Below are 115,343 nucleotides of genomic sequence, written 5' to 3'. Positions count from 1 at the left end.
GGTGGTTTTCACTTTTTTAACCATTCGTGCCTGCCAAAAACGTCAGGAATCGATGCCCTTTTTATATACCTTGGCATTGGTATTTTTGGCCTATACAGGCTTTCTCATCAGTATATTCCCTTATGTTATTCCGCCATCAGTGACGATCTGGGATGCGGCTGCACCAGCCAATAGTCAGTTGTTTGCGCTGATCGGAGCACTAATTTTGATCCCAATTATCATCATCTACACCATCATGGCGTACTGGGTATTTAGGGATAAAGTCCGTGTTGGCGATGAGGGTTATCACTAGGAGAAAATGATGAAGTTATCTCAATCACAGTGGTTTATCCTGCTTTGGCTTGCAGGTTTTTTTGGTTTATTGCTGATCGCCTTGTTATTCAGACTGTTGCTGCAACTGGCATATTAGGGTGAGATGATGAAACAGCAATTTGACTCTCACACTTCAACTACTGTTCAGGATGAGGAACTGGCTGATGAAATGATCAGAGCACGTCGGCAAATGAAAATTTCTCAAGCAGAACTCGCAACTAAATTGGGTATCTCTGCAAGAACTGTAGAAAGTTGGGAAAGAGGCATAAGACATCCATCTAAACCATCTCAGGCACTTATTCGGTTATTTATAAAGTCACCTGAATTCGTTTTAAAAAATCTAAATTAAGCTAAAAAAAGACCATGCTCTTGCATGGTCTTTCCACAGCATTAAACTTAGAACTTCATACTAATTCGAGTCCAATAGTTACGCCCAATATTATTGTATTGAGTATTCGTTGGATAAAAGCCAGTCGCTGCCCCACCCTTGTTTAAATGTTCGGCATAGGTTTCATCCAGAAGATTATCAACGCCGATTGACCATTCAACATTTTTAGTCAGCTTATACGCACCATTTAAAGACAACGTATTAAATGCCTTACTCTCTCCCATATCGTAGCCAACAATATTACCCTCATTTTTACTAATGCGGTCTTGTTTTGCCACTACACGCCACAGTAGACCTAGAGAATAATTATCTGCAACATAACGTAAATTAAAACGTCCCTCTAAAGGTGCAATTTGAGGCAATGGTCGATTGTCAGTGGTGTTTTTACCCCATGCATACATGGCACTGGCATCGGTTTGGATGTTATCTGTAAACTTATAGCCCACGCCTAACTCTGCACCTGCAATGGTCGCATCGACATTACGAATAGTTGAACTAATCATCTCATTCTCAGGATCAGCGTAGCTCACCAGCATAAAATCTTTGATTACACCTGTATAGGCAGAGGCCCAACTATTGTATTTGCCGTGTTCCAGTTGATAGCCTAAATCCAGTTGTAGAGTTTTTTCATTCTTGAGATAGTCCAAATGATCCGACGTTCGGGCAACAGTTGGCATAACCATTCCTCCCCCCATATCATCCATATCTGTCATACCATCCATACCTGTCATACTATCCATGCCAGTGCCTGTTGATGGTAATGCGGTACTATATATCTCCCAGAAATCAGGGGTACGTTCAACATATCCCAAGCCAATATAGCTTTTGAGATTATGCTCAGGCATCAGGTTTTCCAGCCGAATAAAACCACTGGGTACGGTATCTTTACGGGTTTTGTTGCTTGCCAAGTTTTCAATTTCAACATGGTCAGCACGTACGCCAGTAATGACTTTATTATTGTCATTCACAGCAATAGCGGCTTCAGTAAATGCGCCATAACTTTGGAAACTCAAAGTTTCATCCATTGGCGGTGGCACATCACCACGCATATACATATTGCCAGCCTGTTTGTTGTACTGGGAATCGACACCAGAAACCACACTGATGTTATTCCAGTCAGTGGTGATGGCAGCTCTGGCATTTAAAGTCCTACGAGTAACATCCATTGCCATCGGCATCGCCATAGGTCCTGTTGTGGGCACGGCTCTCAGGCTAAAATTATCCATAATGTGATCATTAAAACTGTAGTCGACCTGTGCTTCGACCTTTTTAATCACATCATTGATATTACGTTGTTCAGCATGTAGTCCAAGACTTTCACGCTTAAATTGTGAGCCATCCATTGAACGACCTGCATAAGCAGACTCTCCGTCTCCCTTACCACCTTGCAATTCAATCCACGTATTTTCAGTTGGTGTCCAGCCTAGGGCAAGGTCAGCGCCCCAACGCTCCCAACTTGAATGAACGTTTTTACCATCACCATCCTGATAATCATCGGATACCGAACGATTAGCATTGATACGAGCATAGCCAGTCTCATTCCCCACCGCTGCATCAACATTATGGTCTACACGTCCATATGAACCAGCGACCACACTTGCCTGACCTTTATAATGTTGATCCTGTTCAAATTTGATTGGATCGCGTTCAAATAATACTGTTGCCGCTGAACCTGGGGTTGGATAACGTACAGTTTGTGGACCTTTAATGACTGTAATATGGTCAAAACTCTCAGGTGAAATATAAGATGTCGGATTATCCATTCGAGCAGGACATGCACCCAACTCTTCAGAGCCATCATTCAGCACTTTAATTCGTGAACCAAACATGCCCCTAAAACTAATATCACCATTGGTTCCACCACTTCCAATACTACTGAATCCTGGAATAGTTTTTAAATAAGCAGCACCATCAGTCGCAGGAACTGGCTGAATCGGTTGTTTTGGGTCAGCGTGAACGATCAATCCATTGGCATCATTTGCCACTTGTGCAGTGACCACTATCGGAGCTAATTGAAAGATATTTTCTTGACGTTGTTCTGCAAAAACTGTTGTTGAATAACAGGCAATACTCATCGCAACCACAAGCGGTTGTAAATCAAATTTAGGCTGAGCCATAATTAATCTCGCAAAAATATAAATGAAGAACAAAGCAAAAAAGCTTTGTATTTCCTAATCAGTATTTATGCGAATAAAGGCGGTGCTCGCCCTTGTGGTAACAGGTATAACCGCTGTAAGGCAAAATAAATATGCTGGAAATTACGATTAAATGCCAACATCCGAACATAAAGGCGATCAAAGACCTCCTCAAGGCTAAAGTCCAGACCTGTGGTTAAATTGGCAAATACCGTACAGTATGGACATTCATGTCCAACATCATGTTGATGAGGACTTTGAGTGGTATGGGCTTTTTGATCGTCATCCATCATGTGATGCTGGTGATGATGTTCAGATAAATGATCAACATTCTGCTGTTGGGCAGCACTGAGGGTATTGGAAAAAGCATCGGAAATAGTGACACAGACCAGCGCAATACGATATTGTGCTGGTAACAGTGGTTGTATAAATACAACGGTTTGCAGGAACATTGCCGAGAGGGCAAGGACTAGAGCAACTCTCAAGATAGGCTTTTTCAATATTGAGACGGCTGCAATTTAGCACAGTGCATATAATGTAAGCAATTGTTTTAATATGAGGGTTTTAAAATCATAAGAAACGGAATTTTAAATACTTTCAGTAGAAACACTGATTAAATTAATCAGTGTTTCTTATCAATCAAAATTAAGCTTTCATAATTAATATCAATGATATTACTTCCATGAATAAGACACGCCTGCACCAACAGCGGTTGTCTTACTACTACTTAATCCACTTGAGAATGAGCCTTTAATTGCAACTCCATTATCAAAGTAGTGGCTTGCACCCACTGCAATTGCTGACTTGCTATCATAGTTACCTACTCCCATTCCGACAGTGCTTGTACCTTGTACCGCAGGTGTTGGAATATTGGTCATTGCCGCAATTCCTGCAATACCTTGTGCTGCAAGTTCACGGTTTTTGTTAATATCCTGCGCCATACGATTTGACGTATCCGTAAATGCATTTTCCAGATCGGCAAACTTGGTATCAGTATAGGTTTTCGCGCTTGACAATGTAGTTTGATCTCCTGCATCGGCATGGGCTTTGGCATCGCGGAGGGTTGTTGCATCGGCAGTTGTAAAGTCCTGACGAATCACCACTTCACGCTCATTAGTATAGGTTTTCGCACTATTCAATGTCACCTTATCTCCCGCATCTGCATGAGTTTTGGCATCTGACAATACTTGAGCATCTGCTGTCGCAAAGTCCTGACGAATCACCACTTCACGCTCATTAGTATAGGTTTTCGCACTATTTAAAGTTGCTCGATCTCCCGCATCTGCATGAGTTTTGGCATCATTCAACACTTTAATATCAGCATCTTTCATCTGTTTCACATTCACAGCATCTGTATCTGCTGTTCCTGCTGCTACATGAATAATTTGACGTTCTTTACCTGTTGCTCCAACTGAAATTGTATTATCTCGATCTGACGCCGAATCATTACCCAATACAACTGCATTTTTTGCAGAGGTATTAACGTTATTACCCAGAACAAATGTTTTACCATCACCATTAATGGTGTTGTTATTACCAATCGCATAACTATCATCTGCATTGATATAACTTGGATCGCCAATCGCTCCTGAATTGTTTCCCGTCACCTGGTTACCAACACCAATACTAATGGATTGGTCACCTTGCGCAGAAGCATCTGCTCCAATTGCAATTGCATCTTTTCCAGTAGCTTGTGCTTTTGGTTCAACTTTTGGTGTATTCGACTGTACCTGGAAATATGGGTTACCTGTACCATTTTCTCCAAGTCCAACCTGTTCCAACCATTCTGTTTCTGTACCCTTGTAGCCATTGCTGACTGCAATGCTATAAGCCGTTTTGCTGTCTAATAATCCATCACCTTTCGCTCCAGTATCACCTTTGGCACCTGTATCACCTTTGGCTCCGTCTACACCTGCTGCGCCAGTATCACCCTTGGCACCCGTATCGCCTTTGGCTCCTGTGTCGCCTTTTGCTCCTGTGTCACCTTTAGCGCCTGTATCACCTTTAGCGCCGTCTGCACCTGCCGCACCAGTGTCACCCTTGGCACCCGTATCGCCTTTCGCTCCATCTATACCTGCTGCGCCAGTATCACCCTTGGCACCATCTACACCTGCTGCGCCTGTATCGCCCTTGGCACCCGTATCGCCTTTAGCGCCGTCTACACCTGCTGCGCCAGTATCACCTTTCGCACCCGTGTCGCCTTTTGCTCCATCTATACCTGCTGCGCCTGTATCGCCCTTGGCACCTGTGTCGCCTTTCGCTCCATCTGCACCGGTGTCGCCTTTCGCACCCGTTGCACCTACTGAACCTGTGTCACCTTTCGCGCCTGTTGCACCAACTGAACCAGTATCACCTTTGGCACCTGTGTCACCTTTAGCTCCGTCTGCACCTGCTGCTCCTGTATCACCCTTGGCACCTGTGTCACCCTTGGCTCCATCTACGCCTGCTGCGCCTGTATCGCCCTTAGCACCTGTGTCACCCTTGGCACCAGTTGCACCTACCGCTCCTGTGTCACCTTTCGCACCCGTTGCACCTACTGAACCTGTGTCACCTTTCGCGCCTGTTGCACCAACTGAACCAGTATCACCTTTGGCACCTGTGTCACCTTTAGCTCCGTCTGCACCTGCTGCTCCTGTATCACCCTTGGCACCTGTATCGCCTTTGGCTCCTGTGTCGCCTTTTGCTCCATCTATACCTGCTGCGCCTGTATCGCCCTTGGCACCCGTGTCGCCTTTGGCTCCATCTGCACCTGCTGCGCCTGTGTCACCCTTGGCTCCAGTTGCACCTACCGCTCCTGTGTCACCTTTCGCTCCATCTATACCTGCTGCGCCTGTATCGCCCTTGGCACCTGTGTCACCCTTGGCTCCAGTTGCACCTAGCAGCGATTTCACAAGGTAGCTATGCAGGGAATCAGGCACAGGAAACAGATTCAGGGCTATCAGCACAGATCGCATCAAAATCAGCTTAATCCACTGATGATAAAGCTATTCTACAGCTTGATAGTATTGTAGTCACAGCACGCCGCCGTGCCGAAGAAGCACAAAAAGTACCCTCTCCCATTACCGTGATTCAAGGCAAACAGCTTGAAGAAGCTAAACTGTATCAAATACAGGACTTACAGCAGCAATTACCTAATTTTACCTCACAGTTTATCCACGCCCGACAATCCAGTGTGGCGATTCGGGGGATCGGAAATAATACCGCTAACGATGGCTTGGAAAGCAGTGTTGGCATCTATCTGGACAATGTTTATCTAGGGCTACCAGGACAAGCTGTCTTTGATCTACTGGATATTGAACAAATTGATTTGTTGCGTGGCCCACAAGGAACATTATTTGGTAAAAACACCACTGCTGGCGTGTTAAATATTAGCTCCAGACCACCTGTATTTCATCAGGAAAGAAGTGTGGAAGTTTCAATGGGTGAACGTGGCTACCATCAGATAAAAGGAATGTTTAATCAGCCTTTGTCGGACGATGTTGCCGTACGTGTTTCAGCATATGGTACGCATGATGATGGCTGGGTCAAAAATACCTACACAGGTGAAGATTTAAATGAAATCAACCGCTATGGGGTACGTGGACAAGTATTGTATCAACCAGATGATCAACTGAGTTTACGTGTGATTGCCGAGCATAATCAGGAAGATTCAAGCACGGGTTCTCTTATTCCCTACAGTTTCGGGCCGTGGAATCCGTCTGGGAATGTTGCCAGTTATTTACCTTTAGGTGTAGCAGGATCAAATGCAACAACTTATGCAGACAGAGTTACACTATTGGGAGCGAAAAATATCAAACGCAGCCCTTATGATTATGCAGTAGATTTAGATGCAGAGCAGCAATCAAAAATTAAACAAAATTCGGTATCTACTGAATTAAACTGGTTATTTGATAATGGCTTTAAGCTCACCTCCATCACAGCATGGCGTGACTGGAAATTTAAACCCAAAAATGATCTGGATTTCACACGTCTGGATGGGATTACAGGTGGCTTTAATGTCGATCAGAACCAGTTTTCACAGGAAGTCCGTCTTGCCTCTCCACTGAACCAAACATTCGATTATGTACTCGGCGCTTTTTACTATTATCAAAATATTGACAGTCATAACTCGTATCAAACAGGCATAAATGCGCTTGCTGCCACGACAGTTTTTCCCAATAATGCTTATCTTTCAGGTCTCGGTCACTCCACAACAGACAGTTATGCCCTCTTTGGACAATCGACATGGCATGTACTCCCCAAATTTGATGTAACCACAGGGATTCGTTTAACCTCGGAAAGAAAATCAGGACAAATTCAACAGACTGATATTCAGCCTACGGTTTATACCGCATTCAGCCCTTTATTTAGGGCTTATGATTCAGGGCATCTTTCTAGAACAGACCAGAGTGTGGCAGGTTTACTCACCGCAAGTTATCAGTTCAAGCCTGATATTTTAGGGTTTATCACCCTATCCACAGGTGAAAAGTCAGGAGGATATAATCTTAACAGTGTGGCAACGCCAGCAGCAGCTTTGGGCAATACTGTACTCAATATTGATCCTGAAAAAGCCAGAAATCTAGAAATTGGCCTAAAAAGCACATGGCTGGATCAACGCTTGTTTTTCAATATCAATGGCTTTTTAACCAAAATTAAGGATTATCAGGCAGTCACCACCATTGCAATTGACAATCAATATCTCAACCTATTGACCAATGTCGGTGATTTGACCAGCAAAGGCATTGAGCTAGATGTAAAGGCGCAGTTAAATCGTCAGTTTTCAGTGAATTTTATGCTGCCTACACTGATGCAACTTTTGATTCTGGTACAGCACCCACATCATTTGAAACCTTTAATGGCAGGGGTGGAACTGCCGACAGTGGTTATGGCAAAGGTTATCGTGATATTTCAGGCAATCAGGTGAATGGTGCACCACGCTGGACCACCAATCTTTCACTGCAATACCAACATGATGTATTTGCACATGCAGAGCACTATAGTTTGATTAATTATGGTTGGCGTTCAGAGACTTATGCCGATGCCAATAACTCAATGTATTCAAAAATACCGAGCTATGGTGTATTGAACCTGATCACTGGCGTACGTCTACCCTACGGTCAGAATGAAATTGATTTCTCTATCTGGGCAAAGAATGTGTTAGATAAACACTACTTTTTAGGATTGGTCAATTCAGGTAACGGTGGATACACTGCTTCTGCCGCACAACCACGCACTATTGGTGCAAGTGTTAAATATCGTTTTTAAACCATAGTGTTTGAGTTTATGAAATATTTGAAAAGAGTTTATAGAATTTGAAATATAGTACGCTCGCTACCTTTTGCAACTTTAATACCTGTATAATACAGCTATAATTTATTTGCTGCCTCGGTAATAAACAACTTGTGTTGTTAGCACCATCATCAGTTCTGTGTTTTCCAGAACTGTCGTACCGCCTGTTACTTCTCAAAAAACGCCATTTCCACTAAATAAATTACGACATGATACTAATTTCAGGCAAGGATAATGGAATGAAAAAAATACTTCAACCGATGCTAATGATCAATATATGTACAGTTGCACATGCCGCCCCAGCAAACCCCACATCCAATTCATCCAGAGACATGGCTTATTCCACTGTAGATACACATCTGGGAGAAGCTCTTTATCCTGATGAGGAAGCCATGACTGTAAAAATTGCCGACCTCATTGAAACATCCATTCGAAAGCAATATCAATCTGGCATGGCCCTGCGCGATGCCCATCCCAAAGCGCATGGTTGCGTCAAGGCAGAATTCAAAATAAATGATGAGCTTCCTCAAAAACTTGCTCAGGGCATTTTTGTTCAAGGGAAAACCTATCCCGCATGGATTCGCTTTTCAAATGCATCCAGTGATGCAACTCAGGCAGATAGTAAAAAAGATGCCAGAGGCATGGCAATCAAAGTTCTGGGGATATCAGGACCAAAACTTCTAGATAATGAACATTCCACTCAAGACTTTATTTTAATTAATCATCCAGTTTTTTTTGTGAATAGCCCTGTTCGGTATATGTCATTCATAAAAGACATGAACAGTGATGGCTTTGTTAAAAAACTTCATATTCCTTTTTCATTAGGAGCGAAAGGAACATGGATTGCCTTAAACTCCAGAAGCAGGATTGCAAACCCCTTGCATGCCAGATATTGGTCTATGGTTCCCTACCAATTAGGATTAGGCCCAGACCGACAGGCAGTTAAATATTCTGTTCAGCCATGTTCCACTTATAAAAAAGAAGCTGTTCCAGTTTCTCCCGCGCATGACTTTCTAAGGGAGTCACTTCGAAATAGTTTACAAAAGAATGATGCCTGCATGGAATTTTTAATTCAGCCCCGAACATCAAATACCATGTCGGTTGAAGACTCCATGACCGAATGGAAAGAAAACAAGGCTCCTTTTTACAAGGTTGCCACCATTCGGATTCCTCAACAGTTTTTTGATACCCCAGACCAGAACAGGTTTTGTGAAAATCTTTCTTTTTCACCGTGGCATTCAATTCCTGAACATAAGCCACTTGGTGCAGTAAATAGAATGCGAAAATTCATCTACGAGCGCATTAGCAAGGTCAGACATGAAATGAATGACACTCCAAGAATAGAGCCAAATATTAAAGATTAAAAGCAGCTCAGGACGACATTCAATCCAACAAACCCAACAGTCCTGATCCAGTATCAATACGCCTTAGATTAAATGCAGATGCTTATAAATCATTGGCTTTGCCAAACCAAACGTACCATCAAACCCCGTTCTTCATGATTTTCAAGGGTCAGTTTCATACCATGCAAATGTGCAATCTCAGATACTATTGCCAAACCCAGTCCTGAAGCACCGACATCACTGCCGCCCCCCTGACTAAAACGCCCCGTCACCTCACCTAAAAATTGAGGATTAATCCCAACTCCAGAGTCGACAACCTCAAAAACAACCTGCTGATTTTCTTTAAACAGCCTAATATTGATATGGCTATCATCTGGAGAATGTCTTAGCGCGTTGTCAAAAAGATTTCGCAGCAGTGAAAGTAACAATGCTGAATCACCGTTCACACCAATTTCGGCAACCTCTAAGTCAAATTCAATATTCCGTTTAAATGCCAATGGCATAAGCTGTGCAATGGTTTCCCTGATTAAGGCAGAAAAAAGGACTACTGATGATTTTATGAGCATTTGTCCCGCTTCTAAGCGGGCAAGTAATAGCATTTGCTCAACCACCTGCTGATTGCGATCCACACTGGCCAATAGTCGCTCCAAAATCATTTGGCGTGATTCTGGTTGAAGTAGTGCCTGTTCAACCTGTAGCTTAATCACTGTGAGCGGTGTTCTTAATTCATGGGCAGCATCGGCAAGAAAGCGTTTCTCACGTTCCAATGAGGAATCGACTCGCTGAAATAGATCATTTAACTCAGTAATGACAGGTTTTAATTCATCTGGCGAGTTGGGTAATTCCAAAGCACTTAAATCATTAAAATCACGTTGAGAAATTTTTTCTCCCAGTTCCACTAACGGCGCAAATGCTTTTTTAAGCTGAATTTTTAACAATCCAATCGCACAAAACAATGCAATGATCAGCGCAAGCAATAAACTGGCCTCAACATTTCTAGAGAGTTCCTGACGAATGTCCGACCGTTCTGCAACAGTTAACCATTTTTTCTTGTTTGGCAACCAGACGGTATAAACCATCCAGTTGTAATCATCCCCATCGAACCTTACCAAACCCTCCTTTAACGGTGCCAATGCATGATTAGGGGCACTGGCAGAACGCAAGATCAAATCGCCTTCACGAGTCCATACCTGAATTGCGATTTTTTTCTCGTAGGCATGTCCATTAAAGCGCTGATCTGTCCGATCAATATGTTCAAGCAAGGTTTCATCAAGGCTATTTTGCAAATCAGCCCAATTTTGTTTGGTATGTTCTGAATCAATTAAGCCTTTTATAATTCGTGTATTATCAATTAAAGTTGCGTCAAACAGCTCACCCACTTCATGCTTAATAGCCAGATAGCCGAGAATGCTACTCACAATCAACGCAATTATAAGGGCGGTTAAACTGGTCTTGACAACCTGCTTTTTTATAGACAAAACTGCTGACATTAGGCTTCTACTTGAACTAAATAACCAACGCCACGTATGGTTCTAATGAACTGAGGAAATATTTTTTTGCGTAAATGATGAATATGCACTTCAAGCGCATTACTTTCCAATTCATCTTTATCCAATAAAGTGCTTTCAAGTCGATCCCGTGTAATCACTTGTCCAATATTTTCCATAAGCAGTTTTAGCAGGCGATATTCCTGACGTGATAAATTCACCACCTGATTTAAATAAGAGACCTGATGTGAGTTAGGATCAAGACATACTTCACCCACTTTAATTTTAGATTGTGCTCTCCCACTACGTCTTCTAATCAGTACGCGAACTCTTGCCAGTAATTCAGACAAATCAAAAGGTTTTAAAACATAGTCATCTGCGCCAAGATCAAGCCCAAAAACTCGGTCTTGAATCATGTCCCGTGCCGATAAAATGAGTACAGGCAAGTCCTGTTGCATTTCCCGTAATTGGGCAAGTAACTCAAAACCAGAAATTTTAGGTAAACCAATATCCAAAATCATCAAGTCATAGCTTGAAGTTTGCAAGCAACTCATAACGCGTTCAGCATTCTTATGCCAATTTACCTCTGCACCTTGAGCTTGCAAAATTTCGGACAAAGACTCACCCAACATAAGATCATCTTCAACTAAAAAAATACGTTGTCCACTTAGTCGATAATCCATGCTTGTCCCTCTGATTGTTCTGCTAAGAACTGTTTTGCACCTGCACCTTCTAACATTGCTAAGGTCGCTAACATGCCAGCTTGAATACAGGTTTGAGCATAAACGGTAATCGAACGCGGTGCATCTTTAACAGAAGCCCCTGTTAATGGATTTAAAATATGACTATAACGAACACCATCTTTGAACAGATATCTTTTACTATCACCACTGGTCGCCATAGCCCCTGTATTTAAATCAAAATAGGCTTGCGCTTGATTGTTTTGCTCAGGTGTTTCTAAACCGATTCGCCATGCCAAACCTGATTTTCTTGGTCCTTTAGCTCTGAGATCTCCACCAAAATTGACCAAATAAGCTTGCTGACTTAATTGCTCAATGATTTCGGCACAACGATCAACTGCGTATTCTTTACCAATTCCACCAAAATCGAGCGACATTCCTTGAGGTAAGTAAATTTTTTTCTGAGATTGATTCCATTTTACTTTGTCCCAACCAATATGAGGCAAAAGCTGATTGATTTGCTCAATAGTTGGAACTTGCTCTGAACCATCAAAATGCCAAATTTTTCCAAGTACACCAGAGGTAATATCAAATTTTTTTTCGGACAATTGATGTAAAATTTCAGAAAAATCAAATAATTTTGCTGTTTCTTCATCCACATCAAACCAACAGTCTGTATTGCGATGCAGAGCAGATAAAAAACTATCATCCCGATAACGGCTATATTTTTGTTCAATGCGTAAACATTCTGCATAAACAGCTTGTGCAATATGTGCTGCACTCGTCCAATCAGTATGATCTAATAACACTTGGCAAGGGCTTGCCATCGCAGTAAAGCGAATTTGATGAAGCGCATCATTTTCTTGTATTAATTCTAATCTATGAGACATCATACTCAGGCTTAGTTTAAATCAGTATAAATTATGAAACCTACTACTCGAAAGTAATAGGTTTTAATAGCTTAGATTAAATTATTACCATTTAAAACTATAACCAAGTTGAACAAAGGTTGCCGATAAATCTGGTTGCAAAATTTGTCCTGCTAAATTCCCACCAATCGGTTTTAGATCTTTGGCTTTCTGATCATATTGTTCGACGCGGAAACTCAGCTCACGGTCATTTGCAAGATTCATCCCAAACTTAACACCGTAGGTCGTTGCATCAAACGCACCCAAGCGGCTATCCGCCGATGCATACTGTACGGTCGGAACAGGTTCACCTTGAGCATCAAGTTCAATACCATCACCCACTTTTAAGTAGCTATGATAGAAATCAGCAGCTGTTTGAGTATAGTAACGAACATGGGGTTCTACAAAATATTTCTCGTTAACCGCATAACGATATTTTGCATCAAATGTGTGTGATTTAACGCCCCAGTCATCTGTGGTAAAACGATAGGAGACATCGGCAACATCACCACGGTCAAATCCATATTTGTATTCACCAAAAAAGCTATGACGCGTTCTTTTGTCTGGACGATTCTCAAATAGGTAAAAATTACTGCCCGCTGCAAAGTCCTGATCAGCAATTAAATTGCCATTGGCATCGACTAGCGTCAAAACTTTATATGGGTCGTTTTGGTACCCATTACTCATCGATAATGAATAGTTGAGTTGTACCAATGAATGACGATCAATGACTTGCGTTAAACCAAGTAAAACATCAGAAACATTCTTGCTCTTTGTGCCTTGTTGTTTCTGTCCATCCAATTGTGGAGTTAGAGGTACAGGCGCACCACCAACCGCATCAATACTGTCATACTCAAATGCCCCACCCAATGACACAGTGGTATTCTTGTCATTAAAGTCTTTCGCAATGCTCGCATTTGCTCCGATTGATCTGAAATCGTATTCATTTGAGACATTTCCACCCACATTGAGCTTCATATCTGGTGCAATCGGTTGTTGCCAATTTGCGGATGCTGCAACACGGGTATCGTGAAATTCATCATCTAATGGTAACTGGTTTGCTGGCGTTGGTTTCGCAGCATTACCTGATGGGCCTGTAAAGGTTTGTGGCACATTGGCTGATGTCGCACCGTTCGGTGAAGCACCTGTGAGTGAATCAACAACGACCTTTCCAGATAAGATATGTTGATCACCAAAGTCTTTTTCAAAGCGCAGACTCGGTTCAATGGCTTGAACACGACTGTCCGCCTCTTTATACATCAACACCGCAGTATCGACTTTCCAGCCTGGCTCTACGATTTTAGATAAACTAAAAGGTGAAGTTGTGCTTTCTTTGCTAGATGTCGTTGTCGTTTCAGCATGTGCAACGTGACTACTTAATAAAACTGTTGAAGCCTGAGTCAAAGCAAGCGCAATATGGCGTGCTGATTTTTTTGTTAATTGCATCCGCAACCTCCACCACCAAAACCACGACCGCCACTGGCTGCTTCTTTACTAAAATAAATATGTTCATCATAAGCTGCATCTAATGGTGCAGCATCTAATTGCATCGCTGGACGAGCCAAAATATCACGCTCCCAAGGCTTAACCCCTAAAGCTTGCATCTTCGTTGGCATATGACTACATGCTGATAACAACAGACTCGGCAATAAGATGCCTAGACTGCTTAATATCTTTAAACTAAGTTTCAAATTTCACCTCTGCTCTAAGTATTTTTATTGGAGAGTAAGCGCACAATCTCAGCCTCATACTCGGCTTCTTTAGCCTTGAAGAAACCTTGATGTTTTGCTGCTGGCTGACCATCGCGCCCAAGAATGAATGTGGAAGGCATTCCTGGTACCTTAAATTGGCTGGCTAACTTTCCTTGTTGATCTGATCTAATTTCAAAATTAGGCTGATATTGCTGAATAAACTTGAGCGCTAATGCAGGATCTTTGTCTACATTGATTCCTACGAAAATCAATCCATCCTTTCCGTACTTGGCTTGCATTTGTTTCATCCAAGGAAAAGATTCTCGACAAGGGCCACACCAACTGGCCCAGAAGTCAATCACAACCACTTTCCCTGCATATTTCGACCAATTAATATCGCTCGCTGGCAACATTTTATTGTTCGCAGAAACTGCTGACGGTTCTGCTGCCTGAATTGTGCTGACGCTCAAAGCACCACCACAACTCAGTAATGCTAAAACTGCAATTCGCCATTTTATTTTTGCTAACGTTTGTTTTTCCCAAGCCATCGACTGACTCCACATTTTCCTCAGCTCATAGACTAATGAAATGCAATCGGTCAAACATTAACACTTGCTTAAGACAATCCAGCAATGGCTTAAGCAAGTGTTAAGGCAAGTTGTGATTAAGTTCAGTACGCTTCATCCATCAAAAAATGTACGTCCGTATAAATGAAATTAGGGGATGTCTGGATGAGACCGTTCTTCAATCCGATACAAGATGTTTATAAATCTACACTGCATATTTTTATTGTTTTAATTTTAGGTTTTTTATCACTGCAAATCGTGAATGCTGCTGCACCTGATTTCTCGAAAGTTGTGGATACAACTCAAGATAGCTTCTTGCCTGTCGAACAGGCATTTTCATTAAAAGTACAACCAGATCAAAATCAAGCTGCATTAAATTTGAAATGGACAATTGCGCCCAATTACAGTTTGTATCGAGATCGAATTCATGTAGAAGTCTTCACACCAAAAGATGTGACGATAGGTACAAGCGAGTTTGCTGGTCATATGGCGTGGAAACAAGATCCTAATTTTGGACGTGTTGCTGTATTTCATGATGCTGCAACAATGAAAGTTGGCATCACCCATTTAGGTAATAGCCAACCAGAAACAGTTCAAATCAAATTGCGTTACCAAGGTTGTGCTGATAGTGGCTTATGCTTTCCACCTGTAGATGAAGTGCTAACCATTTATCCCAAAGGATTAAAATTGGTTTCTGCAACTAGTATTAAAAAGCCCAACACCGCACTCGAAACCACAAGTCCCGTAAAAAATAAAGATGAAAATTACGATCTGAATAACGCCTCTAGTCTTGCTGCATTTTTAAATCATGCGAGTGTGCCACTCATTTTATTAACACTTTTAGTCTTAGGTGCAGGTCTTGCATTTACACCTTGTGTATTTCCCATGATGCCGATTCTTTCAGGTTTGATTGCGGGTGAAAAAAGTGAGCGATTGACAGGATGGAGAGGTTTTAAACTGTCCCTTGCTTATGTACTGGGCATGGCGGTGTGTTATGCCATCATGGGAACGCTCATGGGGTATTTCGGTGCGAAAGCAAATCTTCAACTATGGCTACAATCACCAGCGGTACTTATCAGCTTTGCTATTTTGTTTATTGTTTTAGCTTTCGGCATGTTTGGTGTGTACACCCTACAACTCCCGCATTTTGTTCAAAACAAATTAGATCGATTCTCTCAACGACAAAAAGGCGGGCGCATTGGTTCGGTTGCACTGATGGGCGCACTTTCAGCACTTGTTGTTTCACCCTGTGTTTCTGCACCTTTAGCGGGTGTATTGGTCTATATCAGTGCCACAGGTGATGCCTTACTTGGTGGAATGGCATTATTTAGTCTAGGACTAGGTATGGGAATTCCATTGATTATCCTAGGTACCACAAGTGCTAAATTATTGCCACGCTCTGGAAGCTGGATGGAGCAAATCAAGAGTATTTTTGGTGTTGGATTAATCGCTGTCGCAATTTGGTTACTATCTCGCGTTTGGACAGGAAGTGTAACGCTATGGATGTGGGGTGGCTTACTTGGAGGTTATGGGGTTTGGTTAGGCGCTTTTGAACAAGCAAAAAACCATAAAGATCGTCTAGTCAAAGCATTTGGGCTTGGACTTAGCGTATTGGCGCTATTTTTATGGATCGGAGCTGCAACAGGCCAAGATGATCCATTACACCCACTTGCAGCTTTAAGCCATACGGCAGTATCACCTGATACCACTAAACCTGCGAATGTAGTCTTTGAAACAGTGAGCCAACCAAAAGCTTTACAAGCCTTACTAGATCAAGCCAAACAAAATAGACAGACCGTTGTGATCGATGTATCTGCCGATTGGTGTGCTGCTTGCCAAGTTATGGAACGTTCAACGTTTCGTGATAGCCGTGTGATTGAAGCATTTTCGAAATACAAAAGGATACGTTTTGATATGAGTGAAAGTAGCCAAGTACAAAAAGAATGGCTACAAGCCATGCATTTGTATGGCCCACCTGCACTCATTTTTATCGACAATAATGGCAATGAATTAAAAAGTTTACGCGTTCAAGGGGAAATAGAAGCTGATAAACTGATTGCACATCTTAAATAAATCATCCAAATCTAGGCATCTTGAATATAATTTATTCTAGATGCCTTTGCATTTCCAATGCCTAACTATAATGCTGCTGATGGGTATTAGTTAGAAATGAAATCGTCGTGTGTATTGCTAAATCCAAATTCATATTTGGAATACGATTACGATCTGGATTCAACGGTAATCAAGACTTTATAGATACCTCACCAACATTCATTTGGTTAGAAACGCCAAGTAACTGCCCCAAAGATGCATTTGGATTCGATTTTGATGGAGCAACGTTCAGCCACATTAATCACTGGGTGACTTTCGAAGTTCTTTTACATAGTTTTAATTTAGAAACACCTGCATTAAAGAGAATCACTGAAATTGTTCATTACCTTGATGTAGGAGGGATTGAGCCTCCCGAAGCAATCGGTATTGAAAAAGTTATTCAAGGTATTCGAAGTCAGATAAATGATGATGATCAACTATTTGCATTATCGAATCACATTTTCGATGGCTTATATGCCAACTGATTGATAGCTTAGCGCTCGGAGAAAGTATCCCTGGCCCCCTAATTATGGTGGTTGCCTTTGTAGGATTTCTAGGTGGCTTCAATCATGCATTATTAGGAAGTGACCATTTATTTTTAGCTGGTGCTTTAGGTGCCGTCATTGTTACCTGGTTTACATTCCTGTTTTCTTTCATTTTTATTCTTGCTGGCGCCCCAGTGATTGAATCAACTCACAATCAGTTAAAATTTACTGCACCATTAATAGCAATCACTGCTGCTGTAGTGGGTGTAATTTTAAATCTGGCACTTTTCTTTAGCTATCACGTTTTATGGCCGAATGGATTCAATCATCCTTTCAACTTTGAAGCTGCATTCATTGCAATTGGAGCATTTGTTGCCTTATTCCATTTTGAAGTCAAAGTCATGTATGTGATTTTTGCTTCTGCATTCTGTGGCTTGATTTTATATATAGGTGCATGAGCTCAGTGTTTTAGCCTGAATCGAATCAAACTATTTAGGCTAATTCTGATGATAATGATTCTGAGATAAAACACTTGATTAAGAAAGCATCCACAGATTATTCAGCTATAAATTTTATTAAATCCTCTTTACAATTGAACAATATTTCATCTGATAAACGCGTATTATCAGGGCATGCCCGAGACAATACTACGGCCCCAACCGACTGAGATAAGATACAAATCGCTTTTTTTCGAAGCTCAGCATCTTCGTCAGTAGAATGTGTAGCAAGTTCATCCATAATAAATTGCAGTAAATGTTCGATACCATTTTCAAACTCTTGTTTGACTTGCTCAGGTTGCCTTGCCGCATCACAGGATAAAGCAGCCAAAGTACAGCCCTGATCAGCATGATCTCGATGCTGCCTGGAAACATATAATTGGATAAATTGTTTCAAGCTTAACCCATCAATTTGTTTTAAAACTTGTTCAACACCATTTTTTACACTAATTTGAATCAGGTCTAGTTTAGAACTGAAATGCTTATAAAAACCACCATGTGTGAAACCTGCACTGGACATCAATTCAGCAATTCCAATGCCATCATAACCTTTGCTTCTAAATAGCTCAGTCGCCTTAGTCACAATCTTCTCACGATTTTCTTTAACCTGAGTCTTGGTCACTTTCATTAGCAATGCTCAACATGGATAGTAATAATTTAATTATACATTGATTATGATTGACATCAAAAAAATATAAGTTTAGATTACAATCATAATCTAAAGAGATACAATTATGAATACGCATTCTAAAGCACTGGTGACGGGCGCATCCTCAGGTATTGGCGCAGTCTATGCAGATCGTTTGGCAAAACGAGGGTATGATTTAGTTCTGGTTGCAAGAGACCAAAAACGATTAAACCAAATCGCGCAAAAAATCCAGCAACAATATGGCGTCCAAGTTGAAGTGATGGCCGTCGATTTATCTAAAAATGAAGATGTAATATCAATTGAAAACCGACTCAAATCCGATCCTCAAATTAATCTACTGGTCAATAACGCAGGAATTAGCGTTAGTGGTCAGTTTTTAGAACAGGATTTAGAACAAATTGAGAAACTGATTTCTTTAAATATCTCAGCGTTAGTCCGCTTATCTCACGCAATTCTACAAAGATTAATCCCTCAAAACACTGGTGCTATTATCAATCTTGGATCAGTAGTTGGCCTTGCCCCAGAGTTTGGTCTGACCGTGTACGGTGCAAGTAAATCATTTGTCGAATTTTTTAGTCAAAGCCTGAGCTTAGAACTCAAAGAAACCAATGTTTATATTCAGGCTGTGCTCCCCTCTGCGACAAAAACCGCAATATGGGAACGTTCAGGTGCTGATATCAGTCAAATGCCTCCAATGATGGATGTGGATCAACTTGTGGATGCAGCGTTGATTGGCTTTGATAAACGAGAAACAATAACAATACCAGTTTTAAAAGATGAAAAATTGTGGAAAACTTATCAAGATTCACGTTTAAAACTTTTACCTAATTTTTCCTCAAGCGAAGTCGCACTTCGCTATCAATGCCAATAATTTTTCCAAAAAAGATTCAAGGATATCATGTATGAATGTAATCGATGCAATTCAACAACGCCGTGCCATTAAACGCTTTGACCCAGACTTCAAAATCTCGGATACAGATAAAAAGAACTTATTAAGCAGTGTCATGGAAAATGCACCGAGTGCCTTTAACCTTCAGCACTGGCGACCCGTGCTGGTTGAGAATGTTGAATTAAGAAAGCAGATAAGAGCAATTGCCTGGGATCAGCCACAAGTTACAGAATCATCATTATTGATTGTTTTATGTGCAAAAGTCAGTACATGGGAAGTTGATGCGAAGCATGTATGGGATGGGGCTTCACCAGAAGTTCAAAATATTATGGTTGGCGCAATTGACCAATATTACCGTGACCGTCCACAAACCCAACGTGACGAAGTCATGCGTAGCGCGGGTATCTTTGCTCAAACATTGATGTTACTTGCTCAAGAACATGGTTTAGACAGTTGCCCTATGGATGGTTTTGACTTTGATGCGATGGCAAAGCTCATTAACTTACCTGAAGATCATGTAGTGTGTTTAATGATTGCTGTTGGTAAATCAGCATCGCAACCTTACCCAAGAGTTGGAAAATTGCCTTATGACAACCTCATTACGATTGATTCATTCTAGTCTGTTTTAATGATCTTTAGATTATCATTCTGTCTTCAGATTGATCAGATGGTGTTATCAATAAACTCAAATTCTAAAGGATTTGAGTTTATATCTTAATCAAGATATGCATACTAAAAGTCAAAATTTTCAATTCTGCCCCTTTGCCTTTCAGAATATCCTTAGTATGGATCAAAGAGAGTATCCTAATTTTGCTCTGATCTTCGCTCATCCATTTAGAGCTCCTCAACAATTTCAATCTCACCTTAAAGATGGAATTGCCATAACTTTGTCTTATCATAAAATCCAAAGCTTCTTTATAAAATCCTGCAGAAAGTTTAACTCATACACTTACAGAGAGTCTGTAAAAGGGATTATAGAAAAACAGCTAAATAGTGAATTAATTTGAATCACTTTCAATTTATCCAAAATTATTAATTTTAAATCAGTCACATAAAGATTATCGTCTATCAATATATTCTAAATACCCCCTACCACTAACTTTTTGGTCGCAAAACTCGCCTTGCCACTGATAAGCAGAAACAAATCCAGCCGCTAAACCATAACAATATTCGGTATCAACATTTGCTTTAATATCTAAAATTTTCTTATCGTTATGATATGCAGTCCATGCAAAAATTTTTGGAACATCCATCAAGAAACCATCAGGCGTACTTTCAGGATTATGCTGTAATTCCATTACCTCAAAATGAGCTTCGCCATTATATTGTATTGATGTACCATCAACATGACGGTAATAAACAGATGTTATGATAGGCTGATCTTGATAACAAACAAAAACTAATAAAAGCTGTTGTTTTTCATCAATATTAATTACTTGGTAACTAAAAATCTTCACTGGTAGCTGAATATTATCAACTAACCAAGTATTCCTTAATAAGGATGTAGAAACTGCTTTCCATGACTCTAACGTACATATTCCGTCAACATTTTTTTTAATGCCTTGTTGTGTAATACATCCCTTGTAACGCATAAGTGTACTGAAATGCTTATAAAGTTCACTATATGCAAACCAAGTAATTGCTTGAGTTGGTTCAAGTGTTAATTCAACTTTTAAATCATCACGATCTGTTTCTAATAAATAATTGTTCCCATGCTGAGTCAAAGATGTGTGATTTTTAAATTGAACTGCAAAGGGTTCTCTTTGAAATGTTAAATCACGTTTAATCGAATACGTTTGATAAGCATCATCAGAAGTTGATAATGCGGTTCCATGTACCAACGATGCCGTATCCCCTTTTCCATCCAGAGATATTTTGTATTCTGAATCTGTTATGGCAAAACCAATGTAACCGATTACGGATGCCCACGATAAATACCTGAATGGTTCAGGCAAGTCAGGTATCATAATTCCATAATGCGTACTACCAAAACGTTTGTAATACACATGCGGACTAAGTTCAAATTCCCTTGGTAATAAAACCTGTTTTTCAGGTTTTACAACTCCGATTAAAGCCCCTGCCACTTGAGCAATCTTTTGATTAATCTTATCTTTGATTTTTCCTGATGACATTTTACTTGATACGAGAACTTTCATAGAACAACTCAACTCTTTTCTTTCTAAAGTTCCATTTTAGAACTTATTAAATAAGATAAAATATCATTTTGGGACTTTGTTCGCAAAAAACACTATCAGCCAAATACACTACTTATTTTTAACCTTAAAGATACACAATTCCCCAAAGTCGAAAATTTCAAAAAATATCTTAAAAATCTATATCTTGGGACGTAAACCAGTTATTCCTATCCCGAAAACTCCTCTGAGCAACCCCTGGCTCACATTTAACCAATCAAAATAATCACGCCATAAAATTATTTTTCCATTCTCCACTTTAAATGTGCCACATACCCAAAATCCAATATGCAATGGTCCAATTTCTACAATATCTGTACGCTCGGTGAGTACAATATTTCCTTTTGCTACGATTTGATGATTTTTAACTTGTAACTTTCTTGAGCTACTGAGCGCAAGTTTGATTAAACCAGCAACCCGTTTTCCACCTCTAAAAGTCGGTAAAGAAACATTTGTATAAAGCACATCTGAATGAAGGAGTTCACTAATCACATTATGATCTTGTTCAACCAAAGCAGTCAGAAATCGTTCTACCACTTCTTCTGATTGTGCTTGAATATAAGTTGCATCAATATTTGATGTGGTTTTCATTTATGTATTTCCCTAAGATTTAAATTTTTAGATCCAAACGTTGCTGCCAGAGTTTTTCTAAAGCCTTGGTATCATGATCAAAAGGATGAAAATCAGGTCGATAATAATCTAGAAAATCTTTAACGGTTTGTAAGGTTAATAATCCTCGATGACCGACTCCCTCTTTGAGGAACTGCGCTATACCTTTCAGAGAAAGCATTCGATCTGCTTTAAGCAATCGTCGTGTGTTATTTGCAATTAAGAAAGTTAAGATACTGCCTGCGAAGGTCATATAAAAAATACGTGATACATATCCCCCGCCTGAGGCGACATAAGCATCAAAGAATACTGCTTTATGTTCATTTTCTTCAACTGCATGCCAAAGCCATAGTTCAGCAACTGGACCAACTAAACGATTATTCCATTGATCATTGCGTAAAAGTTCAGCCCCTAAGGTTGCGGTAATATGTTCAATCGCACACCCAATTGACATGATATGCATACTCGGCAATATTTTTTGCATTATGGCGTACAAGGCTTTAACTTCATTCTGTAATTTATCGATATTAATCTGCTGTTCATCAGCATAACGATTGAATGCCAAATGCTCTTTAGCATGCATGGCTTCTTGTCCGATAAAAGCACTGATTTCTGCTTGAAGAAGAGGATCATCAATTTTGTCCCGAATATTTCTCAAAGCTTCTATTAGCATCAATTCCCCCTGAGGAAAAATAGCGGACATTGCATTCATCAAATGGGTGAAATAAGCATCATTATTAAACCAATAACGCTTTGAACTGGTGAAATCAAAACTTAAGCGTCTGACAGGGAAAGAAGCTTTCAAACGATGTGCTGTGGAAGATTGACTAATTTTAATAGCTTCTAAGGTCGACATATTATTTCCAATTCACAAAAGTACTTATTAGTTCTTTTGTAGATTGCTTTGCATTCTTAGTCAATCAATATTTTTCATCCAATTGAAACTTATATATTTATTTTTCAATTGAAGATTGTTTAAACAAAACAATCTTGAGCAATAAACGGGTTAATGATAGCTTTGCTAAGATTAAAAATTTGTAGAAGATTTAGTGTGGAAAAACTTTCTGGTGCTTACGATACTCAAGCTGCTGGGTTACCCAGAGGCCGTACCAGCCTGTTAACCGAAGAAACACGTGAAAAGCAACGTCGACGTTTAGTTAAAGCAGCAATTAGTGTATTCGCTGAAAAGGGGTTTGCTGCCACAACGATTGCTGACATTGTTAAAACAGCACGAGTATCTAAACAGGCATTTTATGAAATATTTGAAAATAAAGAAGATTGTTTTCTTGCTGCTGATGATTTAGGTCGAAAAGCATTGTATGAACAAGTACTTACGGATATCAAAGCTCAGGGGAGCAACGGCGATCAATGGATCAGGTCTTCTCTACGTGCCTATTTACAACTGTGTGTAAGTGAACAGGACTTCACTAAGGCATGGGCAATTGAATTCCCAAAAGCTGGGAGTCGATGTTTAGAGCAACGCAATTTATTTTTTTCAGAATTAGGAAAAAGACTTAAATTAATTCATAGTGCTATTAAGATCAAACAACCTGAATTGTGGGTAGCTGTTCCTGATTTATTTTATGATGCTGCGATTGGCGGAGCTTATGAAATTATTTTTCGTTATATCTGTCAAAATAAATTTGATGAACTGTTAAATATTGAAGATGATTTAGTTGATTTTATTAATTTCTCGATCGGTTATAAACAAAATATATAAATATTATCAAAATTATTGATACCATAAATCAAGTCTAAAGTATGACTTGTAAAATTAAATCATTTAATTGTTTTACTTAAATTTAGCACCATTAATGAAGTGCTGTAATTAAAATTTTTAATAGATATCTTTTCAGCTAAATAACTAGCAAACTGGCTATGGATTTTATTATTGGTAAACACCACCTAAAAATCAGCATATGACACATTATAACATATCATTTATTATATTTATGTCTACATCTTCACAAGTAGTATTTTACAAGAAATTCAAAAGTCATACAAAGGCTGATATGGGCTCGAAGCAAAGATTTATTTTGGGTTTCTTTCATTTTGGAACCCACTCATTGAAAAACCCGAAAAAATGAGACAGGCATAACATAATCTAATTAATTATGATAAAAATTTTGAGGGAATAACTACTATATCTGTAAAGTCACTATGGCAAAAATCCTTAAAATAATACTGAAACTTAAGTGTCTTTTTCATCAAAGATCACCAGTTAACTCCACCAGTACTTGATAAATGCTGTGTCTTGTACATTTATATAAGTACTGGTCATAATTTAAATAACTCTATTGACTAAAAATTAAATAAAGGGAATGAATTGACTAATGGTAATATCCTCATCTAAAAAATGAGATCTATGCCAAATCTCATTTTGAAAATCCACTTTAAAAATTATACTTTTACAACAATCCTACCTCTTATTTTTCCATCTAAAATTTCATTTGAAATATTTACAGCATCTGTTAACTGAATTTCAGTCGTTACTGTTTCCAATTTTATTTTATCTAGTTCTTTAGCTAAACGCTCCCAAGCTTCTTTTCTTAGCTCGATTGGTGCCATAACACTATCAATTCCATATAAGGTAATCCCTCTCAGGATAAATGGAGCAACTGTTGCAGGAAAATCCATTCCACCAGCTAAACCACACGCAGCGACAGCACCACGATATTTTGTACTAGCACATGCATTGGCTAAAGTATGACTACCCACAGTATCAATTACACCTGCCCAAATTTCCTTATTTAGCGGCTTTCCTTGTGAAGATAATTCAGCGCGATCAATAATTTCACTCGCACCTAAATAGGTTAAATATTCTGATTCTTGGGGTCTACCAGTTGATGCTGTAATCTCATAGCCAAGATGACTCAAAATAATAATGGCAATACTACCCACTCCGCCATTTGCACCCGTTACTAAAATTTTTCCATCACTTGGTTTGATTCCATGCTTTTGCAAAGCCATGACACACAGCATAGCTGTATAACCTGCTGTCCCAATAATCATCGTATCTTTAAAAGAAAAAGCAGAAGGTTTTTGTATGAGCCAATCACCTGAAACAGTCACTTGTTCAGCTAATCCGCCAGAGTATTTTTCCCCAACACCCCAACCATTTAATAGAACTTCATCTCCTTGTTTCCATGCTGGATGTTTTGATTCAATTACAACACCTGAGAAATCTATACCTGGTGTTAATGGAAAACTGCGCACTACTGGAGAACGCCCAGTAATGGCTAAAGCATCTTTATAATTTAATGTTGAATATTTTACTTCAACTCTAACCTCTCCTTCCTGCAAAGGATTTGGAGTAATCTCAGCAACTTTTGAGACATAACCAGCGTCATCTTTAGTGATTAAGATACCTGTGTACATAAAACATCCTCTTTATTTAATTAGACCTATCGACTAGAATTGATTAAAAAAATGCAGAAAATGCATTTATTTTTTAATCAATTTCTTACGCTATTGAACTGTTCTACGCCCAATGTAAACAAGCGAAAAAATGCTTCTAAAGGACTCGTAGATTTGATTAAACGTGCTCTAAGAACGGCACCTTCCCATCCAATCCAAAATTGGTAAGCCATTTCCTTACAATCTGTTAAGCTATATTGAGAGTAAAATTCATGTAAACAGTCAGAAACCATTTTCTGCCACACCTGAAAAATACTTTCTATTCGATCAATAATTTCAGGCGCTAAATAAGAAACCTCTTGCCCTAAATTACCGAGAATACAGCCTCGCTTATAATCATATTTTTGTAACTTTTCTCCAGCATCTTTAACAAAGTTTTGTAGTTTTTCTACTGGGGGAAGATCTGGTTGGCTTAAAAATTTATTCAATCGTCTCACAAAATAAATTTCATAGGCCTTTAATACTTCTAAAATAAATGCTTCTTTGTTCTCAAAATAATGGTAGAACGAACCTTTAGGAATCTGAATAGGCTTCATGAGATCATCTAGGCTCATGGCATTCATTCCCCGTTCTGTAAGCAATTCAATACCACGACGTATTAATACGTCTTTCGTATCTGCATAGTTGCTTCCATGTTTAGTGGGCCGACCACGTGGTCTTTTAGGTAAATTTGAATAGTTCATATTTATAAAATAGACTATCTATCTAGAAATAGCAATGCTATTCGATCTTATACCATGGTAGGAGTTTAGATTAGCTGAATCTTACAACAACTCTAGAAATTTTAAGTAACTTACTAGTTAAAACTAAAATAACAAAGTCAAACTCCATATTTTCATACTTAAAAAAAAGCAATCATGTCATTCAGATAAGAAGTGTCACGTTTATAGGGTTGGCTATAGATATAAATCTGTTTGGGTGTATAGACCTTTTGATTTTGGAAGATCTCTCCATTAAAGACTTTTAAATATGGATATTGCTGAAAAACTTTTTGGGTTTTGCTTCTGTTCTGATCGGGCAAGTATCTCAACTGGCAATTTACGCTTGTTCACAAGTCAAGTAATAGCTTCATGCCGTGTATCATGGAAATGAACAATATTATGTAGTTCAGTTTTTCCAATTGCCCTTTGCCAAACTAAGCGAAATGAATTTGAGTTGTGAGGAATTAATTTTACTCGGTCAGTGTAAGGAACCAAGTCAAGAAGTTCACAGGCTTCTTTTGATAATGGCACATCACGAGCATCACCATTTTTAGTGATCGGTAAGTGTACATAATCAGCGTGAATATTATTGCAAGTAATTCCTACAATCTCCCATTTTCGCATCGCTGTTTCTATCGCAAAAAGAAAAGCCCAAGCAACATACTGCCGTGGCGTTTTAGGTGTAGTACCAATTTTATAATTAAGTGCCTGAAGTATGATTTCTATTTCACTTGGACTTATTAATCGGTTGCGAGATGGGGGCTTTTCAGGTTTTACTACTTGAGCAAATGGATTTTCTTTAATCATGAAAAGTTCATTTTTAGCATAATTAAACACAGAAGTGTACAGGCACATTTGTCTATGTACCGTTCCAGATGTGACATCCTTTAAACGTTTATCTCGCCAATTCTTTATGTCAATTGGTTCAATTTCATATATTGATTTTTCTGCAAGATCACCAAAATACTTTTTAAATGTTTCTTTTTTTATTTATTGCTCAATGAAAGATTTGCCTCTTTTCTTACAACCTTCTTCATCATAGTATTTTTGACAAAGTGCATAGAATGAAAAATAAGGTTTTTGTTCTTGAGTTTTTTTAGGATCATACTCTGCTTTCATCTCAAGCAGACGTATAGCAGCCCATTGCTCACATTCACGAGCAGTATCTCTAGTTGCGGTATCACGAAGATTTTTATAACGGACTTGGACGCCAAGCATTGCCACGCTTCACTGGTTTTTGCATAAAATCACCTTTGGTGTCGTTGCAGCACCAACACAGAAAACCAAGCAAAAACTTGGTGTCCATTTGGTGCTAAAACGGAAATAATAAGGTGTTTTTGACGCAAATTTTGACGATTTTAAACCATCAAGCTGACCAATTTAGCATTAAAAACTTGGGTTATATTCCAACTTTAGCGACTTAAACATTTGATATTTAAGCATTAAAATTTGGTAGGTATATCCAGACTCGAACTGGAGACCTCTACGATGTCAACGTAGCGCTCTAACCAACTGAGCTATACACCTAGAATGACAAGCATAATATTCATTTTTCAGCGTATTCACAAGTTTTTTTGGGACTGTTTGAGTGCAATCGCGCAGTCTTTAAGCAACTTCCTGAATTGATGAATATCGGAACCATCCTTTTGTTCTAAAAACACGATTTTTTGATATAACACAATCACTTGTTCAAATGATTGTTGATCCTCAACAAGTAACGACAAACGTTTGATCCAGCTATGGAAAGTTTCAGCAGGATATTTTTGCAAATGTTTCGGTAACTGTTTTTGAAATTTAAAAATGATACGTTGATATTGCTCTTGGCATCTGCTTTGTCTCCACCAATAAAAACCAATGTAGAGCATTAAAACACCACCGATTCCTAAAATGAGAACCACAGCAGAGCCATAGCTTGAATCCAGCCCCAGTCGAGCCAACCAGTTTTTTTGTTTTTCGGCATCATAACCCACGACTTTGCTTTGCCATTGATAACTTAAGTAATCGCTCCAGATACGCATATTTTTTAATAATTTAAACTGTTGCACACGCCAAGCCTGTGCTTGGCTATCGCCCCAAACTGTTTGATCTTCTGCCAGATAATCCTGCATCCCCGCATCAATCCGTTGTGGGGCAATCATTGCAGTCGGGTCAATTCTTTTCCACTTGCCATTGAGATAAACCTCACTCCAGGCATGTGCATCCAGTTGGCGAACCTCCCAACTTTGACCATCAGGCGCAAGTTGTCCACCCTGATAGCCTGTCACCACGCGTGCAGGTATCCCAACATAACGCATCAGCATGACAAAACTGGAGGCATAATGTTCACAAAAACCTTTACGACTTGAAAACAGGAATTGATCTATACGATCCCCACCTAAAGTACCAGGTGTCAGGGTATAGACAAAGCCATTTTTACGATACCAGGACAGCACTGATTGAATGTATTTTTCAGATTGCTGCTGGCTCTGCTCAAACAGTTCATGCGCCAATTGCTGGGCTTTTTTATCACTACCCTCTTTAAACCTGATATTAAATTCAAGTTGGCGTGGTGACAAAGAAACCACTTCCGTTGATGTTCTTCCCAACCATTGCATTTGAATGGGTTGATTACGTTTAATCAATCGGGTTGGTCGAATACTGTTATCCTGATAAAGCTGTAAATAACGTCCCTGAGGAACTGAATATTCCAAACCCATAATCCAGTTTGCCTGTTCATCGGCAGGCAGATATTGGTACGGCACACTATGGGAAGTAGCTTGTATATTTTTGATCTGCTGATTAAAAAAACTACTGGTCCAGGTGGTGCCATCATATTCATCCAGCACCAAAGCACGCCAATACAGTTCTGGCCGACTTGGCAACTGATACATATTCGCGACCACACGAAAAGCCAAAGCCGAGGACTGCGAAAGCTCGGCAATATCCCCAGGTGACATGCGGTCACTGATGCCAGTGGTTGCCCGATCCTTTTGGATTGGAATTGACCACAGAGGAGGCAAACGTGGGAAGAAGATAAACAGTAGAATAAAGAACGGCGTTGCAATACCCACAAACTTAAAAATCTGCTTAATGTCCTGTTTCAACTGGTTTGAGGAGATTGTGTTGTTGTTAAATAAACTGGTCTGAATCCGATACAATCCCATCAGGCACATCACAAATGATGAGAATACAAGTACCGCCATCCAGAATGCCTGACTGTGCAACAGCAAGCTCGCACTAACGAATAAAGCAAAGTTGAACACGATCAGCAGATCACGGGTATTTTTAGCCTCCAGACTTTTGGCAAATAAACAGGTGCTTAAAAAAGCGACACCTGCCTCCACACCCAACAAGGTCTGATAGTTGATGTAAATCAGCCCTAATGATAGCAAGGTAAACAATATCAAAACCAGTTTAGAAAATGGATTAATCCTGTGTTTACTATATCGCCAGACCAATGTTAACCAAACAACACCCCATAACCCACTTAGGGTAACTGGAATAAAGGCGACTTGCCCAATCAAGATACATGCCAGCGCGGCCAAAATACAGAAATAGATTTGTTTGGTCATCGTCAAGCCTGCGCCAGTAAAAGTTTAGCCTTGATGAGCTGTGATTGCCCCTGCCCACTTTCCAGTCTCGCATGTGGCAAAATCACGGCATAGTCATCCCCCAACTGTTCACATTGCTCAATCAAGCTCATCATGAAACTGAGCTTTTCTTCATGTCCCTGTGTTGGAATCTGTTGATAATCAATTTCCAGATGTTGATGGTTGGCCTGGGCTTCAAACATCTTGATAAAAAATCCCTGCCCACGTGCAACCTGCTTCCATGCGACATTTTGATAGGAATCGCCCTGCTGAAATGCCCTCAACTCTTTAAACTCATCCAGACTGTCATTCGCATTTGTGCTCTGATGTTTATGCTCTTTCTGCCAGTCATGGGCTTTGGGTGCAATCCAGACTTTCTGTTTGGGATATAGATAAGTCCAAGCCCGTACCAGTCCTAAAGGATAGGTGGAATAAATTTTCACTGAGCCTACCTCATAGATCCCCCGCTTTTGAGGAAGAATAGGCAATTCTAAAATTTGTTGTGTTTGATCCAAATAAAAAATCTGTTCCTGTTGCTGCCATTGCACCCGCAGATATCGACTGTTATTTGCTGGCTGTTTAAACAGCAGCTTGAGCATTAAAGCCTGTTCAACCTGTCCAATTTCTGGAGTCACAACCTCAATGTGTAAGCCGTGCAACTGTTTGAAAGTCAGGTAAAAACTAATACATAAAATAGCACTGATTAAAAAGCAGAATCCTAAAATCAGGTTATTGGCATAGTTAATCCCAGCAATAAAGGTAATCAGGATCAAAATGAGGTATAAAAAACCCTGCTTATAAATGAAAACCAAAACATCTTTCTGCAACAGTATTTTAGTACCATCCACCTGAAAGCGTTTTGCAATCCAATGCTGTACTCGCTGCCTAAGTCCATTCTGCATAAGCCACTCTCAACTATAAGGTATCAACTGACTGCAAAAGCTGTTTCACCTCAACCTCTCCCAGACTTAAACGATGGGCAACCACTGCCACAAAAACCGTTTGCACATCATCGGTTGTGACGAAGCTTCGTCCCTCAACCAGTGCATAGGCCTGTGCTGCCGCCTTGAGCGCCAATACGCCGCGGGTAGAAAGTCCATGTCGTTGCTTACGGGTTTCAGCTGCTAAATCAAGAATATAATTTAACACTGCATCACTGAGAAAAACCTGTTTTGCCAATTCACGTAAATGCAGAATATCAGCCTGATTAAATACAGCATCCAACTGATGAATCAAAACCTGACGTGAGCTTTGCTGTAGCAGCAATTTTTCTGCCTGCCGTGATGGATAACCCAAAGATAAACGCATGAGGAAACGGTCAAGCTGCGACTCAGGCAAGGCATACGTTCCACTTTGAAACAGCGGATTTTGAGTAGCCAACACCCAGAATGGCTGTGGCAATTCATAATGAATCCCATCCACCGTGACTGCCCCCTCTTCCATTGCCTCAAGCAAGGCACTCTGTGTTTTGGGGCTACAACGGTTAATTTCATCGGCCAGCAAAATCTGGGTAAAAATCGGACCTTTCTTAAACTCAAATAAATGTTCTTTTTGATTAAAGATATTGATTCCAATCACATCACTTGCCAGCATGTCATTGGTGAACTGAATACGCTGGAAATGCAGTCCAGCCAAACGCGCCAGTGCACTGGCCAACGTGGTTTTGCCTAAACCAGGTAAGTCTTCAAACAACACATGACCGCCTGCCAGTAAACAGGTCAGGGCAAGTTTAGTTTGTTGTGGTTTATCCAGAATAAGCTGGTTCACTTCTACTAAAAATTTATCGATCTTTTGGCTAAAGCTTTTAATATCTTGTTCTAATTCTTGGTTTTGTTGTTTTTTGTCTTGAACCGAAGCTTTTTCCGTGCCCCACATTATATTCTCCCAAAAATAAAACAGTGTATGTCTCAACATACACTGTTTTAGGTTTTTTTCAAAGAAATCAAAAGATTTCTAGCAAGGACATTTCTTCATATTACCGCCTGCTGACGGGTAGCGTGAATCAATACAATGACGATAAAATGTCTTGGCATCCATCGGTGTCAAATCAGGATGATGCTTTTGCATGTGCTGTACATAATTTTCATAGTCAGGGACACCGACCATCAAACGAAAACTTTTTTGCAGGTTCTGCCATAAAACCGCAATCCTCGACCAATTTTTGGGCGAAAAAATCAGGTGTTTTTGTGACAGGATCGTGAACTTAATGATCTTTACAATCACAGAACCACCCTGCCGAGCGATCTTAAAATCCATGCCTACTCTCCCTTGATGCTATTCGCAGTCATCGGTGTTTCTGAATAAACTGCGGGTGCTTCATTGACAGTAGGCACAGAACTTTGCAATGCACGGCGTACAATTCCAATTGAGGCAATTACCATCACAATCGCCACAATCATAAAGAAGCCACACAATGCGGCATTGATCTGATTGGACATGACAATTGTCTGCATTTCAGCAACAGTTTTGGCTGGAGCAAGCACCTCACCACGCGCAATCGCATCAGAAAAACGGTTGGCTTGCGCAAGGAAACCAATCTTTGGATTTTCATGGAAAATCTTTTGCCAACCCGCTGTCATTGAGGTAATGAACAGGAAAATTGTTGGGACAATGGTGACCCAAACATATTTCTCTTTTTTCATCTTGAACAAAATGACTGTACCCAAAATCAATGCCATTGAGGCAAGAATCTGGTTACCGATACCGAATAGCGGCCACAATGAGTTAATCCCACCCAGTGGATCAACCACGCCCTGATAAACAAAGAAGCCCCAGCCTGCAACCGCAACAAAGGTTCCAACCAGATTTCCAAAGAATGAACTGGATTGTTTCACCGCTGGCACCACGATACCGACCGTATCTTGCACCATGAAACGACAGGCACGTGTTCCTGCATCTACCGCAGTGAGGATGAATAAGGCTTCAAACAGAATGGCAAAGTGATACCAGAATGCCATCATGGAACGGCTATTGAAAATTTCAGAGATGATATGTGCCATACCAATCGCAAAGGTTGGTGCACCACCCGTACGGGAAAGGATTGAACTTTCACCAACTTCCTGAGCAAGCACAGTCAGCATCTCAGGTGTAACGATAAAACCTAGATTACGCACCGCTTCCGCAGCCGTATCCACCGTTGTACCCAGAACTGCCGCTGGTGCATTAATCGCAAAATAAACACCAGGATCAAGCACTGTCGCACAGATCATTGCCATTATCCCAACGCCAGATTCCATCAACATCCCACCATAGCCGATCATGCGAATATTGACTTCATTATCAACCAGTTTTGGGGTTGTTCCAGAAGAAACCAATGCATGGAACCCTGAAATTGCACCGCAAGCAATTGTAATAAATAGGAATGGAAATAAACTGCCTGCAAATACAGGACCCGTACCATCAATAAAATGGGTCACCGCAGGCATTTTCAGGTCAGGCATGGCAAAGATAATCCCAACAGCCAGACCTGCAATCACACCGATTTTAAGGAAAGTAGATAGATAGTCACGCGGTGCCAACAGCAACCAGACTGGCAAGACAGAGGCAATAAAGCCATAAATGATCAGTGCCCAAGTCAACTGTGTTCCACTGAGGGTAAACAATTGCCCCCAATATGGGTCTTTCGCCACATCACCACCAAAGACAATTGCAGCCATCATCAGCACAAAACCGATGATGGATACCTCTGCAATTTTTCCTGGACGTAGGTAACGCATATAAATGCCCATAAACAGGGCAATTGGAATGGTGGCGGCAATACTAAACACACCCCACGGACTATGTGCCAAGGCTTTTACAACAACTAAAGCCAATACCGCAAGGATAATGATCATCACGCCCAATGTGCCGAGCATGACAATGACACCTGCAAAAGTCCCAAGTTCCTGCTTTGCCATTTCTCCCAAGGAACGGCCATCACGCCGTGTTGAAATAAATAGAACCAGAAAATCCTGCACTGCCCCAGCAATCACCACACCCACCAGAAGCCAGATTGTTCCAGGCAAATAACCCATCTGCGCTGCTAGAATTGGTCCCACCAACGGCCCTGCACCCGCAATCGCTGCAAAGTGATGTCCAAATAAAACATATTTATTGGTCGGGACATAATCCAGACCATCATTTAAGCGATGCGCTGGTGTTAAGCGTCTGGCATTTAACTCAAATACCTTGTTTGCAATAAATAAACTATAGAACCGATATGCAATGCTATAGACACAGACCGCAGCGAGAACCAGCCAGACTGCATTGACATGCTCACCGCGACTCACCGCCAATATCCCAAATGAAATTGCCCCGACTATGGCAACCAAACTCCATAGGAGTTTTGAGGGAAGTGTTGATTTTGCTTGTGTTGTCTCCATTCAAAACCTCTCCAATACATAACTTGTGGTTATTTTGATTTCCCTTTCTCTATTTTCTGTAGAAAAATATCTTTGTCAGTTTATCTTTTATCAAAAATTATTTATCTAATACTTTGGCATAAAAAAAGGGATGATTCTTCATCATCCCTTCGATAATCGTATGTTTTGTGTTTAACGATTATGCACGCTCTAGATAGTCACCTGTACGCGTGTCTACACGAACACTTTCCTCTTGCTGTACGAACAATGGCACACGCACCACAGCACCTGTTTCAAGTTTCGCTGGCTTTCCACCACCGCCTGAAGTATCACCACGTACACCTGGATCAGTCTCAACGATTTTAAGCACAACAAAGTTCGGTGGACTCACAGTTAAAGGTACGCCATTGAACAACATGATGGTACATTTTTCATTTGAATCGTCTTTTAACCATTTCGCAGCATCACCCATTGCGGTTTTGTCAGCAGCGATTTGCTCGAAAGATACAGGGTCCATGAAGTTCCACATTTCGCCATCGTTGTAGAGGTAATCCATTTCAACTTCAACAATATCAGCGGCTTCCAAAGAGTCACCTGACTTGAAAGTTTTTTCCAATACCTTACCAGAACGCAGGTTACGCAGTTTCACACGGTTGAACGCCTGACCTTTACCTGGTTTTACATATTCGTTTTCCATGATTGAACATGGGTTGCCATCAAGCATAACCTTGAGGCCTGCTTTAAAATCATTTGTAGAATAATAGGCCATGAAAGGCGCACTCCAAACTTAAAACTCAACTCTATTAATGCTAGACTACACGTACAGGCATAGTCCTCACACTATTTTTAACGTATGGCATGATAAACTATTTACATCAAGAGCAAAACTGGCAATCACAACTCAGTGACCTCATTACTGATCCTCTGGAGCTGTTAAATCTGCTTGAGTTATCTACCGATCAGCTATTATCAGGGGCAATCCTCGCCTCTGAAAAGTTTAAATTGCGTGTCCCGCGTGCATTCGTCGGAAAAATGAGCATTGGCGATCCCCTTGATCCCCTGTTGCTACAAGTCCTCCCCCATCATCTGGAACTTGAGGAACATCCTGAGTTTGTCACCGACCCACTGGGTGAAGAGGCAGCCAACCAGATGGCTGGCGTTCTACATAAATATCAGTCTCGTTTTTTACTGACCTTAACAGGTGCATGTGCAATTCACTGCCGTTACTGCTTTCGCCGTCACTTTCCCTATCAGGAAAATCTACCTAAAAATGATGACTGGCCACATATCAGGCAATATATTGAGCAAAATCCCCTGATCAATGAAGTGATTTTAAGTGGTGGCGATCCACTGACGCTTTCAAATCGAAAAATTTCACTTTGGCTGGAGCGTCTTGCCTCCCTCCCACAGATTAAAATACTGAGAATTCATTCACGTGTTCCCATCGTTATTCCAAACCGTATTGATGAAGAACTGATTTCTATATTAAAAAACAGTAGGCTACGCATTGTAGTAGTGGTACACTCAAACCATGCAGCTGAACTGGATGGTTTCACCTGCTCAAGGTTATTACAGTTATCACTCCATCACATAACCGTGCTGAATCAGGCGGTTTTATTAAAAGGTGTGAATGATTCTGCAAAAACTTTGCATGAGTTGAGTTTTCGTTTATTTGAAGCACGGGTAATGCCCTATTACCTGCATGTTTTGGATAAAGTCAAAGGGGCTCAGCATTTTGATTTAAGATCTTCAGAGATAGATCAAATATACAGTGATGTATTGGCAAGTTTACCAGGTTATCTGGTTCCAAAACTTGTGAGGGAAATTGCGGGCGAAAAAAATAAAACACCGCTTTTTGGGGTTCAAACGTTCTGAGATTGATAACACAATGATGAATAATGCTTTTTCGGATATATTTCAAATTCCAACTGTCTTGAGACGGGATAAACTAAGCTTTTGCGACACCAATTCAAAAAGCTTAAATGAATGGATTTCCAACCTGTCCATCATGCAGTTGGGAGATACCTCCAAAGCACTATTTGCAGCCCTGTTAGAACTCAGCGAACTTGAATGTTCTGAGACACTGCGTTTCGATCTGGTACAAATTTTACATCCGACAATTGAAAATGTATTGGGTAGCCTGGAAAAGAATTTTTTTAACCAGGGTGTCATCAGTTCAGACCGTAATGAACACATCATTGAACTGGCCATGTTGTTACGCTGCTATTTTGCGGCAATCTATATTAATATTGTGCGCCGTAGTAGTGACCAGCTCGACAACCAAAAATTTTCAATCTTTGCGCTAAACCAGAAAAAGAACTTACAAACCGCCAGAACCCTGGCAACCTTTCAGGCCTTGCAGCAACTGACCCAACTGCTCTATCAACAACATATGCTCTATAGTGAACCTGTTGCAGGACAATGGCTGATTTCCCATCAACTTTATGAGGCTGCACTTACCCATAAATATCATCAGACCAATCTGGAACAGATTCAGGGTGGCAAACCCACCTCTCTCAGCAATATTTCCCAGGCCTATGCCCAGCTGATTTTGATGGATATTTTTAATACCAATCAAATTCGCCAGTCTGAAATTCAGGCATTGTTCCAGTGTAGTTTTGACTGGGCAAAAATGGTTCAAATCCTGTCTAAAGAGACTGACCTAACCAAGTATGTGGTGGACACCACCAAGGACCACCCACCAATCTATAATAAAAAGCAAAGCTCAGGTTTTAATCCCAATGTTTTTATCAGCACCAATACCTTGCTTGACCATGTCACAGCAACATTGCATAAAAATGCTGAATATATTTCCAAGAATGAAAAAATCTACCTGACCCCTGCACTCAAGTTTCATGTTCAGACCATTCTTGGAACCACAGCAGAGCGTCGTCATGAACGTTATGAATATTCAGCCCAGTTGCATATCTGTTTTGGTTTGCTGACAGCGCACTTTTATCTTTCCAAGGCAAAGAACTTTTCAGAAACCTTATTACTAGAGCATCACTTTAATTTACAAAACGAATCAAAGTTTATGTCTGCCTGGGATAAAAAGCTTTCTGGAAATAATGAAGAATCAAGCATTCAACGCCTAAGTCGTGAAAGCAAGGCAGTTTACCAATCCGACATACTGGATATCAGTGTTAATGGTTACCGCATTAAATGGTCGGGGGAAGCTCCCAAGAATTTAAGAACAGGTGAATACATTCTGGTCAAGGAAACCTCACATGGACACTGGCGTGGTGGGGTGATTCGCTGGCTTAAGCAGTCAACCGAGAAAAGCCTGGAACTTGGTCTGGAAGTTCTTGCACAGGAAATCTTCCCATGTGCTGTACGCATTCAGGCTGATCGGCATGTCAGTAACTATCATCCAGCACTTTTATTAAAAAACCAGAATCTGGATGAAACCAAAACAACTTTAATTTTACCTGGTTCACAAATTTTTCGGGAACAACAGGCGATTCATTTAAGATTGGGGAAAGAGGAAGTAAAAGTGTATTTATTAAACGCACAATTAATTACCCAGAGTTTTGTTCAATTTGATTTTGAACTGCTAAATGAAGATGAACAGTCCATTCTTCATAAATTCATGGCACAAAATAATATGGATACCAATGATCAAGATTTATGGGAAGCATTGAAGTGAGAAATTCTTTACTCTCTAAAAAGTTAAAACGAACTGAAACCCGCTTACTCATTATTGATGACAACCAGTTACGTTACAACCAGATTCTGGAGTTATTCTCCAATCAGGAACATCAGGTTAAGGCGACCTTGCTTGACGACCTCAAGGCATTTGAAAAACAACTGAATCTTCCCTGGGATATGGTCATTTTTGGACGTGCGTATGACCTAAAGATCGAACAGACCCTTTCACTGATTCAGGCATCGTCACAGCCTAGCCTGCCTGTACTGTTGCTTGAACCAGATGACTACAAAGCTGATCAATATCAGACATATATCCATAAAGGGATCTATGATGTCCTAAATCTTAAATCACCTGAAAATTTTTATATCAGTATTATTCGGGCCCTGTCCTATAGCCGTTTGGTTCAGGCGGAACATCGCCTACTCAGTGAACTGGAAGCGGCACAAACCCAGGCGCAGTCACTGGTTGCAGAAACCCATAAAGCGGTCGCAATTTTGCAGGAAGGCATTCATATTACGGCCAACACCGAATATGCACAGCTTTTTGGATTCAGCAATGCAGATGATTTAATTGGCCTGCCCATTTTGGACGTTTTGCAGCCTCAAGACCTGAGTCAGTTTAAACTGCGTTTTAAGAAAATTTCACAGGGACAGTTCGAACAAGGGCGTTTTGAACTTCGCACCCAAAACCCAAGTGTAAAAAACAGTGCGTTACAGGTTGAGTTCATTCCTTCGGGAAATGAAGATGAAATCCAGCTGAACATCGAATGTGAGTCCACCAGTCAGTCTTCAGCGACAATACCAGCCGTCACTTCCTCTGAAAAAATCTCAGGCCTGAATACCGCCCTGCAACAAATCAACCGACAGCTTGCAAACCACCCAGCCAATGCCAATGCACTGGTTTTATTTAGCCTTAATAGCTGTCCAAACGAAGTATTCCAGACTGACTGGCGTGCCACCAAGGCCTATTTCGCCAACATTGCAGGCTTTATTAAAGAACAGGTTAATGTCCCTGTCTGTCAGGTGGACCATGCGCTTTATGTCGCCCTATTTCAGGCAGAATCAACCCATGTACTCAACTCACTTCTGATTGGGTTGAATAGCCTGCAAAAACCGCAATTACTGGTAACTGAGAATTATACATTCCCTCTTCACCTAAAACTGGGCTACAGTGAGCTTGCCCAGCCAGTTGCGGATGAGGCCAGCTTTGAACAGATCCTGACCAAGGCATTCTCACTTGGTTTGCCAACCATTGATAGCCCGAAAATTGATGCAGATATTGGTTTAACAACCGAACATATTCCAACCAATGTAGAGCTAAGCCTGTTACAGGAACTCAGGCAAAAACTGGATGCAGGTGATATTCACCTAAAATACCAGCAACTTTATGACAAGCAGGATCAACATACCCATACCTATGAAGTATCGGGTGGTTTTATCCATAACAATCAATCGCAGGATATCACTGACTTGGGTGATTTAAAGGATGACCCTGAATTATCGGTTCAACTGGACCGCTGGATACTGGTTGAGGCATGCAAGCAGTTGCACAACTTCATTACCCAGTACCCTAAAGCGAAATTGATTGTAAACCTCAATCACCATATCTTATTAAATGACAAGAAACTGCCTGAGTTGGTTGCGAAGTTACTCACCATTATTGGCAGTAAACAGGCTCATCCACTGATTCTGCAATTCTCAGAACAGGCCTTACAGCAGAACCTGTCTCAGGCACAGCCACAAATTGCCTTACTGCGACAACATGGTGCAGAGATTTCCATCCGTGGTTTTGGCGACTCATTGTATAGTGACAGCATACTTCAACAGATTGATACCCAATATCTCAGCTTCCATAGCAAGCTGGCAAAAATGCTGGGGTCTGAAAAAGAGATGGCAGTATTACAGGAAAAGATTCTGCATTTTATTGCCCAAAAACCTGTTGAGATTTTCCTGACTGAACTCAATGACATGAACCAGTTTGCCAATGCATGGAATGTGGAAGCCCGTTTCCTACAGGGTAACTATTTCCAGAAGAAACTGGACCGCTTAACGGACGTGCAAGACCAATAAATCAGATCGGGGCGTATTCAATACGCCCCATGTCTAGGAATTATAATCGTAAAAAAACGGGCAATATGCCCGTTTTTTGTTTTCTCGATATTAACGTTTGATAGAACGTGACATACCAGAGAAACGTTGCTTGAATTTGTCGATACGGCCGCCAGTGTCAACATTCTTTTGTTTACCAGTATAGAATGGGTGGCAAGCTGAACATACGTCAAGGTAAATTGTTTCTTTACCAAGCGCAGAACGAGTTTCGATCACGTTACCACATGAACAGGTAGCAACTAATGTTTGGTATTTAGGGTGAATATCGGCGCGCATGGTCGATGCTCCTATTTAGTAAGAAAGGCTTAAGCTGTTATCGCAATTGATCACTCTCAACATGAGGAAAGCAAAGTGTTTTCACACTTGCAGATCAACACCACAACAGACCATTTCTTTTGACTCACCGAGACTCCAGGTCAGAGCAAAGCCAACAAGTGGCGACTATTATACGCCAATAAATTCAATTTTGCGAACTATTCCTGCCCTGATTTTGACCAGTGATTGGCGATTACCCCACACACCATCAATTGAATTTGGTGGAAAATCATAATTGGCAACACAATCATACCCAATGGCTGTCCAATAAACAGGATTTGTGCCATCGGAACACCACTGGCCAGTGTTTTCTTGGAACTACAAAAGAAAATGGTGATTTGATCAGCACGGTTAAAGCCCAGCCATTTTGGCAGATATAAAGCAAGCAACATCACCACAGTCAGCAAAACAGAACATGCAACTGTTAAATAAAACAACGTCAAGCCACTCACCTGATGCCATAAACCAGCAACCACGGCACTACTAAAAGCACCGTACACCACCATCAAGATGGAACCCTGATCAAAAGCCTTTACCAGACTCGGCAGCTTGAGCATATAAGGAAAAACATAAGGACGTAATAACTGCCCCAAAATGAAAGGAACCAGTAACAATAAGGTGATTTGAATAATCGATTTGGTTGGATCAAAACCATGCTGGCTTTGCCCAAGAATAAAATAGCTGACCAGTATTGGCGTAATAAACATGCCAATAATATTGGAAAAAGATGCGCTACACACTGCCCCAGCAACATTACCCTTTGCCATTGAGGTAAATGCAATGGAGGACTGTACTGTTGATGGCAGGAAGCACATAAACAGGAAACCCCAATACAGCTCCTGGCCTAAAAGAGGTTCCAAAATGGGTTTTGCCAGTAACCCAATGGCTGGGAAAATCACAAAAGTAAAGGCAAATACCAAGGCATGCATTTTCCAGTGCAACATCCCCTCAACCACTGCTTCACGTGAGAGTTTTGCACCATGTAAAAAGAACAGGATAGCAATTGCGACAGTTGTGAGAATATTAAAATAATGTGCAAGCTGACCTGATACTGGAATAAAGGTCGCCAATATCACCATGACAACCAATAATATTGTAAAGCGATCCAGTGCCAATAACTTCAACATACCCCATCCCTACCTATACCAATAAATATAAAGCCCAATATAATGATTGACCGTTTGATCAAATCATCATACTGGGCTATTGAAATAAAGCCAGTGCTTTCAATAAGAAATCTTAGCCTGAATCGAACAGATTTTAGTTGTTACGGGCATCCTGATCCTGCTGGATCAACTCGACCTTATAGCCATCTGGATCTTCAACAAAGGCGATGACTGTTACGCCACCTTTCATCGGGCCAGCCTCACGCACCACCTTACCACCACGGGCCTTGATCTCCTCACATGCCTTATAGGCATCATCAACACCAATCGCAATATGACCATAGGCATTGCCAATATCATAGCTTGATGTATCCCAGTTATGGGTTAACTCAAGAACAGTATTATGTTCTTCATCGCCATAACCGACAAAGGCCAATGTAAAGCGGCCCTCTTCATAGTCACGCTGGCGTAGCAATTTCATACCAAGCACTTCAGTATAGAACTTTAACGACCGTTCTAAATTGCCTACTCGTAGCATCGTATGTAACATGCGCATCGTTATTCACCTTTCTGCTGTGTTATCTGGTTTTCATGGTCACGCAACAGGTTCGCAACCCAAACCACTAAAATTAAAATCGGAATACCAATCAATGTGGTCATCAAAAAGAAATTTGGATAACCGATATTGCTGACGATTGTTCCTGAATATCCCCCTAATAATTTAGGGGTAAGTGTCATCAGGGAACTAAAAATTGCATATTGAACCGCTGTAAATGACACACTGGTCAGACTGGATAGGAATGCAATAAAAGCCGCACCCGCCAAACCTGATGCCAAATTATCAATAATAATCGCCATATACAGCCATAAAGAGCTGTAGCTTTTAATCACCTTACCCTTGATCTCAACATTCTGGGTTGATTTCGGGTCAATCAAGGGTATAGCCTGCATATCAACATCAAGTTCATTGTTCAGTGTCAGATGACTATTTGCCTGATAGTGATGTGCGGTAGATAACAGGCTACGCTCTCCATCCAGCAACTGTGCTTTAAGCTGTTTGGAGGGTGAAGCCAGCAGTTTATCTGCACCAACAACTGCGCTAAAAACCCCATTTTTATCCAGTTTTGCATCAAAACTTTCCCCGTCCAAATCAATCACAATCTTCTGGGTGGCTGTTAAAGGCTCACCGAAATATTGACCTTTGACGACGATGCTACTGTTATGCTCATGCAAGGTAATTTGATTATTACTGGTTACAGGCAACAATTGCATAGCTGCACTCTTGCCATCACCTACCAAATAAGGCTGGGCAATAACCACAGGTGGCTCGTTGTCTTTGTTTAAATAGGATGCTGTCACCTCAATTTGTTTCGCCTTGCTCAGAACCTGAGTTGGAACATCTAATTTCCAGTAACCCACCTCATCCGCCTGTACCTGATAATGCTGACTACCGACCTGCACTTCAACCTGATCCAGTGGTTTTCCAGATTTAACCAGACCGATAAAAATCAGGTTGGTTGAGCTTGCCAACACCGCACCGACAAACATCAGCTTCATAATGTTCATGCGCTGCGCGAGTAGCCCTCCCAGAAAGCCCCCCACCAAACTAAACAGAACACCATAAATCTTGACCGCTTCGGCAATCTGCTCTTTACTAAAGTTCAGGTCCTGATAGAACACATTGGAAATCACCCCTGCAATAATGTCAGAGATACGGAAGAAACCAATCAGCAGTAATAAAACCAGAGCCAGTTTTACCCCATAGCGTTTAAAGAAATCCAGAATGGGCGCAACCCATGTTTCTTTTGCCATCTGCTGATTGACGACACCCATTTTCACCAATGTAGTGCCTACAAATAGCGCTGCTGCTGTGGCGGTTAAAAAGCGCAATGCCTCCAAGCCAAACAATGCGGCGGTGTCTTTAATCGCCGCAGATTTAGTGATTGCTTCCGTGACATTGCCTGAATAGATATAGCTCACCACAAAGGTTGCCACGGCAATAAAGAACACAAATACCAGACGATAGTAGTCTGTGGTTTTATAATGTTTATAGACACGGTTGACTTGTGGTTCACGAATAATGAGGGTGGTCACAATTCCAACCACCATGACGGCAGCCATGGTTAAATAGGTATATTTCCACGCTTCATAGATGTAATTGCCTTTTGCGGTTCCCAGATAAGCCGCTAAAAATAATGCACCTGCACCTGCAACGATCATCCCGATGCGGTAACCAGCGTTATAGGTCGAAGCCAAAACCGTTTGCATTTCAGTTTCAGCAAGCTCAATACGGTAGGCATCAATCACAATGTCCTGTGTTGCCGCTGAAAAACCCAATAGAACCGCACCCACTGCCATTTGAACCAAATAGCCTTGCCCAAGTGCTGGGTCAGAAAATGCCATAATACAAATTGCACAGATAATTAAACACTGGGCAATCAGCAGCCAGGCCCGACGACGACCCAAAGTTTTAGTCAAGAATGGCACAGGCAATTCGTCAATTAAGGGTGCCCACACGAACTTAAAGGAATAACCCAAGGCAGCCCAACTAAAAAAGGTCACTGCACTCTTATCAATGCCAGCCTCACCCAGCCACAGCGATAAACTGGAAAAAATCAGTAAAATCGGTATCCCTGCCGAGAAACCCAGAAATAACATAATCAGGGCACGGCGATCCCAAAATGCCTTAAATGCAGATGCCCACCCAGTGGCTTGAGTTGTCATTGGTTATTATTTTCCATGAACATGCGTGAATGTGCCTATTCAATCGTGTCTTGCGCCTGCTTGCAAGTTGCTTTATGCAATCAAATAAAGTCATTGTTTTGTTTTGTCGATAAAAAACACAAGTTCGCTTGATCTTTAGACCTAAAACTGTATACCTTTAATTCACCACATTTCGTTTTATTTGTTGGATAGTAATAGTGACCCAAAAACTCGATCAAATGACTGCAACAACTTTATCCTCAACACCAACAAACACGATTACAGCAAAAATCAATTCATTTCCAAGTGCTTTTGAACAGACGGACATCCAGGCAACCCTACTTAAAACGGCATTACATGCACACCAACTGACGCATACGCCAGATTTGGCTGAAATTCCAAGTTCAACCAAACGAATTAAGCCCCTGAATAATTTTTTAGGACAGGATCGCGCCCGCGCCTCAGTCGAAGCAGGGATTTCTTTACCCTATTCGGGCTATAATATTTTTGCCGTGGGTACGGCTGGTCTTGGTAAACGAACCATGATCAAACGTTTGCTCCAACAGCACGCCAAAACCATGCCTACCCCTGATGACTGGGTCTACGTCAATAATTTCAAGAATCCAAGACAACCGATTGCCTTGCGCTTCCCAGCGGGACAAGGCAGCAAATTTCAAAATGCCTTGCAGCAGGCATGGCAAATTATCTTAAAGCAGCTAGAACGCCGTTTTAGTGCGGAAACCTATCACAACCGTATTGAACGTATCCGTCAGGATACGGGTGATGTACAGCAACAGGCACTGGTTGAACTGACCAAAGAGGGCGAGGAACTCGATTTAAAATTGATTTCCCGCAATGACAAGCATGTCTTTATTCCGATGCAGTTGAAAGACAATGAATATCATGAACTCACCCAAAATGACCTGAACGCATTAACGAGCAAGGAACGTGCTGAAATCAACTCCAATATGCGTTATATGGAGAAAAAACTGGAACGTCTGGGTTTACATCTGGGCGATCTGGAAGATGATGCACGGGATCAGGTGTCCAGCTTAAACCGTGATATTGCCACCCAGGTGGTGATGCCCCGTATTGAACTGATTTTAAACAAAAATAAGGAAGTTAAGGGTCTCGATATTTATTTAAAACAATATGCTGAAGACATCATTGACAATGTTGAGTTGATTTTAGAGCAAGAGGAAGATGACTTTACCCCTGCACTGTTCAACCGCGTACCCTCACGCTATCAGGCCAATGTGATTGTTGCCAATAAACCGAACAGTGGCGCGCCCGTTATTTTTGAAGATTTTCCAACACACTACAATTTATTGGGTCATGTGGAGCAACTGACTCACAATGGTACGATCACCACTGATTTCACCCTAATTCGTCCTGGTTCACTGCATCGGGCCAATGGTGGCTTTTTGATGCTGGAAGCGGAACAATTGCTGGAGCAGCCTTATGCGTGGCAAGGTCTGAAACGTGCCTTAAAATCTGGACAGCTCAAGCTTTCTTCACTGGAACATATGCTCACCCTCACAGGCAGCATCTCCATTGAACCTGCATCTGTTCCACTTGATATTAAAGTGGTTTTATTAGCCGAACCTGAAATTTACTATGAAATTCTGGAAGTAGAACCTGAACTTGGCAGCGTATTTAAAATCCGTGCCGACTTTACCGATACATTACAACGTAATGACAGTAACGAACAGGCTTATATGCAGTTGATTGCCGACTATGTTCAGGCAGATAAATTACTTCCCTTTGACCGTTCTGCACTAGCCGCATTGCTTACTGATTCCAGCCGTCAGGCTGAGGATCAAAGCTCTTTGTCATTACATGCCTCAACCCTTGGTGACCTGATCCGCGAAGCGCATCACCATGCCTTTAAAGCGGGTGACAAGATTGTCACCGACCAGCATGTCAACCAGGCCCTGCACCATCGTCAATATCGTTTAGGCTATTTACGTGAGCTCTACTGGCAAGACCTGTCTCGTGGTACACAGTTGATTGAAACTTCTGGGCATCGTCTCGGTCAAATCAATGCCCTTTCCGTGATTCACTATGCCGATGTCGAGTTTGGCTTACCTTCTCGCCTGACCGCCTCTGTTTATCAAGGTGGTGGCGATATTCTGGATATTGAACGCAGTGTGGAGCTGGGTGGCTCATTGCATGCCAAAGGCGTATTGCTCATGTCGAGCTTCCTAAAAGCCCACTTTGGCCGTGAACAAATCCTGCACTTCTCTGCTGCCTTGGCATTTGAGCAAAGCTATGGTCAGGTCGATGGTGACAGTGCCACCGTTGCCGAACTTTCTGCGTTAATTTCCGCAATTTGCCAAATCCCGATTGATCAGTCCTGGGCAATTACAGGCTCGATGAACCAGTTGGGTCAAGTACAGCCGATTGGTGGAGTGAATGCCAAAATTGAGGGCTTCTTTGATGCCTGTAAGTTGCAAGGCTTTACAGGCAAACAAGGGGTGATTATTCCACGCCAGAACATGCAACACCTGATGCTACGTCAGGACGTGATTGAGGCGGTACAAACTGGACAATTCCATGTCCATGCGATTGATACCATTGATCAGGCGCTGGAAATCCTGATGGCTCGTCCAGTTGGCACCCTCGACAAGAAAGGCCGATACAGCAAAAACTCCATTTATGCCGCCGTGATGGAACAATTGGAATATTGGCAGGCCATTGAGGATGGTGAAGCCGTTGAAGAGGAACAGCACAAGAAAAAGAAAAAACGCAAGAAAAGCAAAAAGGCTGAAACAGAGACCAAAGCCCCCGAGGAAACGGTAGTCGAGGTTAAAACCCTTAAGGCCTTAGCTAAAAAACGTAAATAATCCATAAAAAAGCCATGCTCTCTTAAGCATGGCTTTTTGGTTTTATTGATCAGTTCAAGCAACGCCCTGCAAAGAACGCCCACCTGGTAACTGCACAAAATATTGTTTCAACGCATCAATACAGCGGTGTACTTTCATTGGATACTGTTCACGCTTGGAGGTTAAGGCATGCAAGGTATAGGCAGGCATGTGCCAGTCAGGCAACACCTCAACCAGCGTGCCATTAATCAGCTCTTTCTGGATGTCCATGTATAAAATACGTGCCAGCCCAAGTCCCTGTTGGCAAAGTGATTTTGCCACAAAAACATTATTGGTGCCCAAACGTGTCTTCATGTCAACATTGACAATTTCCCCACTTAAACCGTGACGGAATGCAAAATGCTGATAGTTCTGCATTAAGGTGACTGGAAGCAGCTCATGATGACGCAAGTCTTCTGGACGGGTAATCGGTGGCGCCTGATTCAGGTAACTTGGTGAAGCAACCAATACCTGATCCACCCGAGCCAAAGGTACGGCGGTCACATGGTGGTCATCCACCCGTAGGCTCATGCGAATCGCAATATCAATACGCTCTTCAATCAGGTCAATATAGCGATGGTCTGCTTCAAAATGAATGGCCAATCCCTTATGGGCCGACATCCAGTGTGACAAGGCTGGAATGACATGCAGCGCACCCAGCTCAGGCGTGGTTGCGATACGTAAATCTCCCACCAGATCATCACGCAATTCGTTAATACGGATTTTGCCACGCTCTGCCGCAGCCAGCATTTCCTGACAGCTCAAAAAGAATGCTTGACCCGCCTCGGTTAGACTCAGTTTTCGGGTCGAACGATGAAGTAAGGTGACATCCATTTCTTGTTCTAAAGATCGGATTTGTTGACTGACCGCACTGGTTGTAATGCCCAGTTCTCTTGCTGCACCGCTAAAAGAACTTTTTTCTACAACGCAAGCAAAGACCCCCATTGCACGCAATTGATCTAACATAGACTTCCCTCGTAATTTATTAATATGCTTATTGTTCTAATAAAAGCAAACAAGCCTAGTATACAGAAAAGTCTATTTGTGGAATAGCTATTATTAACAAATTGTTGAAAGTTTGTTAAATAACATTGTAGGGTCTGTTAACATTTCACAGATGCTTGCGACAGAGGACATTTTTTAGACGGTACAAGGCATGGATTGCGAAACTTAGTAACTCTAAGTAAGCAAGACATAACGCAGGAGCGGCAAAAAATGTCCCTGTCCCGTAGGGTTATGGCTAAAACTTCCCTAAACCGCGTTATGAAACTTGACAAGGGTATCGCCATTGTCTACGTTTCATGCCTTGTTTATGTCGTTTTAGCCTATAACGCAAGGCATGGCTGAAATGTCAACAGACCCTAATTAGGTAAAACTGTTGTTGGATTCACAGGTTTACCATCTAGACGAACCTGAAATTCCAGCATCACACGGGTAGCGCCAGAAGAACCCATCTCCGCGATTTTTTGTCCTGCGGTGACATTGTCCCCACTCTTCACCAGCATCTTGCTGTTATGGGCGTATGCCGTGATGTAACCGTCAATATGCTTGATCAACACCAAGTTTCCATATTCTTTCAGGCCATCCGCAGCATAAACCACCTGACCATTTGCAGCGGCAAATACTGGATCGCCCTCATTTCCACCATAGCGAATACCTTTCACGTTACTCGCAAGATTAAAGCCCTGAATAACCGCACCATTTGATGGTTTTACCCAACGCAGGCTGGATGCCAGAGTTGAAGAGGATGGATTTACGGGGGCCACTGGAACAACAGGCTGAGTTCTAGGAGCCACAGGTTGCGGTTTTGGAACCACTGGCTGTTGTGCTGGCAAATTAATGCTCTGGCGCTGGATTGGAGCCGCCTGGGTAATCGCCTGGGTTGAGGTGGTACGCTGCGCCACAGAACCCTTTAAGCGTAGAGACTGGTTGACATAGATGCGGTACGGCGCCGCAATGTCATTCAATGCGGCAATATCCAGATAATTCAGGCCATAGCGATTTGCGATTCCACTCAAGGTGTCGCCTGAACGCACTGTATAGTAATTTGGTGCCTGTACATTGCGAACGCCACCATTCACCTGCGGTTTAGATGCACAACCAGTAACCACCGCTGTGAGTGTTACCACCGTAGACAGTACGATTGTTTTCATCATTTTTTGTGATAGAAAAATCGAAACATGATTTAAGTGCATCTTCGCCCTCATCGAAAAAACCTTAACTTATTTGCGCCTAAGAGTACCAAAAAAGTGAGAAAAAACGAGTTCTCACTTTCCATATTCACAAAGTTATAACATTTAGGTGCTTATTCAGGTCCATTCACATAGGTATGTAGATTGTCTAGTACCGCATAATTTGTCGCATCCATCTGGATTGGGGTGATGCTGACATAGCCATTCGACACCGCAAAAAAATCAGACTGGATATGACTGGAAGCCGACTGAGGATCAGTCACCGCCTCTCCAGCAAGCCCAATCCAGTACACTTGCCGACCACGCGGATCAACATGGCTGCTGATTGGCTTGGACTGCGCACGGCGACCCTGATAAGTCACCTGTGCCCCCTTGATCTGCTCAACATCGGGAATATTAATGTTAAAGATATGACGCGGTGGCAACACAGGCAGTCCTTTAGCAATGAAGTCATGCACCCATTGTGCCGCTTGCGCATAATGCTGCGGATGTTCATAGGAACGTACATTTGCACCCGCCAAAGACACGGCAATTGCTGGATGTTTCATCAATCTTCCCTCAAATGCGGCCCCAACCGTACCTGAATATAGAACATCATCGCCCAGGTTGGCGCCACTGTTGATTCCACTGACCACAAGGTCAAATTCGAAATCAAACAGACCATTCATGGATAAGTAGACACAGTCCGCAGGTGTGCCATTGACAGCCCAGACATCTTCGGAAATGGGGATGGGACGTAAGGGCCGATCTAGCGTTAAGGCGCTTGAATAACCACTACGCTCACTCTCAGGGGCAACCACCACAACCCGCCCCAAAGGTTTTAACGCCTGCGCCAAGGCTTGCAGTCCAGGTGCAAACACACCATCATCATTTGCAATCAAGATATTCACTAAGATTCTGTCTCTTCAAAAATTACTGTGCAGTTTTTTCAATTGAAATATTCATTGAATTATATATATTTATATCTTCATAGTATTAGAAATTTATGCAGCCATGAGACATTTATCCAGTTTTGTTCGAGTTTTAGCGGTTAGTTTCACATTTCTTGCGGCACCAGCAGTTTTTGCTGACGCAGCTTCAGTAAAAGAAGCGGATGCATTGATTAAGGATGATATTGCCAATGCACAAGTGCTGATTGAGATGTGTCCTAACCTGATCGGTAAGAATGCAAAATTTGACCAGAATATCAAAAAAATGGTGGGTTCTTATTTGGGGAGCTACTCGGACAAATCTGCTTCGCTTGAAAGCCTGCAAAAAGATGGTGAATTCAACACTTTACTAAAAGATGCCCGTCAAGCTGCCACAGAGGTTGATAAGGCTGAACAGAAAGCGGTATGTGAAGAAGTATTGAATTTTGAGGGCTAAACAGGCCATCCAGACATTAAAGTGGTTTTAGATATTGATATTTAAAACCACAGTTTCTCCATATTCCCTACAGCAAACATACAAATTTTTATCTGTTTTTATGCTATAAGTTGTTCAAATTCTTTAAGTCTTGTTTTGAGTTTGATTTCTTATGAAGAAAAATGTTGTAAAAACACTAGGTTTATCATTCCTCATCGCTGCCAGCACTTTTGTTCCTACCACATTTGCAGCAGACAAACAGCCTGAAACTGAAAAGATTGAAGTCACCCCAATGTCTGATGAAGTTTCCCCACAGGAACTTGCGGTCATTTATGTATTGTCTGAAACTTGCCCAACCTTGATTGGCAAAGATTTAAAGTTCAACAAGGCCTACGACACCCTGGTCAAGTCCTATTTATCCAATGAAAAAAATGCGGTTGAGATTCTCAGCAAACGCATGCAAACCAAGGAATATAAGGAACCCTTGAAAGAAGCCCGTGACATTGCCAAGGCAGCCTCGGACGAAGATAACCGTCAAATCTGTGATGATGTCCGTAATTATTATTCCAAGTAACCGATTTGCTACAATAGCATGATAAAAAGCCGACTTCGCCCATAGCAGTCGGCTTTGCTTTGTCCTAAAATGCTAGGCTCTTCTGCTTCATACAAGATATTGGAACCACCTAGAATGACTCAAAAAAGCGCTCTTGCTGCATTACTACTTTTGCCAAGCTTTTCATATGCAGCAACTGTCCTATCTGCTCCACCAGAATTAAATAATAAATCCTATGTGCTCATGGATTATGAGACAGGACAGATTCTCGCTGCCAAAAACGAAAATGAAAAACTTGCGCCTGCATCTATGACAAAAATGATGACAAGCTACATCATAGAGCAGAAACTTTTAAAGGGTGAATTGACTGAAGATGAACAGGTGCGGATGAATGAATCTGCATGGTGCCGTGGTAGCAGCACTGAATCCTGTATGTATGTACCACTCAATGGGACCGCGACTGTTCTGGAAATGCTGCGTGGTATTATCATCCAGTCTGGAAATGATGCCTCCAAGGCGGTTGCTGAACACGTTGCAGGCAATGAAGGCACATTTGCCCACATGATGAACCAGGAAGCCAAACGTATTGGCATGGTGAACACCCATTTCATCAACTCAACAGGGATGCCAGCAGAAGGACATTATTCAACTGCAAAAGATATGGCAGTCCTTGCCCAGCACATCATCAAGGACAGTTCCAAATACTATCCAATCTATTCTGAAAAAGAATTTACCTTTAACGGCATCAAGCAAGGCAACCGTAATGCTCTGCTTTACACTGACCCAAGTGTTGATGGCCTCAAAACAGGTCATACCGAAGAAGCGGGTTACTGTCTCACCACATCAAGCAAACGTGGTCCAATGCGCCTGATTTCCGTGATCTTTGGTACTCCAAGCATGAATGAGCGTGCCAATCAGACACGTACCCTTTTAGCTTGGGGTTTTGCAAACTTTGAAACGGCTAATGTACAACCAGCCAATCAGGTGCTTGCAAAAGCCAAGGTCTGGTTTGGTAAGGAAGATGATGTTCAGATTGGTTTAGCTGAAAACTTCAACGTGACCATGCCGAAAGGTCAGGCTGACAAAATCAAGACCCAGCTTGTGGTACAGCCTAAATTGAATGCACCTTTGGCAAAAGGTCAGGTCGTTGGTAAATTGGTGGCCAGCCTTGACGGTAAAGTGATTGCTGAAAAACCACTGGTTGCACTCAAACCTGTGGAAGAAGCTGGCTTCTTTGCCCGTATGATTGACCATATCAAGATGTTCTTTAGCAACTTGTTCTAATTTTAGAATTGCCAAATCAGGCACCCACACACTTTAGTCTGGGTGCCTTTTTATTTTATAATTCATCCATATTTTATTTTGATACTGACCATGACCAAGAATATCCGCACTTATCTCGACCATCATCCTGAAATTGATCAAAGTTGTTATATTGATGAAATGTCTGTGGTCATTGGTGACGTAAAACTGGCAGAGAACGTTTCGGTATGGCCGTTTGCCGTGATTCGTGGTGATGTCAATTCGATTCAGATTGGTAAAAACAGTAATGTACAAGATCATTGTATGTTACACGTCAGCCATAAAAATCAATCCAAACCAAATGGCTCACCGCTGGTGATTGGTGAGGATGTTACCGTTGGACATCATGTGACTTTGCATGGCTGTACGATAGGCAATCGGGTATTGATTGGTATTAAAACAGTCGTGCTGGATGATGTGATTATTGAAGATGACGTCATGATCGGTGCTGGCAGTCTAGTGCCACCCCGTAAGGTATTAAAAAGTGGTTATCTTTATGTTGGTAGTCCAGTACAACAAGTGCGTCCACTGACTGAAAAAGAACTGGAGTTTTTATCTTATTCAGCACGTCATTATGTGAAAGTGAAAGATAATTATAAAAATAGTTAAACCAAAATTTTAGTTATCCCAAGGATTATATAAAGGAATATCAACTTTCTCAAAATCTTTAGTATTTCGAGTGACCAAACCTAAATTATGATGTAATGCTCTTGTGGCAATAAATAAGTCAGGTTGTGAGTAGGTATACCCTTGTTTGCGACCTTGTTCCAATAAAATACGCCATTTCAATATAATTTCTTCATCAAGAGCAAGTACACGATTCATAAAAAATGGACGTAACTCTTTATCCAACCAAATACTTAAAGCTTGTTGTTTTTGTATATCAGCAATTCTTTCTATTCCAAAACGAATCTCAGCAAATGTAATCACACTCACAAATAAAGATTCGTTACGTTGTTCAGCAATAAATTTTAAAACTTGTGGGTGAGGTTTGGAACGACGTAATTCAGAGAGGATATTCGTATCTAACAACCAACCTTTCACAAGTTAATTTCCCGAATAGATGAATATTCAGGCTCTACTTGTGTTAGCTCAATTTCTTTATAAGGTGAGTTTTGCATAACCTCAATCAGCGATACCGTTTTTTCCTGACGTTGTGCTATCACTTGTCTTAATAATGTTGCGATCGCAGATGATGATAATAACCCTGCATGTCGTGCTTGCTCTACAATATCGTCAGGTAAATCAAGTATAATTGTTGTCATATCAAACTCCTCTCATAATATTAAAATAATATAGCATAAATTTTGATCGTCAAAATTACATTAAAAAATTGAATACATTTTGAATCATAGCCAAAAACCCTCAAATTTTGTAGAATACGTTTTTTAAAACCATGGTGCTTTCTATGACCGCTTGGACACCTCATGTCACAGTTGCCACTGTTGTGGAAAAAGATGGACGTTTCCTGTTTGTCGAAGAACACAGCGAAGGCTTTGTACATACCGTGTTTAACCAGCCTGCTGGTCATATCGAATGTGGTGAAACCATTATCGAAGCAGCAATACGTGAGACCTTAGAAGAAACAGGTCATCACGTCGAAGTTGATCACTTGCTCGGTATCTATACGTATACCCCACCGATGTTTCCTGACCGTACTTACTACCGTTTTTGTTTCTTGGCGCACGTCACTGTTGTAGAAGAAAATGCGCAACTGGATACAGGTATAGTCGCTGCGGTCTGGATGAATCTGGACGAGTTACAAGAATCAGCGCGTGCGCGTAGTCCATTGGTTTTAAAAGCAGTTGAAGATGCCCTTGCTGGCAAAAAATATCCTTTATCGCTTATTTATGAGCACCCTTTCTCTCCCTCATTCACTTCTCATTTGGACGCTTAATTAGATGCAACAACGTGTCATCGTCGGTATGTCTGGTGGTGTAGACTCCTCTGTTTCTGCCGCATTATTACTTCAACAAGGATATCAGGTTGAAGGTCTTTTCATGAAAAACTGGGAAGAAGATGATGGTACGGAATACTGCACAGCACTTGAAGACTTGGCAGATGCACAAGCCGTTGCAGATAAAATTGGCATCAAGCTACACACAGCAAACTTTGCAATGGAGTATTGGGATCGTGTATTTGAGCATTTCTTGGCTGAATATGCCGCTGGACGTACCCCGAACCCAGATATTCTCTGCAACAAAGAAATCAAGTTCCGCGCTTTCCTCGATCATGCCATGACTTTGGGTGCAGACTTTATTGCAACAGGTCACTATGCACGTCGTGGTGCGAGTACACAAAACTCACGTGGTGAAACCTATGCACCGTTATTACGTGGTGTTGACAACAATAAAGATCAAACTTATTTCTTACATGCAGTTCATGGTCGTGAAATTAACAAGACTTTGTTCCCTGTCGGTGAAATTGAAAAACCGCAGGTGCGTAAAATCGCAGAAGAGCTTGATTTAGCGACGGCGAAGAAAAAGGATTCCACAGGTATCTGTTTTATCGGTGAACGCCGTTTTAGTGATTTCTTAAAACAGTATCTTCCTGCTCAGGCTGGAAAAATTGTTCTGGACAATGGCAAACAAGTTGGTGAACATCACGGCTTAATGTACTATACGCTCGGTCAACGTGGTGGCATTGGTATTGGTGGTATGAAAGGTGTGCAAGAAGGGGCATGGTTCGTATTGCATAAGGATGTTGCCAATAACCGACTGGTGATTGGCCAGGGACATGATCATCCACTCATGCAAAGCACACAGCTCTGGAGTGAGTCAATTGACTGGGTTGCTGGTGAACAGGACATCCCAGCCACTGGTTTCCGATGCACGGCAAAAACCCGTTATCGCCAGCCTGATCAAGCGTGTACAATTTATCGTGATGAACACACAGAAAATGGCATTCGGGTTGAGTTTGACCAACCACAACGTGCCGTGACTCCTGGACAAAGCGTGGTGTTCTATTCGGGTGAGGTCTGTTTAGGTGGTGGTGTGATTCACCACACCAATGCACCTCAACCAGATTTTATTTAAGCTGATTTTATTCAAACCGATTGGAAGCAAAGCATGGTGGAGTTACCCTTTCAGCACACTCAGGCGTTGAATGTTCGACAAAACCGTGCTTTGGCATTGGCTGCGGTGTTTCAGGCAACCCAGCTAACGCATATGACGGCGATGGCAGGTCAGCAAAGTATTGGTGAAAGTGGTAATTTTTATTTCGAGTTATTGATCAAGGCCAGCCTAAACATCCGTCCTGCCACCAATAATGCGACCCAAACCCTGGATTTTTTTAACCAGCTTGCGGACATTTCACTGGGTTTAAAAACATTAGAGGGTTGCATTACCCAGCCTTTTAATACCGCACCTAAATCACGCGTTCCTAAAATTGCCACTGCAAAACTGCCCATGTCTTATGCCATGGCCCTGTTGCAACTGGAAAAGAAAGTCTATGGCAATCCTGAATATGTCAAGATTATCGAAACAGCCCAACAAAAAATCCTAAAACAGTTATCCTTTTTCGATAACAACTATTTGCACCCGAGTATCATCGCCAATCTGGCACAAACCTATGTTGAAACGGCGGGCCAGATCAATCCACGGATTCTGGTGCGTGGCAATGCCGAAGCATTTAAAGACATCAATCATACCAATCGAATCCGAGCCTGCCTGTTTACAGGTTTACAGCTTGCCCATTTATGGCGGCAACTTGGTGGCAGCTCGTGGAGTATGATCTTTAGTAAACGCAAATTATTGCAAGATATTCAAGCTCTCGCTCGTTTACAGTATCAGGTGGTATAGACCGATGCTGCAACGAATTTATTTTTATGTCGTTTTACAACCTCTCTAAATCTCTCCTGAGGAACGACTAAAGTTCCGCAAGGGAGAGCCAAACTTTAAGGAATCTGTATGAATGCTTTAACCGCACTCTCACCACTTGATGGACGTTATGCGAGCAAATGTGATGCGCTACGCCCTTTTTTGTCTGAGTTTGGTTTAATCCACGCTCGTGTCACTGTTGAAGTGCGTTGGTTACAAGCACTTGCCAATCGTGCAGAAATCATCGAAGTCCCAGCATTTTCAAATGAAACCAATGCTGCTCTAGATGCAATTGTTGCTAATTTCTCTGAAGAAGATGCAAACCGTATCAAAGAGATCGAACGCACCACCAACCACGATGTAAAAGCAGTTGAATATTTCCTTAAAGAGAAAATTGCCAACATTGATGAATTACAAAATGCAGGCGAATTTATTCACTTTGCATGTACCTCTGAAGACATCAATAACTTGTCTCATGCATTGATGCTTAAAAATGGTCGTGAAGTTCTCATTGCAAGCATGAAACAAATTCTGAATGCAATTTCAGCTTTGGCAATCACACATGCTGAACAACCAATGTTGTCTCGTACGCATGGTCAAACAGCGAGCCCAACCACTTTGGGCAAAGAGATGGCTAACGTTGCCTATCGCTTAGCACGTCAAATCAAGCAATTTGAAAATGTTGAGTTATTGGGCAAAATCAATGGTGCTGTCGGCAACTACAATGCTCACCTTTCTGCCTATCCTGAAATTGATTGGGCCGCACATGCGCAGGCTTTTGTTGAGTCTTTAGGTTTGGCATTTAACCCGTACACCACACAAATCGAGCCACATGACTATATGGCGGAATTGTTTGATGCCTTACGCCGTTACAACACCATCTTGATCGACTTTAACCGTGATGTTTGGGGTTATATCTCACTGGGTTACTTCAAACAAAAATTGAAAGATGGTGAAGTGGGTTCTTCAACCATGCCGCACAAAGTCAACCCAATTGATTTTGAAAACTCTGAAGGTAACTTGGGTATTGCCAATGCGGTATTGGGCCACCTCGGTGAAAAACTTCCAATTTCTCGCTGGCAGCGTGACTTAACTGACTCAACTGTATTACGTAATATGGGTGTTGGTTTTGCACAAAGCCTGATTGCTTTTGATGCCTGCTTAAAAGGTATTGGTAAACTTGAATTGAATGCTGCACGTTTAAATGAAGATTTAGATCAGGCACAGGAAGTTCTTGCAGAACCAATCCAAACCGTGATGCGCCGTTATAACGTTGAAAAGCCTTACGAAAAACTAAAAGCATTGACTCGTGGTCAAGCCATGACCCGTGACATGATGGTGAACTTTGTGAATGGTGATGAACTCGCACAGGTTCCAGCAGATGAGCGTGCGCGCCTAGCTGAGCTTAGCCCTGCAACATATACAGGAAATGCGGCTGAGCAAGCAAAACAAATCAATGACTTGATCAGCAAAATCTAAGTTTTATTCAGCTCCAAAAAAGCAAGGCTTCGGCTTTGCTTTTTTATGCGCCAACATTTTAATTTTTATATTTTTAATTGATAATTTTGAAAAAAATAAATCATCAATCTGTTAATTTAACATACTCAAAAATTGCAAATCACGCTTTTTAGTTTCAATGATAGAACATTTATTAAATACCGTAAATTCCTGTATTGCTGTATTTAAAGCCTCAATGAATGCATCATTGTTTTGCATGGCTTCATTCTCTAAGTGCAAACTCAGAATCTCCAGCCGTTGCTCAGCACGATGTACCTTACAGTCAATTCGACCAACAAAATGATCCATATAGAGTAAAGGCAAACAAAAATAGCCATATACACGCTTGGTTGCAGACACATAACACTCAATTCGATATTCAAAACTAAATAAACAGCTCAAGCGGTCACGATGAATAACAAGGTTATCAAAAGGAGAAAGAATTCTAACGATTGGTTCTACACATGAAGCTTGCTCTAGTACATCCGTTGTAGCATATACTGTTTGTCCATCGGGCATTTTTAAGCTTTGTACAACATTCAAATCAATTTGATCGTTCAATATTCGACGCATCACCTCTCGCAATTCTTTTCCAGCTCGCAAATGCACCAATTGCTTCCATGTGAATACACCATGAGTTCTCAATGTCGTATCAAATAAATACTGCGCAAATTCACGCGTACTGGGTGGCGTTAAGTCAATATTGGATGGCAGACAACGCTCTGCAAGATCATAGACTTTCTCCATGCCATTCCGTTCACACACCATTAAGTCGCCCTGCATAAACAGTTGCTCAATGGCTCGACGGCTTGGACCAGCATTCCACCAACCTGCTGTATTTTTCTTATTTCCGCTTCCCACATCTCTTAGTTTAATCTTACCCTCAGCTTTAACCCGAGCCAAAATTTCATTCATCAGATGAGCATCACCCCTAGAAAAATAGCGATTCTCCCCATTTCTTACGGCTGTCATAAATGGAATTGCATAGCGATAGTCACGCATTGGAAGATAGGAAGCCGCATGTGCCCAGTGCTCAAAAATATACTTCTCCCGAACAAGATAGTTCAAATGCTCTAAATCATAATCAGGAACACGATTCCACAACACATGGTGGTGCGCGCGCTCTACAACCGATATTGTGTCAATCTGCACATAGCCCAAATGCTCAATCGCTTTTCGAGTCCCAGCTAAACCTCCACCAAATGTATCAGGCTTTCCCAAGCCCTGATTGAGCAAGGCCAAACGCCTGAGTAAAGATGTCATAAAATGATCCCGTTTATATTTTTCATCATGGTCAAAAGACCCATATGTCGTTATTGTCATGAACATACTACACAGACAACTGTACCAAAAGTGGTACTTTACCTATTTTATTTAACACATATAACAGATTAGATTGTGTAGTAATTAAACCATCAATAGAGGGCCAATATTAGCTGGATACACATAGACCATTTCAAAAAAAGCATCATCTGAAAAGATGAACATAAAAAAGCCCTTGTAAAAAAACAAGGGCTTTTTTAAATATTTGGCAGAGGATCAAGGACTCGAACCTTGACGAACGGTTTTGGAGACCGTCATGCTACCATTACACCAATCCTCTATAACAGCATGATCAAATCATAACGACTTAACCATAAAAAAAGCAAGTTATCCTTGCTTTTTAAATTTGGTGGGGGCGAAGAGACTCGAACTCTTACACCTTGCGGCGCTGGAACCTAAATCCAGTGCGTCTACCAATTTCGCCACGCCCCCGATGGATGTGTATATTAGAGATAAACGTTTCTGATGACAAGCCCTTTTTATAAAAAAACCATGCATCTGAAACTTAATGCTTTTTTAATATACAGATAAAAAATTATGGCAATAAAAAAAGGACTTCTAAAAAGTCCCTTTTAAATTTGGCAGAGGATCAAGGACTCGAACCTTGACGAACGGTTTTGGAGACCGTCATGCTACCATTACACCAATCCTCTATAACAGCATGATCAAATCATAACGACTTAACCATAAAAAAAGCAAGTTACCCTTGCTTTTTAAATTTGGTGGGGGCGAAGAGACTCGAACTCTTACACCTTGCGGCGCTGGAACCTAAATCCAGTGCGTCTACCAATTTCGCCACGCCCCCGATGGGTATGCATATTAGTGAGAAATGCCCTTGATGACAAGTGTTTCTGTTAAAAAAACCAATCAAATGAACATATAATATTCAAATCAAGTATTTATGTTTATTTTTACAGCAAAATAGTCGAGTTTAGACAGTCTTTTGCATCTGAAACCGACTTAAAACGCTGTTCAACATGCTTCTGCATCAACCCATTCAGCAATGGAAAAAAGCATTCAAACTCTTTAGGAAGCTGGATTTGTAGTTGCTGGCAATGCAATACCGCCCAATCATGGTAGGTCTTGGCCTGTAGCCTTGTTTCAGTGAGCCATTCATAGACAATAATACCAAAAGCATATAAATCACTCTGAACTGTTTTCCTTTCTACATGAAAAAGCTCTGGCGCCATATAGTGCGGTGTGGCAGTTAAATTCTGGGTTGCATAGGGTGATTTAAAGCTCTGCTCAAAATCAATCAGCTTGCAGCTATTTTCATGGCAACGGAAATGTTCAATTTTAAGGTCACCATGCACCCACCCTAGTTGGTGCATATTTTCCAGTGTTTCCAATGCCTTTAATATCTGCTGTTGAATTATTCTCACATCGCTGGGGACACTGGTAAAGAAATCTTCTGTATCCACTAGGATCAGTCCTTGCCCACTGGAAGCAAGTTTGTGAAACGGCGTGTTTTCTTCAAACTGAATGATTTGATGAGGAACAATAAATTGCTTTCTGGATATTGAATTCTGCCGATAAAAATCCAGCTCATTTAGAAAAGCATGTTCTAAGACCTGATGAATATGGGCTTGATGAAATTTAAGCCAATATTTTTGCTGTTCGATCTGAAATGTATATAAACGCCGTCCAAAGGCATAACTTTGGGGTTTGGTTTTTAATGCAAGATCATCCAACCGAAGTTGCGAATCAAAGGTCCACGTAATAAAACTCATTCTGCTGCTTTTCTGCCTGTTTGCGTAATGACGCTAAACAATGTTCAATGGTTTTACCAATACGTGCATGGGTTTCAATAGAGGCGATTTTAGGCCAGGTCGCCCGCTCACCCTCCTGCTGCAAAATCTTAAACAACTTGGGGCGAGGGTTTTTGAGCATATAGCCATAGTGGCGCAGTCCATATTTGGCAATAATGTTGACATCCCCATAATAGCGCTGTCCTAAAATACCATAACCATGATCCAGGGCACGGCGAATCGGGAAAAATCTTCCCACATAATGACGGGTCAAATCCATCACATCCAGTGCAATAGTTTTACCCTGATGACGGATAATCCGCTCAGGCCAGCTCAACACATCATTACGATAACGCTGCAAGTCACTCTGCATAAATGGAACAATATGCGGATTCACCTGACTGGCAATGGTGTAGTTGATATTATACAACCGCCCCATTTTTTCCTGTGGAAAATCACTACGCATGCTTCCATCCACCCATTTGGTGTTTGACATATAGGGCGTATGCTGTCCATCGTAGCGTTTGCTGGTCAGATGGACGGGTGGAAACAAAACAGGAACCGCGCAGGAAGCCATCACCGCACTCCAGACCAATGCATTCGGAGTAGTCAAGGCATTGAGGATACGCGGGTTTTGTGACGCATTGTAAGGTGCAACTGCAATATTGATATGCAGACCAGAACGCTGATACGCTTCCGCAAAAGTCAGGTCTCCCATATTGTGAATCAGGAATTTTTTAAGGTACATCACATCGGCAATTCCACCATGGCCCTTAATGAGTTCCATCACCTTTCTAAAACGAAATGCTTCATGAAAGAAATGCTTCCCTGTCAGTAGCTCTGGAATTTGATCGGCGGATGAAGTACCCAACATCCCTGTCATGATTGCGCCCGCACTTGAACCCGACAGCACTTTCGGCAATAGGTCCTGTTCCAGCAATGCCTTAGACACGCCAGTATGAAACAATCCCAGAGTTGCACCACCAGAAAGCATTAAGGCAGGCTGACCATAGGCTTTTTGACATTCCTCAAAAAACTGGATTTTCTCCTTGAGCTGAAACGTTATACATTCACTGGATGCCAAATACCTTAAACAGTCACTCACCTCATCCACATAATTTTCTATAATTTTTTTGGTGCCGATATACGTTTCAGCAAACAACATGGGATGCCCAATATTGGCAAAATCATAGGTCAGCCCCTCCCTTAACACATAAATCAGGTCAAGGGTACGATGGTGCAGCCGATATCTTTTTAGCAGATTATAGCGTTTGGACAAAATTTCAGCATCAAAATAGGGCGATTCATTGTCATATTTCCATGCTTCTGTGCCTGATTCCTCGTCCAATTTGAGTGCAATTTCTCTCCACTCCTCATAAGAACTGGCATGTTGTAATTGTTCCTGTAACACATCTATTCTATATGTTTGATATGTATTCTTTTTTTCTTGAACTCTATTTAACATTCGTTATCCTGATGCGCATCATATTTTTCTAATCCTGCACTTATACAATGCAAAAACCAGCTGCAACAATCAAGGATAAAATCAACTTATTTCCATATTTTTGATGATATTTCCTTTATTTTAGCTATAGCAGTGATAGTATCCCTATTTATTGATCACTGAGTTTGGTTTGTATTTATGGCTATCCTTGATTTACCCGAATCTATTCTCCAGTCATTATCCAGTGTTTTAACACAGCTCCAGCAAGTTCTCCCTGCTCCAAGACAACCCACTGATTTTTCAGCAATTGCTTTTCGCTGGGAAAATCAGCAACTGGTCGCAATTCAACAACCTAAAAAAATGTATCTGGAAGACTTAAAAGGGATTGAACGCCAAAAAGACAAGATTATCCAAAATACCTTGCAGTTTTTAAATGGTTTCCCCGCCAATGACATTTTGCTGACAGGTTCCCGTGGTACAGGCAAATCCTCCATTGTACGTGCCCTGCTCACGGCATACTCAGTACAGGGTCTACGCCTGATTGAAATTGAGCGTGACGATTTATCAGATTTACCAAAAATTCAAAAACTGATCGCCGAGCGCCCAGAAAAGTTTATTGTCTATTGTGATGACCTGGCTTTTAATGCGGAAGACGAAAATTACCGCAGTTTAAAGAGTGTTCTGGACGGTTCGCTTCAATCTGGTTCAACCAACTTCATTATTTATGCAACCAGTAACCGCCGTCACTTATTGCCTGAATTTATGCACGAAAATACGCCTGTGCGTAAGGTTGATGTTCCGCAATATACCGAGTTGCATCCACAGGAAGCGATTGAAGAAAAAATCTCACTTTCTGATCGTTTTGGACTGTGGCTTTCATTCTATCCAATGGATCAACAGCTCTATCTGGAGATTGTGGAACATTATATTCGCAAGGCTGATCTGGAATATAATGACACAGTACGGGCTGAGGCACTGAGATGGTGTCAGGCACGCGGGCAGCGTTCAGGCCGTGCGGCATACCAGTTCTCAAAACACTGGATCGGTTCGCAGCAATTAAAAATGGTATAATTCGCTCAAATAAAAAGCCATCAATTGATGGCTTTTTCATCTCAAAAATTTACGGTATTGCTTTTAAATCCAATCCATCAATAATATATAAAGTATTACTGTCAATTTTTTTCTTATCCTGATCTAAATATTTCTGCTCCAGAACACCATTGGTTACCCATAGTGCAAAGTCATCATCATTGATTAAACCTAAACGCTTATGATCAATCAGCCACAACCCTTCCATTTTATCATGAGGGAATTTGACTTTCTCAATCATATCTAAAACCAGCGTTTTTGTTGGGGGTAAAATACCCTGTGTTTTTAACCCATCCCAACCTTTTGCTAAAACATATTGTTCTAAAGTTTGTCCATCAATGGTTAAACCCAGTTTAGCATCCTGTTTAATCTGAGCTGTTTCAGCAATATCTTCTAAATTGGTTGCATTACGCAAATCAATTTTATAAACACGTTTAAAAGCATTTGGATTATCTCGATAAAAATCCCCATCTCGCTCTAAAACTAAAAAGCTGGTATTACTTAAAGCTGTAATTGCAGAGTTGGAATAAGCTTTTGCTCCACCCTCCTGTTTATATAAATATTGCTTCACCTTTTTAGTTTCTAGATCAATAGTTACAATACGGGTTAAATCTGATTTATTGACTGCTGTTGTTGGATTATCCATCGTGGATTGTATAATCCCCACCAAGGTTTTCTCATCTGGCGTAATGGTTAAACCTTCCATGCCACGATTCGGGCGACGGTTGGCAAATTCCGCAGGCAGTAAATAGCCACCAACACGGCGGGTATCTTTTTCAAAAGCATTAATACGGTCTATTTCTACACCATTGGCATCATAATGAACAATATGTGGGCCATATTCATCACTCACCCAAAAGCTACCATCTTTCATGGCAACCAAACCTTCTGCATCTAGACCATATTCATCCGTTTGACGGCTTAATAATTTGCCATAAATGTCGTAAGCTGCTTCTTTGGTTGCACCAAAATTGGCATTAGGTAGACCCGAAATATTTTGCCCATTACGATCCTTAAGTAAAATTTCCTTAATCTTTTTCACTGTGCCATTGGTTTGTACTTCAAATAGACCAATACGCGGCACATATGCTGGATCAGGAAACATCTTGCCATTGTCTTTATTTAAGTTGTAATCGGCATTGGGGCCTCGATCTGTAATGGCATAAAATTGGTTTTTATTGGTTGGATGTGCCACCAGATCAGAACCGAAACCACCTTGTCTAAACTCAATGGTATTGCCCGCCTTTGCCCCATCTGCAATACCTTTCAGATGATCCATCACCTGATAAGTGAGCTGCACCCCCCGAGCGAAAGCATTTTCTGTGATACAACTCGGCGTGGTTTGCTGAATTTCATCAGTCTCTAAAATTCCATTATTATTTTTATCTTGCCCTGTCAATTTAACTGTTCCACCCAACCAGCAATCCCGATCACCAAAGTTTAAGGTCTGCTCGGTACTTAACATTTTTGCTGTATTTTGATTGTCATCATGGTCACTGCCACAGCCCATTAATGCCAAACTGGTAAGAATTGAAATCAATAATACTTTTTGCTTCATCATAATAGCTACCCCATAAAATTACTGCTGTAGCCTAATCTTCCGAAATGACAAAACCATGACCATTGAATGACAGTTCTTAAAATCATGTGATAACCAAGCAAGCTTTTAATTAGGGTCTGTTGACATTTAAAACATGTACCTTGTTATCTCGCTCTTTTAGTGAGCCTTATCAGGTTCAATTGCATTGGTGTGTATTGCTTACTTAGTCAATAATCTTAAATCAGAGAAGAAATGGTCTGTGTATGGATTGGTTTTTATCCATAGTAAAAACAATCTTGAATAAATTGCTATCATTCTTCTTATTATTCAGATATTAATTTAAATCTCGATGCAGAAAAATAAATTTTCCCTGCATCAATTTTTTATTTTATAGATTATCAATATTCTTTTGCCAACTTTTCCAATGTGATGAGCATTTTTTTCACGACAGCTCTTTTATGTTGCAACATATTCTTGATATTAGCTGGATTGAAACCTGTTAGTTTTGCAATACCTCGACTGGTCATGTATTCACCCGTTTTTTCAAAGTGCTTTTCACTTAACTCTGTTTTGGCATTAGAGAAACGAACTGCCAGCTTATAATCGTTAAACTCAGACCAGGCACCCGTTTTATATTCCTGAAAATCAAATTTATTCTGATGGGCGGGTTTGTCGCGAAGAATATTGTTCAAGCGATTGACCACAATTTTTTCTTCACTGTCTTCTATCAATTGATAAAGTTCAGTTTCCTCAAAAGTTCGCCCTAAGGAAATATCCTTTCTAAACTGTTCAATCACTTTATCATTTTTTTCTTTATTTTCATTAGATTGAATAAGATTTAGAATCTTAAACAAAGACTCTAATCGACCACAGGTAAAAACATAAGAAATTTTCAACTTCTGAACTCCGCTAATGAGTTTTAGCTCATCAAAATAAATAATTTATCCAATACTTTAACACAATAGCGTTGACTCCAAGCCATTGCCATACATATAAATAATGGTTTGATTTTTAAATAAAATAAGAACGTAAACCGATCTAAAGCCTATCAACCAACAAGAATCATCAATTCTATTTTTAGGTTGGTTGCAACTCAGTCATCGGCCATCTTGGTGTTGTGGTGACAGCCAAACCATCATGCTGCCCAGCCTTTAAACGTTGATAACCTGCGAACGCAATCATTGCGCCATTATCGGTACATAAGGCAGGTTCAGCATAATAAACCTGCGCCTTAATTTTTTTCAGTGAGGTTTCCAATTGCTCACGTAAACGCAAATTTGCACTGACCCCGCCTGCAATCACCAAACGTTTTAAACCTGTTTGCTTTAAGGCTTTAACCGATTTTTTAACCAATGTATCGACAATTGCTTCCTGAAAAGAGGCAGCAATATCAGCATCACGGTTTTCTTCACCCAGTTTTTTTAACTGCACAGAAACCGCTGTCTTTAAACCACTAAATGAAAAATCCAAACCTTGATGTAACATTGGACGAGGAAACTCAAATGCTAGGGCATCCCCTTGCAATGCAAGTTTTGCGATGTTTGGCCCACCTGGATAAGGCAGCTTCATCATTTTAGCGACTTTATCAAAGGCCTCACCTGCCGCATCGTCAATCGACTCCCCCAGTAATTCATATTGACCAATGCCATAGGCTGCCATCAACTGTGTATGTCCACCTGACACCAATAATGCAACAAATGGAAATTCTGGTGGATTCTCTGAAAGTAATGGTGCGAGCATATGCCCTTCCATGTGATGCACACCAATTGCAGGCTTATTAAAGGCAAATGCTAAAGTACGACCAAACAATGCGCCTGTCATCAAGGCACCCATTAGCCCAGGTCCACGCGTATAGGCAACTGCATCAATCTGGCTTTTCTGAACACCACTTTGTTCAAGTAGTTGATTGATCAGGGGAATCATTTTACGGACATGGTCACGCGAAGCAAGTTCTGGTACAACCCCGCCATATTCGGCATGCAGTTTGATCTGGCTATATAGAACCTGTCCAAGCAAGCCGAGTTCACTGTCATAGAGTGCCAACCCAGTTTCATCACACGAAGTTTCCAAGCCCAAAACAATCATTTAACTGCCTTTACATCGTTTAAAAATAATGTCGGGGCTATTATAGACTTGTGATCTGAGTTGTAAATGAGTAAAATAGTGCACTTCACTTGTGATCTGGCGTAATGGTACGTTAGGTCTATCCCATCATCTTAGAGGATTTTACATGCCACAAGTTAAATTGAAAGAAGGCGAACCAGTAGACGTAGCTATCCGTCGTTTCAAGCGTTCATGCGAAAAAGCGGGTGTTTTAGCTGACGTTCGTAAGCGTGAGTTCTATGAAAAACCAACTCAGGAACGTAAGCGCAAAAAAGCTGCTGCAGTTAAGCGTTATCAAAAGAAATTGACTCGCGAATCTGTACGTACTACTCGCCTTTACTAATTAATTTGTGATTGACTGCTGATATGACCACTTTAAAAGACCAGATTACCGACGTATTAAAATCATCTATGCGTGCCAAAGATATGGCAACGGTAACGGTTATTCGTGGTGTACAGGCAGCAATTAAGCAAATCGAAGTCGATGAACGCATTGAGCTTGATGATGCTCAGGTTCTTGCGGTCATTGAAAAACAAATTAAACAACGTAAAGAATCGATCAAAGCCTTTTCTGGCGCTGGTCGAGATGATTTAGCTAGTAAAGAACAAGCCGAAGTTGAGGTTATTTCTCAATTTCTACCAGCAGCTATGACTGAGGAAGAACTTGATTCTATCATTGAGCAAACGATTGCTGCTCAAGAAGCTACTAGCATGAAAGATATGGGTAAGGTGATGAATTCTCTACGTCCGATCATAGCCGGGCGTGCCGATCCTGCACAAGTTTCTGCCAAAATTAAAGCAAAATTAAGCTAATCTGCTTAACGTCTCTTTAGATTCCCTATTTATTTTAAAACTGGATTCATTTTTAACAATGAACCCAAAGTCTTTCTATTATTTAAAATCACACTGAACATTATATTTGGCCAGCATCTGCATCTCTTTAGACTCAGCCACTTGTTTAATTAAATCCTGCTTGGTCATACTTGCATATTGCGGTGGTAATGATGAACGGTTTTGTTCAATCGCACCTGACATATCCTGAATGTAACGCTGGTTAATGCCACAATATTTAGCTTGTTGCTCAGGACTAAATTGAGAGAGCTGAGGGTCTAGGCTACGTAAGAATCCGCGCAAATCCTGCGCATAGGTTTCCCTGATTTTATCTACAGCATTGACATATTGCTCAATGGATGCAGCAAAACTGTTCCCCATACAACCAGTCATAAAAATAAAAAAAATAAACTTCTTCATAAATCTTTTAACTTCATCAATGAATATGACTTACCACCATCATCTTATCGTAATTCAATAAAACTTGGTTTATGTTCAGTAAAAAATTCTTCTTGCGGTGCTGGAAGATTCCCCTCAGTTACCGTTCCCAAACGCAAACGGATGATATTAGGTAAATCGGTACGATAAGAATAAATTGGACTGGCACAATGTTGGCAAAATACGCGGGCCTTATTTGGAGTATGAAAATATTCCCTGAGTTGTTCCTGCCCTGATAAAAATTCAAATTTTTGTTGATCTATAGGGCTATTCCATCCTGCAATGCTGCCCTGTGCCTGCTGACAATGTTGGCAATAACACAAAATACTATTTTCGATTTCCCCATGATATTGATACTGCACTTCCCCACATAGACACTGCCCTTTAATCATTTCTATTTTTCCTAATTTTTAAATTTTCATACGGCGATCATCTTGCATCTGTTTCAAGCGCGAGTCAATTTTTGCTGACATTGCCAAGTTACCTTTTGCCAAGCGTTGGGCATGTAGCATGGATTTAATCGCATTTTCTTCATAGCCAGACCAATATTCAGCTTCCGCACGATAGCACAGCACATTTACCGCTTGCAGTGGTGAACTTTTATCAAGATTGGTCGCCTGCTGTAAAAGCTGCCATCCCTCTATATCACGCTGATTTTTTCTTATAAAGCGCTGTACCAGAGTTTGTGCCTGATCAATCTTGCCTTGGCGGATTAAGACCTCAGCCAATTTATAGGATAAAGCCCGATTTTCAGGCATGGTTTTTTGTAGTGAACTGATGCTGTCATACGCCTGACCGAACTGGTTTTGTCCCAGATAAATATCGGTTTGAATCAGGGGAACCAGAATATGCGACTTTAATTTTACCTTAACTAGATCAAGGTTGGACTGTGCCTGAGCATAGTCTCCCTGCATCAGATAAAACTTGCTAAGCGCCAATAAGCCCGCGATATTCTTCTGATTGGCAAGCGCCTGTAACTGGATTTCTGTCGCCTGATTTGAGACAACCTGTGTGTACCATTTTAATATGTCAAAATCGAGGTCATAGATTTTAGACTTGACTTGAGGCAACTGATTGGCACGTAACCGCGCCTCACTCATACGTTCTGTGGTGAGTGGATGCGTAAGCCAGAAATCAGGCAAAAAACTGACTCGACTGGTTGCCCGATGCATGGTTTCAAAATAATCAGCCATGCTTTGCGGATTGTAGCCTGCCGCGTACATAAACTGCATGCCGATACGGTCAGCCTCACGTTCCTGATTTCGACTATAGCTGAGTTGCTTGTCCATTAAGGCAGCCTGCGTTCCGAGCATAACAGCAGAGCCTACATCACTATCTGACTGTGAGGCAATCGCAGCCCCGACAATAATACCAGCCAAAGCCAATAGCCCCTGTCCCTTAAATGCCTCTTGCGAACGGCTATAATGTCGTTGTGCAACGTGTGCTATTTCGTGCGCCATCACCCCTGCAATCTCATCAAGATTTTTTGCTGAGGTAATGAGTCCCGTATTGAGTGCAAACAAGCCGCCTGGTACAGCAAACGCATTGATCTGGGGGTCTTTGATAATGACCAATCCAATCGGTTGCCCTAGTTGGGTTTGGCTTAAGATACCTGAGAATACCTGTAGAAACTGATCTTCCAGCCATGCATCCTGAATGGTGGGCATCTGGCGATGCACTTCACGATATACCTTTTCACCAATGAGCTTTTCTTTTTGTTGATCAAGTAAACCAATACCGCTTCCAATGTCAGGCACTTCCGTTTGACCCGTATTTTGCGTAGGCAAAAAAATCTGGGTATGGCTGAGTTGGGTGGTGGCAAAAAGGCCACATGCGAGCAATAAAGATCTCAAGTGGTTTCTCTAAGGTATAAATAAAAAATGACTATAGCATTGAAAATAGGAGAAATTTGCAACGAAGTGTTATAAAAGGCAGGAAAATCCCGCCTTAGTTTATATTTTTGAAATCAACCAAATTATTTATTATTCGCATAGCGTTGGTCAACGCTAAATTTTTCAGGATGCTTTGCATTGATTTCAGCATAAAATGCCATGATTTCAGCCATATCCTGTTCATAGTTTCCTGTTGGGTAGATCATTTTTCCAACCCCTGTTTTTTTCTTGGTATAGTCCATATAGGCTAAAGCAATCGGTACGCCTGCCGTCATAGCGACATGGTAAAAACCAGTTTTCCACTGCTCCTGTTTTGCACGTGTCCCCTCTGGCGTCACCAGCATTACCAATTTAGGATGCGTTTTAAACAGGTCACTCATCAGTTGGACCATGCTTGGACGTTCCTGTCCCGCTTGCTTCACACTACGGTCGATCCCAATACCGCCCATTGCACGGACAAAAGGCCCAAATGGCAGTTTCATGTAGCTGTCTTTAATGGTTAGACGTACATTGACACCCAATGCTTTCAATGCCAAACGTGCATATAAGGCATCCCAGTTACTGGTATGCGGGGCAGCAATCATGACACACTGGTCCACATTCAGGTCCCAGTGATTATCCAGTTCCCATCCCATTAAATTTAAACTTTTCTCAGCCAATTTCTCAAACACAAGCAAACACCACAAAGACAAATTACAAAGGGCGCAAGTGTAGCAATATTCACCAGTTTAAAAAGATGGCGTAGATGAATAATTCAGCAATCAAGTTGTAAGCATTTATTCGAATTTTGGATTAACCAAATAACGTGGGACACGGTCTTCCAAGGCATCCACCAGATTCTGGTAGGCCAGATTGACCATTTTCTTTCGGGTTTCAATTGTAGCAGAACCAATATGCGGTGCAGTTACCACATTTGGAAGTTCGAATAATGGAGAGCTTTGTAATGGTTCCTTGGCATATACATCCAAACCCGCAGCAAAGATTTTATTTTGCTGCAATGCATCAATAAGCGCACTTTCATCAACCACCGAACCACGCGCAATATTGATGAATACAGCATGTTTCTGCATCAGGTCAAACTGCGCCTCTCCAATCAGTGCCTGTGATTCATGATTTAAGTCAACCGCAACCACAATAAAGTCAGATTGCTGTAGAAGCTGGTCTAAATTACGATATTGCGCATTGAATGCCTGAGCCACCTCAATTTTTTCACGGCGGTTATGGTACAGGATATTCATGTTAAAGCCATAAAAGCCACGTCGGGCAATGGCTGCGCCAATATGGCCCAGACCAATAATCCCCAGTGTTTTACCGAACACATCCACACCAAATTGTTCAGTCGAAACGGTGCGTTTCCATTGCCCCTGTTTGGTCCATGTATCCAGTTGTGGAATCTTACGTGCTGCACTCAAAAGTAAACTAAAAGCTAAATCGGCGGTGGTTTCGGTAAGCACATGCGGGGTATTTGCCAGCCAGATTTTTCGCTGATTTAGATAATCCACATCATAATTGTCATAGCCAACGGAGATGGTCGAAATAATCTTGAGCTTTTGTGCAGGAGCTAAATTGCTTTCATTGAGTAAACGTCCTGCACCAATCATGGCATCAGCATCAACCATTTCAGTACGGATTTGCTCATTGATCTCACCCAGTTTTGGGTTGAGCACCACCACCTGATAATTTTGCTGTAACCGCACTAAAACATCTTGATCTATTTGACTAAATACGACAACTTTCTTCATTGTTGGAATTCCGATCTTTTATTGCATCAGTTGCCACAGTCGTCTTTTTAACAAAGGCTGGGCAATCATTTCTTCTAAACTTGCTAAATGTAGGATATTAGAGTGCTGGATAAAATCGAGATGACCTAGACATAGAATCTTTTTATTCATGGCTGTCGCATCCAGGAAACCCTGAATATAGGAGGGCAAGCCACGGCTTTCCTGAAAATCAGCCAATGGAAAAGGCCATTTTAACTCGGCATACTGCCCCAGTTTCGCTTTCTGGATATTTTGCCAGAGTTGTTGCTGTGCTTCATTGAATCGACTACTTTCCACTAAAATTGCACAGCTTTCCAGAATATACATTTGTAACTCAAAGCTTTGAACCTGTGTTTTGACAATAACCTGCTCTTTGTCAGGCATCATCTCAACAACGTTGGGTTTTACAATGATTTCAGTCTGATCCAATGGTTCAACCATCGTGATCGGCTGAACTGGTTCATGCTTTATTTGTAGCTCAGGCTTATTTTGTGATGGCGTTTCGAATTGTATTGGCAAGGACTGAATCTGTTCAGCCTCTTGATCTCGCCATAAGCTCGGCACGGTATTTTTTTCGCATACGACTTCTCTAGGAATCCAAACATCTATTCCCAAAGTTGCCAATATGTTTCGCTGCCGCCCGATCATCTTCGCTATTTATTCCTTTCATCTATCAGTATGTACAATGTTAAAAATATTTATAACATAACGTTCAATTCCTCATAGTCTAGCATAAACCACCCCACCCTAAATGGCTTGCTTTTGTGCAATCACATTAATCCCTCTATTTTACCTCTCCCTAGCCCTCTCCTAATAGGAGAGGGCATATCATAAATATAGTAAGGTCCTCCCCTTTAGGAAAGAGACCTTATGAGTGAATACGAATCAGCATACTTTATAGGACACTACAAGAAACCCTTAAAAAGTTTCTCATTGCTTAGGCTATTTAATGGGGATAAAACGCTAAGGTGCTGGATTCGGATGGGATAAATGAATCTGCTCAATTGCCTGAATAATTTCATCATCCAGTTGCAGATCAATACTGCCAATATTGGTTTTGAGCTGCTCCAGATTGGTTGCACCGATAATATTACTGGTTACAAAACGTCGGCTATTCACATAAGCCAACGCCAGTTGTGCAGGGTCTATTCCGTGCTGCCTTGCCAGTTCTACATAACGCTGGATGGCATTTTCAGCCGCCTGACCTTTATAACGGGCAAAACGTTCCCATACTGTTAAACGTGCACCAGCAGGCTGTACACCATTTAAATACTTCCCTGTCAGGGCACCAAACGCCAAAGGAGAATAGGCCAGCAAACCAACCTGTTCCCGAATTGCAATTTCTGCATTGCCAATTTCAAAACTACGGTTTAACAGGTTATAGGGATTTTGAACCGAAACCACACGCGGTAGACCCAAATTTTCAGAATACTTTAAAAACTGGCTAATTCCCCAAGGTGTTTCATTAGAGAGGCCAATATGGCGAATTTTCCCCGCTTTTACCAGATCAGCCAAAACCGTTAAGGTTTCCTGAATGGGAACCGTGTCTTCATCTTCAACATGGCTATACCCTAACTCACCAAAATGGTTGGTGCTACGGTCTGGCCAATGCAGTTGATACACATCAACATAATCGGTCTGGAGTCTTTGCAGACTCTCATGCAATGCCACCTCAATATTGGCACGGTCCAGCTTGGTTTGTCCCGAACGGAAATGGCTCGCCTGAATTAATTTTCGTGATGGACCAACCACTTTGGTTGCAATCAACACCTGATCACGTTTTTTCGACTGCTTTAACCAATATCCTATGTATTTTTCCGTTAAGCCCTGAGTGTCTGGTTTAGGTGGTACTGGATACATTTCTGCGGTATCAATCAGATTCACACCACGCTCTACAGCATAGTCGAGTTGGGCATGTGCTTCATCTTCCGAGTTTTGCTCGCCCCATGTCATTGTTCCCAGCGCAATCACACTGACATCTATATCAGTTTGACCTAATTTTCTATATTGCATATTTCACTCAAATCATTGTTTTCAGTTCAATGGTGACAAGTTGCCACCATTTTTCAAGGCTAGAAATGTTTAGCGTAATCCTAACTTGCCTTATGTTGTTCAGCAGCTTGTCGAGCCAACACATATTGATTTTCTGGACGTGCCAGACCTAAATTTTCACGCAAAGTTGTACCCTCATATTGGGTACGGAACAAACCACGACGTTGTAATTCAGGTATAACCAATTCCACAAAATCATTCAAACCTGCTGGCGTACTTGGTGGCAAAATGTTAAAGCCATCCGCCGCCTCATTTTCAAACCATTCCTGCAACTGGTCGACAATTTGCTCAGGTGTACCAATCAACTGCCAGTGTCCGCGAGCGCCTGCCACCCACTCATACAGTTGACGGATACTAAAGTTATTTTTCTTGGCAATATCGGCAATGAGGGCTGGTCGGCTCACCATGCCCTGTCCCTCACTTAATTCAGGAAATGGACCATCCAGATCATATCCCGAGAAATCAAAGCCACCACTTAAACCACTCAATAATGCCAAGCCTGCTTCTGGATGGATTAAATCAGTCAATTGTTGATATTTTTCCCGTGCCTCTTCCTCAGTCCGTCCAACAAATGCGGAAACCCCAGGTAAAATCAGAAGCTCATCAGGTGATCGTCCATATTTCGCCAAACGGCTTTTCACATCACGATAAAATTCCTGTGCATCTTCCAGTTTTTGATTGGCGGTAAAAATCACCTCGGCATAACGGGCTGCCAGATCACGACCTGGTCCAGATTGTCCTGCCTGAACAATCACAGGATAGCCCTGTGGTGTACGAGGTACATTCAGCGCACCCTTGACTGAATAATATTTACCTTTATGGTTCGGGTTATGAACTTTCTCAGCATCATAGAACACACCTGATGCTTTATCGTGAATGAACGCATCATCCTCCCAGCTATCCCACAGCTTTTTAATCAGCTCGACATATTCCTGCGCACGTTCATAACGTTCTGCATGTGGAATCTGTTGCTCGTAGCCAAAATTGGCAGCGGCTGCTTCCGAGGCAGAAGTCACCACATTCCAGCCCGCCCGACCATGACTCAAATGATCCAGTGAGGCAAACTTGCGTGCCAGCAAATAAGGCTCTTCGTAGGTGGTGGAAGCTGTTGCAATAAACCCAATATGCTTTGTCACGGTGGATAATGCGGCAAATAAAGTCACAGGTTCAAAGCCAGCAACCTTGTCGCTCAACCCAGTTTTTTCAGCCTGTCCAAAATTCACTGCCAAACCATCCGCCAGAAAATAGGCATCAAATAGACCTTTTTCAGCAAGCTGAACTTGTTCCTTGATAAAATCAAAATCTACCGCTTTTGAGGGTTGGGATTCTGGATGTCGCCATGCCGCAACATGCTGTCCAGTTGCGGGAATAAAAGCACCTAATCGAATTTTTCTACTCATGTCTTGCTCCAAATTTGTTGTTAAAAATGCAATCAAAGATTCACCTCTAACATTACAAATTAGATGCCATATGTTTTTATATTTTAAATCAATAATTTAAATAAATTAAAAATTCTCTATGCTTTTCACTCAACAGAATCTTGCTGAGTCTATGCTGCAAAATCAGCAGTTTTACAAATTATGGATAAATTGAAGTTCATCAAGCGCAAAAATACGGTAACAACCTGTATTTTTTTGAATAAACCCTTTTATGTTATTTGAATATGTTTATATCCAATCAATTACAAAATAAAAAACCGAGTTAATCGCCTAACTCGGTTGATTATCCATTCTTGAATAAGTGTTATTTCTTCTCGACCTTGAAACTATCCTTTAAGTCAAGAATACGGTTAAACACAGGTTTTGCAGGAACATGATCATACTGGTCCGCCACAAAATAACCTTCACGTTCAAACTGGAAACGGTCTTCTGGTCTTGCCTGTGCCAAGGCAGGTTCAATCACCGCCTGAACCACCTTTAAAGATTCAGGATTTAAATGTGCCAAGAAATCATCATCGGCATCAGGTGCAGCTTCTGTAAATAAACGCTCATAGACACGTACTTCGGCTGGAATACCTTTTGTTGCCGATACCCAGTGAATCACGCCCTTAACCTTACGTCCCTCAGGATTCTTGCCTAAAGTTTCAGGGTCAATTGAGCACTTCAATTCAACCACTTCACCATTGGCATCCTTAATGATTTCATCACACTTGATCACATAGGCATGGCGTAAACGTACTTCACCATCGGGAATCAGACGCTTAAAGCCTTTAGGTGGTACTTCTTCAAAGTCTTTACGGTCAATATAGATTTCACGCGTTAATGGAATCACACGCTCGCCCATATCCACATTCGGATGACGTGCATGGGTTAAATCGAGTTCTTCTGGCAAATTGGTGAGCGTCACTTTTAAAGGATTCAACACTGCCATACCACGCGCTGCGGTGTTTTCCAGAGACTGGCGAATACAGAACTCCAGCATTGCCACATCCACAATACCATCGGTTTTTGACACACCAACACGCTTACAGAAATCACGCAAGCCCTCTGGGGTAAAACCACGACGACGCATCCCCACCACGGTTGGCATACGCGGATCATCCCAACCATGAACATGATTACCCTCAACCAGCTTACGCAGCTTGCGTTTAGAGGTGATGGTATAGTCAATGTTTAAACGCGATGATTCGTATTGGCGTGGCACAGCCTGAGAGTGGACTTTCTCAACCACCCAGTCATAGAACGGACGATGGTCCTGAAACTCCAGGGTACAGAGTGAATGGGTAATCCCCTCAATTGCATCAGACAATGGATGAGCATAGTCATACATTGGATACATTTTCCACTTGTCACCTGTCTGGTGATGTTCTGAGTGCAACACGCGATAAAGGATTGGATCACGCATATGCACATTTGGGCTTGCCATATCAATTTTGGCACGTAAAACCGCTTTACCCTCGCCCAACTCACCATTACGCATCTGTTCAAAACGAGACAGATTTTCTTCCACAGTCGCATCACGGTATGGTGAGTTTTTACCTGGCTCCACAAAGCTACCACGGTTCAACTTGATTTCTTCAGGTGTCTGCAAATCCACATAGGCATCACCCTGATTAATCAATTGAACTGCCCATGTATAAAGCTGATCAAAGTAGCTTGAAGCATAGCGAGGTTCACCATTCCAGTGAAAGCCCAGCCATTTCACATCGTTGGCAATGCCATCCACATATTCCTGCTCTTCAGCATCTGGGTTGGTATCGTCAAAACGCAGGTTACATACGCCGTCAAACTCTTCGGCAATTCCAAAGTTCAGGCAAATTGCCTTTACATGGCCGATATGCAGATAACCATTTGGCTCAGGTGGAAAACGTGTCACCACTTTCTGGGTGCGGCCATCTTTTAAATCATCGGTAATCACCTGACGTACAAAGTCCAAGCCTGCCTGTTGTTCTTGCTGCGCAGCATCGACAGAGGCATGAGTATTCGGTGTCGGGGTCTTTGGCAGTTCTGAAACAACATCATTTGGCTTCATAGGGTGTAAATCACTTCTTACGGTTAAAAAAATAGAACATAAAAACGCAATCTTTGCTTTTTATCAAAGATTTTAACGTTTTTTACTTGCCTTGTAGTTTACAGTTTGCTTATGCTTCTCTCAACCAAAAACCCATGGTCACAAGCCCATGTTTAGGAGATTAATGTAATGAGTTTTCCTCAAGTCGAATTAAATACCAATAAAGGTCGTATTGTTCTTGAGCTTAACGCTGAAAAAGCGCCAAAAACGGTTGAAAATTTCTTAGAATATGTACGTGACGGTTTCTATGACGGTGTGATTTTCCACCGCGTGATTGATGGTTTTATGATCCAGGGCGGTGGCATGGACGAAAACTTCAAAGAAAAGGCAACCCGTGACTCAATCGAAAATGAAGCGGACAACGGCTTAAGCAACGATGAAGGTACTATCGCGATGGCACGTACCCAGGCGCCTCACTCTGCATCTGCCCAATTCTTCATCAACGTTAAAAACAACTCTTTCCTGAATCACACAGCGCCAACTGCACAAGGCTGGGGTTATGCAGTATTTGGTAAGGTTGTTGAAGGTATGGATGTTGTAAGCGCAATTAAAGGCGTACGTACAGGTAACCGTGGTTATCACGCAGATGTTCCTTTAGAGAACGTTGTGATTGAATCTGCTAAAATTATCTCTGAATAATTTGATCCAACAGGATTCTTTGTGACCCATCTGTTTATATCAGATTTGCATTTGTCACCTGATCACCCTCGACTGGTTCGGGGGTTTTTAGACTTACTAACACAATATCAACATAAAAACACCCAGCTCTATATTTTAGGTGACTGGTTTAACGCATGGATTGGGGATGACTACACCGCCCCTTGGCTGGATGAAATCGTTCAGGCTTTAAAAGAGTTCAATCATGCAGGCAATCAGGTTTATTTTCAGGTCGGTAATCGTGATTTTGTTCTAGGGAAAAATTTCCTCAAGCAATTTAATGGAATCCTGCTCCCTGATGTCTATACGCTGGAAATTAACCATCAAAAATTCCGTCTGGAGCATGGCGATGCCCTATGTACTGATGACGTTGCCTATCAACGCTTTAGAAGCGTAATCCGCAATCCAGTTCTGCTGGGTTTATTGAAACGGACCCCATTAAGCTTTAGACAGAAACTTGCCAATGGTTTCCGTAAAAAGAGCAGTGAAACCAAACAGCTCAAAAACTATGACATCATGGATGTGAATGCCCAGGCTGTAGATTCAGTGATAGAAAAGGTGGATTTTTTAATTCACGGTCACACCCACCGCCCAGAAATTCATTTGTTGGGCAATAAACAACGTATTGTTTTGGGAGATTGGCGAGCAGATTCTGCATGGATTCTAGAAATTAACGAACAAGAAAATAGCAGCCTAGATTTTAAAAAGTGGACCTATTGATCTTTATTCCATTCGACTTTTATCTATATCCAAATCACATTTAGACACTTTTCCTACCTGATAGATCCAGTAAAATAAACTGATTTTTTTATTTGGTTGATAATAGATGGATTCCCTACACACCGCAAAAACACGTTACACCACCAAGGCATACGATGCGAGTAAAAAAATTCCAAAAGAACAGTTTGAAAAATTATTAGAAATTTTACGTTTCAGCCCCTCTTCCGTAAATATTCAGCCCTGGCATTTTCTGATCGCAGAAACAGATGAGGCAAAACAACGCATTGCAGCAGGTTTAACAGGTGGCTATGCTTATAATGCCGCAAAAGTGCTCAATTCTTCACATACCCTAGTTTTCTGTACACGCACCGATATTTCCAATGAATATCTTGAGCAGTTACTTGAACAGGACCATAACAGTGGCCGCTTTAAGGATGAGGCAGCAAAACAAGGACAAAGAGATACCCGTTCGGGTTATGTTGAGTTTTACCGTAATGAACTCAAGAATCTTGCAGCATGGATGGAAAACCAGACCTATATCGCCCTTGGACAACTGTTATTCGCCGCAGGCCTGGAACACATTGATGCCACACCAATGGAAGGCTTTGACAGAAATATTATTAATCAGGAATTTGGTTTGGCTGAAAAAGGCTTGAAAGCCTCCGTGATTGTGGCTTTGGGCTATCGTAGTGAAAATGATTTCAATGCAAAGCTACCCAAATCACGCCTTGCGGATGATGTGATTTTTACCCGTTTATAATTATCATAATACGTGTGATTTGTTTGTAAGGGCAGATTAACTATCTGCCCGAATTAAAGTGTGTTCTGATGGAATGAAACCATTAGCCCCTACAACATCATCGCTTTTGCCAAACACAATACAGCCAGTACTCCACAGACCAAGCCAATCCATGTATAGGCTTTAAGCTTTTCCCTAAACAGCATTACCCCACTGACTACCCCCAGAATCACCACAAGAATGTTCATACCCGCAAACACAATTGCTGGTGTGTCTTTCAGCATTATGTGTGCCTTAACATACAGGGCAATATTGGCAAAATTGATTGCACCAAGGACTAGACCTGCAAAAATATTCTTGGGCTGCCAATTCGGCTGGGTGATGGAGAGATAGGCAATTGATAAAACAAACGCCATAATAAAGGTGAGATTCAATGTGACTGCAAACTGTAGGCCCAGACTACTGCTATATTTAAGTAAGATATCAACCGCAGCATAGCCTGCCCAGACACAAAACAGAAACAGGGCAGATTTTAGATTTAGGCCTTGTGTGGCTTTCTCCGCCGCCTGCCCAAGGATAATCGCCAAAATTGCCACCACACCCAAAGCAACACCAATCAGCTTTAACTGGCTAAACTGCTCACCAAATATAAAATAGGCAGCCAATAAAGAAAGGATCACTGCCAAACGCTGGGCAATTTCTGTTTTCACAATACCCGCAAACTGCAATGACTTGGCTAAACATAGAAAGATGCTAGGTAACAACACCGCCAAAATTAAAATCAGCCACCACGGCGTATGCTGCCATGAAACATGGGTGATATCTGTTTTAAACCAATAGGCGCATAACACACTGGCACTTAAATAGTTCCACGCAATCATTTGCCAAACATCAAAACCTTTTTCTTTCAGATATTTCAGCAAGATTGACACAATGACGCTGCAACAGGCAGCCGCAACAATAATTTCCATGAGATGTATTCTAGCTTTTTAGACACAAAAAAATGCCAGTCTGAAATAAGACTGGCATTTTTTAAAGAACATCAATCAATTAACGATTATTTTCGTCTTCTTGACCATCTTCAAATTTAGTTTCGCCGTCGAAGCCGCCTTGACCACCAAAGCCACCCTGATGACCGAAGCCACCCTGACCACCGAAGCCGCCCTGACCACCGAAGCCGCCCTGACCACCGAAGCCGCCCTGACCACCGAAGCCACCTTGACCACCGAAGCCACCACCTTGACCACCGAAGCCACCACCTTGACCACCGAAGCCACCACCTGTAGCCTGACCACCACCAAAGCCGCCAGCAGCGCCTTGTGCAGGGAAACCACCAGTGCCTTGAGCACCAGCTGGACGTGGGTTACGTGCAGGAACGACAGTAGAAATCGCATGCTTATAAACCATTTGGCTTACTGTGTTTTTAAGTAAAACCACATATTGGTCAAAAGATTCAATATGCCCCTGCAATTTAATACCGTTCACAAGGAAAATAGAAACTGGAATACGTTCTTTACGGAGAGAATTTAAGAACGGATCTTGTAAAGTTTGACCTTTAGACATTTTTAACTCCAAAAAATTTTAAATCAGCGCAAAAAAACTATCTTTATTTTTTAACTAAAAATTATAAAAAGACAGCCTGCGAATTTTGCTTTATCCAAAGAAGTTTCGCAAGTCTTCTTTCGCCTGCTTTATCGTCACGTAAGTTTTAAAATCGTGTAATTCTTGCAAAGAACGTAACCAAGTGTATTGACGTTTGGCAAGTTGCCGTGTCGCAAATAGCGCTTTGTTCTCCATTTCAACCCTATTTTTGAGACTCAAGTCACTTTTCAATAAAAAATCTAAAGCTTGACGATAACCTACAGACCGCATAGATGGTAAATTATCATTTAAATCGTATTTTTTAATTAATTCCTCTACTTCATTTAAAAAACCAATATTCCACATCTTGCTCAATCTTTGCTCAATGCGTTGATGTAATTCTAACCGATCTGGCATGAGGGCATAGTTATAAAAAGTGTAACGATATGGTTGATTTTTAGGTTGTTCTGCCTGTAGTTTTGTTATTGGTTCACCCGTAATTCGGTATACTTCCAATGCCCGAATAATACGTTGCCGATCTGAAACCCTAAACTTTTGACCTGCGATGGGATCAACAGCAACCAGTTCATCATAAACCGCCTGCCAGCTTTCCTGTTCAGCCTTGGCAATAATGGCATCACGGATTGCCTGATCCGCATTGGGCAGGTTATCGGCAAGCCCCTCAAGCAGGGACTTGAAATACAGCATGGTTCCACCCACCAAAATCGGTGTCTTGCCCCGTGCATGCATATCATCGATCAACGGGCAAACATCCTCAACAAACTGGGCTGCCGAGTACACTTCCAAAGGTGTAATAATATCAATCAAATGATGTGGATATTGTTGCTGCTCTTCTTTAGTCGGTTTTGCCGTTCCAATATCCATATCCTTATAGACCAGGGCTGAATCGACAGAAATCAGTTCAAAATTTCCACGCTCATACAGTTCACATGCCAAAGCAGTTTTACCACTTGCGGTAGGCCCCATTAAATTAATCACGGGCAATTGATTTGACATGAAACCCTACTCTCCTCGAGCAAATAATTTATCTAGTTGATGTAGTGGAAATGCCCGCCAGGTGGGGCGACCGTGGTTACACTGGCTGGCAAACTCGGTTTGCTCCATTTGGCGCAACAATGCATTCATTTCAGACAGACTGAGTTGACGATGGGCACGAACCGCACCATGACAGGCCATTCCAGCCAACAGTTCATCACGTTTTTGCAATAAACCTCTCGCCTCATCATTCGGGTCAAGGTCATTCAATAATTCTGGAATTAAATTGCCAAAATCTGCCTTATGCAAAATGGCTGGTACACCACGCACGATCACTTGTTCATCACCATATTGGTCAATTTCCAGCCCCAGCCGTTGCAGTTGAGGTTGCAGGTCCTCAATACGTGTGGCCTGCATACGGTTAATCGAAACCACCTTTGGAATCAGTAGTTGCTGTGACATCCAGAATTCAGGCTTATCCCACGCCGCTTTCATCTGCTGTAGCAAAATCCGCTCATGCGCAGCATGCATATCAACAATGATTAAACCCTCGGTATTTTGCGCCAGAATATAAATGCCATGAAGTTGTGCAATCGCAATACCCAGTGGGAATTCATCTACCTTTGCTACTGTTTGATCCTGCTCCGAATCAACCTCTTCACGCAAAGGTGCCAGATAACTTTTTAAGGCATTGTTGATTTGCGTGGAACCACTGTAACGCGGCTGTTGTGGCTGTGACACATTGTATTGAACCGCTTGTGGACGACTTTGATTAAACTCAGTCAGCAAATCTGTTGATACTTCTACTTGCTGGTTTCGCTGTGGTTCAGGTTCAACTTCTGCGCGATGTAAATGAAACTGTTCCTGATATTTTGGCTGGGGTTGATAAACTGAACTATTTGTTGCAGCCGCCGCATCCACTTTCATGGCTTGGGCTAAATCAGCAGTTGCTGTCTGAAATTGAGCCAAAGTTTCTTTAGCATAATGACGTACAAATTCATGTACTTCCCGTTGATTCAGGAAACGGATTTCATGTTTGGTTGGATGCACATTGACATCAATATTTTCAGGATCAACCTCTAAAAACAGCAAATAAGAGGAATGTTGGTGACCATGCAAAATCCCCTCATACGCCATACGCAGCGCATGAGAAATGGTCTTGTCCTTGACAATACGACCATTCACATAGACATACTGCAAATCAGCCTGTGCCCGTGCATCAGACGGATGCCCCAGCCAGCCAGACAAACGCATATTGATACTTTCAGCATCCATCCAGTAGGCATTTTGAATAAACTGTTGGCCTAACAATTGCTGAACACGTTGATAACGCAATTCACCACTATCAGCAATCGGCAGGTTCAAGCGAATATTATCGTTGTGCTCAAGCATAAAACGAATATCAAAATGCGTTAACGCCAGACGACGAACAATTTCTTCAATATGTCCAAATTCTGTACTTGGTTTTTTCAGGAATTTACGGCGCGCAGGCACATTAAAGAATAAATCCTGAACGCGGATATGGGTGCCTTTTTGTGCCGCCACCGCCTGAACCTGTTGATGGTCAAAAGCCGTACCATTGACCTCAACCTGATAACCCACACCCTGTTCATCCTGACAGCTGGTTAAGGTTAAACGGGATACCGCTGCGATTGAGGCCAATGCCTCGCCCCGAAATCCCAGACTCACTATCGCATGCAAGTCTTCTGAGGTTCTAATTTTACTGGTGGCATGACGCATAACTGCCAATGACAAATCATCTGGATGAATACCATGACCATTGTCAATGATTTCAATTAGCGTTGAACCACCTTGGGCAACCCGAATGATCAATTCAGTCGCGCCCGCATCAATCGAGTTTTCCAAGAGTTCCTTGATCACTGACGATGGACGTTCAATTACCTCGCCCGCTGCAATCTGGTTGGCTAAGGCAGCATCAAGGGTATGAATACGACGGGTTGAACGATGTGTTGAATCATGCGCCATTCAATTGTTCCTGCAAAGTATTCGCTAGCTCTTGTGAATTTACGCTTAACGTCACAAAACGCGTCAGTTCATCATCAGATTTCTGAATATCAATCACCACATCCGCTTGAGGAATCTCATCACCACCTTTAGATGGCCATTCAAACAGGAATAAGGCATCAGGTGTTTCCAAATAATCACGGATTCCCATCAGTTCCAGTTCATAGGGATCATCTAAACGGTATAAATCGAAGTGAAAAATTTCTTTTCCTTGAATGCTATACGGTTCAACCAAAGTATAGGTCGGACTTTTAACAGAACCCTGATGCCCTAAACTTTGTAGGAAATAACGGGTGAATGTTGTTTTCCCTGCCCCCAGATCACCAATTAAATAAATAATGCCTGAATGCACATACTGGGAAAGCACTTGTGCAAAATCTTGGGTATCCTGTTCATGATTTAGGGTAAATTTCACTGAATACGACATGGCAAATAAAACAAAACTGGAATGGTGGCTATGATAACATTGCACAGCTTCAAAGCCTAATCCATAGCAATACGTTGGTTCTTTTTTACAACATTGAAGAGAAGACATGACTCTACAAAATCGGGTTGATCCTTGGGGAAAATTGAATACGCATCCCTCAAAAAGTGCGACTTTAATGGGGAATCGAGGTGGTAAGCTGCATAATGCAGACAAGCAAATCATTAAGCAATTTTCCACTCAATCATGGATCAACTGCGTAACCAGATTCGGTAATATCAAAAGAGAGGTTTTTGGACAGTCTTATTCTGAACTGTTCTTTCTAGATGAAGCAACCGCCTTGGCGGCAGGTCACCGTCCTTGTGGAGAATGTCAAAACCAGCGCTATAAACAGTTTAAAAATGCATGGATTCATGCAAACAACACTGGTATTTCACTACCTGTAAAAGAGATGGATAAAAAAATTCATCAAGACCGCCTAACAGCAGATAAAAACAAGAAAACATTTCAAGCCAAAATTTCTGATTTACCAATTGGCACTTTCTTTGAGCATGACTCAAAAGCAATCGTGATCTTTAAAGACAATCATTATTTGGTTTGGTCTTTTGATGGCTATCAACAGGAAGTTGAATTACCAAATGACCTGATTGTGAACGTCCTCACGCCAGAATCTTTTGTCAAAGCATTTGATGAGGGATTTATACCTCGTTTCCACCATTCAGCCTCACTCAAATAATATGAATATTATTGAAAGTTTTACTCCACCTCTCATCAATGGTGTCAGTGCCAGTAAAGTCTTTTTACCCAATGACCTCACTGTAAACACAGTTTTTGAATATCTTTGCCAGCATTTCCCCCATATTCAGCCGCAAGAATGGCAACAGCGTTTTGCAGACCAACTGATTTACGCTGCTGATGGTTCAATCCTGACGCTGGAAAGTCCCTATACAGCAAATACCCATATTTTTTATTATCGTTTTCTGGCGCATGAAATTCATGTGCCTTTTCAGCATGAAATTTTATTTGAAAATGAAAATTTACTGGTGGTGGATAAACCTCACTTCCTGACCATGACACCAACTGGACAATACGTTCAGGAAACCTTACTGGTTCGCCTGAAAAGACAAACAGGCAAGCAAGACCTAACCCCGATTCATCGATTGGATCGGGAAACGGCTGGCGTGGTTTTATTCAGCAAAAAACCTGAATCGCGCGGAATCTACCAACAACTTTTTGCCGAACGCAAAGTCCGGAAAGTCTATCATGCTATTGCCGCTTATCATCCCGAACTCAAATTTCCACAGACTGTTCAACTGCATCTAGAAAAGGGTAATCCTTTTTACACCATGCAAATTAATCCAGAAAAACCGAGCAATACGGAAACACACATAGAACTGCTGGAACATACACAGCAGAAAGCCAAATATCTGCTTAGACCCAAAACAGGCAAACAACACCAACTCCGTGTACACCTCAATTATCTGGGTATCCCAATCCTACACGACCCTTTTTATCCAACTGTTCAACATAAGGCGGATGATGATTTTAGCTGCCCATTGCAATTACTGGCCAAGCAGATTCAGTTTGTTGATCCCATTTCCCAGCAGGAAATGCATTTTATTTCTAATTTTGAACTCACACTGTAAACACAACGTAATGACAAAAAATCACTATTTTCACTTCAAAAATATTGAAATTAGCCTGTGATCGTTTAAAATACATGACGATAACTAAAAATATTTGGTCATATCTTTCATGCGAAAAACAGAAGTTTATCAGGTTCGACTTGATTCCCAGGAAAAGAAACAGGCGTTTGCCGTTTTTAAGCAGCTCGGTATCTCCCCTGCTCAGGCTGTGCGACTTTTCTTTAAACAGGTGGTACTGACCAAATCCATTCCCTTTGCGATTGAAAACCAGAATATCAATATGGAACAGTTGCTTAAACTGCGTAAGTCAAAAGCAAATCACTCCACCGAAAATTCTGCTTCCAATCCTATTGAAGATGACCACGAAGACCTGTTTGAAGAACTCAACGCACTTTTAGGCGAAAGTGACAAAACTTAACAATGTTGCATTTATACACAAGTTTTTATTTTTTAAGCTGAATTTTTTTCGCTATCCTGTGATTCCAAATAGAACGATAAGCTTAAGGATAGGTCAGGATGATTGTTAAGCGAGCCACAAAAGAAGATCTTCATCAACTTGCTGTCCTGTTTGACGAATACCGTCAGTTCTATGGCGCATCATCAAATATTGAACAATCCTATCAATTTCTCAAACATCGTTTCGACAATAAAGACAGTGTCATTTTTATCCATGTTAAGGATGATGTGTTTACAGGCTTTGTTATGCTTTATCTCGCCTTTTCCTCTGTTGCCTGTGAAACTTACTACATTTTAGACGATGTTTATGTGACGCCATCTTTCCGCAAACAAGGTTCAGCGAAACAATTGATTGATACCGCCATTCTCTTCGCCCGTCATGAAAATGCCCAGCGTATCAGCCTCGAAACACAAAAGAACAATTACCAGTCCCACCGTCTTTATGAGCAGATGGGCTTTATTCGGGACGATGAGTTCAAGACTTTCCACTGTTTTTTAAAATAATTATTCATCTAGCACAATATTTTGACTTAACTGTTTTTGCGAAGAAGTTAAGTACATCCACCCACCCTCCGCTAAATCAGGTAGTTCAAGCTGCCCAATTTGATGACGATGCAATGCGTCAACCTTGTTGCCTACAGCGGCAAGCATACGCTTAACCTGATGATATACACCCTGATGAACCGTCATGGAAAGCTGGTTCGCGGAAATTAACTGCACATCTGTTGCAGCGAAAATCCCTTTTTCATTACGAAGCTCAACACCCTGCTCCAGAGCCTGAATTTGTTCAGGAGTCACTGGATCGGCTGTGGTGACATGATAAATCTTGGGTACATGCTTTCTGGGATGCGTCAGTGACTGTAGATACTGACCATCATCCGTTAATAATAGCAATCCTGTCGTATCCTGATCCAAGCGCCCCACACATTGCACACCACGATGAATCAGGATTTCAGGCAATAGGCTAAATACGCTTTGGTGATGTGTCGCCTGATGCGAACATTCATAATCCTGTGGTTTATTTAAGGCAATATAGACATTTTCCCTATATTGGTATGGTTCACCAAAAACAATGAAATTAAGATCATCCGTATTAAAGTTCTGTTTGGGATTGTCACAAACCTGATTTTCAATAAGGACAGAACCATTCCTAATCAACTGCTGGCAATATTTACGTGAACCAAAGCCTTGAGATTGCAAAATTTTTTCCAGCAGCATAAAAGCATCCTAAGCGAAATCACTTTATTGTACTCGATTAAGCTGTTCACCGCTGTTCGCTGAACATTCATTCTTTATTTTTATAATTTATTCATATTCCCTCCATCTGCAATACAACATATACAAAACCCTCATTAAAACATCGTACACATGGGGAGCTGCTCCACATTTTCACTCAAATGTCCTGCTAAATTGGTCTCAAGTAAAAAAATGCTGTCCCAAAACAAAGGACAAGGAGTTTTCCCATGAAATCGAATATCTGGTTATGTAGCGTTATCCTTGCAACCACTTCAATGGTGTCTGTTGCCCATGCTGACAATACAACACGGGTTGCGGCAACCTCTGCACTTGGCAGTGTGGTGGGCACCGCGATTGGTCAACAGCTTGGCGGACAAACAGGTGCCATGATTGGTTCTGCGCTTGGTGGCGCAGGTGGGGCCGCAGCATCCAGCAATAAGCGTGACCGTACTGAAGCCGCAATTGGTGGTGGTCTAGGTGGTGCTGGTGGTTATACCGTAGGCCGTAACATGGGTGGAACCAATGGCGGTTATATCGGTGCTGCACTAGGTGCAGCTGGTGGTGCGGCATTAGGTCAAAAAGTGGGGCAGGATCGTGCCGAAGAGGAACGCTATGACCGTCGTTATGACAACCGCCGTTCGTACAATGACCGCCGCTACTACAACTCACGCTATAACTATCGTCATGACAATGGCAAGCACCGTGGCTGGTACAAACATCGTTAATAGATTTTATCCTTACCCCTTTGGCACTTTCGAGTGCCTTTTTTTATTTTAAAATTCAACAAGTTAATATTTTAATTTACTCCATTGTTGCACTAAATTTTAAACTTTATTTTTTTGAATTAATTTTAAATATATTTTCGAATTTAATGATTATTTACACTGTTTGTTTATTATTTGATCTATTTTATGTAAATTCAGATTAAATTTGATTGTTAATTATGCTTAACTTGATTTCGTAACTTAATCAAGAGCGCATAACTATGGGCACTAAATCAATACCGATTGAGAATCATGATTTACCTAATGACAATTTTGCACAGGATCACTATATAGAGGATTTCCAAGACTCAGGAAATGACTTTAACCAAGACACTGGCTATGATGAATTTGCACAATATGAGCATGCTGAGATTGTAAAACATCCCAAGAAAAAACGTTAAAGGATAAAGATATGCATTTATTTAAATTATCGAATGAGCAATTAACTCAGCTACTGATTCCAAAACGTTTTGTACCACCTATTCCGCCTGAGCTTGAGGGTAAAAATTTAGAATATGTATTTGATAGCTCAGATAAATTTGAACTGACTTATGATGAGTTGCTAGAAATTATTAGCAAAGCAAGATCAGCAGGTCCGCGCTTAATCCCTGTAATCGGTACAGTAAGCTGATGATGTTCTTAATGCAAAATTTAAAAGCTCACTATTGAATCTTAATAGTGAGCTTTTCAGGCTAAATTTAATGTTTGTCAACCAAGATTTATGGCTAATTTCTCTATTTGTCAACTAAACAAAGAATAGACACAAAGCTAATGCGCTCACGACCTGATTTAAAAGTGAGCGCTCGCAATAATAAATTAATTCTTTCCCAATAGGTTTTTAATTATCTCAAGCTTGGCTTTACGATCACCCAGCCCATTTACCCCTCCATTGATTTTACGTGTAATGGCAAGCACGTCATCTTTATCAGCAAGCTCATTTAATCCATTATCAGCCCAATATTTGCATGCGACCAGCATGCCAATACTCGGTAAGGCAACAATCTGAGGATTGTTTTCAAAGTCCAGTCCAAGTGATTGACCGTACTTTCGATAATTCGCACGCCCAGTAAGTTGAATTGGTCCACGTCCCTTGTAACGTGTACCATCTCCTTTTTGCGTATTACCTAAATCTGAACGATACTCGTAAGCTGATCCGCTTGCGATTTCCTCCATATACTTAAAGCCGCCTGACTCATGCGCCAATTGAGCAATAAAATGCGCAAAACGCAACTCATTATCTAAAATTCGATATGTACGCATGTGTACATTTGCCGCAAGTGCCAATTCATCAGCACGGGTTTGTGATGCACCAAGTCTTTTAAATAGGGCTGTTAAAGTGGCACGGCCAACAACACCATCATCATCAAGACCCAGCGCTTTCTGTAGATTCTTAAAGCTCATTGTTCACCGCCTTTACCACTGATAATTGCCACAAATGCAGATTTAACCTCTGCAATAATTTCTGATGGTTTTTTGCCTTTCATTAGAGCTATAGACTGATATGCAATACCAATAACCAATAGTCCAAACACAGCAAACACCAGCATGATGAAGCCTTGAAACATGGTTGATGTGGTTAAAAATCCATAGTGTTCAATAAATGCTGATCCGCCGTACAGGCTGACTGTGACACTACAAACAAACTTGGTGATAACACCAGGTGTAACTTGGATTTTCCCGTCCTTATCAATATCACCGCTTAATACAAGAGCAAGGATCGCCCCAATAATGGCTGGAAATATTTTTAGTACCCAAGGAATAGCGTTCTCTTGCATTTTTAAAGCCCCAATCGTTTATGAGACAATAAAAAAGGGCAACGTTTCCGTCACCCTGCGAATGGACTTCATTAACTTAATTGTAATGGATTAGTTTCCCTAGAAATCCATTTACAAGCATCGTATCGCTTAAACGAGATGTGCGTAGGTATTGTATATTTGTATATGTCGAAGCAATGGTCGTTATACTATTGCCGCTAGGACATTGTGTAAAAAAACTATTTGCTGCTAATCCTGTATTTGTTACACATTTAACAGACTCTACTGCATTTTGACCATTTACCCCTGCTGCATTGTACATTTTATATTCAGGCTTTAATCGACAAAGATTATAATCTGAACCCCCAAGATAAAAAAGCCCTGCAACAAATAACACACCACCAATAACTGCAAATCTTAAACCGTGATCTGTTGATGCTATAGATAAGTTTGGATTGACCCACTCGCTAATTGCTTCTATCGAAACCCACTTAACTGAAAGTTTATCTATCTGGGCTTGTAATTTTGCAAATCCATTTAGAAATATATCAGTTTCAACAATTGGGGAGGCTACAACTGATGGCAATCCAGTTAGTGTACTTTGACGTACCCGATTCTCAGTAAAATAAAGTTTATTGCCCTCTGGAATATCGCTGGTTGTTGCATTGTGCGGATTGCCTTGCGATAAAGAATGATCATAAGCAGCTTTACCGCGATCTCCACGATAAGCTGTTGTAGCTGTTTCACCCAACGCCACACCATCCGCAATCACCACATAGCCCGATCCTGACCAACGATACGTTTTATTTGTATCTTCAGTGACGTAAATCTTGCCTGCTTCACCAACCACAGGAAAATCAGCCCAAGTTGGATAGACAAGCACATCATCAACATAGCTTGGCAACTGTGACGCTGGGATAACACCGTCTATGAGATCAGCTTTAGTTGTGAGGGCTTGAACCACTGCGGCCGCACTTGCCTTGGTTTCAACTTCTTCAGTCAGATTATTCAAGTCATCTACAAATGAGTCTAAAACAGTGTTTAAATCATCTTGATCAACAATATTGCCAGTGACGCCGCCCCATGCAATCTCATGCACAATGGTTTCTTTTGCAATATGAATAGGGGTTTCACTTATAATCAGTTTATCCATTTAGCCCTCGATCACTTTAATTTTTGCAATACTGCTTTTTTTAACGCCAAATTTAGTACGTGTAACCTTTAGGCGCATTTCACCCACGCGCCAGCTTTCCGTGTCGGCACTGATGAGGGCCTTACCCTTGTTTATCGCCTGATCCAGCACCACGACATTGATGTTTTGGGACCATGTTTGGTCAGGTAGCTCAACACTGGCTGTGACTTCCGTATCTGTCAGGTCAATCAGCCGATTGCACCTGTCCCGATACTCAAGCGTGAGGTTCCATGTATCACCACGAATTATGGGATTCATTCTGGTATAACCTCCCTGATCCAGACAAAGCCAGTCCCTGCGGTTGCCATATCAAAATAGCCGTTGTCATAGTGTTTGCCGATTTTTAGGGTTAATTCTGTTGGTTCAACAAAATGAATAATGTTACTTATAACGACAGTGCCAGATTTTCCGCCAGTGTGCCCAGGGAGTCCATTTGCCCCCTTTGCAATCTGCGGCGCTGTTGAGAATAAATACTTAAGCGCCCTTTGCTGAATAGTGTCTACATCAGTCCACCCTTGGGCACCTGTGGAACTAGTGGGTGCTATCCCGAATGATCTGCTATCTACCTGTGTCCCACCAAAAAGATCACCATTTCCTTTGCCCTCAATAAGCAATTCACCTGTCAGAGTCCTTGTTACAGAGGTATCCCCCGTATTTGAAGAGACAATATTCAAAATGCCACTTGCTGCAATGCGGTAAAAACCAGCAGGAATGACTATGTTTTGAGTATCTGTATATAGCGTCCCATCAGACTGAGAAAATGGGTAATAACCCTCGCCACCTATGTCGTGAACATCCCCATAATCAGGCGGCGCGGTTATCATTGAAATTTGCGCCCTTAGTTTTGCGATTGCCCTTAAAATCGTATCTGACTCAATTACACTGCCAGTGACAGACAAGGACTCAAGCCCAGTAAGGGTTGTTGATAGTACATCTGTGGGTGTCGCATCCTGACCAGGTTCCCCTTTTTCGCCCCTGTCTCCTTGCGGTCCTTGATCGCCTTGATCACCCTTGGGGCCTGTTTCCCCCTGACTTGGCAAAACATTCCAGTTTGTGCCATCAAAAATATAGTTTACGTTCTCACTGATCAGGTACACCTGAAAACCCGCTTTAGGGCTGATAAAAACCCATTCACCAACGAATACGGCTAGGTTTTTCGCCTTGCCTGCAAAGTCACCTGACGGCGAACCGCCAACAATGTATAGATTGCCATTGGCAGGGCTACCTGGTACAGAATTGGTAATGTTTATCGCTCTTGGTTGTAATAGAGCGTCAATCAAGGCAATGTTATTATTCATTGGCCCACCCCAACCCACACTGCCAACGCTAAAACTGCCAGTTAAACCAATGTTGTTTAATGACTCACTCATTTAATTTCCCCAACTTCCACCGAAATTGAACCCATACCCAAGATCATATTCATATTCGCGCCCAAAACGATGCTCATGGTATTGGTATGACTCAATTCCATCCCGCACACTAAACAGTTGAACAGTGATATGGGTCTGCATACCACCACAGTCTGACACTTCATCATCTAGTGGGTATGTATAGCTGGTTCCAGTGAGGCCTGTCAGGGTGCGACATAGCACGTTGGCTTGGTCAAAAATCCTGATGGTATATGTGGTCCCGTCCTCTGGCATGAGTGATGCCTCCGTCTGATCCAGAATGTTTCGGTCCTGAATTATCCTGTTGCGCCCATTCCAGATTATCGTTATTGGCCCTGTTGTGTTTTCGGGTAGATACTCCCCATTGATACGGAATTTTGCAGGCGGATATGGCTTGTTATGGCGTGCCTGAATCATCAGTGTGTCAGTAGGTGCCATCACAGGGTCAAGTGTACCCATGCCCGTACGTGTAATAACCTTGGCTTGCAGGAAAGCACCTATTGGTGATGCTGTTTGATCTACCGTATTTGCACCATCACCAAAGAACAGGACGCTATTGGCTGGATGTTCATGGGGTACTGTGTCAATAACGCCCCGTGCAAGGGTGATCTCACCCGTCAGATCATTAAAACTATCAATGCGGACGTATTCATCATTAATGGCCGCATATTCACCTACCGTGACTTGGCTTGAATCATTTACGCTAAGTATCAGTGTGGTAAATTCCTCCTTGTCTAGTCCATCAGATACAACCGCAACGGCGCAATGGTCGCCCTGATCTACATCAGCGCCGTCAATGCGCAGGGTGTAATCGTAATAGCCCGCACCTGGGCGGCTGGCGTACATGATCGGAAAACCGTCATCAGGATCAATATAGGAAAGGTCGGCAGGGCTTAGGGTCCTGACCATCTCAAGAAAAGTTACTTCCCTGAATAAACGGTACGGCGCTGCGGCTGGTGGCTGTAGCGGATTCTCCCATTCATTGCCCTGCTGTCCGACATAACTATTGGCTGGCATGCCAAAGACATCCTCCAACGCCTCAATGGTGATCACACCAGAATCCAGCGAACCCGTATCAACACTTGCGACCCGCATCACCATTGCCGTAATACCCAGCTTGGGCCATGAAAACTTAAACACATCGTTTGGCAGTTGGTTCCACGCCTTGCGCTTTACCTTGATTTTTACCTTTGCCAGTGGTGAGCTACGGGCAATCAGTTCCCGCTGTGCGACCCGTGACGCCAGTTCTGCGCTGGTAATACCCGTAAAGCTGATCACCTGCGGGATAACGCCCTCCTGCGCCTGAATTGTTGCCAAATTCTGCACAGTGGTTGCGGTTTCCTCGAATGTCACTGGATCGGTAAATTTAACCGTCACCTCGCCAACCAGTTCACCCCAGCCCGCACGTTGATAGCTGACCAGTTCTACAATGCTGTCCTGGTCGAATACTGGGAGTGAATTAGGATCATAGTCTTGGCGAACCAGCTTGATCTGATACAGTCCCGTGCGCGGGTCGATATTTAATGAACCTGCAATATGGTTAAAAATGATCGCTAGGAATGACTCAAGCGTGCTTTGCTGTGCCCAGATCAACGAAAGCCCAAAACCCTCGTTATACAGCACATCGGCAACCTGCCTAAAATTGGCGTCATCAATGGATGCAGTGGGATAACACATCCCCCAATCACTATTAGTCAGGCACTCATACACAATATGGGCGGGGTTTGCATCACGGCCATTAATCAGGGCCTTTGATGAATACCACAGGCCATTTTGCCAGCCACTCAGAACACGGCGCACAATAAAGCTGAACGGCTTTAAATAAGGGTTATTGGCAGACATAATGCCCTTGTACACAAAACCCAAAACCCCACGAAATGCGGGAATATTCGTGCCAAGCTGCGCCGTGAGTAATGGGCTTGGTGTCTGTATGGAATCACCCATCTGAATGTGCATCTGGCCGCGTAAACCGCCCTCTTTCTCGTCACCGCCAAAAAGATCACCCTTATTGATATTCACTGTTTGGGTACTGGTGACAGTTGAGGTGTAGGCGTCCCGATCATCGGCAAGAATCTTTTGCACCTGGTCAACGGGACCATAACAGACACCCATGTGGACGGTCAGGCCGTAACGGTAGCCAACCGTCTGTGTCTTTTTACGACTCCCCATTTACTTCCCCTGCCAAACGTTTTTTTGCCTGTTCAACGGCACGGATTGCAAAAGGGTCATTGGTCGCAAGCAACACCTCGGCATCAATGCCATTCCCAACAAAATGCAGGTAATTCAGGTTGTAGCGCCTAAACCAAGCCCTTGCGCCTTTACTGCAAAAATCTACATCTTTGTGCTTAATATCTGCGTATGTGACTATCATTTTTTGCCCCCTTTCTTGGTGATTGACTCAATGGTCAGGCCGCCATACCAAAGAACGTTAGGGCCTTTAATTTTTACCGTTCCAAAAACAACAGGTATAGGCCGCCCCTCGTCTGCTGTTGGAGCGTCAAAGTCAGTAATATCAGCGGGTTTAGGCGTAGGTGGCTTTGGTGATAAAGCAGAAACAATATTGAGAAATGCCGCCGTAACAGTAAGCGGAAAAAAGACAATTTCCTTAAATAGATTCATACCAAGCCCCATTATGAGTATTGGTATGAATTTAGGTTGTTATAAGATTGGCGTCAGGGTGCGACTAGAATTTATTATTTTTTAATGATAAAAAAGACTTTCAAATCAATATAAAAAGGAAAGCTTTATGAGTACAGGAAAATGCCCATCATGTGATCGCTTGGTAACTCATGTTAATGCCCAGGAAATTAACGTTAATGCGCCAGCAGGAAACTTTTACGGTATATCTTATCTTTGCCCTTACTGTAGTGTCATTCTCTCAACAGGACTTGATCCCTTACGTGTAAAAAACGACATTGTAAACGAGTTGCTTAAAAAACTCAGATAACGTTAAGGGTGTGCACGGTCCACATGCGAAAGCAATCCATGTACACCTTTATCCATTAAATTCACAGCAAACTGCTCATAACTTAGGCCATCTTGAATAGACTGGACAACCAAAGCATGAAATGCTTTGAACTCATCTGGTGTGACTCGCTCAGCCATTTGCTGAACACATAGCAACTTGTCGTCATACAGGCTTTTCATTTTCTAAATCCCAATATCAAGATAGATTCATCTTAATATTTTTATTGTCTTTTTCACCCTGCGACTGGAAAAGCGACCTGTGCGGAAGTCATTAGTGACTGAACTATTGGTTATTATTTTTATCATCAAGCCAGAAAACTTCTTCAAAATTTTCGCATACGCCAGCTTTTTTTAACTCATTGTAGATAATTAGCGCTGATTCAATAGTAATGTTTTTCCCATCTTCCGCATCACTTATTTTTTTACCCAATACCCTACCAACACTAATAAAACCACATCTTTTTGCAAGCTCATAAACTGTCACCCCTGCCTTTTCTCGCAAATTTTCAATATTGTTTTTAACCATTATGGATTCTCTAAAAATCAATCTTTAAGAATAATAACATAAAAATGTTGTAATATTTTTATACATTAACATACTTATATATTGCATTATTTAAGTATGCCATATATAATTGTCACATCAAGACAATAATACTTGAAAAAGCAAACCCGCTTAGACGGCTAATCAGAAGCGGGTTTATATCAACTTCCAAAGGAAAGGAAAATTGACATGAGTAATATACCACCTAAAAATCAAAGCAACAAAATATTAGACCTAAAAGACCTGTTACCCGAAATCCCTGTAAGCATTTACATTAAAGCATCAGAGGGTAAATGTCTAGATCAAGATGAAACAGCGCTGCTGGAAAAAATCAATCGAGCTGCTGAAAACGCCAGTGCTCCTTTAATGTATGGTATTAGCGCAATCGGTGAGTTACTTGCCCATAGCCATGAGGAGGTATCGGAAGATGCGATATGCAATATCGGCTGGTTGCTGGAATCTTTAGCTAAACAGGCTGACACCCTCTTTTATCTACAGAGTAGCTGTGACTCTTTAAAATTAAGAGACAGAGAAAATCAAATCGTTTGTCTAAAAAGTAAATAACCCAAAATTAAATTCAAAAGGTAGTATAATTTTATACTACCTTGCTATGATGGTGAAAGAAAATGAAGCCATTAACTCAAAATGACTTTGTAGAAAAAGCTATAAAAATACATGGAGATAAATATGATTATTCCGATACTCTTTATATCTCATCAAAACAAAAAATTAAAATTATTTGTAAAACTCATGGGTTATTTGAACAAACACCTAATAGTCATCTAGGTGGACAAGGTTGTGCAAAGTGTAGTGAAAAACAAAAATGGGAGCTTGAAAATTTAATAATCGAATTTAATAAAATTCACAATAATAAATATGAATATTCAAACATTAAAGAATATAAAAACAATAAACAAAAACTTAACATATTGTGTAAAACACATGGGGTTTTTAAACAATCAACTAATACACATTTAAGTGGTATTGGTTGTCCAAAATGTGGATTATTAAAGAGGGCGTTTTCACAAAAGAAAAAAAACACCGATGCAATAGAGTGTTTTATTTCTGTACATGGTGATAAATACTTATATGATCAAGTGGATTATAAAGGAAAAAATAAAGAAGTTATTATAGGTTGTAAAATACATGGCTATTTTTATCAAAATGCAAACAATCATCAACAAGGGGCTGGATGCCCTAGTTGTGGCAACCAGAATAAAGCTAAAAGCCACAGAATACCAAAAGTAGAACTACTTAACAGGCTTAATATTTTACATGGAGATAGGCTATTTTTTGATATAAATCAATATCGCAATCAAAATAGTTTTATTGAAGTTATATGTTATGAACATGGAAAATATAAACAAAAGATTGGCAACCTTTTAGCTGGTCATGGCTGCCCTAAATGTGGCCTATTATCACCATTAATTAGAAAAGATTATCTAAAAATATGTAATAAATATGATGGAATGAGTCATATTTATCTTATTCGCTGCCTTAAAGATGAAGAGGAATTTTTTAAGGTTGGCATAGCAAGATCGGGAGTTGCTGATAGATATAAAGATAAAAATAAATTCCCTTATGATTATGAAATTTTATACGAAATTAAAGGTGAAGCTGGTTATATATGGGATTTAGAGAAACAAATTCATAAACTTTTAAAAGAATTTCATTACACACCAAAACTTTATTTTAAAGGGTGTGTTAATGAGTGTTTTTCAAAAATCCCAGCGCCTATTTGTAAGCTATTTAAAAAAGTAGATAGCGTACAAATTGGTTTATTAGCTTAATAATTTTTTATTAGTTAGCAAGCATCTATCCACATTTTATCAAATGGAATATTCGTATTATTTTCACCATCAACAAATAGAGTTTTATCATTCGCAATGAATCTTTTAAACCCATTGTAGCCGCCAAATCCATTTTTAGCATTAAACTCACCACAAGCTACATTACCAAATTTCTCAGTAAAGTTTGATGTAATATTTCTAAATTCAACTGATTCAGGGTCTTTGGCAGAATTTTTTATCAAACGCTTAGCCAATATCTGTACGTCTAGTTTTTCTTCATTATTACGTGGTTCTTCTTGTGATGACATAACATCTCCAGCTTTTTTAACAGGAGTGTCATCTGAACAAGCTCGAAAAACAAGAATTGAGAGTATTATAATAACCAAGAAAGCGCCCAAAGAAATGTTTTTCTTAATTTTAATACCACAACTAGGGCAAGCTTTTGCCTGCGTACTAACTTGCGCCCCACATTCTTTACAGTTTATCAACGCCATTACATCCCCAGTAAATAAAACGCCCCAACATAAAAATACATCGGGGCGCTTAAAAAATCTACTTTAATCATCTGCCAGCATTTGCTTAATCGCTCCGATATTACGCTGAATTGTATTTAATTGAACACGCTCACCTGCTGACGATGCCAAATGCTCCATCGCTTGTTCTTCTGTGAATACATTAATCACTTTTGTAACTACGCTCTGACCACCATTATTATTAGCTGTAGCTTGCGGTCTCATATCAATATTATTCACTGTTTGCATAAAGTCGCTGTCGGGATTCGTCAGTGCATAAAACGTATTTGCTGAACGGGGCATGAGCTTTGCAAGATGATCGTTCATATTAAAATTGTTGATATGACGCGGATCATCTTCTCTTAAAACTTCCTCGCCTTTCTCTAAAACAGTTAAAACCTCATTGGGTTTAATGTCTGCAAGACTGTTTAAAACCCTATCTTTACCATCAATGCCTGAAACACCACCACCATGATTCTCTTTTGCCTTAACACCCTCTGCTACAGCCGTGCCTGTTTGTATTACCGCTACTCCCTTTTGCAGTCTAGCCGATGCATCCATCGCAGCCAAAACTGCCGTTCCACCAGGCACAAAATTTAAGAAAGAAATCACGGCGTAAGAAGCTAAAGCTTGAGTAACCATTTGAGTGATTGCGGTAATAAATGAACGAGCCATATCTTTCAGACCATCTTTTACAGATTTTGTACCGCTCACCATATCCATAAAGAAGTTCGAAAGACCACTTTTGGCCGCCTCAATAGCTGTTGTTGCCAAATCATTTCTGAAAGATTCAAACGATGTCAAACTTGTCGCTTCTAAATCTTTAATTGCTATATTCAAATTCTGGACTTTTTCAGTAATGCCCTCTACACCCGAATTTTCTAGTGATTGCAGTTCAATGAGTTTCTGTTTTAATTGCTCAATCGTTGCTAGTTTAATTTTTCGCTGTTCTTCCTCAATCTGTGGTCGCCGCATTGGGTTCATATTCGCTTGAATATCACCGTATCTTTGGAAATAATCGTTTTCACCTATAGTCTGATCAACTTCTTTTTGAATTTTATTTGCTTTATTATCTAATTTAATTTTAGCTTTAACATTAATTTCTTGCTGATCAACTTGTTTTTGTAAGTCATTAATTAAGTCATGGCTTAATTTAACTACAACACCGCTTGGCAGAGTAAAATCAACTGCCAGCTTTTCACCTAGTGCTTTTCTTAATTCATCAATTTGATCTTTTGTTTTCTTAAATGTTTTGGTTACCTGCCATAATGATTTTTCCAAATCATCAGCATTAATATCAATATTATTATCATCAATAATATCTAATATAGCTTGTTTGCGTTTCTCTAAATCTTTCATATATTCATTAAATTCTTGCAGCATTGCATTTTGTCTTGCTGCTGCTTCAATGTTTACATTTTTTAATTTATACGCAATTAAGCTTCGCTCATGCTGATCTGACTTTGCAGCCAATTGCGAAAGGTAATTTGTTTCAAGGTTATAAAGTTTTTGGTTTAAATCAGATTTTGTATCAGTATAATCAACAAAGTTAATCTGCTGATCTTTATATAGCTGCTCATTATCTTTAAGTTGCTGATCAATTAATTTTTTCTCATACTCGTATTTAGCACTTGATAATTGTTCGAACTGGCTCTTTTCCTTATCCGCTTTTTTCTTGGCCTCTTTATCGTCAAATTTTGGTGTGGATTCATCTTGTTTAAGCTTGAACTGGGCCAATCTATCCTCTTGCTCTTTTTTCCGATCAGCCTCCAACTTTGCTTGATATGCTTTACGTTTTTTTTCTGCCTCATCAAAACCTTTGCTTACACCATCCCAATTATTTAAGGCCTCCTCATCAATTGCAGACAATAACCCTTTTCTGTTGTCTTCTTTTTGTTGATTGGTGGTACGTCTATTAAAAGGGTCTGAAACTATATCAACCCCTGCTGCAACATTGACACCTGCCTTTTGAGCAAGTGCTTTTACAGTAGTCCATGTGTTTCCTATCGTGTTTAGTTCGGAAATTGTGCTTTTCCATGTCTCGATCATGTGCTTACTAAGATCAGAGAAAGAAGTGCCAATATCACTTAAATCCGAAATCGCGCCATCACTAAAAATAGAAAATGTTGAAGATATTCCTTTTAATGCCGATTGTATTGCACCTGATCTTAATAAATCAGTAAAGTCCTCTACCTCATCGCTTGCCTCTTTTACACTTTCTTTTACTAAATCGCCCACACCTGATTTACTAATTTCTAAAAACAACATATTCCAGTTGTCTTTTAGCCCTGCAATTGCACCATCAAGCGTATCGACACGCTTTGCCATCGCTCCAGCAAACTCGTTCTCACCAATTTTTATTAAATATTCTTCAATCTCTTTAGCATTATTGCCAATGGTCTTGGTCACACCCTGAAACGTCAGTGAGACCTTATCGCCCTCTTGCTTTGCTTTTATGCCGAACTCTTTTAGGCGCTCAAATTCACTTGTTGAGGCATCAGCAACAGCTTCAATAAACTGCATAAGGTCTTTACCCATTGATGCTGCGGTATTCCCATAGCTCATCAAGGCACGTTCCGATGGGGTTAAACCTAAATTGACAAGTTTAGTAAAGCCATCAACCGCCTGTTTTAAGTCATAGGGCGTTTTTTTGGCAAAATCCTGTAGTGCTGCAAAGGCTATCTTGGCATTTTCAGTAGATTTAGTGGCAGTTTCCAATTGTGCATTGAGAATATCAAATTCACGCTGTGCGCTTATCGTTTTGTTGAATGCGGCTACAGCACCAGTCAGACCAATGTATCCTGCAAATAATCCCGCCAATTGCTTGCTTAACCCCGCCAATACTCCAGCATTAGCCCCTGCACCACCGCCAAGTCCGCCACCGCCTCCTGATGACATGGCCGTTCTTAAACGGATAACCTCAGCTTTTAACTCATTCAGAGCATGAATCAAATTGCTAGCTGTCGCATCAATATTGATATTTAAACCTGAACCAAGACTTGCAAGCATCGTACGCGCCAAAGCAATCTGACTATTTAAATAAGCTAAGTTAATACCGACTTTCGCCTGGTATGAATGATTTACCAAACCTTGCAGTCGCACCCTAGTGGCGGCTGAATCTGCTGCTGTCAACGTAGGTACAATACGAACAGCAACACCAGTTGCAAAATAGGCATTAACACGGTTTCTGATCAGCAACAGGTCGGCATTGAGTGCAGTTTGATTCGCTGAAACATTCAGCGCAATATCAACGGACCCCAGCGCTGTTCGTAACTGGCTTTTAATATGTGCGGCGCTTGCGGCAATAGATGCATTGTCGGCTTTAACTTTTACATCAACTTCGACTAGCCCGATCTGACTTTTAATCTGATTTTTAATTGTAGAGATTTCACTGTGCAAACCTGCTGCATCAGCCAAAAACTTAATTTTAATATCAGTTACAGCCGTTTTAAGTTCATTCCGCAAAGCCTTGAACTCGTCACGAAACTCTTTTATCGCTTGCTTGGCTTCAGTGTTATCAGTACCAATTTTAAAAGAAACGCCAGTTGTAGACATGATCTTGCTCAATGAAAATAATGTCTACATTGGTTTAAAAATAGTGTTTCGTCAGGGTGCGACCCATGCAGGGTTAATAGATTCCATTATTCCCAAATGGATTTTTCTGTGGAATATATGGGAAGCCGCCATAGTTCAGCAGGTTATTAAACTTGTCACTACAAGTTTGTTTAGTATGGTCGCACCCAGCATAAACCCTGACAGAACTGCCAGATTCAAGCCCCATGAGCGGCACATTGATGGTGATCTGTGTGCCTGTATGCCCTGTAATAAAACGGCGCTCAACCACACCGTTATACTCAAACTCGATATAACCGCCAGCAAAGAATCCGTTAGGGTATAGACCAAACGCACTACAGCCCAGTGCAGTTCCATATACAGTGGTCAGTGCGGCCGTCAGCATAAAGCTGGCCTTGTTGACCTTACAGGCATTACCATACAACACATGCGGACAGGTGCGCTGGTATAAACGCCGTAAACCAGTGCGCTTTAAACTGGTGGTGATCGGTTCACAGGTCATGGTGGCTGTTGATCCAGCAAAATCGACACCCATCACACGGCCAGACCAGATAATTGCATAATCACCATCGCCAGCGTGCAGGCGGAATACAGTCAATAAAACCACATCTGACGGTGGCATGATCATGTACAGGTCAGCAATCTCAAACTGCCTGTTGGTGTCAATCTTTAGGTTACTGCGGCTTTTCTCCGCACTGTAGTCTAGGCTGCTGCGCTTAAGATAGGCTGGTTGCCACGTATGGCCCACTGCTGACACCGCTGTCTGTGCGCTGGTAAAGCGATAAATGTTATTCCCATAGGTGAACTGGTAAAGCTCTATTGGTTCACCAGATTGCAAGCTGTTTTCTCTTGTGTCATAGGTCATCATTGGTACTCCGCCATATTGCGTTTACATTTACATAATCAGGAAAATGATAGGCAAGCTCGACATTATCAGCGTCAAGCCTGCTCAATGACATGAAACTGATCCTTAGCACGTCATCAACGGCAATATTTTGAGGTATTGGCTGATCCAGTGTGAGTTGCTCCACTTCACTGCTGGCTTCAACACAGTTCACAATACGGCGATATAAAACCGTGCCGTCCTGTAGCTCTATGCGAATGTCCCTGCGGTTCTTCTTAAATTGGTAAAGTTGCAGGTAGCCTGAGTATTCAACATTGACCTGATATGATCCTGCTGAAACTGGGCCAACGATCTGAAAGTCATTTAGGAAGCTTGGCAACCAGCAAACAGTTAAACGGCCACGCCGTGCAAAGAGAAACTGCTTAAACTGATGAATCTTTTCCCTGCTATCCAGTACCCAGTAATGGCTATGAACTAATGCAGGCTGCCCTGTCTCATCATCACGGTAAATATTGCCGCCAAAATCCACCACCTGCATTTTACGCTGGTACTGTAGGGTTAAGTCCTGCTGCCAATCCGATCCAATTCCCACGACTGGGAAATTGCGGTAAAGTGCAGGGACTTCTGGCGGTATTGTGGTTACGTCATCAAATTCAAACTGGATAACGTCATAAATGTCATCACCCGTAAATCTTGTGATCTGCTGGTTAGGATTTAAATAACCAGGGCGCACAGGAATAACTGCGGTTTCCACGTCCCAGTCATCGGCAAGGGCTGTGGTTAATACAATGGCATTGCTGTATACATTGGCAATCTCAGCAAGCAAATAATGATCCGTACACGCTGACTTAAGCATAACCTTGTTGCCCACAGCAAAATCACAATACGCCGTATCAACATGGATTGTGTTTGACCCTGCCAGTGATGCCTGCGTGGAGTAGACTGTATCGGGAAACACAGGTACATCCCAAGACTTTGCTCCGTTGGACCATAACCTTGCCTCAAGCAATCGGCGCTGTTGATCACCATCGACTAAAAAAGCAAATTCAACACTACGGCGCGGATACTGTCGCACCGCAATCCGTTGTTCGCTGCCGTTGTATGCGGTAATCACGTCAGTTTTCCACTCCAGCCGTTCAACAATTGGCGTTTGCCAGTCACATCCATAAGTCCAAAGCATAAAAAAGACCTCAATCAATGAGGTCTAATTTATTGGGAATATGGCTTGTGGTCAGGGTGCGACTAATCTAGTTCTCGCATGGCCTTTTTAAAAGCATCTGACTCATACTGTGCGATCCTAAAAGCAACAATATCTTGTTTATACCTGATCTTCTCACGTCTCACACAAGCCGAAACAGCACAGTAAAACTGTTTGAGAGTGTAATTTAAGATACTTTCGATGTGGTGTCCGTTGCTAACAAGGCACTGGATTGAGTCTGACCAATCTTGCCCATCATCTGTTTCAGTTTGCCCACTAAGCCGTTGCCCTGCTGAGTGATTTTTGGCAACAGGTTCTGGACGAAAAAATCCATGTTTACCTCAACCAAACCCAAAATCAATGCGCTAAAATCATCAGGATAGAACTTATCATCATTATAATGATCCTGGTTGAACTCACTACATAACGAAAGCAATTCAACCAACGCAGGTTCATGCTGCTCAATGATTTTTACAATATCGCCCTGACCATCAAACACAGCCATTAAATCCTCATATAACGGCGCAACAAGCGTGGTAAAACGTTTAAAGTTCCTCATCGGCACTGGCATAATTGTAAAATTGCCGATGCGGGTCTCAACCGCCTTTTCAATTTCTTCCAGAATTTCCAAACCTGTAGTATTGCCTTGCATGGGTATAACCTTTATGAGTTGATAACGGTTAGATATTAGTGCCCCTGTTTAGGCGCATCACCCTGCGACCTTATGGAGTTGAGGGGGTTAAACAGAAAGTTGCTTTCGCATCATCAATCAGTAATGTAGGGTTTTCATTCTGTGAACCATCCCAATATTCATCCGCTAAATCCTGGTATCCATCAAATTCAACACGCATATCAATAGCTGAAATGTTTAATACCTCTATATAATACCCCCAATGATTTCCCCCACCCTCATTAGGCTTTTCCCTCCTATCATAATTAATCAAAATAGTATTTTCTGGTAAGTTAAAATCTCCAGTATCTTCATCAAGTGGGTATCTCACACCATTTAAAATTACCGCACTAATAGTATTTGATGCTGTGCCGTCTGGATCATTTGGAAGTTCACAAATATTGGTCGCCCCATCACAGCTAATGCCATGAGGGGGAATTACTCCCCCGATTGGTTATCCTCATCGCAGCAGTCAACGGTACTAGGCTTAACGATCTGTACCTTGAAGTATTTGGAAATGTCCTTGCCTTTCTTACAGTTATCGCGCAATAACTTGCCCTTAACCTCAAATGATGCAAAGTCATCATTGATCAGGTTCAAGGCCGTAGTTGGACCAAACTTGACTTTGTAGGCACGGACATTTACAGGACTACCAGATTTCGCCTCGTTCAGACCCTCAAAAAATAGCTCATATTCCTGCGCCGTTTGGGTGATACCCTCGACATTGCCATACTCAAGGTTTGTATAACTGATCGTTATATTATCCTCATCAGTAATATCCTCTGCATCTGGATCAATGGTGATACCCCCAGAACTAACAGTGTAATTGCCCTCTGCCGCAATCGTGGTTGCCCCGATTTTAACCGTTACTGTTTCGGTTTCATCAATTGGATGATCGGTAGGAATAAGACCGCCTAAAAATGCAAGGTGTGGCTCGTTTGTTACTGTTAAAACTGGAACATTGGACGCGCTGCCAAGGAAAGCACGGGCAATATTGTCCTTGTCCAGATCAAGTAAGGTCATGCTGACTTCAACCGCCGTGATACGGCGTGACTCTGCTGTGGTTCCTCCACCTGGGGCGGTGTAGTCCTTTTGCTCTTTCACGTCCTCAGACACACCAAAAGACAGCGCCGAAACGTTGCCGATGTGTAGCATTGGTTCATTGGCACATTTGCGCTTTAAATGAACCTTACCAACACCAATGTACGCAAAATCGCCTGCTTGCATAGACATAATTTAAATCCTCATACACCGCCGCGTACTTGTTTACGCTGGTGGAAAGTCAATGGAAAATATCCGTAACTGTTATCGCTATACGCTGGACTCATGCTGTTGGCTACCAGTCTCAGGGGTTCCAAGTCTCTAGCCAACTTGCACCCCATCAACAAACAAACCACTTTTTCCAGCACTGGGTCTGCAAGCTCTCTCGTTCCTGCCTGCGTACCGTGATTTTTAGCGCTCTTTGCCACAACCCAGACCAGAAACTCATGTGTAATCACACCAATATGGTGAATTGTTGGCGCAGCATGCTCGATACTGATGATTCCGTTATACGCAACGAAAATACTAAGTTCACCCTGCGACTTATCCTGAATGTTGGCTAAATCGCGGCTTTGATAGACTTTCGGGATCGGCTGCATGTCCGCCACGTTGTCACGCAAACGTTTAGTAATGGCATTTTCTATATGGATAAAAAAGCTCATAAGCCACCCTCAATAAAATTCCTGATATTGTGAATAATTGCCTGGTTCCATGACTGCGGCATAACAACCTGCTTTTCCTGATTGATTGGCAGGAATGGCCGTGCAGAAACAACAATGGTATGGGCCTTAACATTTACGCTCTGGGCAAAATCTGACTTGGATTTTTTTACAAACCTGTGGCCTACAGTGCCGTCACGGTTCAGCTTGAAATAAATATCCTTGGTGTGGGCTTCAACATTGCGGCTAAAGCCAAACTGGTGATACGGCGCGTATTTAAGGTTAGTTCCAGCCCCAACACCCGATCCAATTTCAACATAATCAGGATAGACCTGATAATTAATTGAGGCTTTTAAGTGTCCTTTATCCCTTAGCGGCTGCCCTTTCCTGACTTTTAAAGGTTTCCACGCCGTGCCCCAAGGATCACGCGCACTGACGAAACAAACATTGATTTCCTGAGTTAAAACGCTGCCAATAATGTTGAGTAGCTGCCGCTGACTGCCCTCAACAAACTGCATTATCTTATTGAGTTTTTTCTCAGCCTCATCGGACAGGTCAAAATAGGTTTTCATCCTAAAAACCCTTTAAAGTGTCTTGGGTAAACACGCGCTCATTGGCAATGAAGTCAACACCGCCTGACGGGTTTTGTGGTGCAGGGTTTGCATCTGGTAATACCATCAGGCCTTTGGCATAGTCTTTTAATCTGGCTATTGCCGCGTCATAACGGTCTTTAATTTCTTGCGGTGCATTGTCATCCCACAACAGATAGCGGGTAATATCGCAACTAAACAGGCGCATCACGCCGTATGATTTAGGCGAATTAACTGGACTAATTGGCACCTTGTACCGCACCCCTAAAAATCCATCAATCAACCCATCCGCATCGGCAATGGTCATATCCAGTGTTTCTGATTCATGCAGGCCGTCTGAGTCACGATCCAGCAAATCATTAATTTCAGACTCACTAAATCGCTTGATAAGGTCATTAAGGGTGCAGTAAGGCATACTATTTACCCCTTGTTGGCTTGCTCAAGGGCTGCTGATGCAAATAAACGGTAGCCCTCAAGCTCCCACAATTTATTTTCGGCATGTTTTTCCGCATTACTACGGGCTAAACGCTCACCAATATCAGCATTGAAGTTTTCGGCATTAACACATGCGCTAAAGCCTGTAGCCAAGAAAAACTTGCCATCCAGAAAAGCATGCACAAATGTTGAGGTGGTTCCACCTGGTTGCTGCTCAATGGTATATGTCACACGTTGCATTAAAGCCTCAATATTGGCTTTTGTTACACGCGGTGCGACTGCCTTTTCTACCAATTCTTGCTCTGTTACTGCCTTAGTCATTGATTCAATCTCCATAAAAGACCAAATCAGCATAGGCATAAATAAAAAGAGCCGCACCCTGCGACTCTGTTTAGCAATAAAAGACCTTTTATTCTAAAATTACCCAATCCTCAGCAAATAAATCACTCGTATCTGGTGTCCAGCCCATCGCTAAAGTATCTTGTGCTGTTTTAAGGGTGCAATAAGGTGCAACGTCAATACTGCCACCAAGTTTTTCAGCGTGTGCTTTATTGTGTGGATTCCAAATTTTAGAGGCATCGGTGCTTGTAGTTTGTGCCTGAGCAACAACGTACTGATTTCCACCATCCCAACCAGAACGAGTGACTTTTTTACCCTGCTTTAAGGCATAAATTGCATCACCAAAAGTAAGCGCCCCATTTTGTCGATAGGCATTTTCAAATACACTTTTTGGCGACCATGAAATAAAGCCTTTATGGTTAGGGTGATTGGATTTACCACCATCAGTATACTCAACCAGATAGCCATCAGATTCCACCAATGGTGTTACAGGCAGTCCACGATAGTTATCGTAATCCTCTCGGTTCATTGGTGTTGCCAATACAGTTTTAGTGCCAATAAAGGCGGTCATTAGGCCTAGTGCAATTGCTTTAGTCATCTTGTCTCTCACATGGGAATATAAAAAGTCCTTGCCACAAAATAACCGTGACAAGGGAATGGCCCGTTTAGCCTGCTACTGCATTTTTGAAGAAATAGCCAAGCTCATTGGCAACAACCAACTCGCGCACAGACTCACCGACACGTACACGCATGCCACCGCGTAAACCGACTTTAGGCTCAGGTATTTGCCCTGCTACACGGTTCTGGAATTGCGCAGTAAAGCCAAAAGTTGCGCCGCGCTGTGTGTTTGCCAAGCGGTTGCGGTGCAGTAGCGCTGCATGGTTGCCCCATATACGCACCAATGTTGGGTTGGCATTTGGCTTGGCAACATTGACCCAGCCCTGACCTACAATCACCTCCTCAATTTCAAGAAGTTCAGCAAGTTGCTCTTTAGTAATTGTGCCCTGTTGCCCACTATTCCCTAAAATAGATGACACCAATGTTGGGTTTTGGCGCATCTTGGTCCATGTGGTTTGACCCAAAACTAAAATGTTTGGGCGCAATATTGGCTTGTCCAGTGCCTCAAGTAGCTGCTCACGCGGCTTACTGTTGTCATAGTCTGACCACTGATCTGTACCCGATAAAGTCTCTTTAAAGCCAGTAGCATAGGTATCTTCATTGAATACAATGTTTGACACGCGTCTTTCTCTGTCCAGCAGGATCAGGTCGGTCAATGCTTCAGTGGCATGTCCCACTGGACTGTAATTAATGCCACTATTTGCTGCCTGGGTAATGTCATCATTCGGAATAACATCATCAAGACCATAATCCTTGACTGAAGATTCCTTTTGCTCATAACCAAACTCAAGCTCGTTTGGTTGCCCCTTACGTCCAACAAGGGTTTCAGGCACAGTGAAACGCTCACCAGTGCTGTATTCATTCCATGTAAACTCTTTAGTTCCAACAGGTACACGCGGCATCACATTATCGCTAATAAAGTTATTATTGCGGTATGCAAGGGTGATCCCTGTTTGAACCGCGTCAAATGGAAACGGCGCTGTTTTTGCAGTATTAGCTGTCATTTTATTCCCCTAAATTATGGACCAACGGCGGCAATGTAATGTGTGCCGAATTGAATTTGTACGGCGCCAAGATCACCCTCAATACCCGTAATCTGTGCGACACCAATCAGGCTGTCACCATCTGCGGCAACCACAGCACGACCCTCATCATCTGAGGTGAGAAAATCCCCTACCGTGACAGCGCCGCCATAAAGAATGTTGGCGACACCAGACTTGATAACGTCAATTGAATCGCCTGTAACTGCTGATGTGCCTTTAGGCAACCCCGCTACCCCTGCAAACTTTTCCAGCGCCGCCGTTGCCTGCAATGCAATGCGGTCATCTGTACCGAATTTGACAATCCGATATTCTGAAATTGAACCGCCAGCAATAAACGTTTTTACTAAACCCTCATTTGCAAACATTTGTTTACTCCTTACCTGCCTGAACTGCTGCCACCGCTTCACTGAATGAAATATGGTTGCCTGCTGCCGCTTCTTTTTGGTGATATGCCTGTGCTTTTTTGCCCAGTTCCTGCGGATTCAGGCTGGTATTGCTGCCACCGCCGTCTGATCCTGAAACCTCGCCAAACTCGATAACTTTCGGCTGGTTTGCCAGAAAATCCGTCATGAACTGGCGTGGTGACTGCTTAACCGCCTTGTCACCCTCACCAAACTCAATAACATGGTCGCCATCATCAAGGCTTGCCATGAACTCAACCAGCCCCGCTTTATTGGCAGGCAAAACCTTGCCGTCCTTAATCAACGCATCAATCTGCAAGCCGATTTCACGCTTTGCAATTTGTTGCTCACGCTGTTTTAGCGCCGTCTGCTGCTCGCTAAAATCGGCGTTGCCAGTTTGCTTTGCATCGGCAAGTTCTTGCTTCAAACGTGCAATGGTCTGGTCTTTGGTTTCCTGCTGTGTCATATCGTCCTCGCTAAACGAAAATGGCTGAATAGTTGATTTTGTTGATTGAATATTGTCCTGAATCATCCGACTGGCCTGATCCTCAATATCCCGAATCTCATAATCAGGGATAAGCTGATCGGCTGTACTTATGTCTTTTTCAGAAATAAGCCACTCACGTAAACGGCGGAAAATACGGCTAACGGTTGTAAAGGTGTAGGGTGAAACATCGGCAAACTCTACAACGCCCTGCTCATCCTCACTGAACTGCACATCACCCAATCCCTTTAAGGCTGGTGGCACCGCACCCAAGAAACCGACATGACGTAAATACAATTTACCTGGTGTGGGATTTGCGGGGCTGTCTGGCAAGTACCATGACGCTGAACGCTTCTTATACTTGCCCTCTTTGACCAATTCAGCAAAATCAGCATCAACCTGTTTGGGGTGCGCCAATACCACGCCGTCATCGGTAAGCTCTAAATGGTCAATCCAGCCAAATGCGGGATGGTTGTCTTTAGGATGCCCAACAACAATGGGGGCCTCATGTAGATCGGGCTGGTAAGCTGATACCGCATCGGCAAGCATGGTTTTATCAAACGGTAATGTCTGACCATTTGTGGCTGTATGTGTACCAATTTTGAAAATTTCGATAGGTTTCATATCGTCATCACCAATTTAATGAGGACAATATGAGATTATTTTTTTATTCGATCACCCTGCGACTGATTCACAGGCAATAAAAAACCCGCCGTAGCGGGTAATTTAGATATTAAATTTCTTCTGTCTACTCTGTAGAATCTGCCGCCCCTTTGCGACTGAGTTCTTCAAGTCTTGACGCAAGGAGTCTATCTCTAACTGTGTCAACTCCGTATCGGTGGACTTGTTTTGCGATGTAGCGGGCTTCTGACTCTGTGAGTTTGGAAAAATCGTAACCGAACTGTTCATACCACCATGTCTCCAAATCTTTACCAACCAATTTGCGCAACTGGCCTAAAGTTGGTTTTGTTATAGCCAGTTTAGCTGAATGTGGTTTGCCCATCAATACCGCTGCGCCAATAACCGTACCCCCATTGCTTTCTATATACCCTTTAAGATCAGCAATGGTGCCACCTTGTGTGATTGCATCATCCAAGATCAGATAATTAACATTTTTGGTTACATGACCTTGAAAGGGCACGGACTTAACCAATCGGGCAAAACCATCAGCACCAGTACGGTGTACTCGCGCACTTTGCACAATGTCTGAGTTAATTGGCGTACCAAGATACCACTCCAACAGCAAAGAGAAAGCTACAGGTAACTGATTACGCCCTGCCTGCTCCTCCGCATGTACTGGCAATAACTGAACATTTTGATATTTATCCAGTATATTCTTAATAGTTCTTAGCTTATCCTCAGTTACATAATCATCAACCACCCTAATTGCGGCATCCAGATCACCTGATTTAGCCGCCTTGTAATCAATATGTTCAGCTATTGTGCCTGAATCATGGATTATTACAGTATCAGGGAATTTTCCCCAGTCCGATCTAAAATCTACATTACTTTCCATTTTATTACTGTTGGAATATGGCAAACTCGATTTTACGTCTTTAGCCTGCGACTGAATAGCAGATAATGATTCCTGTGCAGCCTTTCTTAAAGCCTCATCCTTGATATTGGAGGCTTTTTGGCTGGCAATGTCCTGCAAATGGTTCCAGTGATCCAACCCAGCGTTATAGTCAAAACCTGCATCAATCCCATTGGTGGACAGGTCAGGATTTTCGGTTACTTCAAGCCCGTATGCCTCTAAATCATCCTTGCTGAACTGGGTCAAACTACAACGGCAGTTATAGCCATTGAGTGGGCTATGGGTACGCCAAAACGGATGGTTATAAGGCAGGATGGTCCCATTCCAACGGCGGTGCTGTGGACGGGTGCGACTGTCATCAATCGCGTCATATCGCAGGTAAGGGCGAAACTTGGCGGTCTGCATGATCTGCTGCCAACGGCCAACCATGTAAGCCTGCTGCATGTTGGTCCTGAAAATGGTTTTCAGGCGGTAAGGTGTACCCAAGCTGGCAATAATCGTTTTGCCTGTGACTGGATCAACAACCTCATTGCGTCCCCACCAGCCATTAGCCTGTAACACGGGGATAATGTGGTCCGCCCATTGCTCATAGGTCCAGCCTTTCTTCAATGCCTGAGTCAAACTGTCATGAACATCTTGCAGCATGTCCATGTCCATCATCTTTGCAACGATTAGCGCGTTACGATATTCGGCGTCCTTAATGTCATCGTAACTAAAAACAGGTTTTAGGCCTTTGGACTCAAAATATTTGATTGCCTCACGATTGGCGACATTGAAACCAAACTGAATATTGGTTGCGATAAAATTCAGGATGCCTTTAAAACTTGCCATGATTATTGACCTCTAAGCAGGCCCAGTAATCGACTGGCAAAGCTGGCTTTCTGGATGGTGTCAACCGCCTTGGCGGGTGGTGGTTCTTTCATTAACTCGACTAGAAACCGCTGTACGCCCTCATAATTGGCATCTTCGGACTCGGCAAAACTAAGTAGCTGGTTGACCCGATCACCGATCACATCCTCATAATTTGATGCAACCTGATCCGCTGCATTAACAATGCTCATCTGGTCTGCACGATTCTGAATGTAGTTCATGTCAGGCTCAGCAAAGTTTTGCGGTTCAACCATTGGCGCAGGTGCCACTACCGCTTTCTTAACCCAGCCCTCGCCGTAGGTCTCACGTACATATTCTTCAGTAGGTTCATAACCCAGTGCGGAAATCTTGGTGTCACGCTCTGCACGCTTGTTTAGGTCCTCATCCTTTTTAGTCTTGCGGTAAACTCGCGGCGCGGTTGCACCTGGGAACGCGGCAAGGTTGTATTCAAACCACCATTTCACCACTGACCTGTTGAATGATTCACAAAGCAGGTCGGCATCGGCAGCAACAACCATGTCGCGCACATCTGCATGGGTTTCGCTCTGGCTGCGACTGCTGCCGTTGTCTGTGGTCATCGTTTGAGACAAAACAACCTTGGCAATGGCCGCGTCCATCGCGTCTTTCATCGCCTCATAATCGGCTGCGCCTGAACGTGCGGCTTCCAGTAGCGATATTTCCGCCCCCTCTGGTATTAGAACGGCGGTTTCTGTCGCAATTGCCCTTAAAGCTGCCAGCAAAAGCTTGCGGGTTTGTGGATCGTTCTCCTTACCTGTGGGCAATACGCCTTTTGCCGTTGGCTGTCCGAACTTCTCCAAAAAAATAAGCCAAAACTTAATGTCGTTGCGCTTAAAGAATGTCAACCAGTAAAGGTAATGGGCCAAACCCAAGCCGTATGGATTGTCGCTATGATCCGCGCCAGTAGACAACACCCAAAACTTGCGGTCTGGCATCCGTTCATACTGGAAAGTCTGCTTCAACAGATAGAGCAAGCCATCAATATTAAAGGCAAAGCGGGCACGGTCCCTGACCTTGATTCTGTCAATGCTGACTAAGTTGTCAGTTTGCCCCCAGATAATTTCCCCAACCGCATAACCATAAAAGATGCCGTAAAGCATCATGTCCGATGCTTCATCAAAGTTAATGGCTTTTAGATTGGCGCTTAGGGCGTCTGCTGCCTGTTGACTGGCTTTATCCTTTGCCCCAGCCTCAACAATCCAGTCTTTTGAAATGACAGCTAAACGGCGCTGCTGGAATGTTGACTTAACCTGGTCATCCCGTAAAACTTCATGATAAATCTTAAGATCACCATACCCCCTTGCCATGAGTACGGTATCCTGATTCTGGATAAGCTTGGTAAAGGCATCAATATACGGCGCAATACTCGCCGTCTCGGATGCGGGTGCCATTTCCTGCCCAAGGCTGGGGCGCTGTAAGACTTTTTTGACTATTTTTAGCGGATTAAGCATGACTGTAGATAGTTTGCCGATAATGACAGACTATCTACGGGATTTAATGATGTGTCAGGGTGCGACTACTCACTACCACCCATTAAAATCATTGTTACCGCCCACGATACCGTATCCCACATCCTCATCTACATCATACTCGTTCTGCTGTACATCCATAGTAAAGCCCACACGCTGCTGCCCTGTGCCCCATACCTGCAATTCGATGGACCTGACATGAATCCAGCGTAAAAACTGGGTCACACTGTCCACCTGGTCTTTTTTGGTCGATAGCGGAAATGCGAAAAACTCAGATTCAAACTCATGCAACCATTCTGCAAACTCAGGCAGCCATACCAGTCCAGCTTCGCACAACGGCGATACTGCATGTGCCCGCAGTTCCTTGCTCTGTTCTGGCTCAATAGGAACAACTGGTATACTAACATCCTTGTCTGCACGTAAATCTGGAATCAATTCCTGCCCGCTGGACTTGTCCTCAATCAGCACCACGTCTGGTTTATCGCGTACATACAGCGTTTTAATCTTGTTCTTGAGGTCTGGATAGATCAGCTTGTCCTTAAACACATTCAGTAAATACCATCGGGTACGGGTAACAAGCCAAGTGGTACAGGCTGACGGGTCATTAAACTCCTTGTCCTTACTCGCCGTGTCCCATGACTGAACAATCATTATTTTTTCTGCTGGTGGCACTTTATAACGGCGCTCAGAAAACCAGTTTTTCTTAAATATCCCACCCTCACTAGGCTTGGGTTTTTGCTGGTAGAGCGCGTCCCAGTTACGGCTACC

The 115,343-nt window shown here is 41.8% G+C and carries 116 protein-coding genes, 5 tRNA genes and 5 pseudogenes (2 of these 126 cut by a window edge); 40 read left to right on the top strand and 86 right to left on the bottom strand.

The genetic code is table 11. From position 1 onward, the window contains the following. Both cydB and QLH32_RS18150 read left to right on the top strand, forming a co-directional pair. Positions 1–292 carry the end of a cytochrome d ubiquinol oxidase subunit II gene (gene cydB / locus QLH32_RS18155; protein ID WP_283267436.1) on the top strand. It extends 713 nt beyond the left edge of the window, so only the last 292 of its 1,005 coding nucleotides appear in the window; its start codon lies beyond the left edge, outside the window; it ends in the stop codon at positions 290–292. Positions 293–418: 126 nt separating this feature from the next. Further along, positions 419–661 (top strand): helix-turn-helix domain-containing protein, encoded by a 243-nt coding sequence (locus QLH32_RS18150; protein ID WP_283267435.1) that lies wholly within the window; start codon positions 419–421, stop codon positions 659–661. 47 nt (positions 662–708) lie between these two features. Here the strand turns inward: QLH32_RS18150 and QLH32_RS18145 are convergent, their stop codons facing one another. The 3 genes from QLH32_RS18145 to QLH32_RS18135 form a co-directional block, all read right to left on the bottom strand. After that, positions 709–2,817, bottom strand: a complete 2,109-nt coding sequence (locus QLH32_RS18145) for a TonB-dependent copper receptor (RefSeq protein WP_283267433.1) — start codon at positions 2,815–2,817, stop codon at positions 709–711. A gap of 65 nt (positions 2,818–2,882) precedes the next feature. Further along, positions 2,883–3,287: a DUF2946 family protein gene (locus QLH32_RS18140; protein ID WP_283269375.1), complete on the bottom strand. Its 405-nt coding sequence runs from the start codon at positions 3,285–3,287 to the stop codon at positions 2,883–2,885. Positions 3,288–3,509: 222 nt separating this feature from the next. Then, positions 3,510–5,789 carry a YadA-like family protein gene (locus QLH32_RS18135; protein WP_283267432.1) on the bottom strand — a complete coding sequence of 760 codons (2,280 nt, stop codon included), beginning with the start codon at positions 5,787–5,789 and terminating at the stop codon, positions 3,510–3,512. A gap of 110 nt (positions 5,790–5,899) precedes the next feature. Here QLH32_RS18135 and QLH32_RS18130 point away from each other — a divergent pair, with 110 nt between their 5' ends. The 3 genes from QLH32_RS18130 to QLH32_RS18120 all read left to right on the top strand — a co-directional run bounded on the left by QLH32_RS18130 (position 5,900) and on the right by QLH32_RS18120 (position 9,467). Next, complete coding sequence (locus QLH32_RS18130; RefSeq protein ID WP_283267431.1) at positions 5,900–7,738, top strand: TonB-dependent receptor; 1,839 nt, start codon at positions 5,900–5,902, stop codon at positions 7,736–7,738. Continuing rightward, complete coding sequence (locus QLH32_RS18125; RefSeq protein ID WP_349307078.1) at positions 7,735–8,079, top strand: hypothetical protein; 345 nt, start codon at positions 7,735–7,737, stop codon at positions 8,077–8,079. The genes QLH32_RS18130 and QLH32_RS18125 overlap by 4 nt, the downstream gene beginning before the upstream one ends. Before the next feature lie 263 nt (positions 8,080–8,342). Continuing rightward, the gene (locus QLH32_RS18120; protein ID WP_283267430.1) at positions 8,343–9,467 is read left to right on the top strand and encodes a catalase family protein; all 1,125 of its coding nucleotides are present in this window, start codon (positions 8,343–8,345) and stop codon (positions 9,465–9,467) included. An 89-nt stretch (positions 9,468–9,556) separates the two neighbouring features. On the opposite strand, the gene QLH32_RS18115 is transcribed toward QLH32_RS18120, so the two are convergent. From QLH32_RS18115 to QLH32_RS18090, 6 genes are all read right to left on the bottom strand, one after another. Continuing rightward, complete coding sequence (locus QLH32_RS18115) at positions 9,557–10,864, bottom strand: ATP-binding protein (protein ID WP_333661155.1); 1,308 nt, start codon at positions 10,862–10,864, stop codon at positions 9,557–9,559. 71 nt (positions 10,865–10,935) lie between these two features. Beyond that, positions 10,936–11,616, bottom strand: coding sequence for a response regulator (locus tag QLH32_RS18110; protein ID WP_279960683.1), 681 nt, complete (start codon positions 11,614–11,616; stop codon positions 10,936–10,938). Then, on the bottom strand, positions 11,601–12,503 hold the full coding sequence (locus tag QLH32_RS18105; RefSeq protein WP_283267426.1) for an FAD:protein FMN transferase: 903 nt from the start codon (positions 12,501–12,503) through the stop codon (positions 11,601–11,603). The genes QLH32_RS18110 and QLH32_RS18105 overlap by 16 nt, the downstream gene beginning before the upstream one ends. Before the next feature lie 84 nt (positions 12,504–12,587). Further along, positions 12,588–13,967, bottom strand: coding sequence for a DUF3570 domain-containing protein (locus QLH32_RS18100; RefSeq protein WP_283267425.1), 1,380 nt, complete (start codon positions 13,965–13,967; stop codon positions 12,588–12,590). Then, positions 13,958–14,212: a DUF4266 domain-containing protein gene (locus QLH32_RS18095; RefSeq protein WP_283267424.1), complete on the bottom strand. Its 255-nt coding sequence runs from the start codon at positions 14,210–14,212 to the stop codon at positions 13,958–13,960. Before QLH32_RS18095 ends, QLH32_RS18100 begins: the two co-directional genes overlap by 10 nt. Positions 14,213–14,226: 14 nt before the next feature. Next, positions 14,227–14,760, bottom strand: coding sequence for a TlpA family protein disulfide reductase (locus QLH32_RS18090; protein ID WP_283267423.1), 534 nt, complete (start codon positions 14,758–14,760; stop codon positions 14,227–14,229). Positions 14,761–14,943: 183 nt separating this feature from the next. On the opposite strand from QLH32_RS18090, the gene dsbD reads away from it, so the two are divergent. After that, positions 14,944–16,851 (top strand): protein-disulfide reductase DsbD, encoded by a 1,908-nt coding sequence (dsbD, locus tag QLH32_RS18085; protein ID WP_283267422.1) that lies wholly within the window; start codon positions 14,944–14,946, stop codon positions 16,849–16,851. Positions 16,852–16,915: 64 nt separating this feature from the next. On the opposite strand, the pseudogene QLH32_RS18080 reads toward dsbD, so the two are convergent. Beyond that, positions 16,916–17,020: pseudogene (locus tag QLH32_RS18080) on the bottom strand (potassium-transporting ATPase subunit KdpA); the annotation flags it as partial. A gap of 7 nt (positions 17,021–17,027) precedes the next feature. Here QLH32_RS18080 and QLH32_RS18075 point away from each other — a divergent pair. Further along, positions 17,028–17,354 (top strand): annotated as a pseudogene (locus QLH32_RS18075) (chromate resistance protein ChrB domain-containing protein); the annotation flags it as partial. Then, positions 17,324–17,812, top strand: a pseudogene (locus tag QLH32_RS18070) (chromate transporter); the annotation flags it as partial. The pseudogenes QLH32_RS18075 and QLH32_RS18070, both read left to right, overlap by 31 nt. A 97-nt stretch (positions 17,813–17,909) precedes the next feature. On the opposite strand, the gene QLH32_RS18065 reads toward QLH32_RS18070, so the two are convergent. Next, a complete protein-coding gene (locus QLH32_RS18065) occupies positions 17,910–18,479 on the bottom strand; it encodes a TetR/AcrR family transcriptional regulator (RefSeq protein ID WP_283267420.1) in 570 nt (189 codons plus the stop codon). A 106-nt stretch (positions 18,480–18,585) separates the two neighbouring features. Here QLH32_RS18065 and QLH32_RS18060 point away from each other — a divergent pair, with 106 nt between their 5' ends. Beyond that, positions 18,586–19,371, top strand: coding sequence for an SDR family NAD(P)-dependent oxidoreductase (locus tag QLH32_RS18060; RefSeq protein ID WP_283267419.1), 786 nt, complete (start codon positions 18,586–18,588; stop codon positions 19,369–19,371). A 31-nt stretch (positions 19,372–19,402) separates the two neighbouring features. Beyond that, a complete protein-coding gene (locus QLH32_RS18055) occupies positions 19,403–20,008 on the top strand; it encodes a nitroreductase family protein (RefSeq protein WP_279960675.1) in 606 nt (201 codons plus the stop codon). Positions 20,009–20,447: 439 nt separating this feature from the next. Here QLH32_RS18055 and QLH32_RS18050 read toward each other — a convergent pair whose 3' ends face one another. From QLH32_RS18050 to QLH32_RS18040, 3 genes are all read right to left on the bottom strand, one after another. Further along, positions 20,448–21,545: a DUF6670 family protein gene (locus QLH32_RS18050; protein ID WP_283267418.1), complete on the bottom strand. Its 1,098-nt coding sequence runs from the start codon at positions 21,543–21,545 to the stop codon at positions 20,448–20,450. A gap of 177 nt (positions 21,546–21,722) precedes the next feature. Next, positions 21,723–22,172: a limonene-1,2-epoxide hydrolase family protein gene (locus QLH32_RS18045; protein ID WP_283267417.1), complete on the bottom strand. Its 450-nt coding sequence runs from the start codon at positions 22,170–22,172 to the stop codon at positions 21,723–21,725. A 19-nt stretch (positions 22,173–22,191) separates the two neighbouring features. Further along, positions 22,192–23,046 carry a metal-dependent hydrolase gene (locus QLH32_RS18040; protein ID WP_283267416.1) on the bottom strand — a complete coding sequence of 285 codons (855 nt, stop codon included), beginning with the start codon at positions 23,044–23,046 and terminating at the stop codon, positions 22,192–22,194. 195 nt (positions 23,047–23,241) lie between these two features. Here QLH32_RS18040 and QLH32_RS18035 point away from each other — a divergent pair, with 195 nt between their 5' ends. Beyond that, positions 23,242–23,910: a TetR/AcrR family transcriptional regulator gene (locus QLH32_RS18035; protein ID WP_283267415.1), complete on the top strand. Its 669-nt coding sequence runs from the start codon at positions 23,242–23,244 to the stop codon at positions 23,908–23,910. A 680-nt stretch (positions 23,911–24,590) separates the two neighbouring features. Here QLH32_RS18035 and acuI read toward each other — a convergent pair. The 10 genes and pseudogenes from acuI to efp all read right to left on the bottom strand — a co-directional run bounded on the left by acuI (position 24,591) and on the right by efp (position 34,986). After that, entirely contained in the window at positions 24,591–25,568 is a 978-nt protein-coding gene (gene acuI, locus QLH32_RS18030) for an acrylyl-CoA reductase (NADPH) (RefSeq protein ID WP_283267413.1), read from the bottom strand. A gap of 77 nt (positions 25,569–25,645) precedes the next feature. Then, on the bottom strand, positions 25,646–26,290 hold the full coding sequence (locus QLH32_RS18025) for a TetR/AcrR family transcriptional regulator (RefSeq protein WP_283267412.1): 645 nt from the start codon (positions 26,288–26,290) through the stop codon (positions 25,646–25,648). Positions 26,291–26,665: 375 nt separating this feature from the next. Then, positions 26,666–27,551: pseudogene (locus tag QLH32_RS19875) on the bottom strand (tyrosine-type recombinase/integrase); the annotation flags it as partial. Positions 27,552–27,758: 207 nt separating this feature from the next. Further along, positions 27,759–27,835, bottom strand: a tRNA-Val gene (locus QLH32_RS18010). A 35-nt stretch (positions 27,836–27,870) separates the two neighbouring features. Beyond that, the gene (locus tag QLH32_RS18005) at positions 27,871–29,859 is read right to left on the bottom strand and encodes a transglutaminase TgpA family protein (RefSeq protein WP_283267407.1); all 1,989 of its coding nucleotides are present in this window, start codon (positions 29,857–29,859) and stop codon (positions 27,871–27,873) included. A gap of 2 nt (positions 29,860–29,861) precedes the next feature. Continuing rightward, complete coding sequence (locus tag QLH32_RS18000) at positions 29,862–30,779, bottom strand: DUF58 domain-containing protein (protein ID WP_283267406.1); 918 nt, start codon at positions 30,777–30,779, stop codon at positions 29,862–29,864. A gap of 13 nt (positions 30,780–30,792) precedes the next feature. Next, positions 30,793–31,752 carry an AAA family ATPase gene (locus tag QLH32_RS17995; RefSeq protein WP_279960667.1) on the bottom strand — a complete coding sequence of 320 codons (960 nt, stop codon included), beginning with the start codon at positions 31,750–31,752 and terminating at the stop codon, positions 30,793–30,795. Positions 31,753–31,830: 78 nt separating this feature from the next. Beyond that, positions 31,831–32,133, bottom strand: coding sequence for a YbdD/YjiX family protein (locus QLH32_RS17990; RefSeq protein ID WP_267979100.1), 303 nt, complete (start codon positions 32,131–32,133; stop codon positions 31,831–31,833). Between the two features lie 2 nt (positions 32,134–32,135). Beyond that, complete coding sequence (locus tag QLH32_RS17985; RefSeq protein ID WP_283267405.1) at positions 32,136–34,238, bottom strand: carbon starvation CstA family protein; 2,103 nt, start codon at positions 34,236–34,238, stop codon at positions 32,136–32,138. 178 nt (positions 34,239–34,416) lie between these two features. Next, the gene (gene efp / locus QLH32_RS17980; RefSeq protein ID WP_004652839.1) at positions 34,417–34,986 is read right to left on the bottom strand and encodes an elongation factor P; all 570 of its coding nucleotides are present in this window, start codon (positions 34,984–34,986) and stop codon (positions 34,417–34,419) included. Positions 34,987–35,075: 89 nt separating this feature from the next. On the opposite strand from efp, the gene epmB reads away from it, so the two are divergent. The 3 genes from epmB to QLH32_RS17965 are packed head-to-tail and all read left to right on the top strand — an operon-like array spanning position 35,076 to position 39,935. After that, on the top strand, positions 35,076–36,092 hold the full coding sequence (gene epmB / locus QLH32_RS17975; protein WP_283267404.1) for an EF-P beta-lysylation protein EpmB: 1,017 nt from the start codon (positions 35,076–35,078) through the stop codon (positions 36,090–36,092). Between the two features lie 13 nt (positions 36,093–36,105). Continuing rightward, positions 36,106–37,863: a cyclic-di-GMP receptor FimW-related protein gene (locus tag QLH32_RS17970; RefSeq protein WP_283267403.1), complete on the top strand. Its 1,758-nt coding sequence runs from the start codon at positions 36,106–36,108 to the stop codon at positions 37,861–37,863. Beyond that, positions 37,845–39,935, top strand: a complete 2,091-nt coding sequence (locus QLH32_RS17965) for an EAL domain-containing protein (RefSeq protein ID WP_283267401.1) — start codon at positions 37,845–37,847, stop codon at positions 39,933–39,935. The genes QLH32_RS17970 and QLH32_RS17965 overlap by 19 nt, the downstream gene beginning before the upstream one ends. Positions 39,936–40,025: 90 nt before the next feature. Here QLH32_RS17965 and rpmE read toward each other — a convergent pair whose 3' ends face one another. The 4 genes from rpmE to QLH32_RS17945 all read right to left on the bottom strand — a co-directional run bounded on the left by rpmE (position 40,026) and on the right by QLH32_RS17945 (position 44,119). Beyond that, positions 40,026–40,250, bottom strand: a complete 225-nt coding sequence (gene rpmE, locus QLH32_RS17960; RefSeq protein WP_004679402.1) for a 50S ribosomal protein L31 — start codon at positions 40,248–40,250, stop codon at positions 40,026–40,028. Positions 40,251–40,447: 197 nt separating this feature from the next. After that, entirely contained in the window at positions 40,448–41,416 is a 969-nt protein-coding gene (locus QLH32_RS17955; protein WP_283267399.1) for a bile acid:sodium symporter family protein, read from the bottom strand. Positions 41,417–41,549: 133 nt separating this feature from the next. Further along, on the bottom strand, positions 41,550–41,951 hold the full coding sequence (gene gloA / locus QLH32_RS17950) for a lactoylglutathione lyase (RefSeq protein ID WP_283267397.1): 402 nt from the start codon (positions 41,949–41,951) through the stop codon (positions 41,550–41,552). Between the two features lie 2 nt (positions 41,952–41,953). Continuing rightward, positions 41,954–44,119 carry an AmpG family muropeptide MFS transporter gene (locus QLH32_RS17945; protein ID WP_283267396.1) on the bottom strand — a complete coding sequence of 722 codons (2,166 nt, stop codon included), beginning with the start codon at positions 44,117–44,119 and terminating at the stop codon, positions 41,954–41,956. A gap of 197 nt (positions 44,120–44,316) precedes the next feature. Between QLH32_RS17945 and QLH32_RS17940 the strand changes: the two genes are divergently transcribed. Further along, complete coding sequence (locus QLH32_RS17940) at positions 44,317–46,944, top strand: Lon protease family protein (RefSeq protein WP_283267394.1); 2,628 nt, start codon at positions 44,317–44,319, stop codon at positions 46,942–46,944. Between the two features lie 54 nt (positions 46,945–46,998). Here QLH32_RS17940 and QLH32_RS17935 read toward each other — a convergent pair whose 3' ends face one another. The 3 genes from QLH32_RS17935 to surE form a co-directional block, all read right to left on the bottom strand. After that, positions 46,999–47,928 carry a LysR family transcriptional regulator gene (locus QLH32_RS17935; protein WP_267979091.1) on the bottom strand — a complete coding sequence of 310 codons (930 nt, stop codon included), beginning with the start codon at positions 47,926–47,928 and terminating at the stop codon, positions 46,999–47,001. 395 nt (positions 47,929–48,323) lie between these two features. Beyond that, positions 48,324–49,157 carry a peptidoglycan DD-metalloendopeptidase family protein gene (locus QLH32_RS17930; protein ID WP_283267393.1) on the bottom strand — a complete coding sequence of 278 codons (834 nt, stop codon included), beginning with the start codon at positions 49,155–49,157 and terminating at the stop codon, positions 48,324–48,326. A gap of 110 nt (positions 49,158–49,267) precedes the next feature. Continuing rightward, entirely contained in the window at positions 49,268–50,044 is a 777-nt protein-coding gene (gene surE / locus QLH32_RS17925) for a 5'/3'-nucleotidase SurE (RefSeq protein WP_283267392.1), read from the bottom strand. Between the two features lie 103 nt (positions 50,045–50,147). Between surE and QLH32_RS17920 the strand changes: the two genes are divergently transcribed. The 4 genes from QLH32_RS17920 to QLH32_RS17905 all read left to right on the top strand — a co-directional run bounded on the left by QLH32_RS17920 (position 50,148) and on the right by QLH32_RS17905 (position 52,962). Beyond that, entirely contained in the window at positions 50,148–50,519 is a 372-nt protein-coding gene (locus QLH32_RS17920) for an MCR_0457 family protein (RefSeq protein ID WP_267979088.1), read from the top strand. A gap of 151 nt (positions 50,520–50,670) precedes the next feature. Continuing rightward, positions 50,671–51,072: an MCR_0457 family protein gene (locus QLH32_RS17915; protein ID WP_283267391.1), complete on the top strand. Its 402-nt coding sequence runs from the start codon at positions 50,671–50,673 to the stop codon at positions 51,070–51,072. 114 nt (positions 51,073–51,186) lie between these two features. Next, positions 51,187–52,335, top strand: coding sequence for a D-alanyl-D-alanine carboxypeptidase PBP5/6 (gene dacC / locus QLH32_RS17910; protein WP_267979086.1), 1,149 nt, complete (start codon positions 51,187–51,189; stop codon positions 52,333–52,335). A 90-nt stretch (positions 52,336–52,425) separates the two neighbouring features. After that, entirely contained in the window at positions 52,426–52,962 is a 537-nt protein-coding gene (locus tag QLH32_RS17905) for a gamma carbonic anhydrase family protein (protein ID WP_283267390.1), read from the top strand. Between the two features lie 9 nt (positions 52,963–52,971). On the opposite strand, the gene QLH32_RS17900 is transcribed toward QLH32_RS17905, so the two are convergent. Both QLH32_RS17900 and QLH32_RS17895 read right to left on the bottom strand, forming a co-directional pair. Continuing rightward, positions 52,972–53,397: a type II toxin-antitoxin system VapC family toxin gene (locus QLH32_RS17900; protein ID WP_283267389.1), complete on the bottom strand. Its 426-nt coding sequence runs from the start codon at positions 53,395–53,397 to the stop codon at positions 52,972–52,974. After that, positions 53,394–53,618, bottom strand: a complete 225-nt coding sequence (locus QLH32_RS17895; protein ID WP_279960653.1) for a hypothetical protein — start codon at positions 53,616–53,618, stop codon at positions 53,394–53,396. The genes QLH32_RS17900 and QLH32_RS17895 overlap by 4 nt, the downstream gene beginning before the upstream one ends. 143 nt (positions 53,619–53,761) lie before the next feature. Between QLH32_RS17895 and QLH32_RS17890 the strand changes: the two genes are divergently transcribed. The 4 genes from QLH32_RS17890 to purB all read left to right on the top strand — a co-directional run bounded on the left by QLH32_RS17890 (position 53,762) and on the right by purB (position 57,650). Beyond that, the gene (locus QLH32_RS17890) at positions 53,762–54,250 is read left to right on the top strand and encodes an NUDIX hydrolase (protein WP_283267388.1); all 489 of its coding nucleotides are present in this window, start codon (positions 53,762–53,764) and stop codon (positions 54,248–54,250) included. 4 nt (positions 54,251–54,254) lie between these two features. After that, positions 54,255–55,388 (top strand): tRNA 2-thiouridine(34) synthase MnmA, encoded by a 1,134-nt coding sequence (mnmA, locus tag QLH32_RS17885; RefSeq protein ID WP_283267387.1) that lies wholly within the window; start codon positions 54,255–54,257, stop codon positions 55,386–55,388. Positions 55,389–55,421: 33 nt separating this feature from the next. After that, positions 55,422–56,153, top strand: a complete 732-nt coding sequence (gene hflD, locus QLH32_RS17880; protein ID WP_267979080.1) for a high frequency lysogenization protein HflD — start codon at positions 55,422–55,424, stop codon at positions 56,151–56,153. Between the two features lie 108 nt (positions 56,154–56,261). Beyond that, entirely contained in the window at positions 56,262–57,650 is a 1,389-nt protein-coding gene (gene purB / locus QLH32_RS17875; protein ID WP_267979079.1) for an adenylosuccinate lyase, read from the top strand. Positions 57,651–57,761: 111 nt separating this feature from the next. Here purB and QLH32_RS17870 read toward each other — a convergent pair whose 3' ends face one another. From QLH32_RS17870 to QLH32_RS17840, 7 genes are all read right to left on the bottom strand, one after another. Beyond that, positions 57,762–58,931 (bottom strand): winged helix-turn-helix domain-containing protein, encoded by a 1,170-nt coding sequence (locus tag QLH32_RS17870; protein WP_283267386.1) that lies wholly within the window; start codon positions 58,929–58,931, stop codon positions 57,762–57,764. Positions 58,932–59,197: 266 nt separating this feature from the next. Then, positions 59,198–59,271, bottom strand: a tRNA-Trp gene (locus QLH32_RS17865). Between the two features lie 67 nt (positions 59,272–59,338). Further along, a tRNA-Leu gene (locus QLH32_RS17860) sits at positions 59,339–59,423 on the bottom strand. 147 nt (positions 59,424–59,570) lie between these two features. Further along, positions 59,571–59,644: transfer RNA gene (locus QLH32_RS17855), tRNA-Trp, on the bottom strand. 67 nt (positions 59,645–59,711) lie between these two features. Next, a tRNA-Leu gene (locus QLH32_RS17850) sits at positions 59,712–59,796 on the bottom strand. A gap of 106 nt (positions 59,797–59,902) precedes the next feature. After that, the gene (locus QLH32_RS17845; RefSeq protein ID WP_283267385.1) at positions 59,903–60,721 is read right to left on the bottom strand and encodes a protein kinase domain-containing protein; all 819 of its coding nucleotides are present in this window, start codon (positions 60,719–60,721) and stop codon (positions 59,903–59,905) included. Beyond that, on the bottom strand, positions 60,696–62,204 hold the full coding sequence (locus QLH32_RS17840) for a DUF3336 domain-containing protein (protein ID WP_283267384.1): 1,509 nt from the start codon (positions 62,202–62,204) through the stop codon (positions 60,696–60,698). The genes QLH32_RS17845 and QLH32_RS17840 overlap by 26 nt, the downstream gene beginning before the upstream one ends. 177 nt (positions 62,205–62,381) lie before the next feature. Between QLH32_RS17840 and QLH32_RS17835 the strand changes: the two genes are divergently transcribed. After that, positions 62,382–63,254 (top strand): ATP-binding protein, encoded by an 873-nt coding sequence (locus QLH32_RS17835; protein ID WP_283267383.1) that lies wholly within the window; start codon positions 62,382–62,384, stop codon positions 63,252–63,254. A gap of 49 nt (positions 63,255–63,303) precedes the next feature. Here QLH32_RS17835 and QLH32_RS17830 read toward each other — a convergent pair whose 3' ends face one another. After that, a complete protein-coding gene (locus tag QLH32_RS17830) occupies positions 63,304–64,830 on the bottom strand; it encodes an esterase-like activity of phytase family protein (RefSeq protein WP_283269373.1) in 1,527 nt (508 codons plus the stop codon). 169 nt (positions 64,831–64,999) lie between these two features. Here QLH32_RS17830 and QLH32_RS17825 point away from each other — a divergent pair. Continuing rightward, a pseudogene (locus QLH32_RS17825) lies at positions 65,000–65,116 on the top strand (HPP family protein); the annotation flags it as partial. Positions 65,117–65,210: 94 nt separating this feature from the next. On the opposite strand, the gene QLH32_RS17820 reads toward QLH32_RS17825, so the two are convergent. Together QLH32_RS17820 and tsaD are read right to left on the bottom strand one after the other, a co-directional pair. Beyond that, positions 65,211–65,708, bottom strand: a complete 498-nt coding sequence (locus QLH32_RS17820) for a hypothetical protein (RefSeq protein ID WP_283267381.1) — start codon at positions 65,706–65,708, stop codon at positions 65,211–65,213. A gap of 181 nt (positions 65,709–65,889) precedes the next feature. Beyond that, positions 65,890–66,897, bottom strand: coding sequence for a tRNA (adenosine(37)-N6)-threonylcarbamoyltransferase complex transferase subunit TsaD (tsaD, locus tag QLH32_RS17815; protein WP_283267380.1), 1,008 nt, complete (start codon positions 66,895–66,897; stop codon positions 65,890–65,892). Positions 66,898–67,042: 145 nt separating this feature from the next. Here tsaD and rpsU point away from each other — a divergent pair, with 145 nt between their 5' ends. Beyond that, positions 67,043–67,258: a 30S ribosomal protein S21 gene (gene rpsU / locus QLH32_RS17810; RefSeq protein WP_004652785.1), complete on the top strand. Its 216-nt coding sequence runs from the start codon at positions 67,043–67,045 to the stop codon at positions 67,256–67,258. Between the two features lie 23 nt (positions 67,259–67,281). Then, positions 67,282–67,728, top strand: coding sequence for a GatB/YqeY domain-containing protein (locus QLH32_RS17805; RefSeq protein WP_004677044.1), 447 nt, complete (start codon positions 67,282–67,284; stop codon positions 67,726–67,728). Positions 67,729–67,806: 78 nt separating this feature from the next. Here the strand turns inward: QLH32_RS17805 and QLH32_RS17800 are convergent, their stop codons facing one another. The 9 genes from QLH32_RS17800 to QLH32_RS17760 form a co-directional block, all read right to left on the bottom strand. Further along, positions 67,807–68,166 carry a hypothetical protein gene (locus QLH32_RS17800; protein ID WP_283267377.1) on the bottom strand — a complete coding sequence of 120 codons (360 nt, stop codon included), beginning with the start codon at positions 68,164–68,166 and terminating at the stop codon, positions 67,807–67,809. A gap of 44 nt (positions 68,167–68,210) precedes the next feature. Then, positions 68,211–68,576, bottom strand: a complete 366-nt coding sequence (locus QLH32_RS17795; protein WP_283267376.1) for a GFA family protein — start codon at positions 68,574–68,576, stop codon at positions 68,211–68,213. 18 nt (positions 68,577–68,594) lie between these two features. Next, positions 68,595–69,977 (bottom strand): M48 family metalloprotease, encoded by a 1,383-nt coding sequence (locus QLH32_RS17790; protein ID WP_283269372.1) that lies wholly within the window; start codon positions 69,975–69,977, stop codon positions 68,595–68,597. Positions 69,978–70,159: 182 nt separating this feature from the next. After that, entirely contained in the window at positions 70,160–70,747 is a 588-nt protein-coding gene (locus QLH32_RS17785; protein ID WP_283267375.1) for a 1-acyl-sn-glycerol-3-phosphate acyltransferase, read from the bottom strand. 105 nt (positions 70,748–70,852) lie between these two features. Then, positions 70,853–71,818, bottom strand: a complete 966-nt coding sequence (locus QLH32_RS17780; protein ID WP_283267373.1) for a 2-hydroxyacid dehydrogenase — start codon at positions 71,816–71,818, stop codon at positions 70,853–70,855. A gap of 18 nt (positions 71,819–71,836) precedes the next feature. Next, positions 71,837–72,484, bottom strand: coding sequence for a hypothetical protein (locus QLH32_RS17775; RefSeq protein WP_283267371.1), 648 nt, complete (start codon positions 72,482–72,484; stop codon positions 71,837–71,839). 315 nt (positions 72,485–72,799) lie between these two features. After that, entirely contained in the window at positions 72,800–73,849 is a 1,050-nt protein-coding gene (locus QLH32_RS17770; RefSeq protein ID WP_283267370.1) for an NADP(H)-dependent aldo-keto reductase, read from the bottom strand. A gap of 80 nt (positions 73,850–73,929) precedes the next feature. Beyond that, on the bottom strand, positions 73,930–75,288 hold the full coding sequence (locus QLH32_RS17765) for an LLM class flavin-dependent oxidoreductase (RefSeq protein ID WP_279960291.1): 1,359 nt from the start codon (positions 75,286–75,288) through the stop codon (positions 73,930–73,932). Positions 75,289–75,631: 343 nt separating this feature from the next. Further along, positions 75,632–77,359, bottom strand: coding sequence for a glutamine--tRNA ligase/YqeY domain fusion protein (locus tag QLH32_RS17760; RefSeq protein ID WP_283267369.1), 1,728 nt, complete (start codon positions 77,357–77,359; stop codon positions 75,632–75,634). 168 nt (positions 77,360–77,527) lie between these two features. On the opposite strand from QLH32_RS17760, the gene QLH32_RS17755 reads away from it, so the two are divergent. The 3 genes from QLH32_RS17755 to nfsB all read left to right on the top strand — a co-directional run bounded on the left by QLH32_RS17755 (position 77,528) and on the right by nfsB (position 79,535). Further along, positions 77,528–78,037, top strand: coding sequence for a peptidylprolyl isomerase (locus tag QLH32_RS17755; protein WP_267979063.1), 510 nt, complete (start codon positions 77,528–77,530; stop codon positions 78,035–78,037). A gap of 21 nt (positions 78,038–78,058) precedes the next feature. After that, the gene (locus QLH32_RS17750; RefSeq protein WP_283267368.1) at positions 78,059–78,775 is read left to right on the top strand and encodes a UDP-2,3-diacylglucosamine diphosphatase; all 717 of its coding nucleotides are present in this window, start codon (positions 78,059–78,061) and stop codon (positions 78,773–78,775) included. 106 nt (positions 78,776–78,881) lie between these two features. After that, the gene (gene nfsB, locus QLH32_RS17745) at positions 78,882–79,535 is read left to right on the top strand and encodes an oxygen-insensitive NAD(P)H nitroreductase (protein WP_283267367.1); all 654 of its coding nucleotides are present in this window, start codon (positions 78,882–78,884) and stop codon (positions 79,533–79,535) included. Positions 79,536–79,624: 89 nt separating this feature from the next. On the opposite strand, the gene QLH32_RS17740 is transcribed toward nfsB, so the two are convergent. From QLH32_RS17740 to tsaE, 5 genes are all read right to left on the bottom strand, one after another. Continuing rightward, on the bottom strand, positions 79,625–80,485 hold the full coding sequence (locus tag QLH32_RS17740) for a DMT family transporter (RefSeq protein WP_283267365.1): 861 nt from the start codon (positions 80,483–80,485) through the stop codon (positions 79,625–79,627). A 79-nt stretch (positions 80,486–80,564) separates the two neighbouring features. After that, positions 80,565–81,077, bottom strand: coding sequence for an RNA chaperone Hfq (hfq, locus tag QLH32_RS17735; RefSeq protein ID WP_267979059.1), 513 nt, complete (start codon positions 81,075–81,077; stop codon positions 80,565–80,567). A 90-nt stretch (positions 81,078–81,167) separates the two neighbouring features. Next, positions 81,168–82,112 carry a tRNA (adenosine(37)-N6)-dimethylallyltransferase MiaA gene (gene miaA, locus QLH32_RS17730; protein ID WP_283267364.1) on the bottom strand — a complete coding sequence of 315 codons (945 nt, stop codon included), beginning with the start codon at positions 82,110–82,112 and terminating at the stop codon, positions 81,168–81,170. Positions 82,113–82,118: 6 nt separating this feature from the next. Further along, complete coding sequence (gene mutL, locus QLH32_RS17725; protein WP_283267363.1) at positions 82,119–84,077, bottom strand: DNA mismatch repair endonuclease MutL; 1,959 nt, start codon at positions 84,075–84,077, stop codon at positions 82,119–82,121. Further along, positions 84,067–84,543, bottom strand: coding sequence for a tRNA (adenosine(37)-N6)-threonylcarbamoyltransferase complex ATPase subunit type 1 TsaE (gene tsaE / locus QLH32_RS17720; protein WP_279960340.1), 477 nt, complete (start codon positions 84,541–84,543; stop codon positions 84,067–84,069). Before tsaE ends, mutL begins: the two co-directional genes overlap by 11 nt. A 106-nt stretch (positions 84,544–84,649) precedes the next feature. Here tsaE and QLH32_RS17715 point away from each other — a divergent pair, with 106 nt between their 5' ends. From QLH32_RS17715 to QLH32_RS17700, 4 genes are all read left to right on the top strand, one after another. After that, entirely contained in the window at positions 84,650–85,276 is a 627-nt protein-coding gene (locus QLH32_RS17715; RefSeq protein WP_283267362.1) for a hypothetical protein, read from the top strand. Position 85,277: 1 nt separating this feature from the next. Further along, entirely contained in the window at positions 85,278–86,186 is a 909-nt protein-coding gene (locus QLH32_RS17710; protein ID WP_283267361.1) for a pseudouridine synthase, read from the top strand. A 109-nt stretch (positions 86,187–86,295) separates the two neighbouring features. Then, positions 86,296–86,604: a type II toxin-antitoxin system RelB/DinJ family antitoxin gene (locus QLH32_RS17705; protein WP_283267359.1), complete on the top strand. Its 309-nt coding sequence runs from the start codon at positions 86,296–86,298 to the stop codon at positions 86,602–86,604. 98 nt (positions 86,605–86,702) lie between these two features. Then, complete coding sequence (locus QLH32_RS17700) at positions 86,703–87,146, top strand: GNAT family N-acetyltransferase (RefSeq protein WP_267979053.1); 444 nt, start codon at positions 86,703–86,705, stop codon at positions 87,144–87,146. On the opposite strand, the gene QLH32_RS17695 is transcribed toward QLH32_RS17700, so the two are convergent. Then, complete coding sequence (locus QLH32_RS17695) at positions 87,147–87,860, bottom strand: pseudouridine synthase (protein WP_283267358.1); 714 nt, start codon at positions 87,858–87,860, stop codon at positions 87,147–87,149. A 245-nt stretch (positions 87,861–88,105) separates the two neighbouring features. Between QLH32_RS17695 and QLH32_RS17690 the strand changes: the two genes are divergently transcribed. The 3 genes from QLH32_RS17690 to QLH32_RS17680 all read left to right on the top strand — a co-directional run bounded on the left by QLH32_RS17690 (position 88,106) and on the right by QLH32_RS17680 (position 89,273). Further along, positions 88,106–88,603 carry a glycine zipper domain-containing protein gene (locus tag QLH32_RS17690; protein WP_283267357.1) on the top strand — a complete coding sequence of 166 codons (498 nt, stop codon included), beginning with the start codon at positions 88,106–88,108 and terminating at the stop codon, positions 88,601–88,603. Positions 88,604–88,863: 260 nt separating this feature from the next. Next, positions 88,864–89,043, top strand: a complete 180-nt coding sequence (locus QLH32_RS17685) for a hypothetical protein (RefSeq protein WP_283267356.1) — start codon at positions 88,864–88,866, stop codon at positions 89,041–89,043. 11 nt (positions 89,044–89,054) lie between these two features. Beyond that, positions 89,055–89,273: a hypothetical protein gene (locus QLH32_RS17680; RefSeq protein ID WP_283267355.1), complete on the top strand. Its 219-nt coding sequence runs from the start codon at positions 89,055–89,057 to the stop codon at positions 89,271–89,273. A gap of 185 nt (positions 89,274–89,458) precedes the next feature. On the opposite strand, the gene QLH32_RS17675 is transcribed toward QLH32_RS17680, so the two are convergent. The 8 genes from QLH32_RS17675 to QLH32_RS17640 form a co-directional block, all read right to left on the bottom strand. Further along, on the bottom strand, positions 89,459–90,043 hold the full coding sequence (locus QLH32_RS17675; protein WP_283267353.1) for a glycoside hydrolase family 19 protein: 585 nt from the start codon (positions 90,041–90,043) through the stop codon (positions 89,459–89,461). Further along, positions 90,040–90,417 (bottom strand): hypothetical protein, encoded by a 378-nt coding sequence (locus QLH32_RS17670; protein WP_283267351.1) that lies wholly within the window; start codon positions 90,415–90,417, stop codon positions 90,040–90,042. Before QLH32_RS17670 ends, QLH32_RS17675 begins: the two co-directional genes overlap by 4 nt. Positions 90,418–90,493: 76 nt before the next feature. Further along, the gene (locus tag QLH32_RS17665; protein WP_283267350.1) at positions 90,494–91,549 is read right to left on the bottom strand and encodes a hypothetical protein; all 1,056 of its coding nucleotides are present in this window, start codon (positions 91,547–91,549) and stop codon (positions 90,494–90,496) included. After that, the gene (locus QLH32_RS17660; RefSeq protein WP_283267348.1) at positions 91,550–91,846 is read right to left on the bottom strand and encodes a hypothetical protein; all 297 of its coding nucleotides are present in this window, start codon (positions 91,844–91,846) and stop codon (positions 91,550–91,552) included. Beyond that, complete coding sequence (locus QLH32_RS17655; protein WP_283267347.1) at positions 91,843–92,958, bottom strand: DUF2793 domain-containing protein; 1,116 nt, start codon at positions 92,956–92,958, stop codon at positions 91,843–91,845. The genes QLH32_RS17660 and QLH32_RS17655 overlap by 4 nt, the downstream gene beginning before the upstream one ends. Further along, a complete protein-coding gene (locus QLH32_RS17650; RefSeq protein ID WP_283267346.1) occupies positions 92,959–95,145 on the bottom strand; it encodes a phage tail protein in 2,187 nt (728 codons plus the stop codon). After that, positions 95,132–95,347, bottom strand: a complete 216-nt coding sequence (locus QLH32_RS17645) for a hypothetical protein (RefSeq protein WP_283267345.1) — start codon at positions 95,345–95,347, stop codon at positions 95,132–95,134. Before QLH32_RS17645 ends, QLH32_RS17650 begins: the two co-directional genes overlap by 14 nt. Beyond that, positions 95,344–95,595, bottom strand: coding sequence for a hypothetical protein (locus tag QLH32_RS17640; RefSeq protein ID WP_283267344.1), 252 nt, complete (start codon positions 95,593–95,595; stop codon positions 95,344–95,346). Before QLH32_RS17640 ends, QLH32_RS17645 begins: the two co-directional genes overlap by 4 nt. 127 nt (positions 95,596–95,722) lie before the next feature. Between QLH32_RS17640 and QLH32_RS17635 the strand changes: the two genes are divergently transcribed. Then, positions 95,723–95,923 carry a hypothetical protein gene (locus QLH32_RS17635; RefSeq protein WP_283267343.1) on the top strand — a complete coding sequence of 67 codons (201 nt, stop codon included), beginning with the start codon at positions 95,723–95,725 and terminating at the stop codon, positions 95,921–95,923. Positions 95,924–95,925: 2 nt separating this feature from the next. Here QLH32_RS17635 and QLH32_RS17630 read toward each other — a convergent pair whose 3' ends face one another. Further along, positions 95,926–96,123 carry a hypothetical protein gene (locus QLH32_RS17630; RefSeq protein ID WP_283267342.1) on the bottom strand — a complete coding sequence of 66 codons (198 nt, stop codon included), beginning with the start codon at positions 96,121–96,123 and terminating at the stop codon, positions 95,926–95,928. A 103-nt stretch (positions 96,124–96,226) separates the two neighbouring features. Next, positions 96,227–96,469, bottom strand: coding sequence for a transcriptional regulator (locus tag QLH32_RS17625; protein ID WP_432442290.1), 243 nt, complete (start codon positions 96,467–96,469; stop codon positions 96,227–96,229). 207 nt (positions 96,470–96,676) lie between these two features. Here QLH32_RS17625 and QLH32_RS17620 point away from each other — a divergent pair, with 207 nt between their 5' ends. Together QLH32_RS17620 and QLH32_RS17615 are read left to right on the top strand one after the other, a co-directional pair. After that, a complete protein-coding gene (locus QLH32_RS17620) occupies positions 96,677–97,051 on the top strand; it encodes a hypothetical protein (RefSeq protein ID WP_283267341.1) in 375 nt (124 codons plus the stop codon). Between the two features lie 62 nt (positions 97,052–97,113). Beyond that, positions 97,114–98,277: a DUF723 domain-containing protein gene (locus QLH32_RS17615; RefSeq protein ID WP_283267340.1), complete on the top strand. Its 1,164-nt coding sequence runs from the start codon at positions 97,114–97,116 to the stop codon at positions 98,275–98,277. A gap of 14 nt (positions 98,278–98,291) precedes the next feature. On the opposite strand, the gene QLH32_RS17610 is transcribed toward QLH32_RS17615, so the two are convergent. The 18 genes from QLH32_RS17610 to terL form a co-directional block, all read right to left on the bottom strand. Then, positions 98,292–98,771, bottom strand: coding sequence for a zinc ribbon domain-containing protein (locus QLH32_RS17610; protein WP_283267339.1), 480 nt, complete (start codon positions 98,769–98,771; stop codon positions 98,292–98,294). Between the two features lie 63 nt (positions 98,772–98,834). After that, on the bottom strand, positions 98,835–102,344 hold the full coding sequence (locus QLH32_RS17605; protein ID WP_283267338.1) for a tape measure protein: 3,510 nt from the start codon (positions 102,342–102,344) through the stop codon (positions 98,835–98,837). 73 nt (positions 102,345–102,417) lie between these two features. Continuing rightward, positions 102,418–103,230, bottom strand: a complete 813-nt coding sequence (locus QLH32_RS17600; protein WP_283267337.1) for a phage BR0599 family protein — start codon at positions 103,228–103,230, stop codon at positions 102,418–102,420. Then, on the bottom strand, positions 103,217–104,386 hold the full coding sequence (locus QLH32_RS17595) for a hypothetical protein (RefSeq protein WP_283267336.1): 1,170 nt from the start codon (positions 104,384–104,386) through the stop codon (positions 103,217–103,219). Before QLH32_RS17595 ends, QLH32_RS17600 begins: the two co-directional genes overlap by 14 nt. Before the next feature lie 205 nt (positions 104,387–104,591). Further along, a complete protein-coding gene (locus tag QLH32_RS17590) occupies positions 104,592–105,056 on the bottom strand; it encodes a hypothetical protein (RefSeq protein WP_283267335.1) in 465 nt (154 codons plus the stop codon). A 70-nt stretch (positions 105,057–105,126) separates the two neighbouring features. Next, positions 105,127–105,405, bottom strand: coding sequence for a hypothetical protein (locus QLH32_RS17585; RefSeq protein ID WP_283267333.1), 279 nt, complete (start codon positions 105,403–105,405; stop codon positions 105,127–105,129). Between the two features lie 107 nt (positions 105,406–105,512). Then, positions 105,513–106,307 (bottom strand): phage tail tube protein, encoded by a 795-nt coding sequence (locus QLH32_RS17580; protein WP_283267332.1) that lies wholly within the window; start codon positions 106,305–106,307, stop codon positions 105,513–105,515. Between the two features lie 11 nt (positions 106,308–106,318). Beyond that, complete coding sequence (locus QLH32_RS17575; protein ID WP_283267331.1) at positions 106,319–106,777, bottom strand: phage tail terminator protein; 459 nt, start codon at positions 106,775–106,777, stop codon at positions 106,319–106,321. Further along, on the bottom strand, positions 106,774–107,346 hold the full coding sequence (locus QLH32_RS17570; RefSeq protein WP_283267330.1) for a phage virion morphogenesis family protein: 573 nt from the start codon (positions 107,344–107,346) through the stop codon (positions 106,774–106,776). Before QLH32_RS17570 ends, QLH32_RS17575 begins: the two co-directional genes overlap by 4 nt. Before the next feature lies 1 nt (position 107,347). Then, positions 107,348–107,779 (bottom strand): gp436 family protein, encoded by a 432-nt coding sequence (locus tag QLH32_RS17565; protein WP_283267329.1) that lies wholly within the window; start codon positions 107,777–107,779, stop codon positions 107,348–107,350. 5 nt (positions 107,780–107,784) lie between these two features. Then, positions 107,785–108,120, bottom strand: a complete 336-nt coding sequence (locus tag QLH32_RS17560) for a Gp49 family protein (RefSeq protein WP_283267327.1) — start codon at positions 108,118–108,120, stop codon at positions 107,785–107,787. Positions 108,121–108,208: 88 nt separating this feature from the next. Then, positions 108,209–108,736: a DUF2829 domain-containing protein gene (locus QLH32_RS17555; RefSeq protein WP_283267326.1), complete on the bottom strand. Its 528-nt coding sequence runs from the start codon at positions 108,734–108,736 to the stop codon at positions 108,209–108,211. Positions 108,737–108,803: 67 nt separating this feature from the next. Further along, positions 108,804–109,760 (bottom strand): hypothetical protein, encoded by a 957-nt coding sequence (locus QLH32_RS17550; RefSeq protein ID WP_283267325.1) that lies wholly within the window; start codon positions 109,758–109,760, stop codon positions 108,804–108,806. A 14-nt stretch (positions 109,761–109,774) separates the two neighbouring features. Beyond that, the gene (locus QLH32_RS17545) at positions 109,775–110,164 is read right to left on the bottom strand and encodes a capsid cement protein (RefSeq protein WP_283267324.1); all 390 of its coding nucleotides are present in this window, start codon (positions 110,162–110,164) and stop codon (positions 109,775–109,777) included. Positions 110,165–110,168: 4 nt separating this feature from the next. Beyond that, positions 110,169–111,308 carry a hypothetical protein gene (locus QLH32_RS17540; protein WP_283267323.1) on the bottom strand — a complete coding sequence of 380 codons (1,140 nt, stop codon included), beginning with the start codon at positions 111,306–111,308 and terminating at the stop codon, positions 110,169–110,171. A gap of 124 nt (positions 111,309–111,432) precedes the next feature. Next, complete coding sequence (locus QLH32_RS17535; protein ID WP_283267322.1) at positions 111,433–113,049, bottom strand: phage minor head protein; 1,617 nt, start codon at positions 113,047–113,049, stop codon at positions 111,433–111,435. Between the two features lie 2 nt (positions 113,050–113,051). Beyond that, the gene (locus QLH32_RS17530) at positions 113,052–114,497 is read right to left on the bottom strand and encodes a DUF935 domain-containing protein (RefSeq protein WP_283267321.1); all 1,446 of its coding nucleotides are present in this window, start codon (positions 114,495–114,497) and stop codon (positions 113,052–113,054) included. A 132-nt stretch (positions 114,498–114,629) separates the two neighbouring features. Then, positions 114,630–115,343, bottom strand: partial view of a phage terminase large subunit gene (gene terL / locus QLH32_RS17525; protein WP_283267320.1) — the end only. It continues 900 nt past the right edge of the window; only the last 714 of its 1,614 coding nucleotides appear in the window; its start codon lies beyond the right edge, outside the window — the gene reads right to left on this strand; the stop codon is at positions 114,630–114,632.

This window comes from Acinetobacter corruptisaponis (genome assembly GCF_030053775.1).
Taxonomy (GTDB): domain Bacteria; phylum Pseudomonadota; class Gammaproteobacteria; order Pseudomonadales; family Moraxellaceae; genus Acinetobacter; species Acinetobacter corruptisaponis.
Note: the sequence above shows the minus strand (reverse complement) of the source record. Positions and strands in the feature narration are given on the sequence as shown.

What these genes read in the sequence shown, in the direction of transcription:
- QLH32_RS18150 (WP_283267435.1), top strand. Translation starts at nt 419, where the DNA reads ATGAAACAGCAATTTGACTCTCACACTTCAACTACTGTTCAGGATGAG.
- QLH32_RS18145 (WP_283267433.1), bottom strand. Translation starts at nt 2,817, where the DNA reads ATGGCTCAGCCTAAATTTGATTTACAACCGCTTGTGGTTGCGATGAGT.
- QLH32_RS18140 (WP_283269375.1), bottom strand. Translation starts at nt 3,287, where the DNA reads ATGTTCCTGCAAACCGTTGTATTTATACAACCACTGTTACCAGCACAA.
- QLH32_RS18135 (WP_283267432.1), bottom strand. Translation starts at nt 5,789, where the DNA reads ATGCGATCTGTGCTGATAGCCCTGAATCTGTTTCCTGTGCCTGATTCC.
- QLH32_RS18120 (WP_283267430.1), top strand. Translation starts at nt 8,343, where the DNA reads ATGAAAAAAATACTTCAACCGATGCTAATGATCAATATATGTACAGTT.
- QLH32_RS18110 (WP_279960683.1), bottom strand. Translation starts at nt 11,616, where the DNA reads ATGGATTATCGACTAAGTGGACAACGTATTTTTTTAGTTGAAGATGAT.
- QLH32_RS18105 (WP_283267426.1), bottom strand. Translation starts at nt 12,503, where the DNA reads ATGTCTCATAGATTAGAATTAATACAAGAAAATGATGCGCTTCATCAA.
- QLH32_RS18100 (WP_283267425.1), bottom strand. Translation starts at nt 13,967, where the DNA reads ATGCAATTAACAAAAAAATCAGCACGCCATATTGCGCTTGCTTTGACT.
- QLH32_RS18090 (WP_283267423.1), bottom strand. Translation starts at nt 14,760, where the DNA reads ATGGCTTGGGAAAAACAAACGTTAGCAAAAATAAAATGGCGAATTGCA.
- dsbD (WP_283267422.1), top strand. Translation starts at nt 14,944, where the DNA reads ATGAGACCGTTCTTCAATCCGATACAAGATGTTTATAAATCTACACTG.
- QLH32_RS18065 (WP_283267420.1), bottom strand. Translation starts at nt 18,479, where the DNA reads ATGAAAGTGACCAAGACTCAGGTTAAAGAAAATCGTGAGAAGATTGTG.
- QLH32_RS18060 (WP_283267419.1), top strand. Translation starts at nt 18,586, where the DNA reads ATGAATACGCATTCTAAAGCACTGGTGACGGGCGCATCCTCAGGTATT.
- QLH32_RS18055 (WP_279960675.1), top strand. Translation starts at nt 19,403, where the DNA reads ATGAATGTAATCGATGCAATTCAACAACGCCGTGCCATTAAACGCTTT.
- QLH32_RS18050 (WP_283267418.1), bottom strand. Translation starts at nt 21,545, where the DNA reads ATGAAAGTTCTCGTATCAAGTAAAATGTCATCAGGAAAAATCAAAGAT.
- QLH32_RS18045 (WP_283267417.1), bottom strand. Translation starts at nt 22,172, where the DNA reads ATGAAAACCACATCAAATATTGATGCAACTTATATTCAAGCACAATCA.
- QLH32_RS18040 (WP_283267416.1), bottom strand. Translation starts at nt 23,046, where the DNA reads ATGTCGACCTTAGAAGCTATTAAAATTAGTCAATCTTCCACAGCACAT.
- acuI (WP_283267413.1), bottom strand. Translation starts at nt 25,568, where the DNA reads ATGTACACAGGTATCTTAATCACTAAAGATGACGCTGGTTATGTCTCA.
- QLH32_RS18025 (WP_283267412.1), bottom strand. Translation starts at nt 26,290, where the DNA reads ATGAACTATTCAAATTTACCTAAAAGACCACGTGGTCGGCCCACTAAA.
- QLH32_RS18005 (WP_283267407.1), bottom strand. Translation starts at nt 29,859, where the DNA reads ATGACCAAACAAATCTATTTCTGTATTTTGGCCGCGCTGGCATGTATC.
- QLH32_RS18000 (WP_283267406.1), bottom strand. Translation starts at nt 30,779, where the DNA reads ATGCAGAATGGACTTAGGCAGCGAGTACAGCATTGGATTGCAAAACGC.
- QLH32_RS17995 (WP_279960667.1), bottom strand. Translation starts at nt 31,752, where the DNA reads ATGTGGGGCACGGAAAAAGCTTCGGTTCAAGACAAAAAACAACAAAAC.
- QLH32_RS17990 (WP_267979100.1), bottom strand. Translation starts at nt 32,133, where the DNA reads ATGGATTTTAAGATCGCTCGGCAGGGTGGTTCTGTGATTGTAAAGATC.
- QLH32_RS17985 (WP_283267405.1), bottom strand. Translation starts at nt 34,238, where the DNA reads ATGGAGACAACACAAGCAAAATCAACACTTCCCTCAAAACTCCTATGG.
- efp (WP_004652839.1), bottom strand. Translation starts at nt 34,986, where the DNA reads ATGGCCTATTATTCTACAAATGATTTTAAAGCAGGCCTCAAGGTTATG.
- epmB (WP_283267404.1), top strand. Translation starts at nt 35,076, where the DNA reads ATGATAAACTATTTACATCAAGAGCAAAACTGGCAATCACAACTCAGT.
- QLH32_RS17970 (WP_283267403.1), top strand. Translation starts at nt 36,106, where the DNA reads ATGATGAATAATGCTTTTTCGGATATATTTCAAATTCCAACTGTCTTG.
- QLH32_RS17965 (WP_283267401.1), top strand. Translation starts at nt 37,845, where the DNA reads ATGGGAAGCATTGAAGTGAGAAATTCTTTACTCTCTAAAAAGTTAAAA.
- rpmE (WP_004679402.1), bottom strand. Translation starts at nt 40,250, where the DNA reads ATGCGCGCCGATATTCACCCTAAATACCAAACATTAGTTGCTACCTGT.
- QLH32_RS17955 (WP_283267399.1), bottom strand. Translation starts at nt 41,416, where the DNA reads ATGTTGAAGTTATTGGCACTGGATCGCTTTACAATATTATTGGTTGTC.
- gloA (WP_283267397.1), bottom strand. Translation starts at nt 41,951, where the DNA reads ATGCGCATGTTACATACGATGCTACGAGTAGGCAATTTAGAACGGTCG.
- QLH32_RS17945 (WP_283267396.1), bottom strand. Translation starts at nt 44,119, where the DNA reads ATGACAACTCAAGCCACTGGGTGGGCATCTGCATTTAAGGCATTTTGG.
- QLH32_RS17935 (WP_267979091.1), bottom strand. Translation starts at nt 47,928, where the DNA reads ATGTTAGATCAATTGCGTGCAATGGGGGTCTTTGCTTGCGTTGTAGAA.
- QLH32_RS17930 (WP_283267393.1), bottom strand. Translation starts at nt 49,157, where the DNA reads ATGCACTTAAATCATGTTTCGATTTTTCTATCACAAAAAATGATGAAA.
- QLH32_RS17920 (WP_267979088.1), top strand. Translation starts at nt 50,148, where the DNA reads ATGAGACATTTATCCAGTTTTGTTCGAGTTTTAGCGGTTAGTTTCACA.
- QLH32_RS17915 (WP_283267391.1), top strand. Translation starts at nt 50,671, where the DNA reads ATGAAGAAAAATGTTGTAAAAACACTAGGTTTATCATTCCTCATCGCT.
- dacC (WP_267979086.1), top strand. Translation starts at nt 51,187, where the DNA reads ATGACTCAAAAAAGCGCTCTTGCTGCATTACTACTTTTGCCAAGCTTT.
- QLH32_RS17905 (WP_283267390.1), top strand. Translation starts at nt 52,426, where the DNA reads ATGACCAAGAATATCCGCACTTATCTCGACCATCATCCTGAAATTGAT.
- QLH32_RS17895 (WP_279960653.1), bottom strand. Translation starts at nt 53,618, where the DNA reads ATGACAACAATTATACTTGATTTACCTGACGATATTGTAGAGCAAGCA.
- QLH32_RS17890 (WP_283267388.1), top strand. Translation starts at nt 53,762, where the DNA reads ATGACCGCTTGGACACCTCATGTCACAGTTGCCACTGTTGTGGAAAAA.
- mnmA (WP_283267387.1), top strand. Translation starts at nt 54,255, where the DNA reads ATGCAACAACGTGTCATCGTCGGTATGTCTGGTGGTGTAGACTCCTCT.
- hflD (WP_267979080.1), top strand. Translation starts at nt 55,422, where the DNA reads ATGGTGGAGTTACCCTTTCAGCACACTCAGGCGTTGAATGTTCGACAA.
- purB (WP_267979079.1), top strand. Translation starts at nt 56,262, where the DNA reads ATGAATGCTTTAACCGCACTCTCACCACTTGATGGACGTTATGCGAGC.
- QLH32_RS17870 (WP_283267386.1), bottom strand. Translation starts at nt 58,931, where the DNA reads ATGACATCTTTACTCAGGCGTTTGGCCTTGCTCAATCAGGGCTTGGGA.
- QLH32_RS17845 (WP_283267385.1), bottom strand. Translation starts at nt 60,721, where the DNA reads ATGAGTTTTATTACGTGGACCTTTGATTCGCAACTTCGGTTGGATGAT.
- QLH32_RS17840 (WP_283267384.1), bottom strand. Translation starts at nt 62,204, where the DNA reads ATGTTAAATAGAGTTCAAGAAAAAAAGAATACATATCAAACATATAGA.
- QLH32_RS17835 (WP_283267383.1), top strand. Translation starts at nt 62,382, where the DNA reads ATGGCTATCCTTGATTTACCCGAATCTATTCTCCAGTCATTATCCAGT.
- QLH32_RS17830 (WP_283269373.1), bottom strand. Translation starts at nt 64,830, where the DNA reads ATGAAGCAAAAAGTATTATTGATTTCAATTCTTACCAGTTTGGCATTA.
- tsaD (WP_283267380.1), bottom strand. Translation starts at nt 66,897, where the DNA reads ATGATTGTTTTGGGCTTGGAAACTTCGTGTGATGAAACTGGGTTGGCA.
- rpsU (WP_004652785.1), top strand. Translation starts at nt 67,043, where the DNA reads ATGCCACAAGTTAAATTGAAAGAAGGCGAACCAGTAGACGTAGCTATC.
- QLH32_RS17805 (WP_004677044.1), top strand. Translation starts at nt 67,282, where the DNA reads ATGACCACTTTAAAAGACCAGATTACCGACGTATTAAAATCATCTATG.
- QLH32_RS17800 (WP_283267377.1), bottom strand. Translation starts at nt 68,166, where the DNA reads ATGAAGAAGTTTATTTTTTTTATTTTTATGACTGGTTGTATGGGGAAC.
- QLH32_RS17795 (WP_283267376.1), bottom strand. Translation starts at nt 68,576, where the DNA reads ATGATTAAAGGGCAGTGTCTATGTGGGGAAGTGCAGTATCAATATCAT.
- QLH32_RS17780 (WP_283267373.1), bottom strand. Translation starts at nt 71,818, where the DNA reads ATGAAGAAAGTTGTCGTATTTAGTCAAATAGATCAAGATGTTTTAGTG.
- QLH32_RS17775 (WP_283267371.1), bottom strand. Translation starts at nt 72,484, where the DNA reads ATGATCGGGCGGCAGCGAAACATATTGGCAACTTTGGGAATAGATGTT.
- QLH32_RS17770 (WP_283267370.1), bottom strand. Translation starts at nt 73,849, where the DNA reads ATGCAATATAGAAAATTAGGTCAAACTGATATAGATGTCAGTGTGATT.
- QLH32_RS17765 (WP_279960291.1), bottom strand. Translation starts at nt 75,288, where the DNA reads ATGAGTAGAAAAATTCGATTAGGTGCTTTTATTCCCGCAACTGGACAG.
- QLH32_RS17760 (WP_283267369.1), bottom strand. Translation starts at nt 77,359, where the DNA reads ATGAAGCCAAATGATGTTGTTTCAGAACTGCCAAAGACCCCGACACCG.
- QLH32_RS17755 (WP_267979063.1), top strand. Translation starts at nt 77,528, where the DNA reads ATGAGTTTTCCTCAAGTCGAATTAAATACCAATAAAGGTCGTATTGTT.
- nfsB (WP_283267367.1), top strand. Translation starts at nt 78,882, where the DNA reads ATGGATTCCCTACACACCGCAAAAACACGTTACACCACCAAGGCATAC.
- QLH32_RS17740 (WP_283267365.1), bottom strand. Translation starts at nt 80,485, where the DNA reads ATGGAAATTATTGTTGCGGCTGCCTGTTGCAGCGTCATTGTGTCAATC.
- hfq (WP_267979059.1), bottom strand. Translation starts at nt 81,077, where the DNA reads ATGTCTAAAGGTCAAACTTTACAAGATCCGTTCTTAAATTCTCTCCGT.
- miaA (WP_283267364.1), bottom strand. Translation starts at nt 82,112, where the DNA reads ATGTCAAATCAATTGCCCGTGATTAATTTAATGGGGCCTACCGCAAGT.
- mutL (WP_283267363.1), bottom strand. Translation starts at nt 84,077, where the DNA reads ATGGCGCATGATTCAACACATCGTTCAACCCGTCGTATTCATACCCTT.
- tsaE (WP_279960340.1), bottom strand. Translation starts at nt 84,543, where the DNA reads ATGTCGTATTCAGTGAAATTTACCCTAAATCATGAACAGGATACCCAA.
- QLH32_RS17715 (WP_283267362.1), top strand. Translation starts at nt 84,650, where the DNA reads ATGACTCTACAAAATCGGGTTGATCCTTGGGGAAAATTGAATACGCAT.
- QLH32_RS17710 (WP_283267361.1), top strand. Translation starts at nt 85,278, where the DNA reads ATGAATATTATTGAAAGTTTTACTCCACCTCTCATCAATGGTGTCAGT.
- QLH32_RS17705 (WP_283267359.1), top strand. Translation starts at nt 86,296, where the DNA reads ATGCGAAAAACAGAAGTTTATCAGGTTCGACTTGATTCCCAGGAAAAG.
- QLH32_RS17700 (WP_267979053.1), top strand. Translation starts at nt 86,703, where the DNA reads ATGATTGTTAAGCGAGCCACAAAAGAAGATCTTCATCAACTTGCTGTC.
- QLH32_RS17695 (WP_283267358.1), bottom strand. Translation starts at nt 87,860, where the DNA reads ATGCTGCTGGAAAAAATTTTGCAATCTCAAGGCTTTGGTTCACGTAAA.
- QLH32_RS17690 (WP_283267357.1), top strand. Translation starts at nt 88,106, where the DNA reads ATGAAATCGAATATCTGGTTATGTAGCGTTATCCTTGCAACCACTTCA.
- QLH32_RS17685 (WP_283267356.1), top strand. Translation starts at nt 88,864, where the DNA reads ATGGGCACTAAATCAATACCGATTGAGAATCATGATTTACCTAATGAC.
- QLH32_RS17680 (WP_283267355.1), top strand. Translation starts at nt 89,055, where the DNA reads ATGCATTTATTTAAATTATCGAATGAGCAATTAACTCAGCTACTGATT.
- QLH32_RS17675 (WP_283267353.1), bottom strand. Translation starts at nt 90,043, where the DNA reads ATGAGCTTTAAGAATCTACAGAAAGCGCTGGGTCTTGATGATGATGGT.
- QLH32_RS17670 (WP_283267351.1), bottom strand. Translation starts at nt 90,417, where the DNA reads ATGCAAGAGAACGCTATTCCTTGGGTACTAAAAATATTTCCAGCCATT.
- QLH32_RS17665 (WP_283267350.1), bottom strand. Translation starts at nt 91,549, where the DNA reads ATGGATAAACTGATTATAAGTGAAACCCCTATTCATATTGCAAAAGAA.
- QLH32_RS17660 (WP_283267348.1), bottom strand. Translation starts at nt 91,846, where the DNA reads ATGAATCCCATAATTCGTGGTGATACATGGAACCTCACGCTTGAGTAT.
- QLH32_RS17655 (WP_283267347.1), bottom strand. Translation starts at nt 92,958, where the DNA reads ATGAGTGAGTCATTAAACAACATTGGTTTAACTGGCAGTTTTAGCGTT.
- QLH32_RS17650 (WP_283267346.1), bottom strand. Translation starts at nt 95,145, where the DNA reads ATGGGGAGTCGTAAAAAGACACAGACGGTTGGCTACCGTTACGGCCTG.
- QLH32_RS17645 (WP_283267345.1), bottom strand. Translation starts at nt 95,347, where the DNA reads ATGATAGTCACATACGCAGATATTAAGCACAAAGATGTAGATTTTTGC.
- QLH32_RS17640 (WP_283267344.1), bottom strand. Translation starts at nt 95,595, where the DNA reads ATGAATCTATTTAAGGAAATTGTCTTTTTTCCGCTTACTGTTACGGCG.
- QLH32_RS17635 (WP_283267343.1), top strand. Translation starts at nt 95,723, where the DNA reads ATGAGTACAGGAAAATGCCCATCATGTGATCGCTTGGTAACTCATGTT.
- QLH32_RS17630 (WP_283267342.1), bottom strand. Translation starts at nt 96,123, where the DNA reads ATGAAAAGCCTGTATGACGACAAGTTGCTATGTGTTCAGCAAATGGCT.
- QLH32_RS17625 (WP_432442290.1), bottom strand. Translation starts at nt 96,469, where the DNA reads ATGGTTAAAAACAATATTGAAAATTTGCGAGAAAAGGCAGGGGTGACA.
- QLH32_RS17620 (WP_283267341.1), top strand. Translation starts at nt 96,677, where the DNA reads ATGAGTAATATACCACCTAAAAATCAAAGCAACAAAATATTAGACCTA.
- QLH32_RS17615 (WP_283267340.1), top strand. Translation starts at nt 97,114, where the DNA reads ATGAAGCCATTAACTCAAAATGACTTTGTAGAAAAAGCTATAAAAATA.
- QLH32_RS17610 (WP_283267339.1), bottom strand. Translation starts at nt 98,771, where the DNA reads ATGGCGTTGATAAACTGTAAAGAATGTGGGGCGCAAGTTAGTACGCAG.
- QLH32_RS17605 (WP_283267338.1), bottom strand. Translation starts at nt 102,344, where the DNA reads ATGTCTACAACTGGCGTTTCTTTTAAAATTGGTACTGATAACACTGAA.
- QLH32_RS17600 (WP_283267337.1), bottom strand. Translation starts at nt 103,230, where the DNA reads ATGATGACCTATGACACAAGAGAAAACAGCTTGCAATCTGGTGAACCA.
- QLH32_RS17595 (WP_283267336.1), bottom strand. Translation starts at nt 104,386, where the DNA reads ATGCTTTGGACTTATGGATGTGACTGGCAAACGCCAATTGTTGAACGG.
- QLH32_RS17590 (WP_283267335.1), bottom strand. Translation starts at nt 105,056, where the DNA reads ATGCAAGGCAATACTACAGGTTTGGAAATTCTGGAAGAAATTGAAAAG.
- QLH32_RS17580 (WP_283267332.1), bottom strand. Translation starts at nt 106,307, where the DNA reads ATGTCTATGCAAGCAGGCGATTTTGCGTACATTGGTGTTGGTAAGGTT.
- QLH32_RS17575 (WP_283267331.1), bottom strand. Translation starts at nt 106,777, where the DNA reads ATGAGCTTTTTTATCCATATAGAAAATGCCATTACTAAACGTTTGCGT.
- QLH32_RS17570 (WP_283267330.1), bottom strand. Translation starts at nt 107,346, where the DNA reads ATGAAAACCTATTTTGACCTGTCCGATGAGGCTGAGAAAAAACTCAAT.
- QLH32_RS17565 (WP_283267329.1), bottom strand. Translation starts at nt 107,779, where the DNA reads ATGCCTTACTGCACCCTTAATGACCTTATCAAGCGATTTAGTGAGTCT.
- QLH32_RS17560 (WP_283267327.1), bottom strand. Translation starts at nt 108,120, where the DNA reads ATGACTAAGGCAGTAACAGAGCAAGAATTGGTAGAAAAGGCAGTCGCA.
- QLH32_RS17555 (WP_283267326.1), bottom strand. Translation starts at nt 108,736, where the DNA reads ATGACTAAAGCAATTGCACTAGGCCTAATGACCGCCTTTATTGGCACT.
- QLH32_RS17550 (WP_283267325.1), bottom strand. Translation starts at nt 109,760, where the DNA reads ATGACAGCTAATACTGCAAAAACAGCGCCGTTTCCATTTGACGCGGTT.
- QLH32_RS17545 (WP_283267324.1), bottom strand. Translation starts at nt 110,164, where the DNA reads ATGTTTGCAAATGAGGGTTTAGTAAAAACGTTTATTGCTGGCGGTTCA.
- QLH32_RS17540 (WP_283267323.1), bottom strand. Translation starts at nt 111,308, where the DNA reads ATGAAACCTATCGAAATTTTCAAAATTGGTACACATACAGCCACAAAT.
- QLH32_RS17535 (WP_283267322.1), bottom strand. Translation starts at nt 113,049, where the DNA reads ATGGCAAGTTTTAAAGGCATCCTGAATTTTATCGCAACCAATATTCAG.
- QLH32_RS17530 (WP_283267321.1), bottom strand. Translation starts at nt 114,497, where the DNA reads ATGGCACCCGCATCCGAGACGGCGAGTATTGCGCCGTATATTGATGCC.